104 protein-coding genes, 1 tRNA gene and 5 pseudogenes (2 of these 110 cut by a window edge) are annotated in these 113,792 nt (G+C 58.8%); 76 read left to right on the forward strand and 34 right to left on the reverse strand.

Features of this window, described 5'->3' with window-relative positions:
* From gcvT to ACJ8HT_RS19200, 4 genes are all read left to right on the forward strand, one after another.
* Positions 1-374: the end of a glycine cleavage system aminomethyltransferase GcvT gene (gene gcvT / locus ACJ8HT_RS19185; protein WP_004931631.1), read on the forward strand. 724 nt of this gene lie to the left of the window's left edge; only the last 374 of its 1,098 coding nucleotides appear in the window; its start codon lies off the left edge, out of view; it ends in the stop codon at positions 372-374.
* Positions 375-420: 46 nt separating this feature from the next.
* Positions 421-807 carry a glycine cleavage system protein GcvH gene (gene gcvH / locus ACJ8HT_RS19190; protein WP_049199255.1) on the forward strand — a complete coding sequence of 129 codons (387 nt, stop codon included), beginning with the start codon at positions 421-423 and terminating at the stop codon, positions 805-807.
* Between the two features lie 92 nt (positions 808-899).
* A complete protein-coding gene (gcvP, locus tag ACJ8HT_RS19195; protein WP_197653241.1) occupies positions 900-3,779 on the forward strand; it encodes an aminomethyl-transferring glycine dehydrogenase in 2,880 nt (959 codons plus the stop codon).
* A 108-nt stretch (positions 3,780-3,887) separates the two neighbouring features.
* Positions 3,888-4,853: a quinone oxidoreductase family protein gene (locus ACJ8HT_RS19200; protein WP_060441306.1), complete on the forward strand. Its 966-nt coding sequence runs from the start codon at positions 3,888-3,890 to the stop codon at positions 4,851-4,853.
* 10 nt (positions 4,854-4,863) lie between these two features.
* Here the strand turns inward: ACJ8HT_RS19200 and ACJ8HT_RS19205 are convergent, their stop codons facing one another.
* The 3 genes from ACJ8HT_RS19205 to ACJ8HT_RS19215 are packed head-to-tail and all read right to left on the reverse strand — an operon-like array spanning position 4,864 to position 7,473.
* Entirely contained in the window at positions 4,864-5,394 is a 531-nt protein-coding gene (locus ACJ8HT_RS19205; protein ID WP_197653240.1) for a GNAT family N-acetyltransferase, read from the reverse strand.
* Between the two features lie 5 nt (positions 5,395-5,399).
* On the reverse strand, positions 5,400-6,809 hold the full coding sequence (locus ACJ8HT_RS19210; RefSeq protein ID WP_194572180.1) for an ATP-binding protein: 1,410 nt from the start codon (positions 6,807-6,809) through the stop codon (positions 5,400-5,402).
* 4 nt (positions 6,810-6,813) lie between these two features.
* Positions 6,814-7,473 carry a response regulator gene (locus ACJ8HT_RS19215; protein WP_047729904.1) on the reverse strand — a complete coding sequence of 220 codons (660 nt, stop codon included), beginning with the start codon at positions 7,471-7,473 and terminating at the stop codon, positions 6,814-6,816.
* Positions 7,474-7,662: 189 nt separating this feature from the next.
* Here ACJ8HT_RS19215 and ACJ8HT_RS19220 point away from each other — a divergent pair, with 189 nt between their 5' ends.
* From ACJ8HT_RS19220 to rbsK, 12 genes are all read left to right on the forward strand, one after another.
* Complete coding sequence (locus tag ACJ8HT_RS19220; protein ID WP_197653239.1) at positions 7,663-7,896, forward strand: hypothetical protein; 234 nt, start codon at positions 7,663-7,665, stop codon at positions 7,894-7,896.
* A 95-nt stretch (positions 7,897-7,991) separates the two neighbouring features.
* Positions 7,992-8,738: an SDR family oxidoreductase gene (locus ACJ8HT_RS19225; protein WP_100396842.1), complete on the forward strand. Its 747-nt coding sequence runs from the start codon at positions 7,992-7,994 to the stop codon at positions 8,736-8,738.
* Positions 8,739-8,814: 76 nt separating this feature from the next.
* Positions 8,815-9,138, forward strand: a complete 324-nt coding sequence (locus tag ACJ8HT_RS19230; protein ID WP_047570632.1) for a BrnT family toxin — start codon at positions 8,815-8,817, stop codon at positions 9,136-9,138.
* Positions 9,101-9,418 (forward strand): BrnA antitoxin family protein, encoded by a 318-nt coding sequence (locus ACJ8HT_RS19235; RefSeq protein WP_141960186.1) that lies wholly within the window; start codon positions 9,101-9,103, stop codon positions 9,416-9,418. The genes ACJ8HT_RS19230 and ACJ8HT_RS19235 overlap by 38 nt, the downstream gene beginning before the upstream one ends.
* Before the next feature lie 379 nt (positions 9,419-9,797).
* A complete protein-coding gene (locus ACJ8HT_RS19240) occupies positions 9,798-10,616 on the forward strand; it encodes a DeoR/GlpR family DNA-binding transcription regulator (RefSeq protein ID WP_055312180.1) in 819 nt (272 codons plus the stop codon).
* Between the two features lie 48 nt (positions 10,617-10,664).
* Entirely contained in the window at positions 10,665-11,648 is a 984-nt protein-coding gene (locus ACJ8HT_RS19245) for a substrate-binding domain-containing protein (protein ID WP_197653238.1), read from the forward strand.
* A gap of 2 nt (positions 11,649-11,650) precedes the next feature.
* Entirely contained in the window at positions 11,651-13,168 is a 1,518-nt protein-coding gene (locus tag ACJ8HT_RS19250; protein WP_197653237.1) for a sugar ABC transporter ATP-binding protein, read from the forward strand.
* On the forward strand, positions 13,161-14,147 hold the full coding sequence (locus ACJ8HT_RS19255; protein WP_194572184.1) for an ABC transporter permease: 987 nt from the start codon (positions 13,161-13,163) through the stop codon (positions 14,145-14,147). The genes ACJ8HT_RS19250 and ACJ8HT_RS19255 overlap by 8 nt, the downstream gene beginning before the upstream one ends.
* Before the next feature lie 10 nt (positions 14,148-14,157).
* Positions 14,158-15,192, forward strand: a complete 1,035-nt coding sequence (locus ACJ8HT_RS19260) for an ABC transporter permease (protein ID WP_197653236.1) — start codon at positions 14,158-14,160, stop codon at positions 15,190-15,192.
* 30 nt (positions 15,193-15,222) lie between these two features.
* Positions 15,223-15,894 carry a D-allulose 6-phosphate 3-epimerase gene (gene alsE / locus ACJ8HT_RS19265; protein ID WP_197653235.1) on the forward strand — a complete coding sequence of 224 codons (672 nt, stop codon included), beginning with the start codon at positions 15,223-15,225 and terminating at the stop codon, positions 15,892-15,894.
* Positions 15,895-15,904: 10 nt separating this feature from the next.
* On the forward strand, positions 15,905-16,813 hold the full coding sequence (gene alsK, locus ACJ8HT_RS19270) for an allose kinase (RefSeq protein WP_197653234.1): 909 nt from the start codon (positions 15,905-15,907) through the stop codon (positions 16,811-16,813).
* Positions 16,810-17,736, forward strand: a complete 927-nt coding sequence (gene rbsK / locus ACJ8HT_RS19275; RefSeq protein WP_038871218.1) for a ribokinase — start codon at positions 16,810-16,812, stop codon at positions 17,734-17,736. Before alsK ends, rbsK begins: the two co-directional genes overlap by 4 nt.
* Positions 17,737-17,768: 32 nt before the next feature.
* Here rbsK and ACJ8HT_RS19280 read toward each other — a convergent pair whose 3' ends face one another.
* Positions 17,769-18,377, reverse strand: a complete 609-nt coding sequence (locus ACJ8HT_RS19280; protein WP_025304127.1) for an HD domain-containing protein — start codon at positions 18,375-18,377, stop codon at positions 17,769-17,771.
* Between the two features lie 183 nt (positions 18,378-18,560).
* Here ACJ8HT_RS19280 and trhA point away from each other — a divergent pair, with 183 nt between their 5' ends.
* A complete protein-coding gene (gene trhA / locus ACJ8HT_RS19285) occupies positions 18,561-19,235 on the forward strand; it encodes a PAQR family membrane homeostasis protein TrhA (RefSeq protein WP_038871224.1) in 675 nt (224 codons plus the stop codon).
* Positions 19,236-19,383: 148 nt separating this feature from the next.
* A complete protein-coding gene (locus tag ACJ8HT_RS19290) occupies positions 19,384-19,881 on the forward strand; it encodes a DUF2165 family protein (protein WP_049199221.1) in 498 nt (165 codons plus the stop codon).
* A gap of 38 nt (positions 19,882-19,919) precedes the next feature.
* Here ACJ8HT_RS19290 and ygfZ read toward each other — a convergent pair whose 3' ends face one another.
* Positions 19,920-20,912 (reverse strand): tRNA-modifying protein YgfZ, encoded by a 993-nt coding sequence (ygfZ, locus tag ACJ8HT_RS19295; protein WP_197653233.1) that lies wholly within the window; start codon positions 20,910-20,912, stop codon positions 19,920-19,922.
* A 320-nt stretch (positions 20,913-21,232) separates the two neighbouring features.
* Between ygfZ and sdhE the strand changes: the two genes are divergently transcribed.
* The 5 genes from sdhE (at position 21,233) to creD (ending at position 25,457) form a co-directional block, all read left to right on the forward strand.
* Entirely contained in the window at positions 21,233-21,499 is a 267-nt protein-coding gene (sdhE, locus tag ACJ8HT_RS19300; RefSeq protein ID WP_019455657.1) for an FAD assembly factor SdhE, read from the forward strand.
* A complete protein-coding gene (locus ACJ8HT_RS19305; protein ID WP_194572189.1) occupies positions 21,480-21,902 on the forward strand; it encodes a protein YgfX in 423 nt (140 codons plus the stop codon). Before sdhE ends, ACJ8HT_RS19305 begins: the two co-directional genes overlap by 20 nt.
* The gene (creB, locus tag ACJ8HT_RS19310; protein WP_033644777.1) at positions 21,902-22,597 is read left to right on the forward strand and encodes a two-component system response regulator CreB; all 696 of its coding nucleotides are present in this window, start codon (positions 21,902-21,904) and stop codon (positions 22,595-22,597) included. The genes ACJ8HT_RS19305 and creB overlap by 1 nt, the downstream gene beginning before the upstream one ends.
* Positions 22,594-24,012 carry a two-component system sensor histidine kinase CreC gene (gene creC / locus ACJ8HT_RS19315; protein ID WP_089186425.1) on the forward strand — a complete coding sequence of 473 codons (1,419 nt, stop codon included), beginning with the start codon at positions 22,594-22,596 and terminating at the stop codon, positions 24,010-24,012. Before creB ends, creC begins: the two co-directional genes overlap by 4 nt.
* Positions 24,013-24,092: 80 nt before the next feature.
* On the forward strand, positions 24,093-25,457 hold the full coding sequence (gene creD, locus ACJ8HT_RS19320; protein ID WP_197653232.1) for a cell envelope integrity protein CreD: 1,365 nt from the start codon (positions 24,093-24,095) through the stop codon (positions 25,455-25,457).
* 36 nt (positions 25,458-25,493) lie between these two features.
* On the opposite strand, the gene fldB is transcribed toward creD, so the two are convergent.
* A complete protein-coding gene (gene fldB / locus ACJ8HT_RS19325; protein WP_048324740.1) occupies positions 25,494-26,012 on the reverse strand; it encodes a flavodoxin FldB in 519 nt (172 codons plus the stop codon).
* A gap of 106 nt (positions 26,013-26,118) precedes the next feature.
* Between fldB and xerD the strand changes: the two genes are divergently transcribed.
* The 8 genes and pseudogenes from xerD to ACJ8HT_RS19365 form a co-directional block, all read left to right on the forward strand.
* A complete protein-coding gene (gene xerD, locus ACJ8HT_RS19330; RefSeq protein ID WP_060441367.1) occupies positions 26,119-27,018 on the forward strand; it encodes a site-specific tyrosine recombinase XerD in 900 nt (299 codons plus the stop codon).
* 26 nt (positions 27,019-27,044) lie between these two features.
* Positions 27,045-27,761 (forward strand): bifunctional protein-disulfide isomerase/oxidoreductase DsbC, encoded by a 717-nt coding sequence (gene dsbC / locus ACJ8HT_RS19335; protein WP_038871236.1) that lies wholly within the window; start codon positions 27,045-27,047, stop codon positions 27,759-27,761.
* Between the two features lie 6 nt (positions 27,762-27,767).
* Positions 27,768-29,501, forward strand: coding sequence for a single-stranded-DNA-specific exonuclease RecJ (recJ, locus tag ACJ8HT_RS19340; protein ID WP_197653231.1), 1,734 nt, complete (start codon positions 27,768-27,770; stop codon positions 29,499-29,501).
* Positions 29,502-29,667: 166 nt separating this feature from the next.
* A protein-coding gene (gene prfB / locus ACJ8HT_RS19345) for a peptide chain release factor 2 (protein ID WP_096242572.1) occupies positions 29,668-30,766 on the forward strand; the annotation gives its coding sequence in 2 pieces (ribosomal slippage) (positions 29,668-29,742 and positions 29,744-30,766; 1,098 coding nt in all).
* 9 nt (positions 30,767-30,775) lie between these two features.
* Complete coding sequence (gene lysS / locus ACJ8HT_RS19350) at positions 30,776-32,293, forward strand: lysine--tRNA ligase (RefSeq protein ID WP_033649459.1); 1,518 nt, start codon at positions 30,776-30,778, stop codon at positions 32,291-32,293.
* Positions 32,294-32,440: 147 nt separating this feature from the next.
* Positions 32,441-32,514, forward strand: a tRNA-Gly gene (locus ACJ8HT_RS19355).
* A gap of 164 nt (positions 32,515-32,678) precedes the next feature.
* Positions 32,679-32,899: pseudogene (locus tag ACJ8HT_RS19360) on the forward strand (Arm DNA-binding domain-containing protein); the annotation flags it as partial.
* Positions 32,900-32,955: 56 nt separating this feature from the next.
* Positions 32,956-33,342 (forward strand): annotated as a pseudogene (locus tag ACJ8HT_RS19365) (IS3 family transposase); the annotation flags it as partial.
* A 228-nt stretch (positions 33,343-33,570) separates the two neighbouring features.
* On the opposite strand, the gene ACJ8HT_RS19370 reads toward ACJ8HT_RS19365, so the two are convergent.
* The 5 genes and pseudogenes from ACJ8HT_RS19370 to ACJ8HT_RS19390 all read right to left on the reverse strand — a co-directional run.
* Complete coding sequence (locus ACJ8HT_RS19370) at positions 33,571-36,093, reverse strand: hypothetical protein (RefSeq protein ID WP_197653229.1); 2,523 nt, start codon at positions 36,091-36,093, stop codon at positions 33,571-33,573.
* Between the two features lie 36 nt (positions 36,094-36,129).
* A complete protein-coding gene (locus ACJ8HT_RS19375; protein ID WP_197653228.1) occupies positions 36,130-37,575 on the reverse strand; it encodes a hypothetical protein in 1,446 nt (481 codons plus the stop codon).
* On the reverse strand, positions 37,575-38,420 hold the full coding sequence (locus tag ACJ8HT_RS19380; RefSeq protein ID WP_197653227.1) for a hypothetical protein: 846 nt from the start codon (positions 38,418-38,420) through the stop codon (positions 37,575-37,577). The genes ACJ8HT_RS19375 and ACJ8HT_RS19380 overlap by 1 nt, the downstream gene beginning before the upstream one ends.
* 34 nt (positions 38,421-38,454) lie before the next feature.
* Complete coding sequence (locus ACJ8HT_RS19385) at positions 38,455-39,333, reverse strand: helix-turn-helix transcriptional regulator (RefSeq protein WP_197653226.1); 879 nt, start codon at positions 39,331-39,333, stop codon at positions 38,455-38,457.
* Between the two features lie 305 nt (positions 39,334-39,638).
* Positions 39,639-39,953: pseudogene (locus ACJ8HT_RS19390) on the reverse strand (YagK/YfjJ domain-containing protein); the annotation flags it as partial.
* Between the two features lie 53 nt (positions 39,954-40,006).
* Here ACJ8HT_RS19390 and ACJ8HT_RS19395 point away from each other — a divergent pair.
* The 6 genes and pseudogenes from ACJ8HT_RS19395 (at position 40,007) to ACJ8HT_RS19420 (ending at position 44,067) form a co-directional block, all read left to right on the forward strand.
* A pseudogene (locus ACJ8HT_RS19395) lies at positions 40,007-41,184 on the forward strand (IS3 family transposase).
* Positions 41,175-41,797: pseudogene (locus tag ACJ8HT_RS19400) on the forward strand (DNA primase); the annotation flags it as partial. The pseudogenes ACJ8HT_RS19395 and ACJ8HT_RS19400, both read left to right, overlap by 10 nt.
* 250 nt (positions 41,798-42,047) lie before the next feature.
* Positions 42,048-42,302, forward strand: coding sequence for an excisionase Xis (gene xis, locus ACJ8HT_RS19405; protein ID WP_197653225.1), 255 nt, complete (start codon positions 42,048-42,050; stop codon positions 42,300-42,302).
* Positions 42,303-42,597: 295 nt separating this feature from the next.
* Positions 42,598-42,804, forward strand: coding sequence for a hypothetical protein (locus ACJ8HT_RS19410; protein WP_197653224.1), 207 nt, complete (start codon positions 42,598-42,600; stop codon positions 42,802-42,804).
* Positions 42,805-42,927: 123 nt separating this feature from the next.
* Positions 42,928-43,026, forward strand: a complete 99-nt coding sequence (locus ACJ8HT_RS19415) for a YoaK family small membrane protein (protein WP_197653223.1) — start codon at positions 42,928-42,930, stop codon at positions 43,024-43,026.
* Between the two features lie 447 nt (positions 43,027-43,473).
* A complete protein-coding gene (locus tag ACJ8HT_RS19420) occupies positions 43,474-44,067 on the forward strand; it encodes a hypothetical protein (RefSeq protein WP_197653222.1) in 594 nt (197 codons plus the stop codon).
* Between the two features lie 559 nt (positions 44,068-44,626).
* Here the strand turns inward: ACJ8HT_RS19420 and ACJ8HT_RS19425 are convergent.
* Both ACJ8HT_RS19425 and ACJ8HT_RS19430 read right to left on the reverse strand, forming a co-directional pair.
* Positions 44,627-45,937 carry an MFS transporter gene (locus ACJ8HT_RS19425; protein WP_197653221.1) on the reverse strand — a complete coding sequence of 437 codons (1,311 nt, stop codon included), beginning with the start codon at positions 45,935-45,937 and terminating at the stop codon, positions 44,627-44,629.
* An 86-nt stretch (positions 45,938-46,023) separates the two neighbouring features.
* Positions 46,024-46,974 (reverse strand): 2-hydroxyacid dehydrogenase, encoded by a 951-nt coding sequence (locus ACJ8HT_RS19430; RefSeq protein WP_197653220.1) that lies wholly within the window; start codon positions 46,972-46,974, stop codon positions 46,024-46,026.
* A gap of 597 nt (positions 46,975-47,571) precedes the next feature.
* On the opposite strand from ACJ8HT_RS19430, the gene ACJ8HT_RS19435 reads away from it, so the two are divergent.
* The 4 genes from ACJ8HT_RS19435 (at position 47,572) to ACJ8HT_RS19450 (ending at position 52,060) form a co-directional block, all read left to right on the forward strand.
* A complete protein-coding gene (locus tag ACJ8HT_RS19435; RefSeq protein WP_194571746.1) occupies positions 47,572-48,042 on the forward strand; it encodes a YhcH/YjgK/YiaL family protein in 471 nt (156 codons plus the stop codon).
* A gap of 387 nt (positions 48,043-48,429) precedes the next feature.
* On the forward strand, positions 48,430-49,017 hold the full coding sequence (locus ACJ8HT_RS19440; protein ID WP_194571747.1) for a sugar dehydrogenase complex small subunit: 588 nt from the start codon (positions 48,430-48,432) through the stop codon (positions 49,015-49,017).
* Positions 49,014-50,666: a GMC family oxidoreductase gene (locus tag ACJ8HT_RS19445; RefSeq protein WP_197653219.1), complete on the forward strand. Its 1,653-nt coding sequence runs from the start codon at positions 49,014-49,016 to the stop codon at positions 50,664-50,666. Before ACJ8HT_RS19440 ends, ACJ8HT_RS19445 begins: the two co-directional genes overlap by 4 nt.
* Positions 50,663-52,060, forward strand: coding sequence for a c-type cytochrome (locus ACJ8HT_RS19450; protein WP_197653218.1), 1,398 nt, complete (start codon positions 50,663-50,665; stop codon positions 52,058-52,060). Before ACJ8HT_RS19445 ends, ACJ8HT_RS19450 begins: the two co-directional genes overlap by 4 nt.
* Before the next feature lie 120 nt (positions 52,061-52,180).
* Here ACJ8HT_RS19450 and ACJ8HT_RS19455 read toward each other — a convergent pair whose 3' ends face one another.
* The 3 genes from ACJ8HT_RS19455 to ACJ8HT_RS19465 form a co-directional block, all read right to left on the reverse strand.
* Positions 52,181-53,173: a substrate-binding domain-containing protein gene (locus ACJ8HT_RS19455; protein WP_197653251.1), complete on the reverse strand. Its 993-nt coding sequence runs from the start codon at positions 53,171-53,173 to the stop codon at positions 52,181-52,183.
* A gap of 285 nt (positions 53,174-53,458) precedes the next feature.
* The gene (locus ACJ8HT_RS19460; protein ID WP_197653217.1) at positions 53,459-54,691 is read right to left on the reverse strand and encodes a cysteine desulfurase-like protein; all 1,233 of its coding nucleotides are present in this window, start codon (positions 54,689-54,691) and stop codon (positions 53,459-53,461) included.
* Positions 54,688-55,302 (reverse strand): 2OG-Fe dioxygenase family protein, encoded by a 615-nt coding sequence (locus ACJ8HT_RS19465; RefSeq protein WP_228286177.1) that lies wholly within the window; start codon positions 55,300-55,302, stop codon positions 54,688-54,690. Before ACJ8HT_RS19465 ends, ACJ8HT_RS19460 begins: the two co-directional genes overlap by 4 nt.
* Positions 55,303-55,690: 388 nt before the next feature.
* Here ACJ8HT_RS19465 and ACJ8HT_RS19470 point away from each other — a divergent pair, with 388 nt between their 5' ends.
* The 3 genes from ACJ8HT_RS19470 (at position 55,691) to ACJ8HT_RS19480 (ending at position 57,305) form a co-directional block, all read left to right on the forward strand.
* On the forward strand, positions 55,691-56,167 hold the full coding sequence (locus tag ACJ8HT_RS19470) for a hypothetical protein (protein WP_049202183.1): 477 nt from the start codon (positions 55,691-55,693) through the stop codon (positions 56,165-56,167).
* Positions 56,168-56,170: 3 nt separating this feature from the next.
* Positions 56,171-56,779, forward strand: a complete 609-nt coding sequence (locus ACJ8HT_RS19475) for an OmpA family protein (RefSeq protein ID WP_194571750.1) — start codon at positions 56,171-56,173, stop codon at positions 56,777-56,779.
* A gap of 76 nt (positions 56,780-56,855) precedes the next feature.
* The gene (locus ACJ8HT_RS19480; RefSeq protein WP_194571751.1) at positions 56,856-57,305 is read left to right on the forward strand and encodes a GNAT family N-acetyltransferase; all 450 of its coding nucleotides are present in this window, start codon (positions 56,856-56,858) and stop codon (positions 57,303-57,305) included.
* Between the two features lie 20 nt (positions 57,306-57,325).
* Here ACJ8HT_RS19480 and ACJ8HT_RS19485 read toward each other — a convergent pair whose 3' ends face one another.
* On the reverse strand, positions 57,326-57,664 hold the full coding sequence (locus ACJ8HT_RS19485; protein ID WP_049194795.1) for a hypothetical protein: 339 nt from the start codon (positions 57,662-57,664) through the stop codon (positions 57,326-57,328).
* Positions 57,665-57,799: 135 nt separating this feature from the next.
* On the reverse strand, positions 57,800-58,369 hold the full coding sequence (locus tag ACJ8HT_RS19490) for an HdeD family acid-resistance protein (RefSeq protein ID WP_033644791.1): 570 nt from the start codon (positions 58,367-58,369) through the stop codon (positions 57,800-57,802).
* A 149-nt stretch (positions 58,370-58,518) separates the two neighbouring features.
* On the opposite strand from ACJ8HT_RS19490, the gene actS reads away from it, so the two are divergent.
* Complete coding sequence (actS, locus tag ACJ8HT_RS19495; RefSeq protein WP_048234629.1) at positions 58,519-59,274, forward strand: amidase activator ActS; 756 nt, start codon at positions 58,519-58,521, stop codon at positions 59,272-59,274.
* Positions 59,275-59,308: 34 nt separating this feature from the next.
* On the opposite strand, the gene ACJ8HT_RS19500 is transcribed toward actS, so the two are convergent.
* A complete protein-coding gene (locus tag ACJ8HT_RS19500; protein ID WP_064290704.1) occupies positions 59,309-60,166 on the reverse strand; it encodes an AraC family transcriptional regulator in 858 nt (285 codons plus the stop codon).
* A gap of 181 nt (positions 60,167-60,347) precedes the next feature.
* On the opposite strand from ACJ8HT_RS19500, the gene ACJ8HT_RS19505 reads away from it, so the two are divergent.
* Complete coding sequence (locus ACJ8HT_RS19505) at positions 60,348-62,117, forward strand: ABCB family ABC transporter ATP-binding protein/permease (RefSeq protein ID WP_197653250.1); 1,770 nt, start codon at positions 60,348-60,350, stop codon at positions 62,115-62,117.
* 15 nt (positions 62,118-62,132) lie between these two features.
* On the opposite strand, the gene betI is transcribed toward ACJ8HT_RS19505, so the two are convergent.
* Positions 62,133-62,729: a transcriptional regulator BetI gene (betI, locus tag ACJ8HT_RS19510; RefSeq protein WP_049202176.1), complete on the reverse strand. Its 597-nt coding sequence runs from the start codon at positions 62,727-62,729 to the stop codon at positions 62,133-62,135.
* A 158-nt stretch (positions 62,730-62,887) separates the two neighbouring features.
* On the opposite strand from betI, the gene ACJ8HT_RS19515 reads away from it, so the two are divergent.
* Positions 62,888-64,432 (forward strand): BCCT family transporter, encoded by a 1,545-nt coding sequence (locus tag ACJ8HT_RS19515; RefSeq protein WP_047729953.1) that lies wholly within the window; start codon positions 62,888-62,890, stop codon positions 64,430-64,432.
* Positions 64,433-64,438: 6 nt separating this feature from the next.
* Here the strand turns inward: ACJ8HT_RS19515 and ACJ8HT_RS19520 are convergent, their stop codons facing one another.
* Positions 64,439-64,870: a VOC family protein gene (locus tag ACJ8HT_RS19520; RefSeq protein WP_048234779.1), complete on the reverse strand. Its 432-nt coding sequence runs from the start codon at positions 64,868-64,870 to the stop codon at positions 64,439-64,441.
* Between the two features lie 654 nt (positions 64,871-65,524).
* On the opposite strand from ACJ8HT_RS19520, the gene ACJ8HT_RS19525 reads away from it, so the two are divergent.
* Both ACJ8HT_RS19525 and ACJ8HT_RS19530 read left to right on the forward strand, forming a co-directional pair.
* A complete protein-coding gene (locus ACJ8HT_RS19525; RefSeq protein ID WP_244664504.1) occupies positions 65,525-66,790 on the forward strand; it encodes an MFS transporter in 1,266 nt (421 codons plus the stop codon).
* A gap of 37 nt (positions 66,791-66,827) precedes the next feature.
* Positions 66,828-67,637 (forward strand): MoaF C-terminal domain-containing protein, encoded by an 810-nt coding sequence (locus tag ACJ8HT_RS19530; RefSeq protein WP_049273488.1) that lies wholly within the window; start codon positions 66,828-66,830, stop codon positions 67,635-67,637.
* Position 67,638: 1 nt separating this feature from the next.
* Here ACJ8HT_RS19530 and lldD read toward each other — a convergent pair whose 3' ends face one another.
* The 3 genes from lldD to ACJ8HT_RS19545 form a co-directional block, all read right to left on the reverse strand.
* A complete protein-coding gene (gene lldD, locus ACJ8HT_RS19535) occupies positions 67,639-68,778 on the reverse strand; it encodes an FMN-dependent L-lactate dehydrogenase LldD (RefSeq protein ID WP_197653216.1) in 1,140 nt (379 codons plus the stop codon).
* Positions 68,779-68,820: 42 nt separating this feature from the next.
* Entirely contained in the window at positions 68,821-70,404 is a 1,584-nt protein-coding gene (locus ACJ8HT_RS19540; RefSeq protein ID WP_197653215.1) for an L-lactate permease, read from the reverse strand.
* 324 nt (positions 70,405-70,728) lie between these two features.
* Positions 70,729-71,649 (reverse strand): LysR family transcriptional regulator, encoded by a 921-nt coding sequence (locus ACJ8HT_RS19545; RefSeq protein WP_048234624.1) that lies wholly within the window; start codon positions 71,647-71,649, stop codon positions 70,729-70,731.
* 178 nt (positions 71,650-71,827) lie between these two features.
* Between ACJ8HT_RS19545 and ACJ8HT_RS19550 the strand changes: the two genes are divergently transcribed.
* The 3 genes from ACJ8HT_RS19550 (at position 71,828) to ACJ8HT_RS19560 (ending at position 74,168) form a co-directional block, all read left to right on the forward strand.
* A complete protein-coding gene (locus ACJ8HT_RS19550) occupies positions 71,828-73,480 on the forward strand; it encodes a multidrug ABC transporter permease/ATP-binding protein (protein ID WP_197653214.1) in 1,653 nt (550 codons plus the stop codon).
* A gap of 388 nt (positions 73,481-73,868) precedes the next feature.
* The gene (locus tag ACJ8HT_RS19555) at positions 73,869-73,982 is read left to right on the forward strand and encodes a YmiA family putative membrane protein (RefSeq protein ID WP_049288145.1); all 114 of its coding nucleotides are present in this window, start codon (positions 73,869-73,871) and stop codon (positions 73,980-73,982) included.
* A 24-nt stretch (positions 73,983-74,006) separates the two neighbouring features.
* A complete protein-coding gene (locus ACJ8HT_RS19560) occupies positions 74,007-74,168 on the forward strand; it encodes a hypothetical protein (protein ID WP_162838242.1) in 162 nt (53 codons plus the stop codon).
* Here the strand turns inward: ACJ8HT_RS19560 and ACJ8HT_RS19565 are convergent.
* A complete protein-coding gene (locus tag ACJ8HT_RS19565; protein ID WP_197653213.1) occupies positions 74,165-75,385 on the reverse strand; it encodes a CynX/NimT family MFS transporter in 1,221 nt (406 codons plus the stop codon). The two genes, ACJ8HT_RS19560 and ACJ8HT_RS19565, sit on opposite strands and share 4 nt — an antisense overlap.
* Positions 75,386-75,534: 149 nt before the next feature.
* Here ACJ8HT_RS19565 and ACJ8HT_RS19570 point away from each other — a divergent pair, with 149 nt between their 5' ends.
* From ACJ8HT_RS19570 to agaF, 7 genes are all read left to right on the forward strand, one after another.
* On the forward strand, positions 75,535-75,822 hold the full coding sequence (locus ACJ8HT_RS19570; protein WP_197653212.1) for a hypothetical protein: 288 nt from the start codon (positions 75,535-75,537) through the stop codon (positions 75,820-75,822).
* A 66-nt stretch (positions 75,823-75,888) separates the two neighbouring features.
* Positions 75,889-76,662, forward strand: coding sequence for a transcriptional repressor AgaR (gene agaR, locus ACJ8HT_RS19575; RefSeq protein ID WP_004931804.1), 774 nt, complete (start codon positions 75,889-75,891; stop codon positions 76,660-76,662).
* Between the two features lie 23 nt (positions 76,663-76,685).
* Positions 76,686-77,969: a D-tagatose-bisphosphate aldolase, class II, non-catalytic subunit gene (locus tag ACJ8HT_RS19580; protein ID WP_197653211.1), complete on the forward strand. Its 1,284-nt coding sequence runs from the start codon at positions 76,686-76,688 to the stop codon at positions 77,967-77,969.
* 1 nt (position 77,970) lies between these two features.
* Positions 77,971-78,447, forward strand: a complete 477-nt coding sequence (agaV, locus tag ACJ8HT_RS19585) for a PTS N-acetylgalactosamine transporter subunit IIB (protein WP_019455696.1) — start codon at positions 77,971-77,973, stop codon at positions 78,445-78,447.
* A gap of 14 nt (positions 78,448-78,461) precedes the next feature.
* A complete protein-coding gene (agaW, locus tag ACJ8HT_RS19590) occupies positions 78,462-79,241 on the forward strand; it encodes a PTS N-acetylgalactosamine transporter subunit IIC (RefSeq protein WP_019455697.1) in 780 nt (259 codons plus the stop codon).
* Positions 79,231-80,124, forward strand: a complete 894-nt coding sequence (locus tag ACJ8HT_RS19595; RefSeq protein WP_015378934.1) for a PTS system mannose/fructose/sorbose family transporter subunit IID — start codon at positions 79,231-79,233, stop codon at positions 80,122-80,124. The genes agaW and ACJ8HT_RS19595 overlap by 11 nt, the downstream gene beginning before the upstream one ends.
* Before the next feature lie 10 nt (positions 80,125-80,134).
* Positions 80,135-80,569: a PTS galactosamine/N-acetylgalactosamine transporter subunit IIA gene (agaF, locus tag ACJ8HT_RS19600; protein ID WP_197653210.1), complete on the forward strand. Its 435-nt coding sequence runs from the start codon at positions 80,135-80,137 to the stop codon at positions 80,567-80,569.
* Between the two features lie 22 nt (positions 80,570-80,591).
* Here the strand turns inward: agaF and ACJ8HT_RS19605 are convergent, their stop codons facing one another.
* Positions 80,592-82,319 (reverse strand): ABC transporter ATP-binding protein/permease, encoded by a 1,728-nt coding sequence (locus tag ACJ8HT_RS19605; RefSeq protein WP_194572910.1) that lies wholly within the window; start codon positions 82,317-82,319, stop codon positions 80,592-80,594.
* Positions 82,320-82,524: 205 nt separating this feature from the next.
* On the opposite strand from ACJ8HT_RS19605, the gene ACJ8HT_RS19610 reads away from it, so the two are divergent.
* Positions 82,525-83,232 (forward strand): tetratricopeptide repeat protein, encoded by a 708-nt coding sequence (locus ACJ8HT_RS19610; RefSeq protein ID WP_194572909.1) that lies wholly within the window; start codon positions 82,525-82,527, stop codon positions 83,230-83,232.
* 32 nt (positions 83,233-83,264) lie between these two features.
* Here ACJ8HT_RS19610 and ACJ8HT_RS19615 read toward each other — a convergent pair whose 3' ends face one another.
* Complete coding sequence (locus ACJ8HT_RS19615; RefSeq protein ID WP_197653209.1) at positions 83,265-83,912, reverse strand: DsbA family protein; 648 nt, start codon at positions 83,910-83,912, stop codon at positions 83,265-83,267.
* 68 nt (positions 83,913-83,980) lie between these two features.
* On the reverse strand, positions 83,981-84,865 hold the full coding sequence (locus ACJ8HT_RS19620; protein WP_033635778.1) for an MBL fold metallo-hydrolase: 885 nt from the start codon (positions 84,863-84,865) through the stop codon (positions 83,981-83,983).
* Positions 84,866-84,973: 108 nt separating this feature from the next.
* Between ACJ8HT_RS19620 and ACJ8HT_RS19625 the strand changes: the two genes are divergently transcribed.
* Positions 84,974-85,882 (forward strand): LysR family transcriptional regulator, encoded by a 909-nt coding sequence (locus tag ACJ8HT_RS19625; protein WP_015378928.1) that lies wholly within the window; start codon positions 84,974-84,976, stop codon positions 85,880-85,882.
* 27 nt (positions 85,883-85,909) lie between these two features.
* Here ACJ8HT_RS19625 and ACJ8HT_RS19630 read toward each other — a convergent pair whose 3' ends face one another.
* The gene (locus ACJ8HT_RS19630) at positions 85,910-86,833 is read right to left on the reverse strand and encodes a LysR family transcriptional regulator (protein ID WP_194572907.1); all 924 of its coding nucleotides are present in this window, start codon (positions 86,831-86,833) and stop codon (positions 85,910-85,912) included.
* 133 nt (positions 86,834-86,966) lie between these two features.
* On the opposite strand from ACJ8HT_RS19630, the gene lysA reads away from it, so the two are divergent.
* The gene (lysA, locus tag ACJ8HT_RS19635; protein ID WP_049202160.1) at positions 86,967-88,229 is read left to right on the forward strand and encodes a diaminopimelate decarboxylase; all 1,263 of its coding nucleotides are present in this window, start codon (positions 86,967-86,969) and stop codon (positions 88,227-88,229) included.
* A 52-nt stretch (positions 88,230-88,281) separates the two neighbouring features.
* Here the strand turns inward: lysA and galR are convergent, their stop codons facing one another.
* On the reverse strand, positions 88,282-89,301 hold the full coding sequence (galR, locus tag ACJ8HT_RS19640) for an HTH-type transcriptional regulator GalR (RefSeq protein ID WP_060422992.1): 1,020 nt from the start codon (positions 89,299-89,301) through the stop codon (positions 88,282-88,284).
* Between the two features lie 220 nt (positions 89,302-89,521).
* Here galR and ACJ8HT_RS19645 point away from each other — a divergent pair, with 220 nt between their 5' ends.
* The 3 genes from ACJ8HT_RS19645 (at position 89,522) to lplT (ending at position 95,466) form a co-directional block, all read left to right on the forward strand.
* On the forward strand, positions 89,522-91,780 hold the full coding sequence (locus tag ACJ8HT_RS19645) for a molybdopterin guanine dinucleotide-containing S/N-oxide reductase (protein ID WP_197653208.1): 2,259 nt from the start codon (positions 89,522-89,524) through the stop codon (positions 91,778-91,780).
* Between the two features lie 348 nt (positions 91,781-92,128).
* The gene (gene aas / locus ACJ8HT_RS19650; protein ID WP_197653207.1) at positions 92,129-94,282 is read left to right on the forward strand and encodes a bifunctional acyl-ACP--phospholipid O-acyltransferase/long-chain-fatty-acid--ACP ligase; all 2,154 of its coding nucleotides are present in this window, start codon (positions 92,129-92,131) and stop codon (positions 94,280-94,282) included.
* Entirely contained in the window at positions 94,282-95,466 is a 1,185-nt protein-coding gene (gene lplT / locus ACJ8HT_RS19655; RefSeq protein ID WP_194572904.1) for a lysophospholipid transporter LplT, read from the forward strand. Before aas ends, lplT begins: the two co-directional genes overlap by 1 nt.
* Before the next feature lie 35 nt (positions 95,467-95,501).
* Here lplT and ACJ8HT_RS19660 read toward each other — a convergent pair whose 3' ends face one another.
* The 4 genes from ACJ8HT_RS19660 to mutH all read right to left on the reverse strand — a co-directional run bounded on the left by ACJ8HT_RS19660 (position 95,502) and on the right by mutH (position 98,626).
* Positions 95,502-96,542, reverse strand: a complete 1,041-nt coding sequence (locus ACJ8HT_RS19660; RefSeq protein ID WP_033635767.1) for an NADP(H)-dependent aldo-keto reductase — start codon at positions 96,540-96,542, stop codon at positions 95,502-95,504.
* 206 nt (positions 96,543-96,748) lie between these two features.
* On the reverse strand, positions 96,749-96,967 hold the full coding sequence (locus ACJ8HT_RS19665) for a YgdI/YgdR family lipoprotein (RefSeq protein ID WP_194572903.1): 219 nt from the start codon (positions 96,965-96,967) through the stop codon (positions 96,749-96,751).
* A 155-nt stretch (positions 96,968-97,122) separates the two neighbouring features.
* Positions 97,123-97,839, reverse strand: a complete 717-nt coding sequence (locus tag ACJ8HT_RS19670; RefSeq protein ID WP_070914508.1) for a TerC family protein — start codon at positions 97,837-97,839, stop codon at positions 97,123-97,125.
* Between the two features lie 100 nt (positions 97,840-97,939).
* Complete coding sequence (gene mutH, locus ACJ8HT_RS19675; RefSeq protein WP_038878695.1) at positions 97,940-98,626, reverse strand: DNA mismatch repair endonuclease MutH; 687 nt, start codon at positions 98,624-98,626, stop codon at positions 97,940-97,942.
* A 696-nt stretch (positions 98,627-99,322) separates the two neighbouring features.
* On the opposite strand from mutH, the gene rppH reads away from it, so the two are divergent.
* The 11 genes from rppH to recB all read left to right on the forward strand — a co-directional run.
* Positions 99,323-99,850 (forward strand): RNA pyrophosphohydrolase, encoded by a 528-nt coding sequence (gene rppH / locus ACJ8HT_RS19680; RefSeq protein ID WP_004931849.1) that lies wholly within the window; start codon positions 99,323-99,325, stop codon positions 99,848-99,850.
* Positions 99,851-99,862: 12 nt separating this feature from the next.
* Positions 99,863-102,109: a phosphoenolpyruvate--protein phosphotransferase gene (gene ptsP / locus ACJ8HT_RS19685; protein ID WP_038878700.1), complete on the forward strand. Its 2,247-nt coding sequence runs from the start codon at positions 99,863-99,865 to the stop codon at positions 102,107-102,109.
* Positions 102,110-102,331: 222 nt separating this feature from the next.
* A complete protein-coding gene (lgt, locus tag ACJ8HT_RS19690) occupies positions 102,332-103,204 on the forward strand; it encodes a prolipoprotein diacylglyceryl transferase (protein ID WP_015378920.1) in 873 nt (290 codons plus the stop codon).
* Between the two features lie 7 nt (positions 103,205-103,211).
* Positions 103,212-104,006, forward strand: a complete 795-nt coding sequence (thyA, locus tag ACJ8HT_RS19695) for a thymidylate synthase (RefSeq protein ID WP_102985183.1) — start codon at positions 103,212-103,214, stop codon at positions 104,004-104,006.
* 174 nt (positions 104,007-104,180) lie between these two features.
* Positions 104,181-104,684 carry a prepilin peptidase-dependent protein gene (locus tag ACJ8HT_RS19700; protein ID WP_197653206.1) on the forward strand — a complete coding sequence of 168 codons (504 nt, stop codon included), beginning with the start codon at positions 104,181-104,183 and terminating at the stop codon, positions 104,682-104,684.
* Positions 104,678-105,256: a prepilin peptidase-dependent protein gene (locus ACJ8HT_RS19705; protein WP_197653205.1), complete on the forward strand. Its 579-nt coding sequence runs from the start codon at positions 104,678-104,680 to the stop codon at positions 105,254-105,256. The genes ACJ8HT_RS19700 and ACJ8HT_RS19705 overlap by 7 nt, the downstream gene beginning before the upstream one ends.
* Complete coding sequence (locus tag ACJ8HT_RS19710) at positions 105,253-105,699, forward strand: YgdB family protein (RefSeq protein ID WP_197653204.1); 447 nt, start codon at positions 105,253-105,255, stop codon at positions 105,697-105,699. Before ACJ8HT_RS19705 ends, ACJ8HT_RS19710 begins: the two co-directional genes overlap by 4 nt.
* Positions 105,689-106,045: a prepilin-type N-terminal cleavage/methylation domain-containing protein gene (locus ACJ8HT_RS19715; RefSeq protein ID WP_047729974.1), complete on the forward strand. Its 357-nt coding sequence runs from the start codon at positions 105,689-105,691 to the stop codon at positions 106,043-106,045. The genes ACJ8HT_RS19710 and ACJ8HT_RS19715 overlap by 11 nt, the downstream gene beginning before the upstream one ends.
* 32 nt (positions 106,046-106,077) lie before the next feature.
* On the forward strand, positions 106,078-109,449 hold the full coding sequence (gene recC, locus ACJ8HT_RS19720; protein WP_197653203.1) for an exodeoxyribonuclease V subunit gamma: 3,372 nt from the start codon (positions 106,078-106,080) through the stop codon (positions 109,447-109,449).
* 232 nt (positions 109,450-109,681) lie between these two features.
* Positions 109,682-112,570, forward strand: a complete 2,889-nt coding sequence (ptrA, locus tag ACJ8HT_RS19725; protein WP_197653202.1) for a pitrilysin — start codon at positions 109,682-109,684, stop codon at positions 112,568-112,570.
* Positions 112,567-113,792 carry the beginning of an exodeoxyribonuclease V subunit beta gene (recB, locus tag ACJ8HT_RS19730; RefSeq protein WP_197653201.1) on the forward strand. The gene runs 2,326 nt beyond the window's last position, so only the first 1,226 of its 3,552 coding nucleotides appear in the window; it begins with the start codon at positions 112,567-112,569; its stop codon lies beyond the right edge, outside the window. Before ptrA ends, recB begins: the two co-directional genes overlap by 4 nt.

Genomic DNA, 113,792 nt, shown 5'->3' on the forward strand with positions numbered 1-113,792 from the left:
AAGGCGTTTCACCGCTGGCCGCCAACATGGGCTGGACCATCGCCTGGCAGCCGGAAGATCGTCGTTTCATCGGCCGCGAAGCGCTGGAACAACAGCGCGAGCAGGGCACCGAGCAACTGGTCGGCTTGATCATGACGGAAAAAGGCGTATTACGTAATGAGCTGCCGGTGCGTTTCACCGACGCGGCGGGGCAAACCCACGAAGGCGTGATCACCAGCGGTTCGTTCTCTCCGACGCTGGGCTTCAGCATCGCGCTGGCGCGCGTGCCGGCAGGTATCGGCGAGCAGGCCATCGTGCAGATCCGCAACCGTGAAATGCCGGTCAAAGTGACCAAGCCCGGTTTCGTTCGGGCCGGCAAGCCGCTGACAAATTGATTTTTTATTGATTGATTCTTTTATTTCTTCGAAGGAGTAACCGGCGATGAGCAATGTGCCAACAGAATTGAAATACGCATCCTCCCACGAGTGGGTTCGTTCAGAAGGTAACGGCGTTTACACCGTAGGCATCACCGAACACGCGCAGGAACTGCTGGGCGATATGGTGTTTGTCGATCTGCCGGAAGTGGGCCGCAAAGTCGCCGCCGGTGAAGATTGCGCCGTGGCGGAGTCCGTCAAGGCGGCGTCGGACATTTACGCGCCGATCAGCGGCGAAATCGTGGCGGTGAACGGCGAGCTGGAAAGCTCCCCGGAGCTGGTGAACAGCGAGCCTTACGGTGACGGCTTCCTGTTCCAGATTAAAGCCGCCGACGAAGGCGAGCTGGCGAACCTGCTGGACGCCGCGGCTTATCAGGCATCGATCGACGAGTAATCGTGACCACGCCCCAGGCCTTTCGGCCGGGGCGTTTTAGTTACCGCTCAAGCTATATCCCGTATCACGCAAGCATTCAGGAATTTGTAGCAATGACTCAGACACTCAGCCAACTCGAACACAGCGAAGCGTTCATTGAACGCCACATCGGCTCTTCTGCGGAACAACGCCAGGAGTTGCTGGCAGCGGTGGGCGCTCGCTCGCTCAGCGCGCTGATCCAACAGATCGTGCCGGCGGACATTCAGCTGCCGGGGCCGCCGCCGGTCGGCGACGCGGCGACCGAACACCAGGCGCTGGCTGAGCTGAAGGCGATCGCCTCGCAAAATCAGCGCTACAAATCCTATATCGGCATGGGCTACAGCGCCGTGCTGACGCCGCCGGTGATCCTGCGCAACATGCTGGAAAATCCGGGTTGGTACACCGCTTATACCCCTTATCAGCCGGAAGTGTCGCAGGGCCGCCTGGAAGCGCTGCTGAACTTCCAGACCGTGACCCTCGATCTGACCGGCCTGGATCTGGCTTCCGCTTCGCTGCTGGATGAAGCCACCGCCGCCGCCGAAGCGATGGCCTTGGCCAAACGCGCCAGCAAGCTGAAAGACGCCAACCGCTTCTTCGTGGCTGACGACGTGCATCCGCAGACGCTGGACGTGGTGCGCACCCGCGCCGAAACCTTCGGCTTCGACGTCATCGTCGATAAAGCGGAAAAAGTGCTGGAGCTGGACGGCGTGTTCGGCGTGCTGCTGCAACAGGTGGGCACCACCGGCGAGCTGCACGACTACAGCGCGCTGCTGGCCGAACTAAAATCGCGCAAAATCATCACCAGCATGGCCGCCGACATCATGGCCCTGGTGCTGCTGACCGCGCCGGGCAAGCAGGGCGCCGACGTGGTGTTCGGCTCCGCGCAGCGCTTCGGCGTGCCGATGGGCTACGGCGGCCCGCACGCCGCCTTCTTCGCCTGCCGCGACGAGTTCAAGCGCTCGATGCCGGGCCGCATCATCGGCGTTTCCCGCGATGCCGCCGGCAACACCGCGCTGCGCATGGCGATGCAGACCCGCGAACAGCATATCCGCCGCGAGAAGGCCAACTCGAATATCTGTACCTCGCAGGTGCTGCTGGCCAATATCGCCAGCCTGTACGCGGTGTACCACGGCCCACAGGGGCTGCAGCGCATCGCCGGGCGTATCCATCGCCTGACCGACATTCTGGCCGCCGGGCTGCAGAAGGCCGGCCTGACGCTGCGTCACAACACCTGGTTCGACACCCTGACCGTTGAAGTGAAAGACAAGGCGGCGGTGCTGGAACGCGCGCTGAGCTTTGGCATCAACCTGCGTACCGATATCCACGGCGCCGTGGGCATCACGCTGGACGAAGCCACCTCGCGTGAAGACGTGCAGACGTTGTTCGCACTGCTGGCCGGTGACAACCACGGCCTGGACATCGAGGCGCTGGACGCGGCGGTGAGCAAGAACAGTCAATCGATCCCGGCCGCCATGCTGCGTCAGGATCCGATCCTGACCCATCCGGTATTCAATCGCTATCACAGCGAAACCGAGATGATGCGCTACATGCACCGTCTGGAACGTAAGGATCTGGCGCTGAACCAGGCGATGATCCCGCTGGGCTCTTGCACCATGAAATTGAACGCCGCGGCGGAGATGATCCCGATCACCTGGCCTGAATTCTCCGAGCTGCATCCGTTCTGCCCGCCAGAGCAGGCTGCCGGCTACCAGCAGATGATCGGCCAACTGTCTCAGTGGCTGGTACAGCTGACCGGTTATGACGCGGTGTGCATGCAACCGAACTCCGGCGCGCAGGGCGAATACGCCGGCCTGCTGGCGATCCGTCGCTACCACGAAAGCCGTAACGAAGCGGGCCGCCACGTCTGCCTGATCCCGAGCTCGGCACACGGCACCAACCCGGCCTCTGCCCAAATGGCGGGCATGAGCGTGGTGGTGGTCGCCTGCGACAAGAACGGCAACATCGATCTGCACGATCTGCGCGTCAAGGCAGAGCAGGCAGGCGAAGAACTCTCTTGCATCATGGTGACCTACCCGTCGACCCACGGCGTGTATGAAGAAACCATCCGCGAAGTGTGCCAGATCGTGCATCAGTTCGGCGGTCAGGTGTATCTGGACGGCGCCAACATGAACGCCCAGGTGGGCATCACCACGCCAGGCTACATCGGCGCGGACGTTTCGCACCTCAACCTGCATAAAACCTTCTGCATCCCACACGGCGGCGGCGGTCCGGGCATGGGCCCGATCGGTGTGAAAGCGCACCTGGCGCCGTTCGTGCCGGGGCACAGCGTTGTGCAGATCGACGGCGTAACCACCCAGCAGGGTGCGGTTTCCGCAGCGCCGTTCGGCAGCGCCTCCATCCTGCCTATCAGCTGGATGTACATCCGCATGATGGGCGCGGAAGGCCTGAAGCAGGCCAGCCAGATGGCGATCCTGAACGCCAACTACATCGCTACCCGCCTGAAAGGCGCATACCCAATTCTGTATACCGGCCGCGACCACCGCGTGGCGCACGAATGTATCCTCGATATTCGTCCGCTGAAGGAAGAGACCGGCATCAGCGAAATGGACATCGCCAAGCGCCTGATCGACTTCGGCTTCCACGCGCCGACCATGTCGTTCCCGGTCGCGGGCACGCTGATGGTCGAGCCGACCGAGTCGGAAAGCAAGGTGGAGCTGGATCGCTTTATCGATGCGATGCTGGCGATCCGCAGCGAGATCGACCGCGTAGCCAAAGGCGAATGGCCGCTGGAAGACAACCCGCTGGTGAATGCGCCGCACGTGCAGGCGGAGCTGGTCAGCGACTGGCAGCACCCGTACAGCCGCGAGCTGGCGGTGTTCCCGGTGGCCGGCGTGCGCGAGAACAAGTACTGGCCGAGCGTTAAGCGTCTGGACGACGTGTACGGCGACCGTAACCTGTTCTGCTCTTGCGTGCCGATGAGCGATTACGAATAACACGTTCGGCAAAGTTTGTGTTCGGGGGACACCGCATCATGCGGTGTCCCTTTTTATTTTATTGCGGCCTATTCTTTTCTGTACGTTCCCACGATTTGAGGAGTCACCATGCAAGCGGCAATCGTAACAGCGCTGGGGCAAGCCCCGGTTTTCGGCACCTTTGAGGAGCCCCAGGCGCAGGCGAATGAAGTGCCGATCGAGGTTCTGGCGGCCGGCATCAAACAGCTGGATCGCGCTACCGTCGCCGGCACCCATTACTCCAGCCCCAAGCAGCTGCCGATCGTGCCCGGCACCGACGGCGTGGGCCGGACGGCCGACGGGCAACGGGTCTATTTCGCCTCCTTCCGCCGCCCTTACGGCGCGATGGCTGAGCGCAGCGTCGCGTCATGGACGGTGCCGGTGCCGGAGGCGGTAGACGACGCCACGGCGGCGGCGCTGATCAATCCGGCCTTCGCCGCCTGGCTGCCGCTGCGCTGGCGAGCGGATCTGCAGCCCGGTGAAACGGTGCTGATCATCGGCGCTACCGGCACCTCGGGCAAACTGGCGGTTGCGGCGGCGCGTCAGGCGGGAGCCGGGCGCATCGTTGCCGCCGGCCGTCGGCTGAGCGTGTTGGAGGCGTTGGGCGTGGATGCCACGGTGGATCTGAGCCTGCAGGGCGAGGCGCTGACGCAGGCCTTCGCGGCGGCGGCGGGGCCGGGCGGTTATCAGGTGATCGTCGATTATATCTGGGGCCCGGCGACCGAAGCGCTGCTCGCGACGCTCAATAATCACGATCTCTCGTCTTACGCCGGCGGGCGAGGCATTCGCCTGGTCAACGTCGGCTCGATGGCCGCGCCGGACATCCGGCTGCCGGCGGCGGTATTGCGCAGCAATCAGCTGCAGATCCTCGGCAGCGGCACCGGCAACTTCCCGCCGATCCCGGAGATGCAGCGCTACGCGACCGAAATTCTGGCGCTGGCGGCGACGGGCGCGCTCACTATCGAGACGCAGGAGCACGCTCTGGCGGAGATCGCCGAGGTGTGGGATCTGAACAAGAAAAGCGACGTGCGTTCGGTGATACGCATCGCCCGTTAGGTCCTTGCCGTTAACGGCAAGGGCAGACCAGGTGAATATCCTCCGGCTCACGGGCGAACAGCTCGGCATCCGGGCGCTCGATGAGCCGGCAGCCCTGCGCCAGATAGAAGTCTACGGTGCTTTTGTTAGGGATGGAGGAGACGTATAGCCCGGCGGCGCCTTCCTGCGCCGCCTGACGCAGGCAGAGTTGAAACAGCTGCTTGCCCAGCCCCAGGCCGCGTTGGTGCGCGCTGACGTAAAAGAACAGCAGCTGGCGCAGATCCCGCTGCGGGCCGCGCGGCTCGGTGTCCAGCGCCGCCGCCGCGACGATCTCCTCGCCTTCGAACCGCGCGAAGAACGCGCCGCCGCGATCGAAGCAGGCTTCGTGGATTGGCGTATAGGTTTCCCGATCGTGCGGATCCCAACCGCGCACGTCGTAGTACTCCGCATAGGGCTGCAGCTTGCCGTCCTGCAGGCGATACAGAGTGTCGATGATTTCACTGCGGTCGATATCCCATAGGCGGTCGAGTTGCTGCCGCTGCAGCAGAACAGGGGCGCTCATGATCGTTATTCACTCTCAGTCTGTGGCCGGTAACTTTCCGGCAAATCGATAATAAAACCGATGCCGCGATCGTCGAGGCCTTCGGTGACGCGCAGCTGCGCGCCGATTTTGTCGGCCAGGTTCCGGGCGATGGCCAATCCCAGCCCGCTGCCGGTCTGCTGCGTGCCGGGCACGCGGTAAAAGCGTTCAAACAGGCGCGGAAGGTGCTCTTCGCTCACTCCGGGGCCGTTGTCGCGCAACGTAATATAGCAGCCGAGCGGCGCCAGCGAACGGATATTGGCTTCGATGCGGCTACCGGGCGGCGCGTACTTGAGCGCGTTGTCCAGCAGATTGGTGAAGATGGCGATCAGCGCATGGCGATCGGTGTTTATCACCACGTCCTCGCTGCCGTCGAGTGAAAGTTCCACATCCTTTTCCAGTGCATAGGGGACGTGCTGCGCGATGCATTTGCCAATGTCGGCGTAGATGTCCACCGCCTCGATTTTCAGCGGAAAATCCTCCGCCTCCAGCTTGGCCAGGTTGATCAGCTGGCGCGACAGCGACGCCGCGCGATCCAGCCCCTGCTGCATGTCGCCGATGATCTCCCGGCGCTCCTGTTGCTCCGAGACCTGGGTCAGCAGATGCAGCTGCGCCAGCACGGCGGCGATCGGCGTGCGCAGTTCGTGTGCCGCATCGGCCATAAAGCGTTTTTCGCGCTGGTTGGCGGCGTCGATGCGCGCCATCAGCTTGTTGACCTCCACCACCACCGGCCGGATTTCCTGATACTGCTCGCTGACGTTGATCGGCGACAGGTTACCCGGCTGGCGATCGGAGATGGTGCGGGCGATCTGGCGCAGCGGCCGCAGGCTGAAGTAGGCGGTAAACAGCAAGGTGATGATGATCGCCGCCAGAATGCCCAGCAGCGGCATGGCGGTGCTTTCCGCCGGGTTACCGAACAGCGTGGTGCGATCGTTGAACGACTCGCCGACGATCACCCGGTACTGACGCTTTTCGCTCCAGCTGCCGGCAAGATGCCAGTTGGCGCCGGCGTACTTAACGGAGCCGGACAGCACCGAAGGCGGCAGGCGCAGCGGTTCTCCCTGCGTCTGCGAACTGTAAAGCACCCGGTTGTCCCGATCGTAAACCACGAACAGCGGGTGGTAATCGATTTGATCCTGCATGCCGTTATTGATGGAATCAATGTACATGCTTTCAATGGTCTTGATGATGCCGCGATAATCGATATTGTCGGTGCCGGTTTCATCGAGAATATTGGCGATACCCACGGCGACGATGCGTTGCTGGTTATCGAAATATTTTTCCATGTCGGGGTAATACCAATATTTTACCCAGGCGACGAGGATCCCCCACAATAATAAAATGGCCAGGACCTGGAAAATAATGGTGCGCATAAAGAAGGATTTGAAACCGATCATCCTGCTACTCTTTCTTCAGCAAATAGCCAATGCCGCGTACGGTAATAATTCTTTCTTTACCGATCTTGCGCCGTAAATTATGCATGTGCACTTCCAGCGAGTTGCTTTCCACGCTGTCGCCGTGGCCGAACAGCCGCTGTTCCAACACCGCTTTGCGCACCACGGTGCCGGCACAGCGCATCAGCTCGTGCAGCAGGTGATACTCTTTTTTCGACAGCATCAGCAGTTCGTTATCCAGCGTCACCTGATGGTTGACCGGGTCGAGATACAGCGTGCCGAGGCTCCAGGTTTGCGAAGCGAAGCCCGCCATGCGTCGGTTGACCGCCTTGACGCGCGAGATGAGCTCGGGCAGCGCAAAGGGTTTGGCCAGAAAGTCGTCCGCGCCGGAATCCAGGCTGTTCACCAGGCTTTCGATGCGGTCGCGGGCGGTCAGGATGATGATGGGGATATTTTGCCCGGCGGCGCGCCAGGCGATCAGCTTTTGCAAACCGTCGCCGTCCGGTAGCGTAAGATCCAACAGCATCAAATCGAAACCGCCGGGTGAAAGTTTATTTTCCGCGTCCGAGAGCAGGCGCACCCAGCACAAATTAAAGCCGGTGAGCTCCAATGCGCGGCACAGCGCCTTGCCTAATTGCAGGTCGTCTTCCACCAACAGTATGTTCACGTTTGTTCCGCTGAGATCTTCAAGTCGCGATTATCTAACTATAACCCTGCCGGGAAGACAACGGGGAAACTCGCTTTGCCTGCGCGTTCTTAAGCAAACCTTAATCTGGCTTTAATCTCGCGTTAAGGGAACGCGGTGGAATTTCAGTTATTTTGCTGCCATTCGATACCACAACAGAAGGAGCGAAACATGCAGACTGACGTTTCCCCGCCCGCGGGCACCTCGCGGCGGCTGATATATGCAGGCGTGGCGGCCGTGCTCGTTCTGTTGATGCTGTCTTTTCGCGGCGACGCACAGAGCCATGGCCATAGTGGCCTGCATGCTGCCGGCTTACAACGGGGGCATCAGGCGGTGACGCCGGACGCCTACGGCTGCGTCAAAGCGCGCATTAAAAAGCAGCTGCGCCGCCTGGCTCAGCTTTAAAGCGTTTTTTAGCGCGCGGCTCTATACTCTGACGGGCAAATGGGGCGCCTGTGCGCAGGCCGCTGTGTTGATATCGCCAACCAGAGAAGAACAATATGACGAAAGTGGCATTGGTCACAGGCGCGAGCCGGGGAATTGGTCGCGCGACCGCTTTGCTGCTGGCCCGGCAGGGCTATGCGGTGGGGGTGAATTACCTGCGCGACGAAAGCGCGGCGCGGCAGGTAGTGGCGCAGATTGAGGCGCAGGGCGGCAAGGCGCTGGCGCTGCAGGCCGACGTGGCCGATGAAGCGCAGGTGATGGCGATGTTCGCTGCGCTGGATGCCGGGCTGGGCACGCTCAGCGCGCTGGTCAACAATGCCGGGATTCTGTTCCAGCAGGCGAACATTGAACAGTTGACCGCCGAGCGCATCAATCAGGTGCTCGGCACCAACGTGACCGGTTACTTCCTGTGTTGCCGCGAGGCGGTGAAGCGCATGGCGCTGCGCCATGGCGGGCAGGGCGGCGCTATCGTCAACGTTTCCTCCGCGGCGTCCCGGTTGGGGGCCGCGGGGGAATACGTCGATTACGCCGCCTCGAAAGGCGCCGTCGATACCCTGACCATCGGGTTATCGCGCGAGGTGGCGGCGCAGGGCATCCGCGTCAACGGCGTACGGCCCGGATTCATCTATACCGAGATGCACGCCAGCGGCGGCGAGCCCGGCCGGGTGGATCGCGTGAAGGACAGTTTACCGATGCAGCGCGGCGGGCAGCCGCAGGAAGTGGCGGAGGCGATCGCCTGGCTGCTGTCTGACGCTGCGTCTTACGTGACCGGCACTTTTATCGAGGCCGCAGGCGGGCGTTGAACGCATGAGGGGGTTTTGACATCCCGTCGTGCGGAGTGTATTTTGATTAAATAATAATCAAAATGTAGTTACAAAAATGTATGTTTATTTTGAATGGAATCAGGATAAAAATCACAGCAACCAGCGTAAACACCGCGTCAGTTTTGAGATTGCGCAACGGGTTTTTCTGGATCCCAACCATTTGGCCGTGCTGGAGAGGATCGAGGGCGGAGAAGAACGCTGGCAAACGCTCGGTATGGTCGGCTCCTGTTTGCTGCTGCTGGTGGCGCATACGACGATCGAAACGGATGTCGAAGGCGATACAGTAGAGATCGTGCGTATCATTTCAGCACGCAAGGCCGATGCCAAAGAGAGGGGAAGATATGAAGCGCAAAAATTCAGCCAAAAATCTGGCGCATAGCGTACTCCCTCCGTTGACGGAGGAGCAGAAAGCGCAAATTGCTTCGTTGAGCGCGTTGCCGGATGAGGAGATCGATTATGCCGATGCCCCGGCCTTGGGTGAGGAAAAGTGGCAGACTGCGGTGCAGGGGCGTTTTTATAAACCGATGAAAGTATCGAAAACCATCCGAATCGATGCGGATGTGTTGGCCTGGCTTCAGCGGCCAGGCAAAGGCTATCAGAAACGCCTGAACGCTGTGTTGCGTGAGGCAATGTTGAAAGAGCATGAGCGCGAGGAATAAGTCGTGTCAGACGGGTAACGGTCCGGTGAGGTTCTCACCGGATTTTTTTTGCAGTTTTTCAGGTAAAGCCTACCAGCATTAGCTGCCGCTCGGCAGCGTTCGGTCAAAACCACAAAAACGGTCATTAACGGTCATGTTGCGGAACGTGGAATTGTGACCGTTTACCGTTTCTCTCCTGTCTGTCTAAGACGTACACGCATCATAACTGCCTGTTACTCCACACTTTCGTAATTATTCATTTCATTTCCTTCCCGATTTTTTTGACAACTATCACACCGCCATCGTTGACCGATCGCGGGGCGATGCGCTTTGCGTCTGCGCGCAAAACGCGGCGCGGCAAATCGATATCGTAATCATCGTCCTGGAGGAGAAAAGAAACATGCTGCCTGTAGAACGTCATCGCTTTATCACCGAAGTCTTGAGCCAGCGCGGCCGCGTGATGGTGCAGGAGGTGGCGCAGCTGTGCCATATCTCTATCGAGACGGCGCGGCGTGATTTGGCCTTGCTGGAACGGCGCGGCCTGCTGCTGCGCAGCCACGGCGGCGCGGTGTTCGTCGAGCCGCCGGCGGTGGAGAAAACCTATGTGCCCGCCGAAATAGACCAGGGGGAATCTTTCCGCCAGCGCAGCAACGAGGCGCCGGAGCAGAAAACGCGCATCGCCAAACGCGCGCTGGAATTTATCGCGCCAGGGGATTGTCTGCTGCTGGACAGCAGCTCCACCAGCTGGTTTTTGGCGCGCCAACTGCCGGATATCTCGCTGGTGGTATTGACCAACTCGCTGCATATCATCCAGACGCTGGCCTGCAAGGCCAACGTGCGCACCATCGGACTGGGGGGCGAGTATTCCGCCAAGTACGAGGATTTTATCGGCGTGCTGGCGGAGCAGATGCTGAAGGAGTTCGTGATCAACAAGCTGTTCTTCTCCTGCCACGGCATCTGTCAGGACGGCGGCGTCCGCGAGAGCAACGAGCACCATGCGCGGTTGAAGCAGCAGATGCTGCTGGCGTCGGAGCGCAAGTTCCTGCTGGTGGACAGCAACAAGTTCGGCCGCCGCTCGTTCGCGCGCATCTGCCACTACCGGGAGATAGATACCTTAATCACCGATCGGCTCAGCGACGACGAATTTCGTCAGGAACTGGCCTGGAACAACGTCGACGTGATTGAAGTTTCACCCGCCGCGAAAAGGGCGGCGCGATAACAACAACGAAAACCCTTTATTACAGCCAACACTTGTGGAGAAAGAACAATGAAAAAATCCGTACTGGTCGGTCTGTTTGCCTCGCTGCTGCTTTCGGTCTCCGCGCAGGCGGCGGACAAGTTGAAAATGGGCGTGGTGGTGAAGATCGGCGGCATTCCCTGGTTCAACGCCATGGAGGCCGGTATCAAAAGCGAAGGCGCCAAACGCGGCATCGATGCCTGGATGGTCGGGCCGACGGCGGCGGATCCGGCGCTGCAGGTGCGCGCCATCGAAGATCTGATCGCGCAGAAGGTGGACATCATCGGCGTGGTGCCGAACGACGCCCGGGTGCTGGAGCCGGTGCTCAAGCGCGCGCAGGAAGCGGGCATCAAGGTGATCGTGCATGAATCCCCCGGCCAAAAGTACGCCGACTGGGACTTTGAGCTGGTGGACGCCTCGCAGCACGGCGTCAACCACATGAAAGCGCTGGCCGCCTGCATGAAAGAGCAGGGCAAGTACGCGGTGTACGTCGGCAGCCTGACGGTGCCGCTGCACATCACCTGGTCAGACTCGGCGATCAACTACCAGAAGCAGCACTACCCGAACATGCAGCTGGTGAGCGACAAGTTCGGCGTGGGCGAATCGCTGGATGACAGCGTGCGCACCACCAACGATCTGATGGCCAAATATCCCGATCTGAAAGGCGTGCTGGCCTTTGGTTCACAGGGGCCGATCGGCGCCGGGCGTGCGGTGCTCAATCGCGGCAAAAGCAACGATATCTGCGTCATCGGGCCGTTCAGCCCAGGCCAGGGCGCTTCTCTGGTCAATCGCGGCGCTATCAAGGGCGGCTATATCTGGAATCCGCTGGTGGCGGGCGAAGTGTTCGTGCGCATCGCCGACATGATGCACAAGGGAGAAAAGATCACCGACGGCATGACCATCGAAGGCATGGGCAAGGTGCAGGTGGATGCGCAGCAGCACACCATTCTCGGCAACGCCACCGAAAGCCTGGATAAGCAAAACCTGCCGAAGCTGGTGAAGATGGGGCTGTAATCATGGCGATTTCCGGCAATACGGCAACGCAGGGCGCGCCGCTGATCGCGCTGCAGCAGCTGTCGATGACCTTTGGCGGCCAGCGGGCGCTGAACGCTATCTCGCTGGCGCTGATGCCGGGGGAAGTGCACTGCCTGGCGGGTACCAACGGCTGCGGCAAGAGTACGTTGATCAAGGCGATCGCCGGCGTGTATCAACCGGACGACGGCAGCCGCATCACCATCGACGGGCAAACCTTCAGTCGGCTGTCGCCGGATCAGGCGCGCGCCTTCGGCATTCAGGTGATCTACCAGGATCTGTCGCTGTTTCCCAACCTGACGGTGGCGGAAAACATCGCCTTCGAGCACAACCTGCATGGGCTGCTGGGATGGTACCGCCCGGTACGGCTGCGGCGCACCGCCGAGCGACTGCTGCAGGAGCTGAGTTTCCATCTGGATCTCGATAAACGGGTGGCGGAGCTGCCGATCGCCCAGCGCCAGCAGGTGGCGATTTGCCGCGCGCTGGTGGCGGAGGCGCGGCTGGTGATCATGGATGAACCGACCGCCTCGCTGACCCGCACCGAGGTCAATCAGCTGCTGCGTACGGTGGATTACCTGAAAGCGAAAGGCATCTGCGTGGTGTTCGTCAGCCACCGGCTGGACGAGGTGCTGGAGATCTCGGATCGCGTCACGGTGATCCGCGACGGCAACAAGATCGGCACCTGGCCGGCGGCGGAGATCACCGGCGATCGTCTGACCGAGCTGATGACCGGCCTGAAGCTGGACTATCGCCTGAAGTCACCGAGCATGAATAAGGATCGGGTGATGTTGGAGGCGGATCGCCTCAGCCGCACCGGGCAGTATCAGGACGTGAGCTTCCGGCTGCATCAGGGCGAGGTGCTCGGTCTATGCGGCCTGCTCGGCTCCGGGCGCACCGAGCTGGCGCTGAGCCTGTTCGGCATGACCCAGCCGGACAGCGGCAAGCTCTACCTCGACAGCAAACCGGTGCGCTTTCGCGGCCATGAGGACGCGATCAAAGCCGGCATCGGCTATGTCTCGGAGGATCGCCTGACGCTCGGCCTGGTGCAGCAACAGTCGGTGGCGGACAACGCGGTGCTGACCATTCTCGATAAGCTGCGCGGGCGTTTTCGCCTGATTGACGACTACCGCAAGAATCGCATCGTCGCGGAGTGGATCGCCAAACTTGGCGTGCGGGTGGCGGATCCGGAGCAGGCGGTTTCGACGCTGTCCGGCGGCAATCAGCAAAAGATCGTGCTGGCCAAGTGGGTGCTGACCCAGCCGCGGATCTTGATCCTCGACTCACCGACCGTCGGCGTCGACGTTGGCGCCAAGGCCAGCATCTATCAACTGATCCATCTGCTGGCGCAGGAGGGGATCGCCATTTTACTGATCTCCGACGAGGTGCCGGAGGTGTATTACAACTGCGATCGGGTGCTGCACTTCAGCGGCGGCAGCGTGATCGGCGAATACCTGCCGGGGCAGGTGAGCCAGCAACAGCTGGCGGAGGCGGTCAATGCGTAGATTCAACCTGAAACCGCGCGGCAACGAAGGCTACCTGGCCTGGGTGCTGCTGCTGACGGTTATCGTTTTTTCGCTGCTCAGCGATCGGTTTTTGACGGTGCAAAACCTGCTCGATCTCAGCGAGAGCTATGCGGTGAGCGGCATTTTCGCCCTCGGCCTGTTCGTGGTGCTGGTGACCGGCGGTATCGATATCTCCTTCGCGGCGGTGGCCTCGGTGGTGCAGTACCTGATCGCCACGCTGGCGACCCACTACGGGCTGGCCAGCCCGGCGGGCAGCATTCTGCTGGCGTTGGCGATCGGCGCTGCGCTCGGCATGGTCAACGCGCTGTTGATCTACTGCCTGCGCATCGTCTCGATCATCGTCACCATCAGTATGCAGGCGTTGTTGTTCGGCATGCTGATGTGGCTGACCAACGGCCGCAGTCTGTACGCGCTGCCGGACTGGTGGACGCTGCCGCGCAGCGTGCTGCCGTTTCAGCTGGGTGAACAGAGCTATCAGCTCGGTTTGCCGACGCTGGTGATGCTGGCGGTGGCGCTGCTGACCTGGCTGCTGCTGAACAAGACGCACCTCGGGCGCCAGCTGTTTGCCGTCGGCGGCGATGCGGAGTCGGCGCGGCGCATCGGCATCCGCGTCGGCCTACTGCACCTGTTCGCCTATGGCTATCTGGGCGTGATGGCGGCGATCGGCGGCCTGGTGCAGGTGTACCGCATGGGGGAGGTGGTGCCCAATGCGCTGGTGGGCGGTGAGCTCGACGTACTGGCGGCGGCGGTGCTGGGCGGCGCCAGCCTGAACGGCGGCAAGGGCAGCGTGATCGGCACGCTGATGGGCGTATTCCTGATCGGCGTGCTGAAAAACGGCCTCAACCTGATCGGCGTGTCCAGCTACTTCATGAACGTGGTGATCGGCCTGGTGATCGTCGCAGCGATTACCGTCACCCACTACAAGAAACGCAAAGAAACCGACGTCGGTTTCGCCTGAGGAGCGCCTGATGGGCAACTACCTGAAATTTCGTCCGGACGGCACCGCCGTCGGCCTGTTGGCGCTGCTGGTGGCGGTGGTGCTGGCCTTCAGCCTGCTGATGCCGGGGCGCTTCTTCAGCGGCGCCACCTTCACCAGCGTGGCGTTCCAGCTGCCGGAGCTGGGCCTGCTGACCCTGGCGATGTTCATCCCGATCCTCAGCGGCGGCCTGAACCTGTGCATTATCGCCAGCGCCAACCTGACCAGCCTGCTGATGGCCTGGCTGTTCATCAGCTATCTGCCGCCGGACGCCGGGCTGGGGCTACAGGCGCTGTGGCTGGTGTTGGCGCTGGCGGCGGCGATGCTGCTGGCCGTGATGATCGGCGCGGCGACCGGCGCGTTGGTGGCCTACGTCGGCGCGCATCCGATTCTGGTGACGCTGGCCACCATGACCACGGTCAACGGCATCGGTATCTATCTGACGCGCGGTGCGGCCCTGAGCGGCATGCCGGAGATCGTGCGGTTTATCGGCGCCGAGCGCGTGCTGGGCGTACCGGTACCGCTGTGGATCTTCCTGGCGGTTGTCGTGCTGCTGGCGCTGTTCTTGCAGAAAACCCGGCTCGGCAAATGCATCTACATGAGTGGCAGCAACATCAACGCCACCCACTTCAGCGGCGTGAATACCCATCGGGTGTTGATCGCCATTTACACCCTCTCCAGCCTGCTGTGCGTGATCGCCGGGCTGGTGATGATGGCGCGCTTCAACTCGGCGCGCATGGGCTACGGCGACTCTTATCTGCTGCTGACGGTGCTGGCGATCATTTTGGGCGGCACCGATCCGTTCGGCGGTTTTGGCCGGGTCAGCGGCGTGGTCCTGGCGCTGGTGGTGCTGCAGGTGATCGCCACCGGTTTGAACCTGATGAACGTCAGCCCGCATTTCAGCCTGGCGATGTGGGGCGCGGTGCTGATCGCAGTGCTGGCGCTGAAGTTTTTCCGCCATCGCTATCGGCAGCGGCGGGCGATGCGCCGCAGCGCGGCCCAGGCCAGAGCCGCAGCGGGCCACTGATCCTTTTCCCTTTTGCGCAGGATAACGCTAATGAAATACCAGATTTCACCTTCACTGATGTGCATGAACCTGATGGATATCCGGCAGCAATTGGCGGTGCTGAACCGCCGCGCCGATATGCTGCATATCGACATCATGGATGGGCACTACGTTAAAAACATCACGCTGTCGCCGTTCTTTATCGAACAGATCCGCCCGCACACCTCGTTGCTGCTGGACGTGCATCTGATGGTGGAGAACCCGACCGATTTTATCGACCCGATCGCCCGTGCCGGCGCGGACTTTATCTGCCCGCACGCCGAAACCATCAACCGCGATGCGTTCCGGGTGATCAACCAGATCCGCGCGCTGGGCAAAAAAGTGGGGGTGGTGCTGAACCCGGCTACGCCGGTGGAGTTTATCCGCCACTACCTTCATCTGCTGGACAAGGTCACCGTGATGACCGTCGATCCGGGCTATGCCGGGCAGCCGTTCATTCCCGAAATGCTGGAAAAGATCCGCCAGTTGCGCGATCTGAAACGCCAACAAAACCTGAGCTATCTGATCGAGATCGACGGATCCTGCAATCAGCGCACCTACCGCGATCTGATGGCTGCCGGCGCGGAAGTCTTGATCGTCGGCAGCTCCGGGCTGTTCAACCTCGATCCGGATCTGGAGACGGCATGGGAAAAAATGCTGGATCAGATGCGGCAGGCGGCCTGAGGCGGGGGACATGATGCGGCATTTTCTTGGCGTAGACGTCGGCGGCACCAATACCCGCCTGCTGTTGATGGATGATGACGGCGAGTTCAGCGGGTACCTCAAGATAGCGACCGCCGATTGGGCACGGCAGGCCGATCCGCTGGTGGCGTTGGGCCGCCTGATCGCCGGGCATTGCAAAGATCGTCAGGTGGCGCAGGTGATGCTCGGGCTGCCGGGGATCCTCAGCCGGGATCGCTCGCGGGTGCTGTCGCTGCCGTTCATTCCGGCGCTGGACGCCCAGCCGGTGGCGGCGCTGTTGGCCGATGCGCTGGCGCTGCCGGTGCGGATGGATAAAGACGTCAATCACCTGCTGTGGTGGGACTTGCAGCAGCTGCCGGCGCTGCCGCAGGTGGCGGTGGGGCTGTATCTGGGCACCGGCATGGGCAACAGCCTGTGGCTGAACGGCGACTTTTATCACGGGGCGCACGGCGCCGCCGGTGAGCTGGGGCACATTCCCTGGCCGGGCCATCAGGGTGAGTGCCCGTGCGGTAAACGGGGCTGCGTCGAGAGCCTGACCTCGGGCCACTGGCTGACCGGCTGGGCGCGCGCCAACGCGGCGCAAACGCCGTTCGAACGGCTATTCGAACGCCACGGCGAACATCCGGATCTGCGGCGCTTCGTCGAACGATTGGCGCAGACCATCGCCATCGAAATGAACGTGCTCGATCCCCAGCGGCTGATCCTGGGCGGCGGCGTGATCGCCATGAGCGGTTTCCCGTTGGCACGCCTTAAGCAAGAGATCCGCCGCCATTTGCGCGGGCCGCAGCCGGCGCAGGGGCTGGCGATCTCCATCAGCCGCCTGACCGATGAAACCGGCAGCAAAGGCGCCTGCCTGGCCGCCCGGCGCCACCTCCAATTGAGCAGGGAGTACCCGCAATGAAAGGCAAAGTCTGCGTGTTCGGTTCGTTCAACCTGGATATCGTCGCCGGCATGGCGCGCTTTCCGCAGCCCGGCGAATCGCTGATCGCCCGCAACAGCATGATGGGCGCGGGCGGTAAGGGGGCCAACCAGGCCACCGCCGCGCTGCGCGCTGGGGCAAGGGTGCATTATATCGGCAAGGTGGGGCGCGATGACTTCGGCACCTTCGCCCGGCGCCACCTCGCCGCCGCTGGTTTCGATGCGGTGACGCTGTTCTCGACCGGCGATTGCCCGACCGGCAATGCGCTTATCTACGTTGCCGGTGAGGAGGCGGAGAACATGATCGCCGTCGATCCCGGCGCCAACCTGACGGTCAGCGAAGACGAGGTGCGCCAGTGTCGGCCGGCGATCGCCGCGGCGGACATTCTGTTGACCCAACTGGAGAACAATCTGCCGGCGATTGAGCAGGTGATCGCTATCGCCCGCGAGGCGCAGACGTTCATCATTCTCAACCCGGCGCCGTTTCAGCCGGTGCCGGACAGCCTGCTGGCACAGGTCGATATGCTGACGCCCAACGCCACCGAGTGTACGTTGCTGACCGGCGTGCCGGTGCGGGATGTGGCTTCGGCGCGCCAGGCGGCGCAGGTGCTGCATGCCAAAGGCATTCGCTTACTGATCGTGACCTTGGGCACGCAAGGGGCGTTGTTCTCGGACGGGGAAAACAGCGAGCTGATCCCGGCGTTTCCAGCGCAGCCGAAAGACACCACCGGCGCGGGCGATGCGTTTAACGGCGCCCTGGCGGCGCAGCTGGCGAATCAGGTGCCGTTAGCCGATGCGGTGCGCTTTGCCGCCGCCTACGCGGCGGTCTGCGTGGAGCGCGCCGGGGCGGCGGGGTCGATGCCGAGCTATGAGGAGGCGTTGGAACGCCAACGGGCATTCGCTTGACGTTGAAGGGCTGCCGCGGCAGCCCGGTTTACTTACTTCAACCAGCCTTTGCGCTGCGCATCCCGCAGGTGTTGCTCCATGTGGTGCCACAGCTCGGGGTGCACGTCGGCGATCGATGCATTGCGCGCCAGCACCTGCTCCAGGCTGATGCCGTTCTCTACCCAGCTCTGGCCTTCATTGTGCAGGTTCATCAGCATCGGCATGGTGCGATCCAGCAGCAAAGCGAAGCGTGCATCGGCGCTTTCGCCATCTTCATATTCCTGCCATAAAGCGGTGAAATACTCGCGCTGAGCCTCCGGCAACATGCCGAACAGACGGCGCGCCGCCGCCACTTCCTGATCGTGGATCGCCGCGCGGGCCGCCAGATCGTAGACCAGCACGTCGCCGGCGTCGATTTCCACGATGTCATGCAGCAGCGCCATCTGGATCACGCGCTGAATGTCTACGTCATCACCGGCGTAGGGCGCCAGACTCATGGCGGCGATGGCGAAATGCCAACTGTGTTCGGCGGAGTTTTCCTGGCGCTGGGTGCCCAGCACTTTGGTGCGGCGTTGCACGCCTTTCAACTTATCGATTTCCATCAGGAACTGGATGACCTGGGTCATTGAGCCGAAATCTAACGCGGGTACAGCGGATGACATGGTGTAAACCTCAAGGTGGGTGGGTTGAAGCCTGACGATTGTAGACCACCGGGCGGGCGATTTCGATGGTTACACGCGTTCACATTTTTATTTTAGCGTACACGTGTACACTGGAATTATTCTCAGTTAAGCTGCTTTGCGTTAATTTCGCACAAAGCAGGGCATTTTGAGGGGTTGCGCGTTATGGGGAAAACGGACGTAGTGAAAGCCGGGAACAATAAGATTGTCGCCGCGGCTTATCCGTGGGCGGAAGAGATCGCCAACAGCATCAGCCACGGCATTGGGCTGGTGTTCGGTATCGTCGGCCTGGTGTTGCTGCTGGTGCAGGCGGTGAATACCGGCGCGGATGCGACGGCCATCACCAGTTACAGCCTGTACGGCGGCAGCATGATCCTGCTGTTTCTTGCTTCCACGCTGTACCATGCGATCCCGCATCAGAAGGCCAAGCATTGGCTGAAAAAATTTGACCACTGCGCCATTTATCTCCTGATTGCCGGGACTTACACCCCGTTTTTGCTGGTGGGGCTGGACTCGCCGCTGGCGAAGGGCCTGATGGCGGTAATCTGGGGGTTGGCGCTGCTGGGCGTGTTGTTCAAGCTGGCCTTCGCCCACCGTTTTGAAGCCCTGTCGCTGGTGACCTACCTGACGATGGGCTGGCTGTCGCTGATCGTGATTTATCAGCTGGTCACGCGGCTGGAGGCCGGTGGCGTCACGCTGCTGGCGATTGGCGGGGTGGTCTACACCCTGGGGGTGATTTTCTACGCCTCCAAGCGCATTCGCTTTGGCCACGCCATCTGGCACGCCTTCGTGCTCGGCGGCAGCGCCTGCCATTTCATGGCGATCTACCTGTACGTCTAAGCGTTGCCGCTACGTCTGAATGCGTATTGAACTGGCGCCTCTTTTATTTTAAAAAAGAGGCGCTTGCTTCTTTCGGGTATCCAGCAAGCCCGTTCTTTCATTTCTGAGCCCGCATACTCTTTCTCTTACCTGTTCAGGACTCATTACGATGATCGTTCGCTTATCCAAAGCGCTGCTGGTCTGCGCTATCGCCTTGTTCGCTTCGCTGGTCGCCTTCGGCAATATCACCGATTACGGCTCCAACTTCGCCTTCGTGCGCCACGTCTTTATGATGGACACCATTTTCCCCGACGCCACCATCGGCTACCGATCGATACAGACGCCGTGGCTGCATCACGCCGGCTATATTTTCATCATTGCGCTGGAGAGCCTGACCGCGCTGTTGTGCTGGATCGGCGGTCTGCGTCTGTTGGGCGGCCTGAAACTGCCTGCTAAAGCCTTCAACGGCCGGAAAAAACTGGCGGTAGTGGGGCTGACGCTGGGCTTCCTCACCTGGCAGGTCGGCTTCATGTCGATTGGGGGCGAGTGGTTCGGCATGTGGATGTCGCAGCAGTGGAACGGCGTACCGAGTGCGTTTCGCTTCTTCGTCACCATCATCCTGGTGCTGATTTATCTGGTGCAGCGCGACGGGGAGTTGGACGAGTAACGAAGACGGCCGCAGGCAGGGCGCCTGCGGCCGATGGATTATTTCTCTTCGGCCAGCGAGTACGGCAAGGGTTTGATCGCCAGCTGGCTGGCGGCATCGTCGCGCACCCGCAGCTTGCTGTCGGCGTCCAAATCGTTGTTCATCACCACCTGTACCCACAGCGTGCCGTCGGCCAGTTGGCTCGACGCCAGTACGGTGCCGGTGCGGCGCCAGTTTTCACCCAGCTGCAGCTCCAGATCTTCCGCCGCCTGCGGGGCGCGGGCCGCCTTACCTTCCAGCCAGTAGAGCGCACGCTTGTTGGCACCGCGGAATTTGGCGCGCGCCACCATCTCCTGACCGGTATAGCAGCCCTTGCTGAAGCTGATGCCTTCCAGCGCCTGCAGGTTGGTAGCCTGCGGGATCAGCTGTGCGCTGTTGGCGGCGTCGATAACCGGATAGCCGGCTTCGATCTCCAGCGCCAGCCACTGGCCGCTGTCATTCAGTTCCGCCTGGTCATGCAGTTTGCCGATCAGCTGTTCGGCCACGGCGGGGCGGGTCACCAGCAGAAAACGTTCCGCCGGCGCATTGAAGTGCAGAATCGTGGTGTCGCCGTCCTGCACCACCGGGTGTCCGGCATCTGGCAGCGTAGCGAACAGGTCCGCCAACGCGGCGCGCGCCTGGAAACCGGCGACGCCCAGCAACACCGCATCGTTATCGGCGGCGATGGTGACTTTGGAGAATACCGCGTATTTTTTGATTTCAGCCAGCTGGCTGTCCAGTACGCTGCGGCGTTCCAGATAGGCGAAGCCTTCGCCACGGTGGAACAGACGCAGGTTGCTCCACATTTTGCCCTTGGCGTCGCAGTGGGCGCACAGCACGTGCCGATCGGCCGCCAGCGCGTCGATGTCCGCCGTCACCTGGCCCTGGAGATACTTCACCGTGTCCGGCCCGTTCAGCGTCACCAGCGCCCAATCTTCCAGCGAGATCAGCGTCAGGGGCAGATGGGTGGAGGCGGAGGGCTGACGGGGTGGGAATGGAATGTTATGCGCCATAGTAAGTTCCTGCTCAACGTTTAGCTTACCTGAAGGGTATTGACCCCATGGTAAAAGAGGCGGCGGGCTTTGCAAACTGTTATTCGCGCCGTGGGGCCGGGGTGCGCTTTTTTTGGCATTTTGCGCTTTATTACGTTTTCCGCAGCAAAGCGCCTTCCCGGCGTGTATGTCAAATTGTTACTCTATAGGCTTGCGGCCTGGGCACCCTTGCAGACAGATCCCCGGCTGATGGAATTATATTGCGACGGCGTTGCCATACAGTGTGTCATTTGAACCCTGCGCTGGTGCTGCCGCGCTGAAAAGAGGTGAGTCATAACAACATGGATATTAACAACAAAGCACGTATTCACTGGGCTTGCCGCCGTGGCATGCGCGAGCTGGACATCTCCATCATGCCGTTCTTCGAATACGAATACGACAGCCTGAATGACGCGGACAAGGCGTTGTTCATCCGCCTGCTGGAGTGCGACGATCCCGATTTGTTCAACTGGCTGATGAATCATGGCGCGCCGCAGGACAGCGAGCTGCAGAGAATGGTGACCCTGATCCAAACGCGAAATAAAGACCGTGGCCCAGTGGCGATGTGATATCCGCATTTCCTGGCGCACTCAGCTGTTTTCCCTGTTGACCCACGGCGTTCTGATCCTGCTGATCCTGATTTCGCCCTGGCCGGAAGGCTTGGGCCCGCTCTGGCTGGTGTTGCTGACGCTGGTGGTGTTTCAGTGCATTCGCAGCCAGAAGCGCATCGCCGCAGTGCAGGGCGAGCTGCGGCTGCTGGCGGACCGGCGCTTCAGCTGGCACGGCCGCGAGTGGCGGCTGGCGAAAAAACCGTGGATGCCGGGCTATGGCATGCTGCTGACGCTGCAGCCGATGGAGGGCAAAAAGCGCCGCCGGCTGTGGCTGGCTTCCGACTGCATGAGCAAAGAGGAGTGGCGCCACCTGCGGCAGCTGTTGCTGTATCCGCCGGCGGGTGACGGCGAGGAGGCCTGATGAAACCCGTACTCTGGTTGGTGGAGGATGAACCCAGCATTGCCGATACGCTGGTTTACACGCTGGAGAGCGAAGGCTTCGAGGTGCGCTGGTTCGAACGCGCGGAACCGGCGTTGCAGGCGCTGGCGCAAGGCGCGCCCGCGCTCGCTATCCTCGATGTCGGTTTGCCGGATATCAACGGCTTTGAATTGTGTCGCCGCCTGCTGGCTCAGGCGGCCGATCTGCCGATTTTGTTTCTTACCGCCCGCAGTGATGAAGTGGATCGCCTGATTGGGCTGGAGATCGGCGCCGACGACTATGTCGCCAAGCCGTTCTCCCCTCGCGAGGTTAGCGCACGGGTGCGCACCATTTTGCGCCGCCTGTATAAGCAGCAGCGCTTGCAACAGAGCGCCCGCTACCATTTCGGCGCTTTCACGCTCGACGAAGACGCGGCCACTATCTCCTACCATCAGCGGCCGCTGCCGCTGACCCGTTACGAATACCTGCTGCTGAAGACTCTGCTGTTGGCGCCCGGACGGGTGTTCTCGCGGCAGCAACTGATGGAAAGCGTTTGGGCGCAGGCGGAAGAAAGCCTGGATCGCACCGTCGACACCCACATCAAAACGCTGCGCGCCAAGCTGCGTGCGGTGGAACCCGGTGAGCCGCCCATCCACACCCACCGCGGATTGGGCTACAGCGTGAGCCGCCAGCCATGAAAATTGGCCTGCGCCTGCTGCTGGGATATTTTCTGATCGTGGCGGTGGCCGGGTACTTCGTGTTGAGCATTTTCGTCCAGGAAGTGAAGCCCGGCGTGCGGCGCGCTACCGAAGGCACGCTGGTGGACACCGCTAACCTGCTGGCGCAGATCGCCCGTCAGGACATGCAGCGCGGCGATGCGGCGCATGGTCAACTGGCGCAGGCGTTTACGCAGCTGAACCAGCGGCCGATCGGCGCCAATATCTCCGGCATCCGCAAGGATCGCAGCGAATACCACGTCTATCTTACCGATGCCCAGGGGCGAGTTATCTTCGATTCTGCCGGCCGCGCGCTGGGGCAGGACTATTCGCGCTGGAATGACGTTTATCGGACGCTGCGCGGCCAGTACGGCGCCCGCAGTACCCGCAGCGACCCGCAGGATGAAAACAGTTCGGTGATGTATGTGGCCGCGCCGGTGATAGAACAAGGGCGTATTATCGGCGTACTCACCGTGGGCAAACCCAACAGCACCATGGCGCCGGTGATCAAACGCAGCGAACGGCGCATTCTGTGGGCCGGCGCATTGCTGCTGGGGATCGCGCTGCTGATCGGGGCGGTATTCGTCTGGTGGATCACCCGTTCGATAGGCCGGCTGGTGCGCTATGCCGACGGGGTGGCGCAGGGAGAAAACGCGCCGCTGCCCAAAGTGGGCGGCCGGGAACTGACGCAGCTGGCGCAGGCGCTGGAGAGCATGCGACTGAAGCTGGAAGGCAAAGCATATATCGAACAGTATGCACATACCCTGACGCATGAGCTGAAAAGCCCGCTGGCGGCGATCAGGGGCGCGGCAGAGCTGTTGCAAGAGTTGCCGCCGCCGGAGACCGCCCGGCGTTTTCTCACCAATATCGAGCAGCAAAGCGCACGCATCCAGCAGCTGGTGGACAAACTGCTGGTGCAGGCGCGGCTGGAGAGTCGGCCAGACATGGAGACCGCGCCCATCGCGATCGCGGCGCTGGTCAGCCAGACGGTGGCGGGCAAAGAGGCGCAGGCGACGCAGCGCGGCGTCAGGTTACAATTGGAGGCGCTGGCAGAGGTGACGCTGAACGGCGATGCGTTGCTGATCAGCCAGGCGCTGACCAACCTGCTGGACAACGCGATCGACTTTACCCCGCCGGGCGGTTGCGTCAGCGTACGAGGCGAACGGCGGGAACAGCACTACTGCATCAGCGTTTGCGATGACGGCAGCGGCATTCCGGACTATGCGCTCGATAAGGTGTTCGAACGTTTTTATTCGCTGCCGCGCGCCGAACGGCCGAAAAGCAGCGGGCTGGGGCTGAACTTCGTGCAGGAGGTCGCCCGTCTGCATCATGGCGGCATTCACCTGCGCAACCGCCGGCCGCACGGGGTGGAAGCGACTTTCAGGTTATCGCTGTGACTTCACCTTCCCTTCACATAACCACATTCTGATTTCACCTGCGGGTTTTATCGTGGCCTCATTACCTACGAGGAGCGAGCATGATGAAATCGGTACTTTTCTGGAAAATAACCACGCTGCTGGGATTGATGGTGGTGATGTTGATCCCCATCGCCCAACTGATGAGCGTGATCGACGAACGCAGTGGCTATCGGCAAAGTGTGGTCGGGCATGTAAGCGAAAGCACCAGCGGGGCACAGCGCGTGCTCGGCCCGTTGATTGTCATTCCCTACGTCGAACGGGAAGAGAAGAAAGATGAGAAAGGACAAACGGTAGTGCAGCGGGTGCAGCATTACCGCTATTTGCTGCCGGAGTCGCTTCAGGTGCTGGGGGCGCCGAAAGTAGAGGTGCGTAAACTGGGCATTTATCAGACGCAGGTTTACCAGGGGCCGCTGAAATTCAAGGTGCGTTTCGGCCAGCCGGAACTGGCGGATTTGCAACGTGCCAACGTGACCCTCGGCCAGCCGTTCCTGCTGGTGGCGCTGAGCGACTCTCGCGGCATCAAGAGCATTTCTCCTCTGGAAATACCGCAGCCGGTGGCGTTTGAACCGGGCACCGGCGTGGGAGCGTTGCGCCAGGGGATCCACGCACCGTTGACGCTGGCGGCGCTGCAACAAAAAGAGGGGCTGAACGCCGACTTCACCCTGACGCTGGCGGGCACCAGCAGCCTGTCGCTGGTGCCGCTGGGGCGCAGCAGCGAATTGCAGCTGCAAAGCAACTGGCCGCACCCGAATTTCCTCGGCAACTTCCTGCCGGATGAACGCAAGGTGACGGAGCAAGGGTTTAGCGCTCGCTGGCGCAGCACCTGGTTCGCCAACAATATCAACAGTGCGTTCCATTACGACGATGGCATTATCGACGAGGACAAGCTGCCGGCCTTCAGCGCCAGCCTGGTCGAACCGGTCGATCACTATCAGCTGGCCGAGCGCGCGGTCAAATACGCGCTGCTGTTTATCGGGCTGACGTTTATGGCGTTTTTCCTGTTCGAAACCCTGACCGGGCTGCGGGTGCACCCGATTCAGTACCTGCTGGTCGGCGCGGCGCTGGTGTTGTTCTACCTGATTCTGCTGGCCTTCTCCGAACACCTGGGATTCGCTCTCGCTTACCTGGCGGCCAGCATCGCCTGCAGCGGTCTGATCGGCTTCTATCTGAGTGCCGTACTGCGCGGCAAGCTACGCGGTGCGCTGTTCGCCGTGAGCCTGTTGCTGTTGTACGGCGTGCTCTATTTGCTGTTGCAGTCGGAGGACAATGCGTTGGTGCTGGGAGCAGGGCTGCTGTTCGCCATTCTGGCGGGCATTATGCTGTTGACGCGCAAGCTGGACTGGTATCAGGTGGCGGATCCGGCGCGGTTGACCAAGGAAACGCCGGCCGGGGAAGAGGAGCCACGCTTCCGTCTGTGGAAATAAGCGGGGAAATCGGGCGCGCTCAGCGCCCGACAGCGGCTACAGCAGCGGTTCCATCTCCAACAGGATCTGCTCGCACCATTGCTGCAGGCGCTCTTCGCTCAGATCGTATTGGTTGACCTCATCGAGCGCCAGGCCGACGAAGTGTTTGCCGTCGGCGCTCAGCGGTTTGGGGCTGGTGAACTCGAAGCCGTCGGTCGGCCAGAAGCCGATGAACTGTACGCCCAGCGGCGCGATTTGATCGTGCAGCATGCCCAGCGCGTCGAGGAACCACTCACCGTAACCGAGCTGATCGCCCATGCCGTACATGGCGACGATTTTGCCTTTCAGATCCAGCGCCGGCAGCTGCGGCCAGATCGCTTCCCAGTCTTCCTGCAGTTCGCCGAAATCCCAGGTCGGGATGCCGAGGATCAGAATGGAATAGTCCTCCATCAGCTTGGGAGAGACGTCTTTCAGGTTGTGCAGGTCGACCAGGTCTTCACCCAGAATCTCACGGATTTTTTCTGCCGCCATCTCGGTGTAGCAGGTGCTGGAGCCGTAAAACAGACCAATCTTCATGTGTAAACCGTTACGTTGCTGTTTAGAGAATTGCAGCGAGTATACCTGATTTGCGTCGGCTTAAGGCATAATGGCGCGGGTGGAAATGCAACAAAGAGAGGACCGCGTGCAACAGCAAGACAATGCGCTGATTGAACAATTCCTGGATGCGCTGTGGCTTGAGCGCAATCTGGCGGAAAATACGCTGGCCTCCTACCGGCTGGATTTGCAGGCTCTGGGCACCTGGCTTGGCCATCAAAACACCGCCTTGCTGCAGGCGCAGGCGTTGGATCTGCAGGCCTTTCTCGCCGAGCGGGTGGACGGCGGCTACAAGGCCACCAGCTCCGCGCGTTTGCTGAGCGCCATGCGCCGCCTGTTTCAGTACCTGTATCGCGAAAAACTGCGCGCCGACGATCCCACCGCGCAGCTGGCGTCTCCCAAACTGCCGCAGCGTTTGCCGAAGGATCTGAGCGAGGCGCAGGTCGATGCGCTGTTGCAGGCGCCCTGCGTCGATCAACCGCTGGAGCTGCGCGACAAGGCGATGCTCGAAGTGTTGTACGCCACCGGGCTGCGGGTTTCCGAACTGGTGGGGCTGAGCATCAGCGACGTCAGCCTGCGCCAGGGCGTAGTGCGGGTGATCGGCAAGGGCAACAAGGAGCGGCTGGTGCCGCTGGGTGAAGAGGCGGTCTACTGGATCGAAAATTATCTGGAACACGGCCGTCCGTGGCTGGTCAACGGTCAGACGCTGGATGTGTTGTTCCCTAGCACCCGTTGCCAGCAAATGACCCGACAGACGTTCTGGCATCGCATCAAACACTATGCCATCCTTGCGGGCATCGACAGTGAACGTCTGTCGCCGCACGTGTTGCGGCACGCGTTTGCCACCCATTTGCTGAACCATGGGGCCGATCTCCGTGTCGTACAGATGTTGTTAGGGCACAGCGATCTCTCGACCACGCAAATTTATACTCATGTAGCGACCGAACGACTGAAACAGCTACATCAACAGCATCACCCGCGCGCCTGAGCGGCGGGTTCGAAAGGATTGGAACAATGAAAAAAGGTTTAATGCTGCTCTCTCTGCTGGTGGCTTCGGTGACCGGTGCCGCCCATGCCGACGACGCGGCGATCAAAAAAGCGCTCGCCAGCCTGGGCATCCAGCAGGCGGACGTGCAGCCTTCGCCGGTTAACGGCCTGAAAACCGTGCTGACCGACAGCGGCGTGCTGTACGCCTCCGAAGACGGCAAGCACATCCTGCAGGGCCCGCTGTTCGACGTCAGCGGCAAAGAGCCGGTCAACGTGACCAACCAACTGCTGAGCAGCAAGATGGACGCGCTGAAAGATCAAATGATCGTCTACAAAGCGCCGAAAGAGAAACACGTGATCACCGTGTTCACCGATATCACCTGCGGTTACTGCCATAAGCTGCACCAGCAGATGAAAGAGTACAACGATCTGGGCATCACCGTGCGTTATCTGGCGTTCCCGCGTCAGGGGCTGGCTTCCCAGGCTGAGAAAGACATGAAGTCTATCTGGTGTACCGCCGACAAGGCCAAGGCGTTCGACGCCGCCATGAAGGGCGACGCCATCTCTCCGGCCACCTGCAAAACTGACATCAGCAAGCATTACGAGCTGGGCGTGCAGTTCGGCATTCAGGGCACGCCGGCGATCATTCTGGAAAACGGCATGATGATCCCAGGCTATCAGGGGCCAAAAGAGATGGCCGCCATGCTGGATGCGCACCAGGCCGCCACCAAAGCCGGTGGTTAATCGCCGGTGAGTATTAAAACGCAACTACGCCGCCGTCCGGCGGCGGACGACACGCATCTGCCCGCCAGTTTGCCGCCGCTGCTGCGCCGGCTTTACGCCCTGCGCGGCGTTCAGGGTGAGCAGGAGCTGGAGCGCGGCGTCAAGGGCATGCTGCCCTGGCAACAGCTGGACGGTATCGACGACGCTGTCAGCCTGCTGCAACAGGCGCTGGCCGACGGTCGCCGCATCATGGTGGTGGGCGATTTCGACGCCGACGGCGCCACCAGCACCGCGCTGACGGTGCTGGCGCTGCGCAGCATGGGCGGCGCAGCCGTCGACTACCTGGTGCCGAACCGCTTTGAAGACGGCTACGGCCTGAGCCCCGAAGTGGTGGAGCAGGCGGCGGCGCGCGGCGCGGAGCTGATCGTCACCGTCGATAACGGCATCTCCTCCCACGCCGGCGTCGACGTGGCGCACGCCAAGGGCATGCAGGTGCTGGTGACCGATCACCACCTGCCGGGCGAGACCCTGCCGGCGGCCGAAGCGATCGTCAATCCCAACCTGCGCGGCTGCGCCTTCCCGTCCAAATCGCTGGCCGGAGTGGGCGTTGCGTTCTACCTGATGTTGGCGCTGCGCGCCCGGCTGCGGGACAGCGACTGGTTCGAACAGCGTGCGCTGGCGATGCCCAATCTGGCGGAACTGCTGGATTTGGTGGCGCTCGGCACCGTGGCCGACGTGGTGCCGCTGGACGCCAACAACCGCATTCTGGTGTATCAAGGGTTAAACCGCATCCGCGCCGGTAAATGCCGTCCGGGCATCCGCGCGCTGCTTGAGGTAGCTAACCGCGATGCCCGCCAGCTGGCGGCCAACGATCTCGGTTTCGCCCTCGGCCCGCGTCTCAACGCCGCCGGCAGGCTGGACGACATGTCGATCGGCGTGGCGCTGCTGCTGAGCGACGACATCGCGCAGGCGCGTATGCTGGCCAACGATCTCGACGCGTTGAACCAGACGCGACGCGAGATAGAGCAGGGCATGCAGGTGGAAGCCCTGCAACTGTGCGACCAGTTGGAGCGCACCAGCACCGAGCTGCCTTACGGGTTGGCGATGTATCACCCGGAATGGCACCAGGGCGTGGTGGGTATCCTCGCCTCGCGTATCAAAGAGCGTTTCCACCGCCCGGTGATCGCATTCGCGCCGGCGGGTGACGGCATCCTGAAAGGCTCCGGCCGTTCGGTGCCCGGCCTGCACATGCGCGACGCGCTGGAGCGGCTGGATATGCTGAACCCCGGCCTGATGATGAAGTTTGGCGGCCACGCGATGGCGGCCGGGCTGTCGCTGGAAGAGGCCAGGTTCGACGAGTTCCGCCAGCGCTTCGGCGAGCTGGTGGGGGAATGGCTCGATCCGGCGATGCTGGAAGGGGTGATCTGGTCCGATGGCGAACTGGCGATGCAGGAGCTGTCGCTGACGACGGCGGAGCTGCTGCGCGAGGGCGGCCCATGGGGCCAGGCGTTCCCGGAGCCGACCTTTGACGGCAAATTCCGCATTCTGCAGCAGCGGCTGGTGGGTGAGAAACACCTGAAGCTGATGGTGGAACCGCTCGGCGGCGGCCCGCTGCTCGACGGCATCGCGTTCAACGTGGACACCACGCTGTGGCCGGACAGCAGCGTGCGCGAGGTCGAACTGGCCTACAAGCTCGACGTCAACGAGTTTCGCGGCAACCGCAACGTGCAGCTGCTGATCCAGCATCTTTGGCCGCGCTAAGGCGAAATTGAACACAATTCGGGGATTGGGCTCTCCAATCCCCTGCATCCTTCCCGATCGCCACAAAAACTGACCAACTCGCTATAAACTGCCGCCCGGATCCGTTAGAATTAGCGGTTCCAATGGCATTCCGCCATCGACGACATCAACGTAAAAGAACGAAACCATGTTTGAAATTAACCCGGTAAAAAACCGAATTCAGGACCTGTCCGAGCGGACTGCGGTTCTTAGGGGGTATCTTTGACTATGATGCCAAGAAGGAACGCCTAGAAGAGGTCAACGCCGAGCTGGAGCAGCCGGACGTGTGGAACGAGCCGGAGCGCGCACAGGCGCTCGGCAAAGAGCGCGCCGCGCTGGAAGCCATCGTTGAAACCATCGATCAGCTGGAGCAGGGCGGCGAAGACGTCGGCGGGCTGCTGGAACTGGCGGTGGAAGCCGACGATGAAGAAACCTTCAACGAAGCGGTCGCCGAGCTGGATCAACTGATGAGCAAGCTGGATCAGTTGGAATTCCGCCGCATGTTCTCCGGCGAATACGACAGCGCCGACTGCTACCTGGATATCCAGGCCGGTTCCGGCGGCACCGAAGCGCAGGACTGGGCCAGCATGCTGCTGCGCATGTACCTGCGCTGGGCTGAAGCCAAGGGCTTCAAGACCGAAGTGATCGAAGAGTCCGACGGCGACGTCGCGGGCCTGAAGTCTGCCACCATCAAGATCATCGGCGACTACGCGTTCGGCTGGTTGCGCACTGAAACCGGCGTTCACCGCCTGGTGCGCAAGAGCCCGTTCGACTCCGGCGGCCGTCGCCACACCTCGTTCAGCTCGGTGTTCATCTACCCGGAAGTCGACGACGATATCGATATCGAAATCAACCCGGCGGATCTGCGTATCGACGTGTACCGCGCCTCCGGTGCGGGCGGTCAGCACGTCAACAAAACCGAATCCGCCGTACGTATTACTCACCTGCCAACCAACATCGTGGTGCAGTGCCAGAACGATCGTTCTCAGCATAAGAACAAGGATCAAGCGTTTAAACAGCTGCGAGCCAAGCTGTACGAGTTTGAGATGCAAAAGAAAAATGCTGATAAGCAGACGATGGAAGACAACAAGTCCGACATCGGCTGGGGCAGCCAAATCCGTTCTTACGTGCTGGATGACTCCCGCATCAAGGATTTGCGCACCAACGTCGAAACGCGTAACACGCAGGCCGTACTGGATGGCGACCTGGATAAATTCATTGAGGCAAGTTTGAAAGCCGGGTTATGAGGAATAGAAATGTCTGAACAACAAGTACAGGGCGCCGATCAGGCGCTGGATCTCAATAACGAACTGCAGTCCCGCCGCGAGAAACTGGCCGGCCTGCGCGAGAACGGCATTGCGTTCCCGAACGACTTCCGTCGTGACTCCACCTCCGACAAACTGCACGCCGCGTACGGCGATAAAGACAACGAAGAGCTGGAAGCGCTGGGCGTAGAAGTGACCGTCGCCGGCCGCATGATGACCCGCCGTATTATGGGCAAAGCATCCTTCGTCACGCTGCAGGACGTGGGCGGCCGCATTCAGCTGTACGTCGCGCGCGACGATCTGGCTGAAGGCGTATACAACGACCAGTTCAAGAAGTGGGACCTGGGCGATATTCTCGGCGCACGCGGCAAGCTGTTCAAAACCAAGACCGGCGAACTGTCGATCCACTGCACCGAGCTGCGTCTGCTGACCAAAGCGCTGCGCCCGCTGCCGGACAAATTCCACGGCCTGGCGGATCAGGAAACCCGTTACCGCCAGCGTTACCTGGATCTGATCGCCAACGAAGAATCGCGCAATACCTTCAAGGTGCGTTCTCAGGTGATGTCGGCTATCCGCAACTTCATGGTGGAACGCGGCTTCATGGAAGTCGAAACCCCGATGATGCAGGTGATCCCGGGTGGCGCGTCCGCGCGTCCGTTCATCACGCACCACAATGCGCTGGATATCGACATGTACCTGCGCATCGCGCCGGAACTGTATCTGAAGCGTCTGGTGGTCGGCGGCTTTGAGCGCGTGTTCGAAATCAACCGCAACTTCCGTAACGAAGGCGTTTCTCCGCGTCACAACCCAGAGTTCACCATGATGGAACTCTACATGGCTTACGCGGATTACAAAGACCTGATCGAGCTGACCGAGACGCTGTTCCGCACCCTGACCGAGAAAGTGCTGGGCACCTCTCAGGTACAGTACGGCGACGAAGTGTTCGACTTCGGCAAGCCGTTCGAGAAGCTGACCATGACCGAGGCGATCAAGAAATACCGCCCGGAAACCGATCTGGCTGACCTGGCCGACATGGGCAAAGCGGTGGCCATCGCCGAATCCATCGGCATCAAGGTTGAGAAGAGCTGGGGCCTGGGCCGCGTCGTGACCGAGATCTTCGAAGAAGTGGCGGAAAGCCATCTGATTCAGCCGACCTTCATCACCGAGTACCCGGCTGAAGTGTCGCCGCTGGCGCGCCGCAACGACGTTAACCCGGAAATCACCGACCGCTTCGAGTTCTTCATCGGCGGCCGTGAAATCGGCAACGGCTTCTCCGAGCTGAACGACGCCGAAGACCAGGCACAGCGCTTTGCCGATCAGGTGAACGCGAAAGACGCCGGCGACGACGAAGCGATGTTCTACGACGAAGACTACGTCACTGCGCTGGAGCACGGCCTGCCGCCGACCGCCGGTCTGGGCATCGGTATCGACCGTATGGTGATGCTGTTCACCAACAGCCACACCATCCGCGACGTGATTCTGTTCCCGGCGATGCGCCCACAGAAATAATTCCGTTTAGCGTGAAATCACCGGTGCAGGCAACTGCGCCGGTTTTTTTTCGCCCACTGGACTTAACCGCTTAAAACATCGACAGTTACGCGCCATCTCCGCTTGCCCGCCGCCGATAACCGGTTATAATGCCTGTCGCACACCGATGCGGGTGTAGTTCAATGGTAGAACGGCAGCTTCCCAAGCTGCATACGAGGGTTCGATTCCCTTCACCCGCTCCAAACTAAACTCCCCTGAAGTCTACCAAACTCAACTTTTCATTGATAAATCAGCAGTTATAGCATTCTATTAGTCTATTGAACTCAATTGTACTCCCCCAGGGTCAAGCTCAATGTGGGGGTATGGATGGGGGTATAATTGTACCCCCTGCTGAGAGGTACCCCCAATGAAGCTGACAGCTCGTCAGGTTGAAACTGCAAAACCCAAAGAGAAGCCCTACAAACTGGCTGATGGTGGTGGTCTTTACCTACTGGTTAATCCGAATGGTAAAAGATACTGGCGTCTCAAATATCGCTCGTTAGGTAAAGAGAAACTCCTCGCTATAGGTGTTTACCCCGATGTTTCTTTATAGCTGAAGCCAGAAGTAAGCGTGAGGATGCTAAAAGGACTGACCCGTCCTAAATAGCGTTGACACATTTTACTCACGCACAGAGGAAAATGTGATGAACCAGTATATTAAACGCACACAACGCGATTACTCTCTATCCTTTAAACTGGCCGTCGTCGAACAGGTCGAAAAAGGCGAAATGACTTGCCGTCAGGCCACAGACCGTTATGGTATCCAAGGCAACGTAACCGTCATGAACTGGCTGCGCAAATACGGTCAGCTTGACTGGCGGACTTCTCCTTCCACCAGAACGTGCGGAGACAACATGCCCAAACTCCCCCTGACGCCCGAACAGCGTATTAAAGAACTTGAGCAGCAACTGGCTGAATCTGAAGTCAAAGCCCAGTTCTTCGAAGCTGTCGTCAAAGTGATGAACACCGACTTTGGCACCACGCTGACAAAAAAGCAGCTGACCGCCTTATCGCGCAAACACAAGTACCGGGACTCACAGTAACCAACACGCGGCGGCCGCACCTGTCGCTGAAATACAAAACGCCCGATGAGGTTCATCGGGCGTTATCCGGCTGAAAAGTGTCAACCTATATCAGGACTAGTCATGATGATTACCATTGTTTTTTTGGATTTTACAATAGTATCATGGGGTTAATGGTATTTAAGTTTGCTTCGTCTGAAGCACCATATCACGATGGTAATGAATTTATACCTTTCATTATGCAACAGCAGATAATGAAACCGATGTATCAAGCTGATCGACCATTTCGCAGATTTGCGATTGTTCATAGCTCAGGACCGGTCGTTGCTTAACCACACTTACTACAAGTGGTTTAATCAGCATATTGGCCGTTGCTCGGTCTTGCTCTTTTGCGGCGAAGATAACCTCCAGGGTTTTTTGGTCAATTACTGTTGCCAGATTCGCGTTCAGGTTTTCAAGTTCGTGTTCTGTAAGCATGAAACTTGTTGCAAGCCATGTAACCTGTTCCTGGATGAGAGCCAGCACTTTTACTCGGTCGTCTTCAACTAGTGCACCCGCTATTTTTTTGGAAATCGCTGTGGCAATCATACCGCCTAACAAGCCACCAGCTGCGCGTCCTGCTAAAGCACCGAAAGGACCTAATGGACTAAGCATCATTCCGCCAGCAATAGAACCAATTGCACCCCCAGCCACACCAGATGAAGTAACTGCCAGATTTTTTATAAACTGTGCCCCAGAAATACGACCTCGCACCATTTTGATCATATCCGGACCAGTGGTCACGGCGACCAGTGCGAAAGAGGTAACCAGTGTGCCACGCATCATCTTGTTAAGGGAGTTGAGATTGTTAGCTCCGACTCCCTGTTGAAGCGCATTACGAACTGTCGGGCTGGCAGCGGCAAAATCAATATTTTTAAGTAGCCCCTGAACGGCACTGATACGGTGTAATTGCTGTACCGTCACATAAACTGTCAGTGTGCGGGTAAATGTTTTACCTGCCTGTATTGCTGCCGTTTGCAACGCAGCCTTACGATCGCCGGTATTGAGGTAGAAAATAGAAGCTGTCAGACCGAAGCTGATACCTCCAGCTGCGAGGCTGATGATAGATCCTTCCGCAATGTCGTAAGTGATAGATTCGAACGTGCCAAACTTAGTGATGTTTTGTGCCTGGCTATAAGTCAGGTGTCCCTGACGTACAAGTTTTGTGGCTTCTGCAGGATCGGTAACGCCGGGGACTTTGCCATCGCGAATTTTGTTCTCCATCGTTTCAAGCGCTTTCGAATACTGGTCTTTCGGAACCTCTAACTGCATTGGGGTTCCGTTACTGTCATAATAGCGATAATTACCGTTTTGTCCGTCAAAACCAGCACCGACGCTACGTGCAGCGGTTGCACAGTATTTGGTCTGAATCTCTGAACCGTTAACCAGCCTGTCTGCACCATTTTTCGCATTATCATCACCGAGAATATGTGCATCTTTTAGTTGGATTTTGTCAGTAAGATGATTTCCCCGTTCGGCTGCAAAACCATGTACTTGTCCTCCCACTGCAAACATTTTTTCGTTAGTATTCCAGGCCTCCGGGAGTGTCATGAGAATCAGACCGTTTGTTGCTGCACTGGAAATAAATTCAGCCTGTGGTCGCTTGTGAATTTCAATGCAGAGTTTTTCCGTTTCCCGGCAAATATCAGAGCAATACCATTCCTGGCTCCCACCACCGCCCTGGTGTTTTGCGTTTTTAATCTCGCTCAAACCGCATGAAGTGCAGGTACAAAGCTCGTCGACATAGTGAAACGAGACAAATTTTCGACCATCCGAAAAAGAATAATAGTTCCCACCATCAAGATAACGGTTCAGGAGATCATCATTCGCAGCAGAGGGTAAATTCAGCCTATTACCAAAAAGGCTTCTTAGCTCATCTGATGAGTGTACAATTTTACTGTTTAACTGCTCATTAAATTCAGCCATCTTTCTTTCATACCAGGCATCATTTAAAAGCCAGTTTTCACCAGCCAGATCCTGCTCTCGAGTATCGCCCTGAAAAATATGCTGTGAGACCAACTTAAGATAGATAGTCTCTACGAATTCTGCTGAGAGGTTACTTCCTTCTTTTAGTTCCGTCAGCCAAAGTTGGTTATTGATCGCTTTTTGCTCATTTAACCCTGTATTGATGGCATTAGTTAACTTCTTGAGTTCCTGAATTTGGTTTGCCGCATAGAACTGTGTCAGTAAGGCTGCTATCCAGTATAGCAACCCTGTCCACCACATCAGTGAAGATGAGATATTATATTGCCAGGCTATAAACGGTGTAGCCGCAGAGCAGGCCATCAAAAAGTAAGACGTATAAAAACAGCAATAATACTCTTTAAGTTTGGCATTGATATCGGCTAGTATAAGCCCGTTTTGTAGAATAGCCTTGGTTTTTACAGGTACTGCAAGCAGGCCACTGGCAAATGCAGCGGTTAAAATAAACTTCATTGAATCAAATGAATAAGCTTCGTAGGCAATATGTTTACCATCAAGTCCCCACATAAAGCTAATCACCATTCCTGATATGGCAAGAGGTACACCCAGCAGCCAACGTGAGTGAAGCGCATAGGTTACGCGCTCTACAATATAGCCCGCCAATAAAGGTGGGCCTGCAACAATCAATGCACCAAATCCTAATATCACACCTAGAATATTGAGAGATGCCTTAAACAACGCTTTTATAATAACAAAACCGATTACCAGTAAAATTAACGCACCAATTATCTGTAGCATTGTGGTTTTATCCTTGCTGTAATTTTTATTCGAGTGCTACGCCATCATAAATGTGTCAAGATCATCCGCGTTTTTGATTATCTTCGCCTCTTCAACACCGTGGGCCTGGGCAAGCGTGATGCTTGCTTCCAGCAACCGGCGATTGTTTTCCACGCTAAATGCAGCTGCGGTAAGCTCACCCAGCGCCGCGAACTCGTTCAAAATTCGGTTGAGTGCTTTCTGCTCAATCTCACTTAAGCGACATGTAAATTGCTCCATTTTTTTCGCCAGCAATTGGCGTGCTTTACTGTCCAGATTTTTAGCTACTGTAACCATAAACTTCCCTGAGATAGAACCAACTAATGCCCCCAACACAGGCACAGGGATGATTGCCTGACCTGCGACAGACATTGCGCCAACGATGGCCGATTCCGCGCAGATGATAAGGCCAAGATCGGTAAACTCATCAGTATTAATCTCACCGCACTGATAGGAGAGAGCGAGATTGCTTACACCTTTAGCGGCAGTGACCAGCGCGCTGGCGAACGGTGCTCCCAGAGAGGCATAATTGGTCAGGGTATAAATTGCTCCGGCGGATACACCGCCAATAGCGGCACCTTTCAATGTATCTAAGCCGACATCCTGCCAGTCCTGTCTGTTGAAATCTCCACGAAATATATTTTTACCGTCACGGTATTTGCTATATATACCTGTTACAAGAGCAAAGGTTCCACCGAAAGCGGCTCCCATTGCGGTTGCACGCATGCCTTCACTTAGAGAGGGTTGGTGATCGTCAATAATTTCTGCTTTTTTTGCCTCGTTCTGTTCCGCTAATTCCTGATCATGTTTATCAAGCGTTTCGTCAATTTTTCCCCACTGAACATCTTTGTAATCAGAAACTCCAGGACGCACGACATCATTAAAGGATCTTCCCGTTGTACTTTCAATTTCTGCAACTTTATCCCTGATAGCCTGTATTGTTTTTTCGCTCAAGCCCTCCACCGGCTTCCCATCAATAACATCCTGAATCGTTTGCCAGGAGTCTTTGGGGATATGGTAAAAGGATTCTCCCTGGGTGAAATTGGGATAGGTTTCCATGTGCTGAAGGACATGGTTCAGGTTATTATTAACTCCGTTGATAAACTTTGACTGCACGTCAACGCCATCTATCATATAATCCGCCGGAGCGGTTCGACCCACTCCGTCAAACGTGGCGCTAAGATCAGAGGCATCCTGAACCCTTTCTTCTATTGCTTGGCGAGCATTGCGCACGCCAACTTCTACCTGCTCAGCAATTTCACCGTGTTTGGTGCTCATTGAGCCCAGGATGTTACCCGGTGACGCGATGAAATCACGCACCTTTTGCATTTGTTCGCCAGCCAACTCAAATGCACGATCCTGCTGCGATAGTTTTAACAGTTCATTATCAATGCGGGTCTGATTAATGGCGTTAACCGCGCTGCCGATAAGCTGGTCGCCAACTGTATTATGGTTAATGCTCATTACTGGATTTTCTTGTTGATCAGTTTTGATAATGCATTGATATGGTTAATCAATGCCCCTAATTGATCTTTCTGATGGGGATTAAACTGGCAATAGTCTTGAGGCGCAGCCTTTTCCAGCACATCAATAATGCTTTCAGTACCATGATAGTGCTCGGATGTGAGCATCTTGAGTTCTTGCGCACCACGTTCCATCACGCGAAGTTCGCTGGTTTTTGCGCGAACCTGGCGCTCTTCCTGTTGTGCTTCATCAATGATTTTACCGTTTTTGCGACGGGCTAGTAAGGTTCCGCCAGCGATGCCTACAGCACCAATCCCCCAGCCTATTGGACCCGCCAGAGCCAGTAGTGCGCTTCCTGCTGACATGCCACCGCCACCCGCAGCCAGTGCGCCGCCGCCGAGCCATGCCAGGGCTGCATTTGTTGCGGCAGCTCCGCTTAACGTAGCAATAGCGGTACCCGTGGATGCTGTACCAAAAGTTGTTGCGACCGCCAGCGCAGCCGTAGGGGCAAATGCGGCGACCCCCGCCCCTACGGCAACCCCCGCAGCAGCCGTTCCTTTACCAATATGTGATGCGCGGTATTCTTCTTCCAGTTTTTCCACCACGTTATCAAATTCAGCGATTTCCGCTTTCAATTCGCTCCAGGATTTATCAAACTCTTTCGGTGTATTCGCCAGTCGATTAACAAAATTTTCACCACGGGCAATCAGGTTCTTACTGCATTTCTGGCGTAACAGAAAGAGGGCAGTGATCTCATCCTGGGTGTCTTTAGCCTGTACTTCATAACGGTTAGTTGCACTTTTGAGACTGGCTAATGCTTCTTTTCTTTCTGAACCACGTAACATTTTTTACTCCTGCTGTATGTTGTCAAAAATAATTTCACTGCAATGGGTTTTTCATTTCTATTATTTGCTGGTTGAGCTTCTGATAAAAACGTTGTTGTAGGCTAACCGGGGAAATAACAGTGAGGTTTGGTAACCAATAACGTAATAATGGGAATAGCTGGTTTTCGTGTGCCATTTTGGTTTGCACGATCAAGTCGCCATTAGGTTCCTGACGAATTAACTTTTGGGCAGGCAGAACATTTCGACGTTTAAAAAAATGGCTTACGTCGGCTGAAATTTTAAGGAGTACAATCTGCTTATCCAAAGAAAACCAGACATCATCTTCTTCAGCAAAGTATTGTGTGATATGGGGTTGTGGTGTGAAGTGCTCTGATTTAAATTTCAGCCAATGAATTTTGGTGAGCTGGAATCCTTTAACCTTTTCATTCTCTACCGCACCGAGATACCAGACGCTCTTTATGTTAATAAGCTTATAAGGCGCGACGGTCCGATGTTTCCCTTTATAATGAAATTCACAAAGGCTATTTTCACGAATCGCTTTATCGAACACACTATAGTTATTCTCAAGTACGCGTTTCGCCTCTGGGTCTCCGGGCAGCGATCTGATGATCAGTGAAGTCATGTCAGGCTGGGAGAAGATTTTTTTTACAGGGAATAACTCTGCCATCCCTAGGGCATTGATGAGATTTTGTTGTTCTTTTAGAGCCTGAGGTTTAGCGTAAGCGGGAGCCAGCCTGTAAATACCATCACCATCGGGGACGATTCTGTCGCCCAGACGATTAAGATCACGATACAAAGTACGCTCACTGATGTTGAATTCGTCCATCATCTTCTTACGTGATACAAAGCCGTACTGGTAAAGTTCTGCAATAATAGCGGTTATTCTTTGTACCATTACCTCATGCCCGCTCATGCGCGTTCTCCTTGTAATTTTTCCTTGAGATTACCAGTCGCTACTGACAGGGCATGTCAGTAGCGACTGGGGGATCATGTTTTCATATCGGCAAATTTCTCACATAACTTAAGGAGATCAAGTCGAAAAGTCAGTTAATGGCTTTTGCGGTCAATAACATAATCAGTCTCCTGCAGGCAGTCGCGAGTAGCCAGTCAGAGGTGAAAGAATAACTGACGTGTCAAGGCTTCAAAAGCGGAGTATGCTGAGATTCAGTCGATTAGAGCCAGGCTGAAAAAATCTTTATAGACTTAGTTTGTTTTGCCTCAGGACTGACTGCAGCCAAATGAGCGTTCATTCCGGTTGTATGACTTGGTGCGCTCCTTCGCAAAATAACTCAGCCTGAAGGTGAATTTATCGTAAACCGTTTTGTAGTTTAAAGCATTGACGTCCAGGTAATACAGCGGATTATCCGGGAAATGTACCAACTTTCGGTATTCGGGTTGTTGGCTCAGTTGTATGGCACTCAGCCAGGCTTCCCGTATCAGAGACGCCAAACCCGTCCCGTCTTCACCGTAACTCCCCAGTCCATTGAACGTATCGTTATTCACGAACAACACCATGTAGTGGCACAGTGAATTTGGCCACCTGATTAAAGGTGATATTCTCACCTCAACATAAAATAGGTGACTTAATGAACAAGAGAACTAAGCGTACTTTTACCCCTGAGTTCAGGCTGGAATGTGCACAGCTGATCGTTGATAAGGGTTACTCATATCGACAAGCCAGTGAAGCGGTTAATGTTGGTTCTACCACGCTTGAATCTTGGGTACGCCAGCTCAGACGAGAGCGCCAGGGGATTACGCCTTCTGCCACCCCCATTACCCCAGAGCAGCAGCGTATCCGCGAGCTGGAAAAGCAGGTTCGCCGCCTGGAGGAACAGAATACGATATTAAAAAAGGCTACCGCGCTCTTGATGTCCGACTCACTGAACGGTTCACGATAATTGCCAGGCTGAGCGACAGCCATACGGTAGTCAGACTTTGTTCCGCTCTGGGAGTACACAGTAGCAGTTACCGGTACTGGCAGAAACGATGCGACACTGTTAATCCCGCGCGAGTCAGGTTGTACAGCGAGATACGCCGGGCATGGAACCAGAGCCGTGGCTCTGCTGGCGCGCGCACTCTGGCTGAAATGCTGACCCAAAACGGCATTCCGATGAGCCGTTACCGTGCCAGGCGTCTGATGAAATCCCTGAACCTGAGCAGTTGTCAGCCCGGAAAATATCAGTACAAAAATGCCCGTTAGGAGCATACATGCCTGCCGAATCTGCTCGAGCGCCAGTTCGCTGTACCGGAGCCAGACCGGGTATGGTGCGGAGATATTACTTATATCTGGGCAGGAAATCGCTGGTGCTATCTGGCGGTCGTAATGGATCTTTTTGCCCGCAGAGTTATCGGCTGGAGTCTGTCAGCGAATGCCGATACAGCACTGATAAGCAACGCTCTGCGGATGGCATATGAGACGCGTAGCCAACCGCGTGATGTCATGTTCCATAGCGATCAGGGAAGTCAGTATACAGGCCTGAAATATCAGCAACTTCTCTGGCGTTACAGAATAAAGCAAAGCGTCAGTCGGCGGGGAAACTGCTGGGATAACAGCCCGATGGAACGCTTCTTCCGCAGCCTGAAAACAGAATGGGTGCCAGCGAATGGCTACATGGGTAAAGACGAAGCCCGGCGGCAAATCAATCGCTATATATTGAATTACTACAATAGCGTCAGACCACATCATTACAACGGTGGACTGACGCCAGAAGAATCAGAGAACAGATACCGTTCTTACTGTAAAACCGTGGTCAATATTACTTGACCACTACAAGGCGTATCAAAGCTGGCCAGTTGGTGCGCTTGCTGAATATCCCACTAAGTAAGGCTGTACGCTTTCATGAATACCACACCGGGAAGCAACATGCTGATGCGCATCAAAGATGCCTACCAGAGCCACTACGGACCTGCTGGGCGAGAATGGATTAAATATTTGGCCAACCACCAGCAGGAAGCGGTCGAGGCTGTAAGGGCTGCTGAGGAGCGCTGGAGGTCATTAGTCCCTAGTGACTATGGTGAACAGGTTCATCGCGTAGCAGCGAGGTTCGCCGTTCTTGAATGCCTTTGGCATGAGTCGGTTTGCACCATTGCCCTATGATCCGCAAAGTCTGATGATTTGCGATATGGCTGGCTACAGGGAGCGGGGTAAACACGACACAGATAAGATGGTGTTCCATACCTTCAAATCTGCGTTTGAGAAGGAGATTGCGGCCGGGTTCAATGCGAAGCACTTTGCTAAGGTTTTACTGGAGTCCGGCATGCTCACACCGCCAAGCAGTGGTCGTGGTTACCAGAGGAAGTCCCCAAGAGTGAATGGCCAACAGGTTAACGTCTATGTCCTGCACTACATGCCTGAGGATAAACAAGCAGAAGAGTAATATCTCACGTACGTAGTAAGTGTGTTGGTTCAGTCAGTTCAGTTGGTTCAATATATAAAATCTGTTGTTTTATAATAGATTTATTTTTCGTATTGAACCAACACTGAACCAACAAATGCCTATTTTGAACCAACGTTTCATGATTTGCTCCCTCAGGTTATGATTTTGACCTCTGTTTCTATCGTTTTTTTCTGGTGAGATCCCACCTGATTTGACAACTAATCACTGTTGAGAGGCGGAAGAGGTGGATATGAAAGCCGAAGAAATGTTAACGAGTAAAGATGTGCGTTCGCTGCTAAAAATATCAAATTCATCCATGTATCGACTGCGCCATCGGGATGTAAACCCGTTCCCGGGGCCTGACTTTTATGGAGTCGGCGAAGCGAACAAGTGGTTTACATCGAAAGTAGCGGAATGGCAGCTTGCGGAGAGCCAGCGAGCAAAGGTCAAGCCTGCCGAACATCTGCATGAAAAAACTAGGCGGTTTTCTCGTCGGGTTGTCTGAGCTAAGCAGCATCTAAGAATGGTTTCATGCACCGATAGAGTCCTATTCACGGTGGTAACCAGGAGCGTTCCAAAGTGGTTGTGGAATTCTTTGAGCTGATAGTAGTAATAAATGAATCCTGAATGATGTTGACTGTAAATTAATAGCTATCCTTATGATGAATAATGATTTTTATCGGGGTTTTGTTTGTGTGGCATTGATCAAGTGCTGATCACTTTGGGATAGCTATGTGAACGCCTACTGAGCATAGTAGGCATAAAACAATTTATGGGCCCATAGAGGGGAGGGGCGAATCATGAAGAAAGTTATTTTTGCGGCATGCTTGTCACTTTTTGCCTTTACAGCAACCGCAGCAAACAAACCATGCTCGGGGAAGAAGGGGGGATATCTCATTGTTCAGGAGAAAAGTTCGTCTGCAAAGATGGTTCGATCAGCAAGTCGAAAAAGATTTGTCGTTGATGGCCTGCAGGAAGTGCGATTGTTATCCAAGCGGAGTCGCTGATGAGTAAGTTATTACTACCCCTAACATTGGTAAGCACTTTTGCCTTTATGATGCTTATGAACTCTGGGTGTAAGTCGTTTGTTATGCAAGATTTAATGCCGTAAGGGGCTAGAACAAGAAAATATGAAAATTGGATATCTGTTTCCTGTCGTAATCATCGTGGCGGCTGTCGTGTTGTTGGCCTGGTTCATCATAGGTGGGTATGCAATGCCTGCAAAGTGATGGCCAACAAGCTTCAAGCTAGGATGGATGGTTAAGCGCCAAAGGATACGGATCACTGGGAACAACAAGATCATTGGTGAGTTTGTAGACATCAAGTGGGAGCACCTGCCGTAGCCAGTGGGCTGATGAGCTGGGTTGGTGATTAATATTTGAGCTTGATGAGGGGGGGGGCGCTTATAGCAGCATCCCGTAATGATCAGATGATTACGTGAGAATACCGCAGCCATTGGGTCGCAGAAATGCGACTTTTTTGTTAACTAAAATGCGTGGACTACACGGATTAGAGGACCAAGCGTCAACCAACTCAAGATCTTAATTGTCATACAAATAAGATCTTAGATATCTAATCCCAATCGCAGAGTTCAATAGATTCAATGAATCAAAAAAACTTGATTGATCGTCGCAAACGATCATAAACTTACTGTATTAGTAAACAGGAGGTACGCCATGGTGAACGATCTATCCATTAAAGCGTTCGTTCAATTCTTAGAATCTCTTCCGGATTTAAACATCATTCCTGAAGCGACTGCTCGAAATCTTAAGAACTCATCCCTATTGCTGATTTCTTCTGCCGAGCTGCCAGAGGATGAAGACGTTCGCACTTATGCGCCTGAGCGTTTTTTAGAAGGCTACATAAGAAATTCAGAATCTGAGCCATCAGACAGCACCTTGCGAGCCTATAGAAGCAGATTAATGAGTGCGATTAAGCTTTTTGTAGAGCATGTCACTGGTGAGGCGATGCCAGCTTTTGGGAAGAAATCTGGATCGGAATTATTGAGGAATGCTTCAGTTAACTTTCTAAAGATAGCTCATGACCAACTCCAGGAAAACCTGGGTACGACCACCAAGAAAAGGAAAGCGTCAGTGGCTAGAAAACCATCAGTTAAAGATAAGCAGGACGATGAACTGAAAACTTTCGCTTTACCAATTCCTTTGCGTAGCGATCTGATTCTCACCATTGAAAATTTACCAACAGACCTAAGCATCGATGAGGCTGAAAGGATAGCCACTATAGTGAAGTCGTTCGCGGTGAAGAACTAAAGAATTTGAGGTAACTCCCCTGGCAGGGGGAGCCCCTCCGATCGAGGATAAAGGCACCCACGACCGTTTCAGTACTCGAAACACTGTTACAATAGTGGATCCTCGCATTTATCGCAAGAATCTTGTGGGGTGTGCTTCACCCATAGGAAATGGTGAAGTCAATGACTTTACGAACTATTGCAACAAAATCAGCCCCTCCTGGCTTTACTTGGAGACACTGTCGCTTCCGCAGGACCCGTGCAAAAGCAGGGACTCCTGATTCGGAAAGGAAGATCTTAGATGCTCACAAGTATGGCTATAAATGCTGGTCATTTTTAGTCAGGTGTAAAAAGTAGCACCTAACCCGGCTCCGGCCGGGTTTTCTGTGCTTCAAAATGCTGGAGTATCTACTTGTTGTTTAATAAATAAGCCATTAAGTCAAGTGTGTCGTCAGCCCAACTATAGGGCAGGATCGTCTACCGGTGGGGTCAGTCCACATTTTAACGCGATAACACAATACGCCGCTCAATCCTGATGCGGGTGTGAGCCGCTGTCGCTGCCCACACCGCGCCATTACGGCTTAACTCCATTTCTGTTTGGCCCCGGAGGGGAGAAGGCTGCCTGTTTCTTCGCAGGAGCGATCGCATTCTTTCGGCAGCAGGAAGGTGATACTTCCTGCCAGCAACAGCGATGCTGCCAGCGCGCAAACCGCGACGTTTTGTCCGTACACATAAATCATGACGCCTACCAAATAGGGGCCACAGAACCCACCGAGGTTGCCCAGCCCATTGATTACCCCGCGTGCGCTGCCCGCCACTTCTGCCGTCGCAATGCGTCCGGGAATTGACCAGAAGGGGCTGGTCGCCGCTTTAAGGAAGAAGCCGCACACCACCAGCGCGATATAGGCGGCCACTACGTGATCATGCAGGATCACTGAGGCTATCAGCGCCGCTGCAAAACAGTACAGGGAGATCCTGACCCACAAACGGCGTTTACCGCTGCGATCGCTGAACATCGAAATCACATAAATCCCCGCCAGAGTGGCAACAAACGGCAGGATCGCCAATACCCCAACATTAGCCATACTGCCGCCTGTCAGGTTTTTCAAGATGGTGGGCAGCCACAACGTATACCCATAGTCCCCGGTCTGGTAAAAGAAATTCAGCACGACCAGGCGCATCAATCCCTTGTTGCGGAACACCGCTTTTAACGGCGCCTTGGCCGCCGGCACCATTCCTTCTCGCGCTTTGCGTTCCCGTGCCAGCTCGGTCAATAAATAGTCGCGTTCTTTCGCCGGCAGCCAACGCGCCTCTTCCGGGCGGTCACTGATCACCAGCCACCAAATGGTCAGCACCACGACCGACAACAAGCCTTCGATAATGAACAGCCAGCGCCAGTCGAGAGTGGCAATAATCGCGCCGGAAACTGGAGCGGTCAGCATCCCCCCTAGTGGGGCAAACATCATGACAAAGGCATTGGCGCGGCCCAGTTCTTTTTCCGGGAACCAATTGCTTACCATGGTCAGCACGACGGGCAACATCCCCCCTTCGGAGATCCCGAGAATAAAACGCAGCACGAGCAGCTGATATTCATGGGTGACGAACCCGGTGGCGATAGAGACAACCGCCCAGGCCACGAGCGACCAGGCGATAAAACGTTTCCCGCTTCCGTAAACCGCAAGTCGTCCACCAGGGATTTGCAGAAATAAATAACCAATAAAAAATATACCGCTGGCCACGCCAGCCATCTGGCTGGTAATGCCCAAATCCTGTTCCATGCCGCCCGGCAGAGCAAAGCTGATATTAACGCGATCCATAAATGAAATAATGCAGGTGACAAGGATCGGCGCGATAACCCGCAGCCAGCGAGTTCCTGGTATTTTATCGGTCATAGTAGCGTCTCGATGATATCCGCCATCCACCGAGGATTATTGTGTTGGCGGATAAAAATGATTATTCGTAACTCAGGTGATCATTTTTATTTAATTAATCCAGGAATATCCTGATGGGAAAAATAACCTGCCAGATTATCCAAAACGGATTGGCTCATTCCCTGACGGGTTTCTACGGTAGCACTGGCCACGTGGGGCTGAAGCAGAACGTTCTCGAGAGCAAAGAACGCTGTCGGGACATGGGGCTCGTTTTCAAATACATCCAGAGCAGCCCCGGCGATAACATGATTTTGTAACGCTTTTATCAGCGCCACCTCATCGACCAGGCTGCCGCGGGCGATATTGATAAGCCAGGCACTATCGGGCATGGCGTTAAATACGCTGGCATCAATAATCCCGCGGTTTTCCGCACTGCCGGATGCCGCGATCACCAGGAAATCACTCTGCGCGGCGAGCGTGTGCAGATCGGCGCACCACTGGTAATCCAGGTTGTCTTTGCGCTGGCGGTCAGTATACAGGATGGCCATATCGAAGCCTTTCGCCCGGCGGGCGATGGCTTGGCCAATATTCCCCATGCCAAAAATACCGATGCGTTTACCGCTCACTTTGGTTGCCAGCGGCGGCGGCGTCGTTTCCCAGCGGCCTTCGCGTACAAAACGGTCCCCTTGGCATAGACGGCGGCTGGCGGACAGCATCAGCCCCATCGCCAGATCGGCCACATCATCGGTCAGCACACCGGCGGTGATCCCGACGCTGATATGGCGCTCCCGGGTGTAGTCGAGGTCGATAGCGTCGGTCCCCACGCCAAAGACAGCAATCATGCCCACCTGCGGCAACTGCTCCAGCGTCTGCCGGGTTACCCCCACATCGCCACGGGTGACCACCGCCTGAACGTCTGCGCCATGGCGAACCAGGAAGGCTGGAATATCTGATTGCTCATAGAGACGGAATACCCGGTAACTGGCATCCAGCGCGGCCTGCAAAGCATCCATCACCGGCGCGATAAGTAAAATGGTGGGTTGAGTGTCAGTATGCATAGTTGCGTTCCTGTCTGAAAAAAATAGGGGATATCCTGTATCAGACGTTTTTTTACCGCTTATTTTTGCGATCTACATCACGCCAAAGAGTGTTAAAAAAGCATGTTACTCCCGGCGTGATCTCGTGTGCAATTTCGGGGTTTCTGTCAGTTATTATCGGGCCAGATAATCCACTATGCCGGTAAGAGGAGAATGCGAGACCGATCGATTCAGGTGAGGAGGGTGAATACCCAGTGATTTTCTGCCGTGGATCACAGGATAAGTAACGTCGTTTCGTAACACTTAATTAAGTGACTTTTGTCACAGTTTTAAACGGTTAAAAACCGTGAGATAGGCCAGGACTTATTTCACCATGCCGAATAGTTTTTCAGATGGAGTTTACTCACAGTGGTGATGGGTTGTAAATATTAGAAAGCGAGAGGTTTGCATTGTTGCTTATTCATATTAATCGTGGCGACCGTAGAGCGGCCTCTTGAGAGTAAAAGGTTAATAAATAAATCTACTGCAATTATTTCTGGATTGCGTATTGCTATAAAACCACCCAGCTATTGTTCCTGTCGGTGAAGTGCTGCACCGATCTCTACCAGAGAAAATATCATGATTATTGATGCCTTAACCACTGCCGTAAATAATAGTTTCTATCCGGCGGCTATCCGAAAAATGCTGGCCAGCATTATTGAACGTGAGCCGTCCAATTTACCTATCGGCCACTATCAGGTACAGGGTAAACAGATGTTCTTTAACGTCGTTGAAGGGGAAACCAAACTATTGGCCGACCAGAAACCGGAGTTTCATCGCCAGTATCTGGATATCCATCTTGTTCTCGAAGGGAAAGAAGTGATTGGTGCCGGGGTCTTGGGGCTACCTCTGACTCTGAGTGAGCCGTTTAACGAGGCGCACGATCTTGGATTTAGCCCGGCGATCCCCGGTGAGACACTCATCCATCTGCAACCCGGTGAATTGGCCGTTATCTTCCCGGGGGAGCTGCACCGCCCGATGAGCACCTGCACAGCACCGGCAGCTCTGCGTAAAATTGTGGCGAAAATCGACGCTGCCCTGCTGACGTAGCAAGACGTTCAGCGGCGGGCCAGGGGGATGGTATCGCTACTTCAGGCAGCCCGGCGGAAAGCTTTGCTTATCCGCTGTCTGCACCCATTCCGAAGAATACGCCTTTCCCGTCAAAACCAATAGCCCCTGGCTGTTAAAGATTGCGTCGGGTTGAATAAATCTACGGCGGAAATCACGCCGAATTATTTACAGGCTTATTCGCTTCAGGTTCACAGTGCATCATTAATAACCGTGAGTTTACCTTTGTAGGCGATGTAGACAATCTCATAACGCCTTGATCTTTTAATGCGATTCCTCCCCATTGGCGCCATTTTTTATTTTTGTTTGCATGCGTTCTGATACATATTAAAAAAACTATATAAAAATAAAATTATTTCGGAGCTAACAATGTCGTTGCAAATCGTGCTTACCCGCAGGGAGGCGCTGGTAAAAATGGTGGGCGTAATCGTCGCCGCCAGCCTGTTGCCTTATTCAAATATAACCTATGCCGAACGGGCGCAAATTGCCGCTTCGCCCGTCGAATACGCACAATTTCTGCAAATTTCGAGGAAAATTACCGAGTTTGACGATTTGGACGTCACACTCTCCGCCCGTTATTTTTCTGCACTGCGCGAACATTTTCCGCAGTTGAACCCGCAGCTCAACGCCTTGTTCACTCTGAGCCAGCGAGCCGCCGATGCGGAAACCTTGAACCAATATGCGATTGAACATGGGCAGAGGGAGCTTATCCAAGCGATCGTGACCGCGTGGTATACCGGAACCGTAGATCCCTCAAACGCCGAGCATGGTCAGTTGATTGCTTATAAAGAGGCGCTGATGTATCGCACGGTCCAGGATGCCCTGATTGTACCGACCTGGTGCAATTTTGGCCCGCTGTGGTGGAGCGGCTTGCCGCCGGGCGTTAGCCGCCAACCTTCCATTCCCGCAACAGATTTGCCTGCCGTAGCCGATAAAAAATATGAGGACCGCGTGTGAAAAGCCCAATAATTAATGCTTCCGGCGATGCAAAGGCCGATGTCGTCATTGTCGGTTCCGGTATTGTGGGCGGTCTGATGGCGGATGCTTTGGTGAGCCAAGGCTACTCGGTGCTGGTACTTGAGGCTGGCCCGCGCATTGAGCGCGCTCAGGCGGTGGAAAACTGGCGCAATATGCCACTGCACAATCGTGCGGGGTCGGATTTTCAGGGGCTTTACCCGCAATCGGAGTATGCCACCGCGCCGCTCTATTTCCCGGAAAACGACTATATCAAACTGACTGGCCCCAATGGATCTGGCTTTAAACAGGGCTATTTGCGTGTGGTAGGGGGAACCACCTGGCACTGGGCCGCTTCTTGCTGGCGCAACCACCCCAATGATTTTCGCATGAAATCCCTCTATGGCGTGGGGAGAGACTGGCCTATTTCCTACGAAGACATCGAACCGTGGTACGCGAAAGCCGAAGAGGAGATAGGCGTTGCCGGCCCGAATAATCCGGAGTGGCAGTCCCCTGCGGAACGCAGCGGGCCTTACCCGATGGACATGGTGCCCTGGGCCTACGGCGACAGACGCATTGCTGAAATTGTTAATCCTCACGGTTTTAAATCGGTGCCCATTCCACAAGGCCGCAGCACCCGGCCCTGGAACGGACGGCCCACCTGCTGCGGCAATAACAATTGCCAGCCGATTTGCCCGATCGGGGCAATGTACAACGGCATTCACCACGTTGAACGGGCCGAACACAAGGGGGCGAAGGTGATCCCCGAGGCGGTGGTGTATAAAATAGACACCGATGACAATAACCGCGTCACCGCCGTTCACTGGTACGACACGGCGCACAACTCCCATCGGGCGATCGGTAAAACGTTCGTTCTGGCCTGCAACGGGATTGAGAACCCGCGTTTGCTGCTGCTGGCGGCCAACGAAAAGAACCCAAACGGCATCGCGAACAGTTCGGATCAGGTGGGGCGCAACATGATGGATCACTCTGGCCTGCACTGCTCCTTCCTGGCGCGAGAGGCCCTGTGGATTGGCCGCGGCCCGGCGCAGAGCAGCTGCATGGTGGGGTATCGTGACGGTGCGTTCCGCAGCGACCACTCCGCCAACAAGATCATCGTCAACAACATCAACCGGGTGATCCCCTCCGCCCTTGAAGTACTGAAAACGGGCAAGGTCGGCAAGGCGCTGCAGGATGAAGTGCGCGATCGCGCCAGCCGTTCGGTGGATCTTTCCATCAGCCTGGAACCGCTGCCGGATCCGAACAACCGTCTTACCCTGAGCCCCACCCGTAAAGACAAGCATGGCCTGGCCTGCCCGGACATCCACTACGACGTCGGCGATTACGTGCGCAAAGGGCTGGACGTGGTCAAAACCCAGCTACGGCAGATTGGCGACTTGTTTGATGCGCAAGAGTTTGTGATTAACGACAAGCTGAATGCCAACAACCACATTATGGGTGGCACGATCATGGGTAGCGACCCCACGAACTCGGTGGTGAACGGTAATTGCCGCGCCCACGATCACGACAACCTTTGGATCCCGGGTGGAGGCGCCATGGTTTCAGCCAGCGTTGTCAACACCACGTTGACAATGGCGGCTCTTGGACTCAAGGCGGCCAATGACGTACTTCGAGCCCTGGAGAGCAAATGAATAAAATCACCCACTCGCTGGCTGCGACGCTGCTGCTGGGAAGCGGTTTTGCGGCGCATGCCCAGGACGGCGATCTGATCGCTAAAGGGCAAGCGCTGGCTATCGCCTCTGACTGCATGGCCTGCCATACGAATACGCAGCAGCAGGGCAAGCCTTTTGCCGGAGGGTACGGCATTGCTTCCCCCATGGGCACTATCTACGCCACCAACATTACCCCATCGGTAAAATACGGCATCGGCGGCTATTCCGAAGCGGCGTTTGCCGACGTTCTGCGCTCAGGGATCCGTAAAGATGGGTCGTATCTCTATCCGGCAATGCCCTACACCGCCTACACTCGTCTGAGTGATGACGAGATCCACGCGCTGTATACCTATTTCATGCATGGCGTTGCCCCGGTCGATGAGCCCGCCAAGCACCAAACCGATCTGCCGTTTCCGTTCAACATCCGCCTCTCCATGGCGGTATGGAACATGCTTTACTTGGACAATCGCCGCTTCACCCCAGATCTGACGAAAGGTGAGGCGTGGAACGAAGGGGCTGCGTTGGTGCAGGGGCCGGCTCACTGCGGAACCTGTCATACGCCGCGTAATATGCTGATGGCGGAAGACAATTCGCGCTTCCTGATGGGGGCATCGTTGGGCTCTTGGTACGCACCGAATATCACTGCCGATCGCCAGGAAGGGATCGGCAACTGGAGCGAGAAGGAGCTGGTGGACTACCTGAAAACCGGTCGGGCGGAAGGGCGCGCGCAAGCTGCGGGGCCAATGGCGGAAGCCGTTGAGCACAGCTTCCAATACCTGACCGACCGGCAGCTGCAGGCGATTGCCACTTACCTGAAGACCGTGCCGTCACAGGGCGACGAGCGTCAGGGCAATAGCCTTAGTCAGGCGCACTACAACGTTGAGCACCATCTCCGCGGCATGAACTCGCCCAATGCCAACCACACGCTCAATAGCGGCGAGGCGCTCTACAGCGGCTACTGCGCCAGTTGCCATCAGCCGGACGGCAGCGGCAGTTTGAACCAGGCCTACCCTTCGTTATTCAACAACTCCACCACGGCCGCGAGCAATCCTGCAAACCTGATTGCCGCCATTTTGCAGGGGGTTGATCGCCGGGTCGACGGCAAGCACGTACTGATGCCGAGCTTTGGCGCCGGTTCCTATGTCGGGGAGCTGACGGATAAGCAGGTTGCCGATATCGCTAACTTCGTGCTGCAAAAATACGGCAACAGCACGCTGAGCGTAACCGAGGCCGACGTGAGTGAAGTTCGCGCCGGGGGGCCGAAACCGCTGTTGGCGCGTGCGCAGCCGATGATTCTGCCTGGCATGGCGACCGCGGCGGTCATCGTTATTCTGCTGATCTTATTCTGGCTCCGGCGCCGCAAGGCACGCTAAGGGGGCGTTCGGTCAGGTGGGTGGCGCCATCTGGCCGAATCTTGGCCGGGATAGCGAGTGATGTTCTTTTGACGAGGCGGGCAGTTATGGCCAGTGATGAAGTCACTGGCATGGGGCAAGCTATATGGTCTCCCCCATTGACAGGCGGAAGTGGAGATCGACACGTTCAATGGTCGGTAGCCCTTTAATTTTTTTTATTATGATTTCTGTCGCCACTTTCCCCATCTCATACCGTGGCGTCAGTACGCTGGCTAACCGGGGGGTAATGATCTGCCCGATCTCAAGGCCGTGAAATCCGGCAATGGCAATTTGCGCTGGAACGCTGATACCCTTTGCCAGGCATTCCTGCAGCACTCCCACGGCCAGATCGTCGTTGGTACAGAGAATACCGTCCATATCCGGATACATCTGGCTTGCAAGCGTCATCATGCCTGTCCCAATCGAAATGGAAGAGACCTTATTGGGGGAAATACGGCCGGTAGGTAAATCATGGCTAGCCATTGCCTGACAGTATCCCGTGTAACGCTGTTCATCGCGGATATCAGACATTGAACCAAAATAGATAATGCGTTTTTTACCGCTGGCCAGCAACATGGTGGTCATATCGTAGCCGGCTTTCACATTATCAAAACCCACGTTAATTCGATCAGTGTTGCCTGACAGCCCCATGATTTCAGCCACGGGTATTTTTGCCGCCTTCAGGAATTTTTCCGCCCGCAGACTATGGACCGACTCGGTCAGCAGCAGCCCTTTGATCTTAAAAGCCAGGATCGCGGCAATTTGCTCCTCCTCGCGTTTGCTGTTGTAGTCATAATTCACGACCAGCGTTTGATAGCCATGTACTGACGTTACGGATTCAATGCCGGCGAGGACATCAGCAAATATCAGATTGTTAAAAGAAGGAACCAGAACGCCGATGAGGGGAGGGCTATTGGAATAGAGGGCTGGATTGTCAGGATCGGCCCGATAGCCGACTTCCTCGATCACGGCGGCGATGCGTTCAGCGGTTTCTGGTTTAACCCTGTCCGGCGTGCGCAGATAGCGACTGACCGTCATTTTGGTTACACCAGCCAGTACAGCAATGTCATTTAACGTAATTCGCTGCGACTTCACCATTCATACTCATCTGACCCAGACCGTATTTGTCATTATGCCCACTGCTGAGTCAAAAGAGAATGCGTGCAATTGCGCTGCCTCAGCCGTATCCGGTGACAACCGCACGATGCGCCGATTCCGGTCTCTTTTTCCGTTCCGGCATTAATATGTTCGTTATCCCCGCATTGAGTTACGGTGTGAAAGAAAGGCACGTATCTGTGCGCCGTGGACTCTCCTGAAAGAAAAGGCCGGCAGCTTGCCTTTTCGGCCCGCCCAATAACGTGAACGGGCCGATATGGCGGACTAGCTGAGGATATCTTCGGCGATCACCTTGAACAGCGTATCGATCTCGTCCAGGGTGTTGTAGTGCATCATGCCGATGCGCAGTACGCCGCCGTCCTGCAACCCCAACTGTTTCACCAAACCCAATGCATAGAAATGCCCGCTGCCCGCGCAGATGTTGTGCTGCCCCAGACGGCGGGCGATAGCGTCTGGCGTATGGCCGCTGAAGGTCAGGGCGAAAGTCGGCGTGCGGCGTGCGCTGTCCGCCAAAGGGTTGCCATATAACCGGACGCCGTCGAGTTGCTGCAGCCGTTGCAAAAAGTGGCGGCACAGCGCCTCTTCATGCCGGTGGTAGGCGGCGAAGCTCTCCTGCAAACGCTCCCTCAACGGCGCGCCCGGCGCCCCCCACTGCGCCAGATAGTCGATCGCCGCCGCGACGCCGGCCAGCGCTTCGAAGCTCTGCGTGCCGGTCTCGAAACGGCCGGGGCCGATATCGGTGGCTGGCTCGACCTTGTACGGCCGCAGGCGTTGCAGCCACTGCGGCGCGATGTAGGCCATACCGACGTGCGGGCCAAAGAACTTGTAGGCGGAGCACACCAGGAAATCACAGCCTAACGCCTGCACGTCGATCAGGTTGTGCGGCGCGTAGTGCACGGCGTCGACATACACCTGCGCGCCGACTCGATGCGCGGCTTCGACGATGGTTTTGATATCGACGATGCTGCCGGTGACATTGGAGGCGTAGCTGACCGCCACCAGGCGGGTATGGGCGTTGATGCGTTCACACACCTTCGCCGCATCCAATGCGCAGTCGGCGCTTTCCAGCGGTATCTGGTGCACCACGGCCCCTTTATCGGCGGCGGCCTGCTGCCAACTGGAGACGTTGGCGTAGTGATCCAATGCGGTGACGATGACCTCATCGCCGGCCTGCCAGTCGCGGCTGATGATGCGGCTGAGATGGAAAGTCAGCGTGGTCATGTTCATGCCGAAGACGATATTGTCGGGCGACGGCGCATTTAATAGGGCGCGCACCGATTCCCGCGCCTGGCCCATCACCTCGCCGGTGACTCGGCTGGAGAAGTAGTGGCCGCCCAGGTTGGCGTTGTATTTCCCCAGGTAGTCCGTCATTTTTTCCAGCACGCCGCGTGAAACCTGTGCGCCGCCGGGGCCGTCGAAAAAGATCGCCGGTTTGCCGTCGATGTGCTGAGACAGAGCGCTGAATTGGCGTCGGGCGAGTTCGGGCGTAAAGATCATGCTTTCCCTCCCCGCGCGGTGAGGACGAAGAGATCTAAATGGCCTTCTTCTGCTGGGCTCACGGCGTTGATAGGCGTGGCGTTGTGCCACAGTTTGCTGTCCGCCAGCAACACGGCTTCACCGTCCGCCAGCGCTTTTTTAAAGAAAGGATCGTGGTGGCTGTCGTCGTACAGCATGATTTCACCGCCGACGATATTGTGCCGGTGAATGGCGATCATCGCGATATGGTCGAAACCGTCCTGGTGAATGCCTTCCGGCGCCACCTGGGTATCTTTCTCGATGGCGACCACGCGCATCTGGTGGATCTCTATCTCGGCGCCTTCCGGCAGTTCGTTGCTTTCGGCAAACAGGTTGCACATTTCCGCCATGCCGGCGCTCTGCAGCACGGCGCTGTCGATGGGTTCGAAGCGGCGCACCACGTTGCCCTGGAAGTGGTTGATCTGATCGGACTGCATGAAGGTGCGCGGCCCCACTTCGGCGACGTTAGGGTTGAGGTATTTGACGACCGAATAACGGCGCAGGCGATATTTGCCGTCGGCGTGTTGCGTGTGGGGCAAGGAGGAAAATGAAGGCATCAGTTGTCGGGTGGCTTGCGGGCTTAGCACAGTCATACTTATTACGTTTTCGTGTTTCTGTAACATAATCACCTCTAATAATAATAATTTCTGATGTTGTAGGGGGTAATTCGATTGAATTGTAGACGACTCTATAACCAACGCAATTTGGCGGCAGCAAGGTGTGACGGCGGTCGTAAAGTGGGGTGAACAGCAGATAGGATGAGCAGAAGGGAATGCCGGTATGAAGCGGGTCATTCAGCAAAATAAGCGCTAACGGGTGAGAATGCATGCGGAAGTATAACGTGACCAAGGTTACGCTTTCAGGGATAACTCTCATGAATATGGGGGGCTTTACTATAATTCCGGGACAGAGTGACCGCAGCGGAATTGGCAGATTATTGAAAGAACAATCTTCAATTCCCCCTGAATAAGGACTCCAGTCATGCAGCATGTCAGAAAATTCGTCATTTCCTGTCTGTTTGCTTCGATAATGCTCCCCGGCATGGCGTTCGCGGAGGATGCTCCCGTGACACCGTTGGCTACCGGGATCGTCAGCAGCGGGGTGGCCGAAGCGCAAGTGACCGAGGCCGTGCGCCACGGTGAAATCCTGACCATCAAGGTGCGTTTCAAAGGGTTGAAAGACAACCTTAACGGGCAAGGCTTGTACAGCAGTCTCGATAAAAGCAGTCTTGAGAAATCCTTCTATCTTCTGGTGGGTAATAAAAAATACCTGCTGCTTACCGATAGCAATAATGTCCCATTGACCTCTCCCAGCGTGTCATTCAGCTCAAGTTCAGGCATTCCCTATGTCGCCACCTGGTTTGGCAGCTTCCCTGCACCTCCGCCTGACGTGAAGGAGGTGTACCTGACGATCGCCAACGTCGAGCCGCTCGGGCCGATAGCCATTACGGATCGTTGAGCGATGAACGGCCTCAGGAAAGCCGCCTGCGTGGGCGGGGTGCTAGCCCTTGGGCTGGTGTCATTCGGTTCATGGGCTGACAGCGGAGAGCCGGCATCGGTAGGGAAACCGGTGATACTCGATCTCAAGGCTACCCGGCTGGATTTGGTGGGGTTGCCCTCGGGGCTGAATGCCGGCGTCCTTGATCTGCAGAGTAAGGCCGCGGATCTGGCTAAACAATCCGCCGACATTTCCGTCAGAAACAGCAAAAATGCCGTCACGTTATCGATGCGCAGCGATGTGCTGTTCGCCTTCGACAGCGATGCGATTGCCGCTAAAGCGGAGCCTGCGCTGCAACAGGTGGCGCAATTTATCGCTGCCGAACCGGTAGGGAAGGTGGTGATCGAGGGGCATACCGATGCGGTGGGCAGCGATAAATATAATCAGGATCTGTCGCTGCGACGTGCGCGTGCGGTGGCTGCCTGGCTGATCGCGCATGGCGTAGAGAAATCTCGCCTCAGTGAGCGGGGAAAAGGTGAGGTTGAGCCGGTGGCTTCCAACGACACGCCCACGGGCCGGGCCAAGAATCGACGGGTTGATTTTGTGTTGCCGAAAACCGCTGCTGCCGATTAACATCGCGCCGGCGGCCGTTCCCTCCGCCAGTCGCTTTTAAGCAGGCTCCTCCCGCTTACCCCACCGAGATGTTGTTATGATTGAAATACGCGAGATTAACCGCGACAACCTGTTTGACGTGTGCGAACTGACGTCGAATCAAGACGGTGTTGGCACCGTGTTTGAGGCATTTATTTGCTGTAACGCCATCTCCATTTCCGAGGCGGCGTTTTTTCCTGAATGCCAGCCCCGCGCGCTTTACCGCGACGGCGAACTCATCGGTTTTTTCATGTACAAGCGCTGGCCGCATAACCCGCATGAGGCCGAGCTGTGCCGCTATATGCTTGACCATAAGTTTATGGGGCAGGGATTGGGGCGTGAGAGCTTCGCCGCGATACTCGCGCACTTCAGGCTGCAGGGCGTAGAGCAGGTGACGTTAATGATTGATGAGCATAATCTCGTCGCCAAAAGCCTGTATCTCGCCTACGGTTTTCGCTTTACCGGCAAGATTGAAAAGGAAGAGCATTACTACAGCCTGGCGCTTTAGCGGCCCCGACAAAGGCGGGGTCAGAACGTCTCGAAATACAGCTCGCGCAACAGCCACGATATTTCATTGTTGGTGCGATTAAGCGTCTCGATTCGGCGAACCCCTTTCGCTTCGGCGCGCAGATCGAGCAGCAAGTTGCGAATCTGCTGGAATAACGGGGTTTGCGGGCTGGGTTTGGCTAACTGTTGCCCGCACAGTTTGATACCGGCGTCGCAGCCGGTGGCGATGTCCGTCAGGCAGCATGGGCAGGTGGTTTTTTGGCGTGCCATATTGCGGCATTGTTGCCCGATTACCTGATTGAAGTGGCGTAATTGCAGGCAGACTTCCCGCGAGTTTAACGGGTTGGAATGGGTTGTCATCGGTTTCAGCTCCCTTGTCTGCGCCTATATTGGCACTTACCGATGAAGATAACCACGGACAAGCAGAGGGGGTATCGCCTTGTTTTGTCTGGAAACAACGAAAACGATGAGGCCCGCGGCGGCGGGCCGGTAGCGTCAGGCGCGTTTAAACAGATTCGCCGCCTGGAACAGCGCAAAGGAACTGACCAGCATCTCGATGCCGACGATCGCCGTCACCAGCGTGACCGACGCCGCCGGGCCTGAGCCGATCAGCATCCAGGCGATGATCAAATCGAGTACGCCGATGACGAACTGCAGCCAGTTGCCCGGCAGCCCACGGCGCATGTAGCCCGCCGCCAGGCGCGCAATGCCGCCGAGCGCGAACAGCACGGCGAGGTACACCGCCAGCGCCAGAATGCCCGCCAGCGGGCTGGTGATGAACACATAGCCGATAATCAGGTAGGCCACGCCCAGCAGAATGCCGCCGATCATCGGCCAGGTATTCTGCGCCCGGTTAGCGATCATGGCGATAATCAGCCCGGCGCCGCTCAACAGCAGCAGGATGCCGACCACGATGCTCAGCGCTGCGCCGGAGGCGAAAGGATTGACCAGGCACAGTATGCCGCCCGCCAGCAGCAGGAAGGCGATGATCAAAAGGGTGGTGCGTTGCTTTTTGAGCAGTTCTTCGCTCAGGAGGGGCAGATTATTGCGGTCGAGGTTCAACATGACAGTACTCCATTTCGTCGTTGGGTAATTAATCAGTCATCCTTACCTGTTTAGCATAGACCGTCTGGGGGTTTTTGACTGACCCGGCGCAAATGTTACACTGTGCGGCTGACGCGTATCAGAACCGAAACGACGACTGAGGACTGGATTTGAGCACAGGAAGCAAATGGGCTGGGTGGCGCCGCATCGCGGTGTGTCTGACATTGGGGCTGTTGTTGGCCGGGTGTTCGGGTAAAAACACCTACAACCGCGACTACGACAAACTGCCGAAGGGCAGCTACACCGGCAAGTCCTACACCGTCAAACGGGGCGATACGCTGTACTACATTGCCTGGATCACCGACAGCGAAGTCAGCGATCTGGCCAGAATCAACAAGATACGCCCGCCTTATAGCCTGGAAGTGGGGCAGAAACTGCGGCTGAGCGGCAGCGCACCGACCAAAACCGCCGCCACGCGCCGTAAAACTTCCTCTTCTTCCGCCGCGATCGCCAAGCAAACGCCGCCGCCGGGCGCTGCCCGCTGTTGGCGTTGGCCGACCAGCGGTCGGATCGTGCAGGCCTACTCCAATTCAGATGGCGGCAACAAGGGCATCGACATCGCCGGCAAACGCGGCCAGCCGATCTACGCTTCCGCCAAGGGCAAAGTGGTGTACGTCGGCAACCAGCTACGCGGCTACGGCAACCTGATCATGATTAAGCACGGCGAAGACTTTATTACCGCTTATGCGCACAACGACACCACGCTGGTGCGCAACGGCCAGGATGTGAAGGCGGGGCAGAAGATCGGCACCATGGGCAGCACCGGCACCGATTCGGTGTTCCTGCACTTCCAGATCCGCTACCGCGCGACCGCGCTCGATCCGCAGCGTTATCTGCCGCCGCAAGGTTCGTCGCCGTCCTGTTAACGTCAATCTGGCTCCTTGCGGAGCCAGATGTCAGTTATTTCAGCGGCAGGTAAAGATCGGTCACCAGTTCATATTCCGCCACTTCGTGCACGAAGTTGTGGTAGTGGAAGTAGAGCGGAAAATCGCGCAGCTCCTCGCCGCTGGCCGGCAACCACTCGCGGTACAGATAATGGGCACTGTCCGAGAGCCCATCCAGCGAGCCGTGATGGCGCAGCACCGCGCAGCGCCCGGCCGGCAGCGTGCTGTTCACCACGCCGAAGGCATTGTCCTCGGGGATCGGCGCCGTAACCTCGCCGCAAATGAAGAAGCGGAAGTCCTGCGCTTCGGTGGTGACCGGATCGTGCGGTGCGATGCCGAAAGTGCGGCTGCTTCTGACCGGCGACAGGCCGCTGGTCTTGCGCCACTCGATAAAGCGCGCGGCGGTTTCGTTGACCAGCGCGGACGGGCCGCGATGTTCGATCATCGCCACCGGCGTGGCCGGGAAGTCGACAATGTCTACCTTCATGGGTTGTTTCCTTTTGTGTTTCGGCTCGGGAAAGCGCTGCTGCCAATCGATCCAGGCCGGCCGTTTGCGAAACTGGCTTGGCGTTTGGCTGAACGCCTGTTTGAAGGCGCGGCTGAAGGACTCCGGGTTTTGAAAACCGGCGTCCAGCGCGATGTCAATCACCGGCTCCAGCGGGTTATACGCCAGGCGGTACGAGGCGCGTTTGAGCCTCATCCACTGGATATAACGCCACACCGAGATGCCGCAATACGCGCTAAACTGGCGTTGAAAGTGAAAGCGCGAAAAGTGGGCCACTTCGCTCAGTTTTTCGACGGTGAGCGCCTCGTCCAGGTGGCGGTCGATATAGTCAAAGACCTGCGCAAAGCGCTTTGCATACGTCTGGGTCATGTGATTGTCTCCTCCATGCCTGAACTTTGCCCGAGCCGCCGCCGCTTCTCCTGACGGATGATGCTGAGTTGCCGCCGCAGGACAACGGGATGGCTGCGGCGTTCGCCGCCGGCCAGGCCAAACTCATAACCCCCGCGCGGCTGTGCGCCGCGATCCCGACCAAGAAGATGAATATTACATGATGGATCGTTCCCGTTTGCTGAAATTCCTGCTGCCCTACCTGTGGCCGAAAGACAACCCGCGCCTGCGGGGGTATCTGGTGGTGGCCTTCGTGTTCATGGTGGCGGCCAAGGTCAGCACCACGCTGGTGCCGCTGGCCTACAAAGCGATGGTCGATGCGCTGAGCGGCGAGACGGCGAAAATGCTGGCGGTGCCGCTGGGGCTGATCGTCGCCTACGGCGTGGCGCGGGTGGGCGGCGCGCTGTTTGAGGAGCTGCGCAACGTGATGTTTATCCACGTCAGCCAGAACGCCACGCGCCTGCTGGGCGTGCGGGTGTTTCGCCAGCTGCATGCGCTGAGCCTGCGCTTCCATCTGGAGCGCCAGACCGGCGGGCTGTCGTTGTCCATTGAGCGCGGCACCCAGGCGGTGGCCACGGTGCTGTCGCGGCTGCTGTTCTCCATCGTGCCGATCCTGTTCGAGCTCTCGCTGGTCACGGCGATCATGTGGCACATGCTGAACGGCTGGTTCGCGTTGGCGATCCTGACGACGGTCGGCTGCTACATCCTGTTTACCGTGCTGGCGGTCAGCTGGCGCACCCGCTTTCGCCGCGAGCTCAACAAAGCCAACGCCGACGCCAACAGCAAATCCATCGATAGCCTGCTGAACTATGAGACCGTGAAGTACTTCGGCAATGAAGAGTTCGAGGCCGAGCGTTTCGACCTGTCGCGCCGGCTGTACGAATACGCTGCCATCAAGAACCAATTCAGTTTTACGGCGATCAACCTGGGGCAAACCGCCATTATCTCGATCGGGCTGATCGTGATGATGGCCATGGCGGCGCAGGGCATTACGCAGGGGACGATGACGGTCGGCGACTTCGTGCTGGTCAACGCCTACCTGCTGCAGCTGTATCAGCCGCTGAACTTCTTCGGCTTTATTTATTCCGAGGTGCGCCAGGCGCTGATCGACATGGAGAACATGTTCGATCTGCTGCAGGAAAAGCGTGAAATCGTCGATAGCCCGAATGCGCAGCCGCTGCGCCTCGATCGCGGCGAAGTGCGGTTCGATGCGGTCAGCTTCGGTTACGACACGCGCCGGCCGATCCTCAAGCAGGTGAGTTTTACCATTCCGGCGGGCCACACGGTGGCAGTGGTCGGCGCCTCCGGCGCGGGCAAGTCCACGCTGTCGCGCCTGCTGTTCCGCTTCTACGACGTGCAGAGCGGCGCCATTACCCTCGACGGCCAGAACATTCGCCAACTGACCCAGGCCAGCCTGCGGCAGGCGATCGGCATCGTGCCGCAGGATACGGTGCTGTTCAACGATACGCTGCGCTACAACATCGGCTACGGCAAGACCGGCTCCAGCGATGAAGAAATCGAGCGGGCGGCGCGGCTGGCGCATATCCATGACTTTATCGTCGGTCTGCCCGACGGTTACGACACCCGGGTGGGCGAGCGCGGGCTGAAGCTGTCGGGCGGTGAAAAGCAGCGGGTGGCGATCGCGCGCACCATTTTGAAAAATCCGGCCATCCTGGTGTTCGACGAGGCGACCAGCGCGTTGGATACCCAGACCGAACGCGAAATCCAGGGGCACCTGCGCGAGGTGAGCCGCAACCACACCACGCTGGTGATCGCCCACCGGCTCTCCACCGTGGTGGACGCCGATGAGATCATCGTGCTGGAGGCGGGGGAGATCGTCGAGCGCGGGGGGCACGAGGCGCTGCTGGCCGCGAACGGCCGCTACGCCGCGATGTGGCAAACCCAGTACAGCGAAGAGCAGGAGTCACACTGACGGAGCCGTTCACGTTCATCCCCGAGGCTGAGTGGCATTGAGCCGCTGCGCCACGTAGTCGCAGGCGATGCGGCAGTCCTGCTTCAGGTCGGTCTCATCGCCGGCCAGGCTGCCGCGCAGCCAGAGCCCATCGATCATTGCCGCCAGCCCGCGTGCGGCATCACGCGCCTGGCGTAACGGCAGCTCGCGGCGAAACTGATAGCAAATATTGGAATAGAGCCGCCTGTCGTTGGCGCGCTGCAGGCGGCGCAGCACCGGCTGGTGCATACTGGCTGCCCAGAAGTCGAGCCAGGCACGCATGGACACGGCGTTGGTTTGGCTGGGGTGGAAGTTGCCCTGAATAATGGCGAACAGCTGTGACTGGCTGTCGCTCGCCGCCTGCGCGCGGCACTCGGCCACCGCATCGCGCAGATCGCGCAGGATTTTGCGCATGGTGGCGCTCAGCAACCCCTCTTTATCACCAAAATAGTGGCTGACGATGCCGGTCGACAGCCCGGCTTCTTTCGCCACCTGAGACAGGGTGACGCCGGCCAGCCCGACGACGTTAATGGTCTCGAAGGCGGCGTTAATCAGCTGCTCCTTACGCTGCTCCGGAATATCTCTGCGGTACATATTTTCCCCAACTGATAGGCCAATCACACTTTGGATTTGATTGATTGAACGGTCAATCAATACTCTATATGCTGCAAAAATGTCAAATAAATGACGACAAAATGTTAACTGAAAGTTGCATTGAAATCGTCTGTCTTTCGCACCATGGAAGCCTGCCAATGACAACAAAAACTCCTCCATCGCTTGACGAAGAACCTGTCAGATTGAATGCTCCGGTATTTTTCGGCTCGGCGGCGGTGATCCTGCTGCTGGGATCGCTGGTCGTGCTGTTTCCCGCCGCCAGCAAACTGTGGCTGAACGCCGCGCAAAGCTGGGTCGCCGACGTGTTCGGTTGGTACTACATGTTGTTGATGGTCGCCTGTATGGCATTCGTCTTCTGGCTGGCGCTGTCGCGCTTCGGCCATATTCGCCTCAGCCAGGATGACGAGCCGCCGCAGTTCAGCTATCCCTCGTGGGTGGCGATGCTGTTCTCGTCGGGCATCGGCATTGCGCTGGTGTACTACGGCGCTTATGAACCGCTGGATCATTTCCTGTCGCCACCGGAAGGCAGCGGCGGCACCGTGCAGGCGGCGCGACAGGCGATGGCGTTGACCTTTTTGCACTGGGGGCTGCACGGCTGGGCGCTGTATGCGCTGATCGCCACCGCGCTGGCCTATTTCGCCTATTGCCGCGGCCTGCCGCTGGCGCTGCGCTCTGCGTTATACCCGATCTTCGGTGAACGCATCCACGGCGGCGTTGGTCATCTGGTGGACAGTTTCGGCATTCTGGTGACGGTGATCTCGATGGTAACCAACCTGGGGATCGGCGCGCTGCTGGTGAACTCGGGGCTGTTTTATCTGTTCGATATTCCGCAAAGCACCGGCGTGCTGCTGGCCTTGATCGTGGTGATGATGGTGGTGGCCACGCTGGCGGCGGTCACCGGCGTCGAGAAGGGCATCGCCATGTTGTCGAACATCAACGTCGGCTTCCTGTGCCTGCTGCTGCTGTTCGTGTTTCTGGCCGGGCCGACGCTGAATCTGCTGAACGGCATGTTGCAGAACCTCGGCGATTATCTGACCTCGCTGGTCAGCCGCAGCTTCGATATGTATCTGTACGGCAAGGCGCGCCAGTGGCAGGGCGCCTGGACGCTGTTCTACTGGGCCTGGTGGGTGGCGTGGGCGCCGTTCGTCGGGCTGTTCATCGCGCGCATTTCCAAAGGGCGCACCATTCGCGAACTGATTTTCGGCGTGCTGCTGATCCCGCTGGGCTTCACGCTGGCGTGGCTGTCGATCTTCGGCAATACCGCCATCAGCCTGGTACTGGAAGGCGGGCAGGCGATCCTGGGGCAGGTGGCGCAAAGCGATCCGCCGATGGCGGTGTTCAAACTGTTCGAATACTTGCCCTATACCCAGCTGACCGCCGGCTTTGTGGTGGTGATAAGCTTCGTGCTGTTCCTGACGCCGGTCGATTCCGGCACGCTGATGATAGCGAACCTCTCCTGCCAGGGCGGCTCCGCCCATGATGACGCGCCGGCCTGGCTGCGGGTATTCTGGGCGGCGGTGACTACGCTGGTATGCGCCGGCCTGCTGTATGCCGGCAGTTTCAGCGCGATGCAGACGGCGGTGGTGCTGTGCGGCCTGCCGTTCTCGGCGGTGATCGTGCTGTACATGGTCAGCCTGCGCAAGGATCTGTGCCGTTACGCCATGAAGCCGGTGCTGCCCTGAGGCGGTTTATTCGTCTGCACGCGGCCGGTGATGCACGTACTCGACAGTCGTGCCGTCCGGCAGGCGCGCATTGAAACAGGCGCCGGTGGGCACCTCCACCGGGCCGAAGAAAATCTCTGCTCCGGCGGCCAGCAGCCGCTGGTGGTAGGGATAAATGTCATCGACCAGCAGCGTGCCGACGGTGCTGCGGAAAGGGCGCAATTGCTCTTCCGCCCCCTCCAGGATCAGAAACGGCCCCACCGCCGCCAATACCAGCCGATGCTCGGGAAAATCGAAGCGCATGTCCGCCGTTACGCCGTGCAGCTGCTCGTAAAACGCGATGGTGCGATCGATTTCGCCTTCGCCAACGTAGACCCGAATCAGCACGCGTGGCTCACGCAGCGATGAAGAGTCGGCGGTTTTGCGCCAGAAACCGGCTTTTGTCAGTGCTGTCGTCATGTTCATCTCCTTGCTGGTTACCTGCCGCTTATCATGCCGCCGTTTTTTCATCCGGGGTTGGATCGAGTTGGCATAAGCTAGCCGCGCCGGTAATAACCCGTTCACAGGGCGTTAAAGGGCGTTCTGTTTGTGATTCCTGTCACGGCCTACGCTTTTATTATTATTCAGCATTGATAATGTCATAACGTGATTATTGATTAACACAATGGAGTTAATCGTTCGCGCTATAATCGCTATAAAGCAAACGGATTCAAATAATAAAGCGGGTGGGGCAATGCGGCCGATGAAAAGGGAAATACCGTCCATTTATAAGGGAGGATTAAGTTTTATTTATTAACCTGTTTATAAATCACGGCATTTTGGCTTTTTCGATAAAAGTAAAAAGTGCCGGGTAATTTTATTTAAATCAGTAAAAACATAATGTTGATTTATTTTCATGTCATTCACGCTCTGTGAAAAATACCTAATTTGCCACCCCGTCGTCGTTTTCAACGGCCGTTTGACATGCCCGTTACTTGAGATAAGTTTATATCGTTAACATGTTAATGAGTTGTTGCCGTGACCGATGGCCAATGTTTCTCTTGGCTGCGCGCTTAATCGACTTATGCCATGGCCGCTCGCCATTCATAAGTTAACTTATGGACAAATGACGCTATGAATAACTCGCCAGGGCAGCGCTCGCGATTGAGCGAAGAGAACCGATTGCTGATTATTTTATTCTTCGTGTTCGGCTGCGTGTTCGTCGATCGCCTGACTATCTCTTTCCTGTTTCCGATGATCGCCGCCGATTTGAAGCTGAGCAACGTGCATCTTGGCACGCTGTCGGCGGTGCTGGCATTGACCTGGGCACTGTCCGGGGCAGGGCTGGGGGCGATTGCCGATCGCTTTAATATCCGTAAACCGATGCTGATCCTGTCGATCCTGGTGTTTTCGCTGTTCTCCGCGCTGTCGGGGCTGGTCAGCGGCTTTGCCATGTTATTGATCTTCCGCGCGCTGATGGGGATCGCCGAAGGGCCGGTGCTGCCGATCGCGCAATCGCTGATGGTGGAAAAATCGCAGCCGCAGCGCCGTGGCTTCAACATGGGGCTGATCCAGGGGGCGGCGCCGGGGCTGCTGGGCGGCATTATCGCGCCGCCGCTGATCATCTATCTGGCACAGAAATGGGGCTGGAGCATGGCGTTTCATCTGACCGCCGTACCGGGCATCATTCTGGCGTGGCTGATCTATCGCTATGTGAATGGCAAGAAGGATCCCGCTTTCAGCGCCGCGCCGGCGGCCGGAAAGGCGGCGAACAAGGCCGCTTACGGCGAGCTGTTTAAAATCAAGAACGTGGCGCTGTGCATTCTGATCTCCTGCGTGTTCGTCACCTGGTTCATGATCATCATTACCTTCACCCCCAACTTTTTAGTGACCGACCGCGGCTTCAGCGAAGGCAAGATGGGCGGCATCATGAGCGCCATCGGCGCCGCCTGGGTGTTCTGGGGCGTGGCGGTGCCGGCGATTTCCGATCGCCTCGGCCGCAAGCCGACGCTGATCTTCTTTTCGCTGCTGGCGGTGTGCTGCCCGCTGTTCCTGAGCTACGTCGATAACCCGTGGCTGCTGGGCGTGCTGGTGTTCCTGTCTTATACCGGCCTGGGCTGCTTCACGCTGTTTATGGCCACCATCCCGTCGGAAACGGTATCGCCGGCCCGCATCGCGACCGCGTTGGGGCTGGTGATGGGGATTGGCGAGGTGATTGGCGGCTGTCTGGCGCCGTTTATCGCCGGGCTGATCGCCGATCGCTACGGGCTGGTCAGCGTGATGTGGCTGGCGGCCGCCGGCGCCGTGTGCGCCGGCGTACTGAGTTGTTTTCTCGATGAAACCGCCCCCGCGGTGGTGAGCCGCAGAGCGGTGAAACCGGCGAGCGTCGCCGACGTGTGAGGCGGTTTTCATCCCATTCAATCAAGGAGAGCGAAAGATGTCAGCAGAACAATCCGTACTGAATCAAAATGCCGAGCCGGACTGGAAGAATTACGACGATTTCGCGCGCGGTATCGACACTAACCGCCTACCGGGCACCCAGGACTGGCGGGGCAAAACGCTGCAGATCGCCTTTGACAACGACGGGGAAATCACGCTGCGCTTCAGTGCCGATCGGCAACGGGTGCTGTGGGCCTGGGGAGGGGAGAGCGGTGAGGACGCTTACGAAGAAGTGCAAACCTCCGCCGCACGCTATTTCTTCAATATTCCGCTGCAGTCGCCGGGCAACGAGTGCCTGACGCTGGTACTCAATCGTGACAGCGGCCGGGCGCTACTGGTGCGCAGCACGCTGTTGCCGGAACAGACCGTGGAAAAGGGCTCGCGCCTCAAGCAAAGCTTCCACGTCGGCCGGATTGTCGGCGTCACGCCGAGTGGCGTCGCGCCGCATCTGACCCGTGAGCTGATCGGCTATCGTACGCTGAACGTCTACAGCCCCAACCATTACTACGAACACTTCTACGTCAACACCGAGCGCTACGCCTGGCAAAACCTGCGCGGCGAGCAATTCGGCCACGGCGATATGGACTACGCCACCTACTACAAGTTTGAGGACGAGATGTTCCTGTTCACCTTCCGGGAAAAGATTATCCCGGTGTGCTCGGTGTTCTTCTTCGACTTTATTTCCGGGCGCTGTACCGGTACCTTCCTCGGGCTGGACGCTGCCGGCCGGGTGTTGGTGTCACCGGCCGGGGCCTTCATCAGCAAGATGAGCTATAACGCCTACCCGGAAGGCGTGCAGCCGCTTTGATTCAGACGTTTCTGACCAGCGATCCGGCGTTGATCTCCGCGATGGTTTTCGCGCCGGTGAGCGTCATGGCGACGCGCATTTCCTTGTCGATCAGATCCAGCAAGTTAGCCACCCCGGCTTCGCCGGCTGCCGCCAGCGCATAGACGAAGGCGCGCCCCAGCAGCACGGTATCGGCCCCCAGGGCGATCATGCGCACCACGTCCAGGCCGCTGCGGATGCCGGAGTCGGCCAACAGGGTGATGTCGCCTTTCACCGCGTCGGCGATCGCCGGCATGGCGTGCGCGGTCGACAGCACGCCGTCCAGCTGGCGGCCGCCGTGGTTGGAGACGATGATGCCGTCAGCGCCGAAGCGCACCGCGTCTTTGGCGTCCTCCGGATCCAGAATGCCTTTGATGATCATCGGGCCGTCCCAGAATTCGCGGATCCACTCCAGATCTTTCCAGGAAATCGAAGGATCGAAGTTGGCGCCCAGCCAGCCGATGTAGTCTTCCAGGCTGGTGGGTTTGCCGCGGTAGGCCGAGACGTTGCCCAGATCGTGCGGCTTGCCGAGCAGGCCGACATCCCAGGCCCACTGCGGATGGGCAAATGCCTGCAGCACGCGGCGCATCGCGGCGTTAGGGCCGCTCATCCCTGAGTGGGCGTCGCGGTAACGGGCACCCGGCACCGGCATGTCGACGGTAAACACCAGCGTTTTCACGCCGGCGGCCTTGGCGCGCTCCAGCGCATTGCGCATAAAGCCGCGATCTTTCAGCACGTAAAGCTGGAACCACATCGGCCGATCGATCGCCGGCGCCACCTCTTCGATCGGGCAGACCGACACGGTAGACAGCGTGAACGGAATGCCTTTTTTGGCCGCGGCACGCGCGGCCTGCACTTCGCCGCGGCGGGCGTACATGCCGGTCAACCCCACCGGCCCCAGCGCCACTGGCATCGCCAACTGCTCGCCGAACAGCGTGGTCTCCAAGCTGAGTTCGGACATATTGCGCAGCACGCGCTGGCGCAAGGCAATATCGGCCAGATCTGCGGTATTGCGCTTCAGCGTATGCTCCGCGTAGGCCCCGCCGTCGATGTAGTGAAACAGAAACGGTGGCAGTTTGGCCTGGGCGGCGGCCCGGTAGTCGGTTGACGCGGAGATGATCATAGTGTTTACCTTCTTGTCTTGCTTGCGATAACGAGTGTTCAGTCAGAGCGTGAGGATCGCTGCCATACCGGCCGCAATCCCGCCGTACGCCAGCATCGGCAGCACGGTCTTTCTGATGATTTTGCCTTCGGCATTGCCGATCCCGAGGATCGAACAGACGGCGATAATGTTGTTCAGGCACACCATGTTGCCCATGGCGCCGCCGACGGACTGCAAGGCCAGCGTGAGATTGACGTCAAGGCCGCTGCTCTGGGCGATCGACTGCTGAATGCCGCCGAAGGTCAGGTTCGAGACGGTATTGGAGCCGGAGAAGAACGAGCCCAGCGCGCCGAGGAACGACGAGAACAGCAGCCAGCTCTCGCCGGTCAGCGCCGCCAGCGCTTTACCGATCAGGATCACCGGCGCGTTGTCGCCGCCCTGCATCATCAGGTTGACCATCACCAGCGCGCCGAACAGCGCAATAAAGGGCCGCGCGATGCGCCCGCCGGTTTCGCTGAACATTTGCTGCACCTGGCCGCCATTCAGACGGAACAGAGGAATACACAGCAGCACCACCAGTAGGAACGGGATCAGCGCCGGGACATACAGCGTTTTGTAGCCGGCGGCGGCGGAGGTGCCCAGCACCTGCTGCAGTTCGACGATCAGCGCCCGGCTGATGCGCAGCTCCCCGAGCCAGCCGAGCTTTTCCTGCCACAGCAGCGCGGTGTTGTTGAGCAGCGCCTTCAGGCCCAGCTGATGGACGCGCGTCACTATCAGAATAGCAATCAGCAGCAGGGTCGGGGTCATGGCCTTGACCACCTGCAAGAACGGCACCGCCTGCTCGGCGCTCTGCGATTTGTCGCTGCGGGCGAGGCCGATGCCGCCGCGTGCCAACAGCACCGACAGCGCCAGGCCGATCGCGCCGCCGACCAGCGCCGGGAATTCATAGTTCACCTGAGCCAGCAGCAGATAAGGCACGGTGCAGCTCAGCACGCTGAGCAGGATAAACGGCAGGTTGCGGCGGATATCCTGCCAGGAAACGATAAAGCGCAGCGCCAGCAGAGGAATGACGAAGCCGGCGACGAAGTGGATCAGTGCGGTCTGCCGGCCGATCTCCAGCAGGCTGGCGTCCGACAGGCCGAGATTGGCAAAGCCGAACCAGGTGGGGGTGCCTACGGCGCCGAAGGAGACCGGTACCGAGTTCATCACCAGCGTCAGCAGGGCGACGCGCAGCGGGTTGAAGCCCAGCCCGACCAGAATAGGCGCGGCGATGGCAGCCGGGGTGCCGAAGCCGCTGGCCCCCTCAATCATAAAGGCGAACGCCCAGCCGATAATCATCAGCTGGGCCACGGGATTGGGGCTGATGGTTTCCAGCCAGCGCCGCACCACGTTTTCCGCGCCGCTTACCTGCATCAGTTTGTTGAGCAGGATGGCGCCGGCGATGATGGTGATCGGCGTCAGCGTCGACACCAGCGCGGTGATGATATTGGCATGCAGCAGCCGCAGCGAGGCATCGAACCATAAGAGCTGCATGGCATACACCACGGCGGCCGTCAGCGGCAGGGCGAGGTAAGAGGGCACGCCATTCCTTTTGGTCATCATCCAAATCAGCAGGACGATGGGCGCAATACTGAAAAGCAGGGGCATAAGATCCTCAGGGTTATTATTTTTATGGGCAGAGATATGTAGCTGAAAGGTTAATTACCGCAACATTTTCATTCTAATCACAACGTTGACGACGATGCCATGCGGTATTTTTTTAACATCGGCGAACGGCGCCGGCGGCGGGAAAATAGCCGGCAGGAGGGGTTAAATTAACTGCTTTAAAATCAGTTTGATAGGAAGTGGTTTTGTGTGATGAATGCGCGGGTTCACATTAATTAAGCGGTAATGTTCAATAGATTATGTCCAAAAATGCGGTAATCCCCGCGGCTTTTTGCGGCCACAGGGAAATAATCAGAGCGGGGAAACTCAAAAATAATGGCTGATATTTTGGTAGGAACCGATGATATGTTCGATCAGCAAACGGGTTTTTAACGGCAGATTGCGGGTGTAAGGATAAACGGCGTAAATTCCCAATACTTTGCCGCAGTGGCCGGCCAGGATCTCTGTCAGTTTGCCGTCCTGCAAATCCTCATACACCATGCAGCGCGGCACCATGGCGATGCCGTGGCCGCCGATCACCGCTTTGCGGATCGCCCGCGCGTTGTTGGCCGACAGATTGCCGTTAACCTGCAGCTCGTAGATTTCGTTGCGCCCCGGCCGTTTCATCAGCCAATTGGCGGTGCCGCTCTCCTGATAGGTGTAGGTCAGGCAGTTGTGGCCAAGCAGGTCTTCGGCGCTGCGTGGTTCCGGGTGGCTTTCCAGGTACTCCGGCGAGCAGACGATTACCCAGCGGGAATCGAAGATCGGCCGGGCAATCAGGCTCGAATCCGGCATGGTGCCGGTACGGATCGCCAGATCGATACCTTCTTCCACCAGATCGACAAAGCGGTTTTCCAGCCGCATCTCGACCTTCAGGCTGGGGTGCAGAGCGCAAAATTCCGCCACGCTCTCGCTCAGCAGCAGCTCGCCCGAAATGGTCGGCACCGACATGCGAATGGTGCCGGTCAACTCTTCGCTCTTTTCGCTGACGGCGTACAGCGCCTCCTGCACTTTGGCGCCGATCTCTTTGGCCTGCTGGTAGAGCGCCTGGCCGCTCTCGGTCAGCGTCAGGCTGCGGGTGGTGCGGTACAGCAGCCGGGCGCCCAGCGATTTTTCCAGCCGCCCAATGCGTTTACTGACCACCGAGCTGGTGATGCCGGCGCTCTCCGCGGCCTTGCTGAACGAGCCGCAGTCGACAATCAGGGCGAACAGAATCAGGTCATTGGCGTATTCGTGAGTGGCGAGCATAATCGGCTGTTCCCTTCAGCAGAAAGAGGCGTCAGTGTAAGTCTCTCGTTTCAATAAGCAATCATCAAAGTGCCATTGGCGCCGCAATCGGGGGCCGCGTGAACAATGAGAATTCGTCTTGATCTCATTCTCACGCCGCTTACAATGCCTGCCAGATCGCGACTTCAGAGGTTTTTTCATGGAACTGCTACGGGTGGTTTATCACCAGTACCGTTGGCCATTTCTGGCTGTCATGGCGCTGACCATGGCCAGCGCCGGTTTAGGCATCGGTATCATTGCATTTATCAATCAATACCTGATGGAGGCCGGCGGCGATGCATTGGCCGTGCTGCCGATGTTTCTCGCCCTGCTGGCATTGCTGATGGCGGTCACGCTGGGCTCGCAATTGGCGCTGACGACATTGGGCCATTACTTCGTCTATCGCCTGCGTGGGCAACTGGTGAAGCGCATTTTGGATACCGATATTGAACGCCTCGAACAGTTGGGCAGCGCCTCGCTGTTGGCCAGCCTGTCCAGCGATATCCGCAATATTACCGTCGCCTTCGTGCGCTTGCCTGAACTGGTTCAAGGGGTGATTTTAACCCTGGGGGCGGCGGCCTATCTGGGGTGGCTATCACCGAAAATGCTGGCGGTCACGGCAGTCTGGGTGGCTGTGACCGTCGTGGGCAGCGGCTGCCTGGTGTCGCGGGTCTATCGCCATATGGCCAGTTTGCGTGAGTCAGAAGAGCGTCTCTATCATCGTTATGAGTCGGTAATTGACGGTCGTAAGGAACTGATGTTGAACCGCAAGCGGGCGCAGGCGCTGTACGAACAGGCCTATCAGCCCGATGCGCAAGCCTATCGCTACCATATCATTCGCGCCGATACCTTCCATTTAAGTGCGCTCAACTGGTCAAATATCATGATGTTAGGCGCGATTGGGCTGGTGTTCTTTATGGCTAACAGTCTGGGATGGGCGGACTCGGCGGTGGCCGCCACCTATTCACTGACGCTGCTGTTCTTGCGCACGCCATTACTGCAGGCGGTTGGGGCATTTCCGACGCTGGTCAGCGCCGAAGTGGCCTTTAACAAGCTGAAGACGCTGCGCCTGGCCGAGTATCAAGCGGCGTTTCCTGCCGCCGTCGGCCGTTCCTGGCAGACGCTGGAGCTTCGCGACGTGGTTTTTCACTATGCGGATACGGAACAGCAGTCCGGTTTTGCCGTCGGGCCGCTCAATCTGACGCTGCGGCGTGGTGAGTTGGTCTTTCTGATCGGCGGCAACGGCAGTGGCAAGTCAACGCTGGCGATGTTGTTGACCGGGTTGTACCAACCGGTGAGCGGGCACATCGTTCTGGATGGCGTCACACAAACCGCGGCGGATATGCCGAACTACCGTCGGCTGTTTTCGGCGATTTTTACCGATTTTCATCAGTTCGATCGTTTGCAAGGGCCGGAAGGCGGTGAACCCGATGCGGAATTGGTCGCCGGCTGGCTTGAGCGGTTGAATATGAAAAGCAAACTGCAGTTCGACGGCGCCAGGGTGACCAACCCGCAGCTGTCGCAGGGGCAGCGTAAACGCCTGGCTCTGCTGTTGGCGGTGGCAGAGCAGCGCGATATTCTGTTGTTGGATGAATGGGCCGCAGATCAGGATCCGCAGTTCCGGCGGATTTTCTATCGTGAGCTGTTGCCTGAATTGCGCGCGCTGGGCAAAACGGTGTTTGCCATCAGCCATGACGATCACTACTTCGAACATGCCGATCGGCTGCTTGAAATGCGCTCCGGCCATTTGCGCGAGTTGACCGGCATCGAGCGTGAACACGCCAGCCGGGATTCCGTCAGCAGAATCGGCTAACTCACGCCGGCCCGGGCGAGAGCAAAACGGGCCGGCGCTTCTCCCCGCAGAATCTCAGTACGTCGCTTCATTTTCTCTTCCCCCTTCAGCTCGGTCTGTTGCCGATTTGCCTTATGACCAGTCAAATAATTGATGGTTGAATTATTTACCAGTGGTTTAATTTTGACCTTTCAAGGTGTGGCACACTGCACATTCGTTCGCCTATCAATACAAGTTATCGGCTGCCGATAACAGTGGTATCCACGGTGCCGTTCTTACTGAGGCCGCAGTACAGGTCTATGGGTAGCAGCAGTTTTTTAAAATGCCATAGGAAAAAACGACTTTATCGATCGTTAAAATAGATCGATAATCTCAATTTGAATGGTTTAATCTATTTGTTGAGGGCGCTGTGGTGAGCAAGGATGGATCAAATATCAAACGTAAAGCATGGCTGTGTGTATTTATCGGTAGTGGGCTGTTCTGGCTACTCATCGCCGCCGTGATTTATTGGTTACTGAATTAAGCTGGTTAAGCAGGAAGGCGATTTGTGAACAAAAAGCAGGCTAAAAACCGTGAGGGCGCCCAGCGTCGTGCGCAGTCCAAAATCCCGCCTTCGTGGGTGTTGAGCGATGAGCAACGCGCCTTTATTGAAGACTTGTGGCTGGATAACGCGCCTGAGCCAGTGCGGCCCATCGCCCAACGGCGCTAGCTGATCACGCGGCTGCGGCCGGCCAATGCGCCGAACAGCATTTGCAAAACGGTCAGGCACAGCAGGGCGATCAGCGGCAAACGCCAGCCATCCGTCAGATCGTGCAGCAGGCCGAACAACGTGGGCCCTAGCGCTGCCAACAAATAGCCGACGGATTGCGCCATACCCGACAGCAGCGTCGCCTGATGATGATGCTGGCTGCGTAACCCAAAGAACGACAGCGCCAGCACCAGCGAACTCCCCGCCCCCAACCCGGCAAACGTCAGCCACACCAGTGAACTGGCGGGTTGCACCAATAATCCTCCGACGCCGATGAAGATCAGCAGGGAACTGCCCAGCGCGATTGCCCGCTGATCGCGCGCCCGCGGCAAAATCACCACCATGACAAAGTTGGCGACGATCGCGACCACCTGGTAAACGAACAGCTCGAATCCGGCCTGCTGGGCGGAAGTGCCGTGGCTGGCGGCAAAGGCGCTGAACCAGCCGATGATGGTGTAGAAAGCGATCGATTGCAGCCCCATAAACATCGCCACTTGCCAACCCAGCGCGCTGCCCCAGGGAGAACGATAGCGCTGTGGCTCCGTCGGTTGCGGTTCTTTGGCGGCGGGAGTGGCCGAGCGCCGCAGCTGCGGCAGCCACACCAGCAGCGCCAGCAACGCGGGCAAAGCCCAGCACAGCAAGGAGAACCGCCAGCCGAGGTCGGCCAGGGCAGCCAGCGGCACCGCCAGACCGGAGGCGATGGCGGCAACCAGTGACATCACCGCCGCATAGGCGGCGATCATCGCGGCGGCGCGATGCGGGAAATCTCTTTTCACCAGCGTCGGCAGCACGACGTTGGCAAAGGCAATGGCGGCGCCGATCAGGATGCTACCCAGCCAGAGCATGGCGTCTTGCGGCAGGGAACGTAGCGCGATGCCACAGACCAGCAGCGCGAGAGCGAGGCCCAGGGTGCGCTCGATGCCGATGCGTTTCGCCAGCGTTGGCGTCAGCGGTGAGAGAACGGCGAACAGGATCAGCGGCAACGAGTTGATCAGGCCGGCGGCGGTGGCGGACAACGCCAGCTGTTGCTGGATCTGCTCCAACAGTGGGCCGACGCTGGTCAGGGCGGCGCGCAGGTTGGCCGCGATCAGGATAATGCCGACGATCAGCAGGACAGGGCGGTGTAAACGGCGACGTGGGGTCGCGGTGGACGCTGGGGATGAAGCGGGTTGCGGCATGGGTTCCTCGCACCAGGGCATGCAGTCAATCAGTGCTGCATGGCGTGATGCGTTGATTGACGTTAACGCTTACGTACCGACAAATTGGCGGTATCCGATCGCAAGTGTAGGGAAGATGGCTCACGCTGACAAGGGGACGGGCCGGCGGGATGATGGCGGTTAACCCCTGCCGGCCGCAGGATAATTGCCATTATGTGATCCTGGTCACTGAGCGAACTAAAAGTCATGGCGCGGGGCGCGCCATGCGCCGCTTTCGCTTTCCTCGCCGTCGGCGCCGTGGCCCTCCGGCGCTTGCGCCCGTCATGGCATTTCACTTTTCCTCCCACCCGCTTTTTGGCTTTTCGATCCGTTTCGATTCGAAAGGTTTTTTGGCGGTTTTTTTGCTAAAACGGGGCTGTAAGCCCGATCACAATTTCATTGCTTTCGCTTTGCTGTAATGCCAGCGCAGTAGAGCGAAAGCCATCTTCTCCCCGGCGATGCCGGAAACCTGAGGACCGCAGCTCATGCCAGTGAATACCGCAAAGCGACGTGAACACATCATCGATCTGTTATGCGAGCACGGCAGCGTGCGCGTGGAGCAGCTCAGCAAACAGTTTGCGGTATCCACGGTGACGATCCGCAACGATCTGCGCTTTCTGGAACGAAAAGGGTGTGCGCTGCGCGCTTACGGCGGCGCGATGCTCAATCAGCAATTCGCTTTCGATCGGCCGTTGCGGGACAAAGGGCGGCTGAATCGCGACGTCAAAACGCTGATCGCCAACGCGGCGGCCGGCTATGTGCGCGACGGCGATGCGCTGATCCTCGATTCCGGTTCCACCACCGCGCAGATCGTGCCGTTCCTGAAGGGGCGGCGCGATCTGGTGGTGATGACCAATGCGCTGAACATTGCCTACGAGCTTTCGGGAAACGACGGGGTGGAGGTCATGGTGCTGGGGGGCAGCGTGCGCCGCAACTCATACTCGCTCTACGGTCCGGCTGCCGAGCAGCAATTGCGTCAGTACCGCTTCGACAAGCTGTTTTTGGGCGTCGACGGGTTCGATCTGAGCGCCGGCATCACCACGCCTCACCCCGGTGAGGCGCACCTCAATCGCGTAATGTGCGAGGTGGCGCGCGAGATTATCGCGGTGGCGGATGCCAGCAAATTCGGTCGCAAGAGCTTTTGCATGATTCGCGAAGCCGGGCAAATCCATCGGCTGATCACCGACAGCCGTCTTCCGGACGATTACGAGCGGGCGTTAACCGAGCTGGGCGTGGAGGTCATCATCGCCGATCGGTAGCAGGGCGCCTGCATGGGGGCTTCATGCAGCAGTTGTTACAGCTTGTCGAGCAGCACAAGGCCGGTATGCCGGTCGGGATCTTTTCCGTCTGTTCCGCCCATCCCTGGGTTCTGAAGGCCGCGCTGCGGCAGGCCAAAGCACGCGGCACGCCGGTATTGGTAGAGGCGACGTCCAACCAGGTCAATCAGTTCGGCGGCTATACCGGCCAAACGGCGTCCCAGTTCCGCGATGCGCTGTGGCGCCTGGCGGATGAGGTTGGCCTGGCGCGCGAGAGAGTGTGGCTGGGCGGCGATCATCTGGGGCCCAACGCCTGGCAAGATCGCCCGGCTCAGGAGGCGATGGCGCTGGCGGAAACCTTGATCGACGATTACGTTCGCGCCGGATTTCGCAAAATTCACCTCGATTGTTCCATGTCGTGCGCCGGCGATCCCTCGCCCCTGGGGGATGCCACGGTCGCTGAGCGTGCGGCGCGCCTGTGCGCGGTGGCGGAGCGGGCCTGGGCGCAGAGCGGCGGCGAAGCGCCGGTTTATGTGATCGGCACCGAAGTGCCGGTGCCGGGCGGCGCGCAGGAGGCGCTGGCGGGTCTGCAGGTCACCACGCCGCAGGCGGTGGCGCAAACGCTGGAAACGCACCGCATCGCCTGGCAAAAAGCCGAGCTGAACGATGCCTGGCAGCGAACTATCGCGCTGGTGGTACAGCCGGGCGTCGAGTTCGATCACCACAGCGTTGAGCATTACCAACCGCAGCGCGCCGACGCATTGAGCCATTTCATCGAACGGCAGCCGGGCATGATCTATGAAGCGCACTCTACGGACTACCAACCACCGCAGGCCTACCGCCAACTGGTGCGCGATCACTTCGCCATCCTGAAGGTGGGGCCGGCGCTGACCTTCGCGCTGCGCGAAGCGCTGTTCGCCCTCGATCGCATCGAGCGTGAATGGCTGGGGGAACGCCAGTCGGCGCAGCTGTGCGCCACGCTGGAGCAGGTGATGCGCGAGCAGCCGCAGCAGTGGAGCCGCTACTACCACGGCACGCCGCACCAGCAGTATCTCGATCGCCACTACAGCCTGAGCGATCGGGTGCGTTACTACTGGCCGCAGCCGCAGGTGCAGCAGGCGGTCGACGGTTTGCTGGACAACCTGCGCCGCAGCCCGGCGCCGCTGGCGCTGCTCAGCCAATACCTGCCGGATCAGGCGCGGGCGCTGAACGCCGGCGAATTGAGCGCCGATCCGCAGGAGTGGGTGCTGCATAAAGTGACGCAGGTGCTCGACGATTATCACGCCGCCTGCTACCCGGAGGGCCGCTGACATGCCGAACATTTTAATGACCCGCATCGACAACCGCCTGGTGCACGGCCAGGTGGGGGTGACCTGGACCAATACCCTCGGCGCCAACCTGGTGGTGGTGGCCAACGACGAGGCGGCCGCCGATCCGGTGCAGCAGAACCTGATGGACATGGTGGTGGCGGAAGGGGTGCAGACCCGCTACTTCACGCTGCAGAAAACCATCGACGTGATCCACAAGGCGGCGGATCGGCAGAAGATTTTTCTGGTGTGCAAAACGCCGCAGGACGTGTTGACGCTGGTGCGCGGCGGGGTGCCGATCCGGTTCGTCAACGTCGGCAATATGCACTTCGCCGAGGGAAAGCGGCAGGTGCACAAAACGGTGTCGCTGGACGACGGCGACGTGGCCGCGTTTCGCGCGCTGGCGGCGCTGGGCGTGGAGTGCGAAGTGCGCCGGGTGCCGGATGAGGCGGGCGAGGCGATCGGCAAACTGCTCTTTTGAGCCAGGGGGAAAGCATGTTGACGGATGCGTTATTGATTGCGCTGTTGGCCGGGCTGGCGGGGGTTGACCTGTTCGACGGCCTGACCCACTTCCACAGGCCGGTGGTGATGGGGCCGCTGGTGGGGCTGATTTTGGGCGACGTCTACACCGGGTTGCTGGTGGGCGGCACGCTGGAGCTGGTGTGGATGGGGATGGTGCCGCTGGCGGGCGCCCAACCGCCGAACGTGGTGATCGGCGGGGTGATCGGCACCGCGTTCGCCATTCTGACCAAGGCCGATCCTAAAGTGGCGATCGGCGTGGCGGTACCCTTCTCGATTGCGGTGCAGGGCTGCATCACGCTGCTGTTTACGCTGTTCTCGCCGATGATGCACCGCTGCGATCGCATGGTGAAGGAGCTGAACTGGCGCGGCATCGAACGGGTGAACTATCTCGGCATCAGCATCCTGTTCATCTTCTATTTCGTGGTGGCATTTCTGCCGATTTACTTCGGCGCCGATGCGGCCAGCGCCATGGTGCAGAAGGCGCCGGGCTGGCTGCTGGACGGGTTGGCGGTGGCGGGCGGCATGATGCCGGCGATCGGCTTCTCGCTGCTGATGAAGGTGATGATGAAAAAAACCTACGTGGCCTATTTTATCCTTGGCTTCATCTCGGTCACGTTCCTCAAGCTGCCGATCCTGGCGGTGGCGCTGGGTGCCCTGGCGATCGCCCTGATCGACTTCTTCAACACGCAACGCGGCGCGGCAGAGGCGACGGCCCGGCCCGCTCCGCAGGAGGACGCCGAAGATGGCATTTAACGATTCCGACGATCTGCTGGCGCAAAAGGCCGAGCAACGCATGGCGCAGGCGCTGGCCACCAGCCAGGTGGAGCAGGACGACTACCTGGACAGCCAGCCCGCCGAAGCGCTGACGCGCGGCGACATCAACCGCATGGCCTGGCGTTCGCTGCTGCTGCAGGCGTCGTTCAACTATGAACGCATGCAGGCCGGCGGCTGGCTGTATCAGCTGATCCCCGGGCTGCGCAAGATCCACCGCAACCCGCAGGATCTGGCCAACTCGATGAAGATGCACATGGAATTTATCAACGTGCACCCGTTCGACGTCACCTTCCTGTCCGGCCTGGTGCTGGCGATGGAACAGAACAAGGAGAAGATCTCCACCATTCGCGCGGTGAAAGTGGCGCTGATGGGGCCGCTCGGCGGCATCGGCGACGCGCTGTTTTGGCTGACGCTGCTGCCGATTTGCGCCGGGATAGGCGCTTCGCTGGCGCTGGAGGGCAGCCTGTTCGGGCCGATCGTCTTCCTGCTGCTGTTCAACCTGTTCCACTTCGGCCTGCGCTTCGGGCTGGCGCACTACGGCTATCAGGCCGGCACCAGCGCGCTGGCGCTGTTGAAGACCCACACCCGGCGCATTTCTCACGCCGCGTCGATCGTCGGCATGACGGTGATCGGCGCACTGGTGGCCTCGTATGTGCACCTGTCCACGCCGCTGGTGATGCATGCCGGCAAGGCCAGCGTGGCGTTGCAGACCGACGTGCTGGACAAGTTGATGCCCAACCTGTTGCCGCTGTGCTTCACGCTGCTCATTTTCTTCTTGATGAAGCGCGGTTTCTCGCCGGTGAAGCTGATTGGCGTCACCGTTGTGATCGGCGTGGCGGGCAAATTTATCGGCATTTTGTGAGGAGTGGGCTATGCCAGGCATTGTGATTACCGGCCACGGCGGCTTCGCCACCGGGCTGTTGCAGGCGGTGGAGCAGGTGGTGGGGCCGCAGCCGCACTGCGCGGCGGTCGATTTCCCCGAACAGATGAGCACCGCGCAGCTCAACGACGCCTTGCGCTCGGCGCTGGCGGCGGTGGCGCAGCCGGACGGCGTGGTGTTTCTCACCGACATGCTCGGCGGCTCGCCGTTTCGCAGCGCCTGCGAACTGGCGGATGCGCAGGGCGATTGCGAAGTGCTGACCGGCGTCAATATGCAGCTGGCGGCGGAAATGATGCTGGAGCGCGACGGGTTGAGCCTGGATGAGTTTCGCGAGGTGGCGCTGGCGTGCGGCAAACGCGGCCTGACCAGCCTGTGGCATGAGCGCCGCCGGGTGAAATGCGAAGACGTACAAGCCGACGGCATCTGAACGAACGCCGTCGGTCTGCGGGTTATACCGGCAGCGGGCTCAGCGCCAGGCGCGCCGGTTGATCTTCGCTGCGGCTGAAGCGCCAGCAGGTCTGGTGGTACTTCGCCACGCTGTTGCGGTGCGCTACGCTGATCAGCGTCACGTCCGGCAGTTCATCCACCAGCAGGCAGTACATCAACTGTTCGGTTTCGTCGTCCAGCGCGCTGGTGGCCTCGTCGAGGAACAGGATGTTCGGGCGAATCAACAGGGCGCGGGCGAACGCCAGCCGCTGTTGCTCGCCCGGCGACAGGCGATGGCTCCAGTTGGCGGAGGTATCCAGCCAGCGCTGCAGGTGCTTCAGGCGGCAGTTTTCCAGCACCCGCATCAGCTGCGGATCGCTGTATTCCGATGCCAGACTCGGATAGCTCAACGCTTCACGCAGCGTGCCGATCGGAATGTAGCTGCGCTGTGGCAGGAACAGCGTGTTGGCATTGGCCGCTACCCCGATGGCCCCCGCGCCGTAAGGCCAGATACCGGCGATGGCCCGCAGCAGCGTCGACTTGCCGCAGCCGGAAGGGCCGACGATCAGCAGGCGATCGCCGCGTTGCAGCGTCATCTCGGCGCCGGCCAGCAGCGGCTGGCCGTCGGGCAAGTTCAGGCTGAGGTTATCCAGCGTTAACGGATGGGCGGTCTCTTCCCGCAGCTGAATGCCGCGCGGCTGATGATGCACCTGATCGACGGCGGCGTTGAAGCCGGCCAAACGGTTGACGCAGGCTTTCCAGGTCGCCAAATCGTTAAACGCGTCGATAAACCATGACAGCGCACCCTGCACCTGGCCGAAGGCCGAGGCGATCTGCATCAGGCCGCCCATCTGAATGGCGCCGGAGAAGTAGCGCGGCGCGGCCACCAGCAGGGGAAACACGATGGCGAACTGGCCGTAGAAGTTGGTAGCGATGTTCAGCCGCCGGGTGATGCGCATAATTGCCCACCAGTTGCTGCGAATGGTGTCGAAACGATCGCCCAGCTGCTGCGCCTCGCGCGGTTCGCCGTGGTACAGCGCGATGGCGTCGTTGTTTTCGCGGATGCGGATCAGGCCGAAACGGAAGTTCGCCTCGTACCGTTCCTGATTGAAGCCCAGCATGACCAGCGGTTTGCCGACCCACCAGATCAGCAGCGATCCCAGCACCGCATACAGCAGTGCGAACCACACCATATAACCGGGCAGCGTGATGGCGTGCTGGCCGAGCGCGAAGGTCATCGGCCCGCTGACGTGCCACAAGATGTCGATAAAGGAAAACAGCGTCACCAGGCTGGAGAGCAGCCCGAGCGACAGCGACAGGGTATATTGGGTCAATACGTTGAGATCTTCGGCAATACGCTGATCGGGGTTATCGACGATCTGCTGCTGCTCGGTGTGGTAATACGCCTGGTGCGCCAGCCATTTTTCCATGAACTTTTCCGTCATCCAGCGCCGCCAGCGCATCTGCAGCCCCTGAGTCAGGTAGATCTTGTAGACCGCCAGCACGATGAAGATCAGCGCCAGATAGGTAAAGCGCCACAGCTGCGCCTTGAATACCGGGTAGTTTTTGTTCTGCAGCGCATCGTAGAACACCTGGTTCCATTGGTTGATCTGCACGCTGATATAGACCAGACCGAGCGACAGGACGACGATGGCGATCAGCATCATCCAGGCGCGCCATCGCTCCTCCGACACCCAAAAGGGTTTGATCAGCTGCCAAACGGCGTGTTTCTGCAAGGGGGTTGCGTTCATAGCGACTCGTTAATTGCGGCATTTTGTTCAGCATGGGCCGCGGGCCGGTAACAAACAAACCGCGACTGTAAGCAGTTTTGACCTCGCTAACCGTTTGAAATAAGGCGGTTGAATCGTCAGCGGTGCGCAGATGGGCGCAATTGCGGCATACACTCCGCCGCCGGGCGGTTATACTGGCGCCGAATTTTTGCAGAAAGGATAAACGATGAAGGCTTGGGTTCCCCTGTTGCTGACCTGCGGCGTCTTCGCCAGCGCCCGGGCCTGGGCGCACATTGACGAGCCGGACATCGCCGCCGACTGCCAAAAGGTGGCGAGCTACGCCGAGCTGGGAAAAAAGACCTATCAGCGGCAGGATTACGCCAAAGCTGCCGACATCTTTCGCGATCAGGCAGCCTGGAGCGAGTTTTGCGGCCTGAGCGAGCAGGCCGTCGCCACGGCTTACAACAACGTGGCGCTGTCGCTGATGCACGCCGGCGAATTGCTCAAGGCGCAGGCCTATCTGGCGCTGGCGCCGCACGATGACAAATCGCAGCACAACATGAGCCTGTTGCGCCAACGGCTGGCACAGCGGCCGCAGCCGCAGGGGCCGGGCGGTGTGTATTGGCAATACGCCGGGCGCGGCGTGTGGAGCGAAGTGGTGGTGAAGCCGCAGGGCGAGCGCTGGCTGATCGATTTCTCCGGCTACGCCATGCCGCAGATGGGGCTGTATTACGGCCCGAACATGGGCGACTTCACGGCCGAGCTGCCGATCGAGCACGGTAAAGCTGTTTATCATCAGCATGATTCGGAAAGCGCGCAGGTCTGCGACGTCACGCTGGAGTTTGGCGAGCAAGCGTTGGAGATGCACACGCGCGGGGATTGCGGGTTCGGTCACAACGTGCGGGCGGAAGGACGGTTCGTGCGGGTCGAATGACCCGCCCCGGCAGCCGGGGCGAGAAAGGTTGGTTACGCCAGCGCGGCGGCGCCCAGCAGGTTCTTCCAGGCTTCCACATTGCCCAGATAGTTGCCGGCCGGCAGCAGATGCAGGCGGCCTTCGCTGTCCTGTAGCGCAAAGGTCGGGAAGCCCTGGCCTTGCACTTTGGCCAGCAGCGCCCGGCTTTCCGCAATGTGTTGCGCGGTCGGTGCGCCGCTGCTGAAACGCATTTCGGCGATAAACGCCGCTGAAGGTAACCCCAGCTCTTTCGCCAACGCTTCCAGCACCGGCGTGTCGGCGATGCGCCGGCCTTCCTGATAGTGCGCCTGCTGAATGCGGTGCAGCATGTCCAGCCCGCGTCCCGCCAGCTTTTCCGCCGCCAGGATAGCGGTGATCGGCGGCTCGGAATCCATCACCGCCGTGGTGTCGCGCAGCAGGCCGTTGAAATAGGCTTCGCCAAAAGGCTGGCCCGTCATCTCGGCGATGCGTTTGTCGTGCGGAATGACGTAGTTGCGCCATTCGTCGGTAATTTGGCGGCGGTTGTTGCCGGTCATCATGCCGCCGGCGTGCGGCACGACCTTCAGCCCGGGGAGGCTATGAGCCGCTTTCACCAGCGGTGCGGCGCCGTAGCACCAGCCGCACAGCGGATCGAAAATGTAATGCAGAGTGGTTTCGGTCATCTTTACTCCTCGCCTGGCGCGCGGCAGTTCACCGCGGCGCCAGGACTGGTTCAATCACGCACGGGCGCTTATTGCGGCCACTTCATCTCGCCTTTCAGCACTTTCGCGCTCAGTTCCAGGCTCGACTCGTCTTTCAGCGTCGGGTAGTGCTTTTTCATCGCTTCAATCAGCGCGGCGGAATCCTTGGCTTTTGGCAGTTCGGCTTCCAGCGTGGTCAGGTATTTCTGGGTAAAGTGCACCGATGCCAGCGTTTGCGCTGCGCCCGGCAGGAAGTGGCCCGGCACGACGACCTGCGGCTTCAGCGCTTCGATGTTTTTCAGCGTCTGCTGCCAGTGCTGGCGCGATTCCACGCTCTGGTTGTCGGCGATCCACGGGTGGATGTTGTCACCGGCGACCGCGACACCGCCTACGACCGCCTTCAGCGCCGGGATCCACACGAAGGTGCGATCGGGGGTCGGGCCGTTCAGGCCTTTCACTTCCACTTTCTGGCCGTCGATGGTGAAGCTGTCGCCCTGCAGTGGCTGCGGCACGATCACGGTTTTCGGCGCGTTGTCTTTCAGGATCGGGCCCCAATAGGCGACTTTACCGTCTTTGGTGGCGTTGATGTCCTTGATGGTGCCTGGCGAAGCGATGATTTTCGCCTCCGGGAAGGCCGCTTTAATCACGTCCAGACCGAAATAGAAATCCGGGTCTGAGTGGCTGATATAAACGGTGGTCAGTTTCTTGCCGGTTGCCTTGATCTTTTTCACCAGCGCTTCGGCATCGTTACGCTGGAACTGAGCGTCGATCAGCGCCACTTCGTGTTTGCCGCTGATGATTTCGGAAGACACCGGGAACACGCTTTTCTCGCCCGGGTTATACACTTCCATGGTCAGGGTATCGGCCGCGGTGGCGTAGGTGCTGAGGGTGGCGACGCCGGTGAAGGCCAGAGTTAACAGTGATTTCTTAAACATGGGCAGAGGTCCTTGGGTATCGGTTAATGTTGTAATGATGTTAGGTTGCATAAAGCGATAGAAAAACCGGATAATAAGCAATTATTCGTTGCATAAATCGGACTAATCATGGATCGCATTACCGCCGCTGAGGTTTTTGTCACCATCGTCGATCGCGGCAGCATGATCGCCGCCGCGGAAACGCTGGAGATGTCGCGCGCGATGGTGACGCGCTACCTGGCGCAGATGGAGCAATGGGCCGGAGCGCGTTTACTGCACCGCACTACCCGTAAGCTTAGTCTGACCGACGCCGGGGAGCGTACTCTGGAACGCTGCCGGCAAATGCTGGCGCTGGCGGGGGAGATCGACCTGGTGGAGGAAGGGCAGAGCGATGAGCTGCGCGGCCTGCTGCGCATCACCTGTTCGCAGTCGCTCGGGCAAACGGCGCTGGTGGGGGCCGTCGCTCAGTATTTGAAGCGTCACCCGCAGGTGGCGGTCGATCTACAGATGAACAACCGGGCGGTGAACCTGGTGGAAGAGCGCATCGATCTGGCGCTGCGCATCACCAACGAGCTGGATCCCAACCTGATCGCCCGCCCGCTGTCCACCTGCGCATCGGTGGTGTGCGCCGCGCCGGCGTATCTGGCGGCGCACGGCACCCCGCGTCAACCGCAGGATCTGGCGTTGCACAACTGCCTGACCTACTCCTATTTCGGCAAAAGCCTGTGGCACTTCGATGCTCAGGGCGTGAAATCGGCGGTGGCGGTCAGCGGCAACCTGAGCGCCAACGAGTCGGTGGTGCTGATGGCCGGCACGGTGCAGGGGGCAGGCATTTCCATGCAGCCCTATTATTCGGCGGCGCCGCTGCTGGCCAGCGGCGAACTGGTCGAACTGTTGCCGGATTACCGGCCGCAGTCGATGGGCATCTACGGCATCTATACCTCACGCCGCCAGATGCCCGCCACCTTGCGCACCATGCTGGACTTTCTGGTGGAGTGGTTCGCCACCGATCCGCAGTGGCAGGCGACGCTGCGCTGATGCTTCGGCAATATTCCCACGCCGCTTTCAGCGCCTGACGGCGGCGGCCAGCCGGGCGGCAAAGGCGGCGGCCTGCTGATGAAGGTGGTCGATAAAGGCGGTGACCAGCGCCGATGAAGGGCGGTGCAGCGGCCGGATCAGGCTGACGGTGAACGGCACGTCGATGCTGAACGGCCGCACGTGCACACCGTTGCCGGCATAGTCGAGCGCCGTCAGCGGGTTGACGATCGACACCCCCACGCCGGCCCTCACCATGGCGCACACCGACGCTGCGCTGTGCGTTTCCATCACCATGCGGCGCTCGACGCGCTGTTCGCCGAACAACGCATCCAGCAGGTGGCGATAGCTGTCGGTGCTCGACAGACTGATAAAGTTCTGCCCGGCGAAGTCCTGCGGCGTCAGCCGATCTTTCACCAGCAGCGGGTGGCCCGTCGGCAGCACGCAGACTTCGTTCGACGTCATCAACGTCACCCGCTCGGTGCCCGCCGGCGTCAGGGTGGTTTCCGTCAGCCCGAGATCGTGACGCTGGGCAGACAGCCACTCTTCCAGCAGCGGCGACTCTTGCGGGATGACGCTGAAGCTGACTTCTGGGTAACGTTCGATAAAGGGCCGGCACACCGCCGGCAGCAGCGATTGGGAAAATACCGGCAGGCACACGATCGACAGTTGCGCCTGCTGAAACTGGCGAATGCCGGCGGCGGCGTTGACGATGCGATCGAGACCGTAATAGGAGCGCTGCACCTCTTCGAACAACCGTAGGCCCTGCACCGTGGGGGACAAGCGACCGCGCACCCGGTCGAATAGCTGCAGCCGGATCAGCTTTTCAAAGCGCGCCAGCTCGCGGCTGACGGTCGGTTGCGAAGTTTGCAGCAGGGCCGCCGCCTCGGTCAGGTTGCCGGTGGTCATCACCGCCCGAAAGATTTCGATCTGCCGTAAAGAGATGCTGTGCATGGCGAGGCCGCTCGGTTAAGGGGAAAACCATATCATAAATGAATAGACTACGGCTAAATAGATATTTTCCACCCAATTCAGCGTGCGGCACTATGGCGTTATCTGCCGTCATTTTCGAATTGGGAATATCGCCATGCCACGCCCGTTGCACGACACCTCCACCGCGTTGAACGCCGCTAACCTGTTGGCCTTGCCGCAGCGTTTCGGCTGCCCGGTCTGGGCCTATGATGCGGACATCATCAGCCAGCGCATCGCTCAGCTGCGCCACTTCGACACTGTCCGTTTTGCGCAGAAGGCCTGCTCGAACATTCATATTTTGCGCTTGATGCGCGAGCAGGGCGTAAAGGTGGATTCGGTATCGCTGGGTGAGATCGAGCGGGCGCTGCGGGCCGGTTTTCAGCCGGGCGGCGAACCGAGTGAGATCGTGTTTACCGCGGACGTGTTGGATCACGCCACGCTGGCGCGCGTCAGCGAATTGAAGATCCCGGTCAACGCCGGCTCCATCGACATGCTGGATCAGCTCGGCCAGGTTTCCGCAGGGCACCCGGTGTGGCTGCGCATTAATCCGGGGTTTGGCCACGGCCATAGCCAGAAAACCAACACCGGCGGCGAGAACAGCAAGCACGGTATCTGGTATGCCGACCTGCCGCAGGCGGTGGAGAAGATCCGCCGCTACGGCCTGAAGCTGATCGGCGTGCACATGCATATCGGTTCCGGCGTCGATTACCAGCATCTGGAACGGGTCTGCGATGCGATGGTGCAGCAGGTGATCGATCTCGGTCATGACATCAGCGCCATTTCCGCCGGCGGTGGCCTGTCTATCCCGTATCAGTACGGCGAAGAGGCGATCGATACCGAACACTATTTCGGTTTGTGGAACCGGGCGCGTGAACGTATCGCCGCGCATCTGGGGCATCCGGTGCAGCTGGAGATCGAACCGGGGCGTTTCCTGATGGCGGAAGCGGGCGTCTTGGTGGCCGAAGTGCGGGCGGTAAAAGACATGGGCAGCCGCCACTTCGTGCTGGTGGACGCCGGTTTTAACGATTTGATGCGCCCGGCGATGTACGGCAGCTATCATCATATTTCGCTGTTGCCGGCCGATGGGCGCGATACCTCGGGGCAACCGCTGCGCGAAACGGTGATCGCCGGGCCGCTGTGCGAATCCGGCGACGTGTTCACCCAGCAGGCGGGCGGCGGCGTGGAAACCCGCGAACTGCCGCCGGTCCAGATCGGCGATTATCTGGTATTCCACGACACCGGCGCCTACGGCGCATCGATGTCCTCCAACTACAACAGCCGTCCGCTGTTGCCTGAAGTGCTGTTCGAAAACGGCGAGCCGCGCCTGATCCGCCGCCGCCAAACCATCGAAGAACTGATCGCGCTGGAACTTATCTGATAAGCGGGCGGGGGCCTTGCGCCCGCTTCACAGCGTCATGCGGCGGTGCGAATTAAGGCTGTTCGTGCGCGTTGTTGAGGGTGGCGACCGAGTGGCGGCGCACCAGCGTCGGGCTGAACATGTTGGTGATTTCCGGCAGCGGTTGGCGGTTGGCCAGCGCCAGGGCCAGCTCTGCCGCCTGGGTGGCCATCGCTACGATAGGGTAGCGAATGGTGGTCAGGCGCGGCCGCAGGTAGCGCGAAATCAGCACGTCGTCGAAACCGATCAGCGAAATTTCCCCCGGTACGTCGACGCTGTTGTCGCTCAGCACCGACAGCGCGCCGGCGGCCATCGGATCGTTGTAGCAGGTAACGGCGGAGAACGAACGGCCGCGGCCGAGCAATTCGGTCATCGCCTGTTCGCCGCCGATCTCGTCCGGCTCGCCGTAGGCGATCAGCTTTTCATCCACCGCAATGCCGTGCTCCTGCAGCGCGTCGAGATAGCCCTGCAGGCGATCGGTGGCGTCGGAAATCTGGTGGGTAGAGCAGATGATGGCGATGCGCTGATGCCCTTGCTGGATCAGATGACGGGTCGCCAGCCAGGCGCCGTAGCGATCGTCGAGCGCCACGCAGCGCGTTTCAAAACCCGGCAGCGTGCGGTTGATCAGCACCATGCCCGGGATCTGTTGCATCCAGCCGCAAAGTTCCCGATCGCTCAGTCTCTTGGCGTGCACCACCAGCGCTTCGCAGCGGTGCCGCACCAGCTGTTCAATCGCCTGGCGCTCTTTTTCGGCGTCGTGGTAACCGTTGCCAATCAGCAGAAAATTGTGGGTGGCGTAGGCCACCTGCTCGACCGCTTTGACCATCGCGCCGAAGAAGGGATCGGAAACGTCGGAGACGATCAGGCCCAGCGTCTCGGTGGATTGCTGCGCCAGCGCCCGAGCGTTGGCGTTAGGGTGATACTGCAGCTGTTCCATGGCGGCCAGCACCGCGGTGCGTGACCCTTCGCTGGCCTTGGGGGAATTATTTATCACGCGGGATACCGTGGCCACGGAAACACCCGCCAGCCTGGCAACATCCTTTATCGTAGCCATATCAGTCAATACATCCTGGGTAATCGCTTACATCCCTCAGTTTTGCGGAAAACAACCGGGGCTGCAAGCGGTCTCGTGCGCAACTTGTGGCGGCCGTTGCAGAATCTCTTCGAGTCTGTACGCATAACCATCGGCCGCCGAACGATAGCGCAATTTGTACGTTGGCTCTGGCGACGGGCTGAGGTAACGTCTGTGCATTCCGATTTGCGCCGAGAACGCCATGTCCATTAAACGCTATCCGCAGCTCGCCCATTGGGGCGCTTATACCGCCGTGGTTGAAGACGGCCGGCTTATCCGCTGTGAACCCTTCGCCGACGATCCCGATCCTTCGCCATTGCTCGATTCCATCGCACCGATGGTTTACTCCGACAAACGTATTCGCAAGCCGGCGGTGCGCCGCTCGTGGCTGCAAAAGCGCGAGGGCAGCGACCGCACGCTGCGCGGCAGGGAAGACTTCGTCGAGGTGGACTGGGAGCTAGCGCTCGATTTGGTGGCGCAGGAGAACCGCCGGGTGCGCGATCGCTACGGTGCCTCCGGGCTGTTTACCGGCTCTTATGGCTGGTCGTCGGCCGGGCGTTTGCATCATGCGCGCTCGCTGGTGCGGCGATTCTATTTCAGCGGCGGCGGCGGGGTCGATCAGCAGGGAAACTACAGCTGGGGCGCGGCGCAGTTTTTCCTGCCGTATGTGATCGGCACTTTCTCGCCGTTGACCGGGCGCGTCACCAGTTGGCCGAGCGTGGTGGAGCATTGCGAGCTGTTTGTGGCGTTTGGCGGGCTGGCGCTGAAAAACGCCCAGGTTTCTTCCGGCGGCGCGGCGGAGCATGCGCTCAAGCCCTGGCTACAAAAGCTGGCGCAGAAGGGCACGCCGGTTGTCAACATCAGCCCGATGCGCGACGACTGCCCCGGGTTCGTCAACGCGGAGTGGATCCCGATCCGGCCGAATACCGACGTGGCGCTGATGCTGGCGCTGGCTTACGAAATCCAGCAGCTGGGTGCGCAGGACGAAGCCTTCCTGCACAGCCACTGCGTAGGCCATCAACAGCTGGCGGATTACCTGAACGGCGTGAGCGACGGCGTGGTGAAAACGCCGGCCTGGGCCTGCGCCATTACCGGCATTCCGGCGGCGCGCATCGCGCGGCTGGCGCGGCAGCTGATCGGCGTGCGCAGTTTTATCACCTGTTCCTACTCCGTGCAGCGCGCGCACCGCGGCGAGCAACCGTATTGGATGATGATCGCGCTGTCGGCGATGCTGGGCCAGGTGGGGCTGCCGGGTGGCGGCTTTTCCTTCGGCCACGGATCGATGAACGGCGTCGGTAACCCGCGCGTGGACACCCCCGTGCCGACCATGCCGGTAGGGGATAACCCGGCCGGGCTGGCGATCCCGGTGGCGCGCATCTGCGACATGCTGCTGCACCCCGGCGAAGCCTATCAATTTTGCGGCGAGACGCGGCATTACCCGGATATCCACCTGGTGCACTGGGCCGGCGGCAACCCGTTCCATCATCATCAGCAGCTGAACCGGCTGGTGGAAGGTTGGCAGAAGCCGGATACGGTGATCGTACAAGATATTTGGTGGACGGCGGCGGCCAAAATGGCGGATATCGTGTTGCCGGTCACCAGCTCGCTGGAGCGCAACGATATCGGCGGCTCCTCGCGCGATCGCTACGTGCTGGCGATGCATCAGGCGATTGCGCCGCAGCATCAGGCGCGCAACGATTTTGACATCTTCGCCGATCTGGCGGAGCGCCTGGGCTATCGCGAACGCTTTACCGAAAACCGCGACGAGCGGGCCTGGATCGAAGAGATCTATCGGCAATGCGGCGCGGCGCAGCGGCGTGCCGGCGTCGCCTGGCCCGAGTTTGAGGATTTTTGGCACCGGGGCTATGTCGAACTGCCCGCGCCGCCCAAGGAGTTCGTCTTTTTTGACGAGTTCCGCGCCGATCCGCAGGCTAGTCCGCTGCAGACGCCCAGCGGCAAGATCGAATTGTTCAGCGAACGGATCGCCGGTTATCGCTACGAGGATTTCGCGCCGCATCCGCAGTGGCGGCCGCCGGTGGAGTGGCTGGGCGCGCCGCAGGCCAAAACCTGGCCGCTGCATTTGATCTCCATCCAGCCGAGCGATCGTCTGCATAGCCAGATGGATCCGGCGCCGCTGGCGCAGGGCAATAAGACCGCTGGGCGCGAAACCCTGTATATGCATCCGGAAGACGCGGCGCAGCGCGGCGTGGCAGAGGGTAGCGAAGTGCTGGTCAGCAATGCGCGCGGCAGCTGCCTGGCGGGGGCGACCCTCACCGACGGCGTGACGCGCGGTGTGGTGCTGATGGCGACCGGCGCCTGGTTCGAGCCGGGTTACGACGCGCAGCGCCGGCCGGTCGAACAGGCGGGCAACCCGAACGTGCTGACGCTGGATATCGGCACCTCATCGTTGACGCAGGGGCCGAACGCCATGAGTTGCCTGGTCGAGGTTAGCGCGCGATGAATGACGATTTCGCGTCGGGATAACCGGCTCGCCGTCGTTGTTATATTTATTTTTTCGCCGCTGCGGGAAGGTTTAAGTTTCATTGAGTTATTACAGCAGATCGCGGGAAATTTACAGCTGGTTGCATTTGGAGCAGAACTCTTGCGATTCGCCGGTAGTTTCCTGCACGCCATCTCTCTAGAGTAGGTGATCCCAGAGGTATTGATTGGTGAGAAATCAGCATACTCTGTATGTTGAAGCCATTTTCAATTGCACCAACCTACGCGGATGCGTAGGTTTTTTTTTGCCTGCCATATAGTATTCTTTTCCCTACAACGATTTACGCCTCCATGGCCAAGGGAGAAGGGCATGATCTTTTCACTGCTGCGCGCGCTGTTTCGCCTGCTGTTTCGGGTTCGGGTCGAAGGGGACGTCCAGCACTTCGAGCGGCAAAAACTGCTGATTACGCCGAACCACGTCTCTTTCCTCGACGGCGTGCTGCTGGCGCTGTTTCTGCCGATTAAACCGGTGTTTGCGGTTTACGCCAGCATCGGCGAGAGCTGGTTTATGCGCTGGCTGCGGCCCTACATCGATTTCGTCTCGCTCGATCCCACCAAGCCGATGGCCATCAAACAGCTGGTGCGGATGGTTGAGCAGGGGCGGCCGATCGTGGTGTTCCCTGAAGGGCGCATCACCGTGACCGGCGCGCTGATGAAAATCTACGACGGCGCGGCGTTTATCGCCGCCAAATCGGGCGCCACCGTGGTGCCGGTGCGGATCGACGGGCCTGAATTCAGCCCGTTCGGCCGCATGGCCGGGGTATTCAAAATCCGCTGGTTCCCGCGAATCAGCATCCGCATCTTGCCGCCGACCACGTTGCCGATGCCGGAAGCGCCGCGCGCGCGTGAACGCCGGGCGCTGGCGGGCGATCGGCTGATGCAGATCATGATGTGGGCGCGGATGGATACGCGCGAACCGCAGACGCTGTTCCATGCCTTGCTGGCGGCGCAGCACCGCTACGGGCGCCGCAAGCCCTGTATCGAAGACATCGCTTTCAAAGAAGACAGTTACCAGACGTTGATCAAGAAATCGCTGGGCGTCAGCCGTATTCTGCAGCGCTTTACCGCCGAAGGGGAACACGTCGGGTTGCTGTTGCCGAACGCCACCATCACCGCGGCGGCGATCTTCGGCGCTTCGCTGCGTAACCGCATCCCGGCGATGCTCAACTACACCGCCGGCGCCAACGGCCTGAACAGCGCGATGCTTGCCGCCGGCATCAAGACCATCGTCACCTCGCGCCAGTTTCTGGAAAAGGGCAAGCTGACTCACCTGCCGGAACAGGTGCCGCAAGCCAACTGGGTGTATCTGGAAGATTTGAAAGATACGGTCACGCTGGCGGACAAGCTGTGGATTTTGCGGCATTTGCTGCAGCCGCAGCGCGCGGCGTTGCCGCAACGCCCGGAAGACGCGGCGCTGATCCTGTTTACTTCCGGTTCCGAAGGCCATCCCAAGGGCGTGGTGCATTCGCACGCCAGCCTGCTGGCCAACGTAGAACAAATTCGCACCATCGCCGACTTCACGCCGCGCGACCGCTTCATGTCGTCGCTGCCGCTGTTCCACTCGTTCGGCCTGACGGTGGGGCTGCTCACGCCGCTGATCACCGGCAGCCGCATTTTCCTCTACCCCAGCCCGCTACACTATCGCGTGGTGCCAGAGCTGGTGTATGACCGCAACTGCACGGTGCTGTTCGGCACGGCGACCTTCCTCAACAACTATGCGCGCTTCGCGCATCCGTATGATTTCGCCCGCCTGCGCTACGTGGTGGCCGGCGCGGAAAAACTGGCGGACAGCACCAAACAGATCTACCAGGACAAATACGGCATTCGCATTCTGGAAGGCTATGGCGTGACCGAGTGCGCGCCGGTGGTCTCCATTAACGTGCCGCTGGCGACGAAAGTGGGCACCGTTGGCCGCATCATGCCGCAAATGGAGGCGCGCCTGATCGCGGTGCCGGGCATCGATAACGGCGGCCGCCTGCAGCTGAAGGGGCCGAATATCATGAAAGGCTATCTGCGGGTTGAGCGCCCCGGCGAGCTGGAGCCGCCGGCGGCGGAAGATGCGAACGGCGTGCTGCAGCCGGGCTGGTACGACACCGGCGATATCGTCAGCCTGGATGAGCAGGGTTACTGCACCATTCGCGGCCGCGTGAAGCGCTTCGCCAAGCTGGCGGGGGAGATGGTGTCGCTCGAGAGCGTCGAATTGCTGGCGCAGCGGCTGTCGCCGGAAAAACTGCATGCCGCCACCGCCAAAAGCGACAGCAGCAAAGGCGAGGCGCTGGTGCTGTTCACCACCGATCCCGCCATTACCCGCGAAGCCTTGCTGCGGGTGGCGCGCGAGCTGGGCAGCCCGGAGCTGGCGGTGCCGCGCGATATTCGCCTGTTGAAAACGCTGCCGGTGCTCGGCAGCGGTAAACCCGATTTCGTCACCCTGCGTCATATGGCCGAACAGCCGGAGAGTGCCTGATGAATCCTTCTACCGAATCCCCTTTGTTGTCACGCGGCATGATCGCCGTCATCAGCGCGCAGTTCCTCTCGGCGTTCGGCGACAATGCGTTGCTGTTCGCCACGCTGGCGTTGATCAAGCAGCAGCTGTATCCGGACTGGAGCCAGCCGATCCTGCAGATGGCCTTTGTCGCCACCTACATCATCCTGGCACCGTTTGTCGGCCAGGTGGCCGACAGCTTCGCCAAAGGGCGGGTGATGATGTTCGCCAACGCCCTGAAGCTGGCGGGGGCATTGGTGATCTGCTTTGGGTTCAACCCGTTTCTCGGTTACAGCCTGGTCGGCGTAGGGGCCGCCGCGTATTCGCCGGCCAAATACGGCATTCTGGGCGAGATCACCAGTGGCGAGAAGCTGGTCAAGGCTAACGGCCTGATGGAGGCCTCGACTATCGCCGCGATTCTGACCGGGTCGGTGGCCGGCGGTATTCTGGCGGACTGGCATGTGGTCGCGGCGCTGGCGGCCTGCGCCTTGGTTTACGCGGGAGCGGTGGTCGCCAACCTGTATATTCCGCGTCTGGCGGCGGCGCGCCCGGGGGCTTCCTGGCGCCCGCGGGCCATGACGAACAGCTTCTTTACCGCCTGCGTCACGTTATGGCGCGATGGGCAGACGCGTTTCTCCTTGATTGGCACCAGCCTGTTCTGGGGGGCCGGCGTGACGCTGCGTTTTCTGTTGGTGCTGTGGGTGCCGGTGGCGCTCGGCATCGCCGATAACGCCACGCCGACGCTGCTGAACGCCATGGTGGCCGTCGGTATCGTGGTGGGGGCCGGCGCCGCCGCGCGCTTCGTCACGCTGAAGACGGTGAAGCGCTGCATGCCGGCCGGGATCCTGATCGGCGTCGCGGTCGCGGTGTTCGCGCTGCAAACCACCATGCTCAATGCCTATGTCTTGTTGGCAATCATCGGCATGCTGGGGGGCTTCTTCGTGGTGCCGCTCAATGCGTTGCTGCAGGAGCGGGGCAAGCACTCGGTCGGAGCTGGCAATGCGATCGCGGTGCAAAACCTGGGTGAAAACGCCGCCATGTTGCTGATGCTGGCGCTGTATTCGCTGGTGGTGAAGCTGGGCGTGCCGGTGGTGGGCGTCGGCGTAGGGTTTGGCGTGGTGTTTGCGTTGGCGATTAGCGTGCTGTGGTGGACACAGCGGCGGTAAAAAGCGGGACGCAGCCTGGCTGCGCCCTTGCTTCATTAAGGCGCCGGAATGGTAAACCGGGTATGGATTTCTTCCAGCGCCTGCAGCACGTCCTCATCCAATACCACATCGAGGCTGTCGATGTTGATTTTCAACTGGTCCACCGTAGTGGCGCCCAGCAGGGTGCTGGCGACGAACGGCTGCTGACGCACGAAGGCCAACGCCATCTGCGAAGGATCCAGCCCGTGTTTTTTGGCCAGCGCCACGTACTCGGCGATCGCCAGTTGGGTTTGCTGCCCTGAATAACGGTTGAAGCGGGTGAACAGCGTATTGCGCGCACCGGCCGGTTTAGCGCCGTTGAGGTATTTGCCGCTCAGGGTGCCGAACGCCAGGCTGGAATAGGCCAGCAGTTCCACCCCTTCGTGCTGGCTGATCTCGGCCAGGCCAATCTCAAAGCTGCGGTTCAGCAGGCTGTACGGGTTTTGAATCGACACGATGCGCGGCAGTTCGTGTTTCTCCGCCAGTTGCAGGTAGCGCATCACGCCCCAGGGCGTTTCATTGGAAACCCCAATATAGCGAATCTTGCCGGCGCGCACCTGCTCGGTCAGCGCCTCCAGCGTTTCCAGCAGCGTAACCGTAGCTTTGTCATCGGTGTATTGATAGTTGAGTTTGCCAAAGCAGTTGGTGGCGCGCTGCGGCCAGTGCAATTGGTAGAGATCGAGATAATCGGTGTTCAACCGCTTGAGGCTGGCGTCCAGAGCGGCGCGGATGTTTTTGCGATCGAGCGCCTGCTGTGGGCGGATGCTGCTGTCGGTGCCGCGCACCGGGCCCGAGACTTTGCTGGCCAGGACGATTTTTTCACGATTGCCGCGCGCCTTGAGCCAGCTGCCGATATAGCTCTCGGTCAGGCCCTGGGTTTCCGGGCGGGGCGGCACCGGGTAGAGTTCGGCGGTGTCTATCAGGTTCACGCCTGCGGCCAATGCATAGTCCAGTTGCGCATGGGCGTCGGCTTCGCTGTTCTGTTCGCCAAAGGTCATGGTGCCCAGTCCCAGCACGCTCACTTCTAAAGAACTGTGGGGAATACGGTGGTATTGCATTAACGGCCTTCCTTTCTTGTTAGCGCTGATGGGCCGCGCGGCCCGGTGAAACAGGAGCCCAATGTCAGAAGACGGCGCAAAGTCCGTCGGGCGGCGATGTCGCCTTTCCTGACTATAACCAAGCGGTGAAGATGGGGGAAGCGGATTCCGTGCGGACACGAATGAGGGCTACCGCGCTCGAGCGGGCGATAGCCGGCGGGCGGTGATTAGCGTTCGATAACCTGGGAAACCTGATCGCCGTTAATCTGGCGGTGGTTGCCTTTCTCGTCTTTATAGCTGATGAGGCCAGTGTCTTTGTCGATCTCTGGCTTGCCTTGCGTCAGGATCATGTTGCCATCTTTGGTCGCCATCACGTAGTCGCTGGAACATCCTGCCAGGCCGGCCACCATCACCAGCGCAGACACTGTCATTACCCACTTTTTCATCCTGCGGATCCTCGATTATGCAGAAAACGTTGTTATTTCAAGATTAGCAAACTCTCGGCGAAGGGCGTCTCAGATAAGTCTTTATCTGATAAGAAAAAGTGAAATGAGAGGTCAACGAAGCGATGGAAGCCGCCGCTGGCGGCTTCCGGGTAGGGTTATTCCGGCGAGCGGTTTTTCTTGCTGCGCATCAGATTGAGCGCTTCTACCGACATCGAGAAGAACATGGCGAAGTAGATGTAGCCTTTCGGCACGTGCACCTGGAAACTTTCCAGCATCAGCGTGAAGCCCACCAAGATCAGGAACGCCAGCGCCAGCATTTTCACCGACGGATGGCGATTGACGAACTCACCGATTGGCCGGGCGGCGAACATCATCACACCGACGGCGATCACCACTGCCGCCATCATGATGAACAGATGGTCGGAAAGGCCCACGGCGGTGATCACCGAGTCCAGACTGAAGATAATGTCCAGCAGCATGATCTGCACGATCGCGCCAAAGAAGCTGTGCACCTTGGTGTGGTGCTCTTCCTCCGTGCCTTCGATGGTTTCGTGGATCTCTTTGCTGGCTTTCCAGATCAGGAACAGCCCCCCCAGCAGCAGGATCAGATCGCGGGCGGAAACGGCGTGATCCCACACGGTGAACAGCGGGTGCGTCAAGCGGATCACCCAGGCGATAGAGGCCAACAGCGCCAGACGCATAATCATGGCAGCGGCCAGACCGAGCCGGCGAGCTTTGTTCTGTTGCGCTTTGGGCAGCTTGGCTACCACCAGCGACAGAAAAATGATGTTATCAATACCCAGTACGATCTCAAGAATGGTTAGCGTACCTAACGCTAACCAGGCATTGGGATCCATAATCCATTCGAACATTGCCCGGCACACCTTAATACTTAATAAATGCAAAGCGTGAATTATACGCGTTTATCGTGGCGCTGACAGGGTTAGCTAAACCAGAGTTAAACGAAATCGCTTAGATTGAGAAATGTCTTGCCAGCAGCGCGCCGGTAAAACTCTTTTTCAGATAGAAACCGCGCGGCAGCGTCATGATAGGTTGCCCCTGTTCGCCGATGGCTTCGGTGAGCGCCTTGCTGTTGGCCGCTTTGGGGCGCAGCTGCAGCACTTCGCCGTGGCGCGCGGTGATGCGCTCTACGTGGCCGAGTACGATCAGATCCATCAACTCTTCCCAATCGCGGCGCAGACTCTCTTCTTCTGCGGCGCTCGGGCTCCACAGCAGCGGCGAGCCGACGCGGCGTTCGGCCAGCGGGATCTGCCGTTCGCCTTCTACCGGTATCCACAAGACGCGCGCCAACTTGTGGCGAACGTGGCTGCTGGCCCAGGTGACGCCGCTGTTGCCGGTAAGCGGGGCGACGCAGACAAAAGTGGTTTCCAGCGGTTTGCCGGCGGCGTCGACAGGAATGGTTTTCAGCTCGATGCCCAGTTCGGGAAAGTCCTGCTCCGGTTTGCTGCCGGCCATGGCGCCGAGGTACAGCTCCAGCAGCATGCCCACCCAGCCCTTATCGCGCTTCAGATCCTTGGGGATCGGCAGCTGCGCGCGGGCGGCCAGCTCGCCAAAGCTGGCGCCGGCCAGCGCCTGAGCACGCTCGAACAGCTGCCGTTCATTTTCCGGCGGGGGCGGCAAAGGGGATAAAAACGCCATAAATCAAGCCTGTCGAATTTGGTTGAAAAACGTACTGCAATTATGCACGACGAACGATAACCGTCATCGCCTGGGGAAAAGAATAATAGTAGCATGATTTTACATGACTTTTTTCATTTCCTTGCGGGGGAGGCAATGCACTGGCGGGGCTTGTTCACCTGAAGCCACCGACAATAAACAGGATCTTACACCTATTTATCCACAGATTTATGGGATAACCCAAATTTTTACCGATCACTGGTTCAATTTACAGCCTTGACTCGGGCGGTTTTTTACGAATTTGTCCGTTTTGTGCGTAACTTGCTCGGATAATCTGTGGATAAAAACGGCGTTGGTGGATCTTTCGCCAGGGTAAGATCCTTACCGTGCATAGATCACATTTTTACTCTGTACATAATGATGTGGCATTAATTAAGTATATGTTTTTAAGGTAAATGTGTGTTTTTGGGGGCGGTGGGGGATTTTGGGGTTTAAGAGTTGTACCGGCTTATCCCTCGAGTTCTGCACACACCTATCCACAGAAAAAGTGAATAAAACCGGCCCGAAAGGCTGGAGTATGTTTATAACTTTGCCTATATCTGTGAGTTATCCCAATGTTATCCGGTCCGCAGCGCCGTAAAGCAGTGGTTTACCGCCTGTAGCTTGTGTGAAACAATCAGGACATCTATGCGAATTTAAGCTTATCGAGGTAGTCCGGTGATCGATGATGATGGCTACCGCCCGAATGTTGGTATCGTAATCTGTAATCGTCAGGGGCAGGTCTTATGGGCCCGCCGTTACGGTCAGCACTCCTGGCAGTTTCCCCAAGGTGGGATTAACCCTGGCGAAACTGCGGAGCAGGCGATGTACCGTGAGCTGTTCGAAGAAGTGGGGCTGAGTAAAAAGGATGTGCGCATCCTGGCTTCGACCCGCAACTGGTTGCGCTATAAATTGCCGAAACGTTTGGTGCGTTGGGACACAAAGCCGGTTTGTATCGGCCAAAAGCAAAAATGGTTTTTGTTGCAGCTACTGTGCAATGACGCTGATATCAATATGCAGCGCAGCAGCACGCCGGAGTTCGACGGTTGGCGCTGGGTGAGCTTCTGGTATCCGGTGCGCCAGGTGGTGTCGTTCAAACGCGACGTCTACCGCCGGGTGATGAAAGAATTCGCCGTGACCGTGATGCCGATGCAAGAGCAGGCGGCGCCGCGGCAGGCCCCCGCTTATCGCCGAAAGAGAGGTTAAGTTAAGCCGACTATGCTCACGCGCTTGCGAGAAATTGTAGAGAAGGTGGCCGCGGCGGCCAGTCTGACGGATGCGCTGGATCTGCTGGTCAATGAAACCTGTCTGGCGATGGACACCGAAGTGTGCTCCATCTACCTGGCGGACAACGATCGCCGCTGTTACTACCTGATGGCCACGCGCGGGCTGAAAAAGCCGCGCGGGCGCACTATCGCATTGGCGTTTGACGAGGGCGTCGTCGGGTTGGTCGGCCGCCGGGCCGAGCCTATCAACCTGGCCGATGCCCAAAGCCACCCCAGTTTCAAATACGTTCCGCAGGTGAAAGAGGATCGTTTCCGATCCTTCCTCGGGGTGCCGATCATTCATCGGCGCCAGCTGCTGGGCGTGCTGGTGGTGCAGCAGCGCGAACTGCGCCAGTTCGACGAAAGCGAAGAGTCTTTCATGGTCACCCTGGCCACGCAGATGGCCGGGATCCTGTCACAGTCGCAGCTCAACGCCATTTTCGGCCAGTATCGCCAAACGCGCGTGCGCGCGCTGGCGGCTTCGCCCGGCGTGGCGGTGGCGGAAGGGTGGCAGGACAGCAGCCAGCCTTCGCTCGATCAGGTTTACCGCGCGTCGACGCTGGACACCGCTAGCGAGCGCGAGCGCCTGACGCTGGCGCTGGAAGAGGCCGGCGCGGAGTTTCGCCGCTTCAGCAAGCGTTTTGCCGCCAGTTCGCAAAAAGAGAGCGCGGCGATCTTCGATCTTTATTCTCACCTGTTAAACGACGCCCGTCTCAAGCGCGAACTGTTCGCCGAAATCGACAACGGTTCGGTGGCGGAGTGGGCGGTGAAACAGGTGATAGAAACCTTTGCCGAGCAGTTCGCCAAACTGCAGGACACCTACATGCGCGAGCGCGGCAGCGACCTGCGCGCGCTTGGCCAGCGTCTGCTGTTCCACCTCGACGACACCACCCAGGGCGCCACCCAGTGGCCGGCGCGTTTTGTGCTGGTGGCGGATGAACTGACCGCGACATTGCTGGCCGAAGTGCCGCAGGATCGTCTGGTCGGCGTGGTGGTGCGCGACGGTGCCGCCAACTCGCATGCGGCGATTCTGGTGCGGGCGATGGGGGTGCCGACGGTGATGGGCGCCGACATCCAGCCTTCTCTGCTCAGCCAGCGGTTGCTGATCGTCGACGGTTATCGCGGTGAACTGCTGGTCGATCCTGAGCCGGTACTGGTGCAGGAATATCAACGGCTGATCAGCGAAGAGCTGGAGTTGAGCAAGCTGGCGGAAGACGACGTCGAGCAGCCGGCGCAGTTGAAAAGCGGCGAGCGCATTCAGGTGATGCTGAATGCCGGCCTCAGCCCGGAACATGAACAGCTGTTGGGCGGCCGGGTGGATGGCGTGGGGCTATACCGCACCGAAATCCCATTCATGTTGCAAAGCGGCTTCCCTTCCGAAGAAGAGCAGGTCGCGCAGTACCAGGGCATGCTGCAGCTTTACCCGAGCAAGCCGGTCACGCTGCGCACCCTGGATATCGGCGCCGACAAGCAGCTGCCCTATATGCCGATCAGCGAAGAGAACCCTTGCCTGGGCTGGCGCGGCATCCGCATTACCCTGGATCAGCCGGAGATCTTTTTGATTCAGGTGCGCGCGATGCTGCGTGCCAACGCCGGTACCGGCAACCTGGGCATTCTGCTGCCGATGGTCACCAGCCTGGAAGAGGTCGACGAGGCTAAACGCCTGATTGACCGCGCCGGGCGCGAGGTGGAAGAAGTGCTCGGCTACGCGATCCCGAAACCGAAAATCGGCGTGATGCTGGAAGTGCCGTCGATGATTTTCCTGATCCCGCATCTGGCCGGGCGCGTTGATTTCATCTCGGTCGGCACTAATGACTTGACGCAGTACCTGCTGGCGGTGGATCGCAACAACACCCGGGTCGCCTCGTTGTACGACAGTTTGCATCCCGCGATGTTGCAGGTGCTGAGATTGATCGCCGAGCAGGGGAAAGCCGCCGGGTTGCAGCTTAGCCTCTGCGGTGAACTGGCCGGCGATCCCATGGGCGCGCTGTTGCTGGTGGGTATGGGCTATCGTAATCTGAGCATGAACGGCCGCAGCGTGGCGCGCATCAAATACCTGCTGCGGCATATCGACCTGGCCGACGCCGAAGTGCTGGCGCAGCGGGTGTTGAACACCCAGATGACCACCGAAGTGCGCCATCTGGTGGCGGCGTTTATGGAGCGGCGCGGCATGGGCGGGCTGATCCGCGGGGGCCGATAGCCGCCGTGCGGTGTGATTTTTTTACAGAACTTTTCCCGCCCTGCCGGACCGGACCGCGCTAAGCCTATGTTATGATGCGCAACCTCAGCGCGGCGCATGCTCGTCGCCTTGTACACCACAGCGGCTAACGCTGCCGTTTGCAAGGCGCGGGATAATCTCCGTCGCCGCTTGGCACCTGCCGCCCCCGCATGGGGAAAAATAACAGACATGTTGTGGTGATAGATGAGCAATAGCTATCTGGCGTTTCCTAAATTTGATCCGGTCATTTTCTCCATTGGCCCGGTTTCTTTGCATTGGTACGGCCTGATGTACCTGGTCGGCTTCGTTTTTGCCATGTGGCTGGCGGTGCGCCGCGCCAACAAGCCGGGCAGCGGCTGGACCAAAGACGAAGTTGAAAACCTGCTCTATGCTGGTTTCCTGGGCGTATTTGTCGGCGGCCGCGTAGGCTATGTGCTGTTCTACAACTTGCCGCTGTTCCTGGATAACCCGCTCTATCTGTTCAAGGTCTGGGATGGCGGCATGTCGTTCCACGGCGGCTTGATGGGGGTGATTCTGGTGATGTTCTGGTTCGCTCGCCGCACCAAACGCACCTTCTTCCAGGTTTCCGATTTTATCGCGCCACTGATCCCATTCGGTCTGGGTGCCGGCCGCCTCGGCAACTTCATCAACGGTGAACTGTGGGGTCGCGTGACCACCGATACCCCTTGGGCAATGCTGTTCCCAAGCTCGCGCAGCGAAGACGTGGCCCTCGCCGCCGCCGATCCTTCTCTGCTGCCGCTGCTGAACCAGTACGGCGTACTGCCGCGCCACCCGTCGCAGCTGTATGAACTGCTGCTGGAAGGCGTGGTGCTGTTTATCATTCTGAACCTGTTTATTCGCAAGCCGCGGCCGATGGGCGCCGTATCGGGCCTGTTCCTGATCGGTTATGGCGCATTCCGCATCATCGTTGAAGCGTTCCGCCAGCCGGATGCCCAGCTTGGCTTGTTCGACGGCGTGATCAGCATGGGGCAGATCCTGTCCATCCCGATGGTGGTGGCCGGTGTTATTATGATGATTTGGGCGTACCGTCGTCGCCCGCAGCAACAACTGTCGTGAGGGACAAATGAAACAGTATCTGGATTTGATGAACAAGGTGCTCGCCGAGGGCACCCCTAAAGCCGACCGTACCGGCACTGGCACGTTGTCGATTTTCGGCCACCAGATGCGTTTCAACTTGCAGGAAGGTTTCCCGTTGGTGACCACCAAGAAATGTCATCTGCGTTCGATCATTCATGAGCTGTTATGGTTCCTGAACGGCGATACCAACATCGCCTACCTGCGTGACAACAAGGTCACCATTTGGGACGAGTGGGCCGATGAAAACGGCGATCTCGGCCCGGTGTACGGCAAACAGTGGCGCGCCTGGGGCACAGCGGACGGCCGTCAGATCGATCAGCTGAGCAACGTGCTCCAACAGCTGAAGCAGGATCCGGATTCGCGCCGTATCATCGTTTCCGCCTGGAACGTCGGCGAGCTGGATCAGATGGCGTTGGCGCCGTGCCACGCGTTCTTCCAGTTCTACGTAGCGGACGGCAAGCTCTCTTGCCAGCTGTACCAGCGTTCCTGCGACGTCTTCCTCGGCCTGCCGTTCAACATCGCCAGCTACGCGCTGTTGGTGCATATGATGGCGCAGCAGTGCGATCTGGAAGTGGGCGATTTCGTCTGGACCGGCGGCGATACCCACCTGTACAGCAACCACATGGAACAGACTCAGCTGCAGCTGACGCGTGAACCGCGTCCGTTGCCGAAGCTGGTGATCAAACGCAAACCGGCTTCGCTGTTCGATTACCGTTTCGAAGACTTCGAGATCGAAGGTTACGATCCGCATCCGGCCATCAAGGCGCCGGTCGCGATCTGACCTTAACCGCATCACATCAGGGGCGCAGCGATTGCGCCCCTTTTTTTATCCGCATTGCGCACCGCGCCGCATTTTTTTGTCGCCGCCTGCCGTCGTAGAGGAAACATTGCGCAGCTTGCCTCAGCGTTTGCGCATGCGGCTTTACCGCGTTGTTACGGCCCTTACACTGGCGGCATGAACGACAATACTCTCTCGAACATTGACGATCGCCAGCGTGGCATGACGTTGATTGAGCTGTTGGCGGCGATATTGATCGCCGCCATGCTGACCGGCTGGGGCGTCGGGCAATGGCGCTATCATCAGCAAGCGCTGCGGCTGGAACACACGGCTCAACAGCTGCTGGCGTTTCTGCTGCGCTTGCAGGCGGACGCCAACTGGCGTAACCGCACGACGCTGCTGTGGTTCAAGAACGGCACGCCCTGGTGTCTGAGCGGTGGCGTGCCACCGCCGGATTGCGCTTCCGCCGAGGGCTCCGTTTTCTCGCCGTCTTATCGCGACGTCGCGTTGAGCGGCTACACCGGCAAAGATATTGGGTTTTACGGTTTGCGCAATACCGCGCAGGCGGGGCATATCCTTCTCAGCAACGATGCAGGCAGCCTGCGGTTGGTGCTGTCCGCCCGTGGGCGGCTGCGTTTGTGCAGCGAAGGGCAGCGGTTCAGGGGCATGGCGCTATGTTGACTTTAGAACGCGGTTTTACCTTGCCGGAGGTGATGTTGGCGTTGGTCTTCGGCAGCGTAATCGCGCTCGGCGCGGCGAAAACTTACCCGCTGTTGCGCCAGCAAAGCGTGGCCGTCGGCCAGCACTTTCGGCTGGAGTCAACGCTGCGGCAGTTGGCGTTCGGCATTGAGAAAGATCTGCGCCGCGCCGGTTTTTGCGCCGGGCAGTGCGCCGGCCGGCCGCTGCTGATCGGCCAGGCTGCGGGAGAAGTGGCGGGCAGCTGCGTTATCGTCGCCTACGACATTGCTCGCAGCGGGCAATGGCTCACTTCGGGCGAGGATGCAGGCTATTTCGGTTACCGGCTGCGCAATGGCGGCTTGGAAGGGCAGCGCGGCGTGAGCCAATGCGATGGCGGTGGCTGGGAGCGGCTACTCGACCATGACGAAGTGCGCATTGAGCGGTTTCATGTGGCGATAGCGCGGGGCAATCACGGCGCGACCTTGGCTCGCCTGATGCTGGCGGGGCGCTCCGCCAGCGATGCGCGTATCGGGCGCAGCCTGAGCGGGAGCGTCGAAATGGCGGCGCTGCCATGAACCGGCGCACCCAGCGAGGTGGTAGCACCCTGGCGGCGGTGATGTTGCTGTTGGCGCTGGGGCTGATGTTGTTTAACGCTCAGCATCGGCAGTTGGATAACGCGCTGTTACTGGCTGCCGATCAGCAGCGTTACCTTCAGGCTTACAATCAGGCCGCTTCGGCGCTGAGTTGGGGCATGAGCCAGCGCTGGTCACGCGCCGAGCTGAGTGCGGCGGCCTGGTTATGCAGGCAACGCGCGGAGCTGACGGCCTGCGCTCGGCTGTCTGCCAGAGCGGGCGTGGTGACGGTACGCGGCCTTGGCGAGATGCGCGGCGGTGAACCGCTATGGTTGTATCAATGGGGCACTTTTAACGGCGCGGAGGCCGCTGGCAAGGTGCAAGCACAGCCGGGCGGTCGGCTGGATTTTTGCCCCGAGAAAAGGCTGGCTGACTGTGACGGCTAACGCTCGGGCTGGGCGGCTATCCCGCAACGGCTTCAGCCTGCCGGAAGTGTTGGTGGCGGCCTTGCTGTTCTCGGTGTCGCTGCTGGGCTTGTTACAGTATCATCAGGTGCTGTTGCAGTCGTTTCAGCGCCAGTGGCACTACCGGCAAGCCTGGGGGCTGGCGCATCAGCAGCTGGAGGCGTTTGCCGTCACCGGGCGGCTCGAGGCTGAACCGCTGCCGGAAGGGTGGCGACGCGAGACGGCGCTTGACGATGCGGAGAGTGATTGCCGCCGATTGACGGTCAGGATCCAAACGCCGCAGCGGCAGTGGGCAACGCTGAGCCGCTGGTATTGCACCCGCTTTTAAGCCGGTATGTCTTTTGTTTTAAAGGAGCCTTGATGTTCACGGTTTATCATTCCAATCAGCTGGATTTGTTGAAAACGCTGACCAGCGCGCTGATAGCCAGAGATCCGTTGGCCGATCCTTTTCAACCGGAAGTGGTGCTGGTGCAGAGCCCCGGCATGGCGCAATGGCTGCAGATGCAGCTGGCGGAACAGTTTGGTATCGCCGCCAATGTCGCGTTCCCGCTGCCGGCGACCTTTATTTGGGACATGTTCACCCGGGTATTGCCGGATATCCCGAAAGAGAGCGCCTTCAGCAAGGACGCCATGACCTGGAAGCTGATGTGGCTGCTGCCGGAGATGCTGACCCAGCCGGCGTTTGCGCCACTGCAGCACTATCTGACCGATGACGGCGACAAGCGCAAGATTCACCAGTTGGCCGGCCGGGTTGCCGACCTGTTCGACCAGTATTTGGTCTATCGCCCGCAGTGGCTGGAGAGCTGGCAGCGCGGCGAGCGCATTGACGGGCTGGCGGAGGCTCAGCAATGGCAGGCGCCGCTTTGGGCGCGGCTGGTGGAGTACACACGCGAGCTGGGGCAGCCGGAATGGCACCGCGCCAATCTGTACAGCCGCTTTATCCACGCGCTGGAGCAGGCAAAAACGTGCCCGCCCGGTTTACCACCCAGGGTGTTTATCTGCGGCATCTCGGCGTTACCGCCGGTCTATCTGGAGGCGCTGCAGGCGCTGGGGCGGCATATCGATATTCACCTGATGTTCACCAACCCCTGTCGCTACTATTGGGGCGATATTCAGGATTACGCCTTTCTGGCTCGCTTGCAGAGCCGCAAGCGCCGTCACTACCATCAGGCACGCGAGCAAGGGTTGTTCCGCGAGCCGGATGACGCGGCGCGCCTGTTTGACGCCGCAGGCCAGCAGCAGCTCAGCAACCCACTGCTGGCCTCCTGGGGCAAGCTGGGGCGCGATCATCTCTATCTGTTGTCGCAGATGGAGGGAGCGCAAGAGGTCGACGCCTTTGTCGATATCCCGGCCGATACCATGCTGCACGCCATTCAGCGCGATATGCTGGAGCTGGAAGACCATGCGGTGATCGGTATTACCGCGGAAACGCTGGAAAGCAGCTTCAGCAAACGTCCGCTTGATGAGAACGACCGCTCCCTCAGCCTGCATGCCTGCCACAGCCCGCAGCGGGAAGTGGAGGTTTTGCACGATCAACTGCTGAGCATGCTGGCGCAGGATCCGTCGTTGACGCCGCGCGATATCATCGTGATGGTGGCGGATATCGACAGCTACACGCCTTATATTCAGGCGGTGTTCGGCAATGCCCCCGCTGAGCGCTACCTGCCGTTTGCCATTTCCGACCGTAAAGCGCGCCAGGCGCATCCGGCGCTGCAGGCGTTCATTTCACTGCTCGATCTGCCGCAAAGCCGCTTTACCTCGGAACAGGTACTGGCGCTGCTGGAGGTGCCGGCTCTGGCCGCCCGTTTCGCCATTGGCGAAGAGGGGCTGCGCCTGTTGCGTCATTGGGTCGGTGAATCCGGCGTGCGCTGGGGCCTGGACGACGATAACGTGCGTGAACTGGATCTGCCCGCCACCGGCCAGCATACCTGGCGCTTCGGCATTACGCGCATGCTGCTCGGCTACGCGATGGACAGCAATGCCGGCGATTGGCAGGGCATTTTACCTTACGACGAATCGAGCGGATTGGTCGCCGAATTGGCGGGGCAGTTGGCGGATCTGCTGGCGCAGCTCAGCCACTGGCGGCAAATCTTGAGCGAAGCGCGCCCGCTTGAGGCGTGGCTGCCGCTGTGCCGGCAACTGCTGGATGCCTTCTTCGCTGCGGACAGCGACACCGAAGTTGTGCTGGCGCTGATCGAACAGCAGTGGCAGCAGGCCATCAATTTTGGCCTGGCGGCGCGCTATCCCGACGAGGTGCCGTTGACCATTCTGCGTGACGATCTGGCGGCGCGCCTCGATCAGGAGCGCATCAGCCAGCGCTTCCTCGCCGGGCAAATCAACTTCTGTACGCTGATGCCGATGCGTTCCATTCCGTTCAAGGTGGTGTGCCTGCTGGGCATGAACGACGGCGTGTATCCGCGCACGCTGCCGCCGCTGGGGTTCGATCTGATGGCGCAGCAGGTTAAACGCGGTGACCGTAGCCGTCGCGATGACGACCGCTATCTGTTCTTGGAAGCGATTTTGTCCGCTCAGCAGCGGCTGTATATCAGCTTCATCGGCCGTTCCATTCAGGACAATAGCCCGCGCTACCCTTCGGTGCTGGTCACCGAGCTGATGGAGTATCTGGAGCAAAGCTATTGCCTGCCGGGAGATGAGGAACTCAGCGCAGACGACAGCGCTCGGCGGGTTGGTGAGCACTTGCTGAAGTGGCACGCGCGCATGCCGTTCGCCGCCGAGAATTTCTTGCCGGGCTCTGAGGAACAAAGCTATGCAGCCGAGTGGTTGCCCGCCGCCGATGGGCGAGGTGCGGCGCATCCGGCGTTCAACCAGCCGCTGCCTGCCGAAGCGCTGCAGCAAATATCGTTGGATGAGCTGCTGCGATTTTACCGCCATCCGATTCGCGCATTTTTCCAACTGCGGCTGGGCGTCAGTTTTATCCTGGAAGAGACCGAGCTGCCCGACGAAGAACCCTTCACGCTGGATAACCTCAGCCGCTACCAGTTCAACAGCCAGCTGCTGAATACGCTGATCGACGGCGACGATCCCGAACGGTTGTTCCAGCGGGTGCGCGCCGCCGGCGGCTTGCCCTATGGCGCCTTCGGCGAAATCTATTGGCAAAAGCAGCAGGAGGAGATGAGCGAACTGGCCGAGCAGGTGCGTGCGGAACGCGCAGAGAGCCATAGCCTGGAGCTGGATATCGATATCGCCGGCGTACATCTCAGCGGCTGGCTGCATCAGGTGCAGGATGACGGCCTGCTGCGCTGGCGGCCCGCTACGCTGTCGGCGGTGGACGGCATATTGCTGTGGCTGGAGCACCTGGTGTACTGCTGCGCCGGCGGCACCGGTGAAAGCCGCATGTATGGCCGCAAGAATTCCGCCTGGCGCTTTGCCGCGCTGGCGCCAGAAGAGGCACAGGCGCAGCTGGCGGAACTGCTGGCGGGCTATCAGCGCGGTCTGAGTCAGCCGCTGCTGTTGCTGAACAAGAGCGGCTGGGCGTGGCTAAGCCAGTGCTATCTGCCGGAAACGCAGGAAATCGACTGGGAGGAAGAAGCGCAAATTAAGGCACGCGCCAAACTGCTGCAGGCCTGGCAGGGCGATCAGCGCATTCCCGGAGAAGGGGAAGATCCCTACGTGCAGCGAGTGTTCCGCCAATTGGATAATGAATACTTGGCGCAAATACTGGCCGAAACAGAGCGTTATCTGTTGCCGGTGGCGCGGCATAACTTGGGGTAACAATCCCCCGGTGGTGCTGTGCGGCGGGAGGTGGTAAAAATAACGAAGGTTATATTCAACCATTGGGGTAATTCCCTGTCTTACATAACGTACAGGCATATACCCGCCGTGCTTCGGGCCGCCACATTGGCGAAGAACCCGGCGAGTACAGATTTGGTTATGTGGTTTTGATGCACGTCGCCAACGTCAGGGAGTGGGCGTAGCGACGTCAGAATAGGGGTTTATTTTGGATATGCGCAGACAGTTGGCCCGTATCGCCGGGCTGGTATTATTGGCTATATGTTGGGCACCGTTGAGTTGGGCCGCGCAAGGATGGCAACCGCTGGCGGAGAAGATCAACAAGAGCGAACACGATCCACGTCAGTATGAAGCGATAAAGTTGGCTAACGGCATGACGGTGTTGCTGGTGTCCGATGCCCAGGCTCCGAAATCGCTGGCGGCGCTGGCATTGCCCGTCGGGTCACTCGAAGATCCGAACAGCCAACTGGGCTTGGCGCACTATCTGGAGCATATGGTGCTGATGGGCTCCAAGCGTTACCCAGAGCCGGAGAACCTGTCCGAATTCCTGAAAAAGCACGGCGGCAGCCACAACGCCAGCACGGCCTCTTATCGCACTGCCTTTTATCTGGAAGTGGAAAATGACGCGCTGGAGCCGGCGGTCGATCGCATGGCCGACGCCATTGCCGAGCCGCTGCTGGATCCGGGCAATGCTGATCGCGAGCGCAACGCGGTGAACGCCGAACTGACGATGGCGCGTTCGCGCGACGGCATGCGTATGGCGCAGGTCGGCGCGGAAACCCTTAACCCGGCGCATCCGAGCGCGCGCTTCTCCGGCGGTAATCTCGATACGCTGAAAGACAAGCCGGACAGCAAGTTGCACGATGAGCTGACCGGCTTCTATAAACGCTACTACTCCGCCAACCTGATGATGGGCGTTTTGTACGGCAATCAGCCGCTGCCGCAGCTGGCTGATATTGCAGCGAAAACCTTTGGCCGCGTGCCGAATCACGACGCCAGCGTGCCGCCGATCACCGTGCCGGCCGTGACGCCGGAACAGCAGGGCATCATCATTCACTATGTGCCGGCGCAGCCGCGCAAGCAGCTGAAGGTCGAGTTCCGCATCGATAACAACAGCGCCGCGTTTCGCAGTAAAACCGATACCTACATCAGCTACCTGATCGGCAACCGCAGCAAGAACACCCTGTCTGACTGGTTGCAGAAGCAGGGGCTGGCGGACGCCATCAATGCCGGCGCCGACCCGATGGTCGATCGCAACGGCGGCGTCTTCGCCATCAGTGTCTCCCTGACCGACAAAGGCCTGGCCCAGCGCGACGAAGTCGTCGCCGCCATTTTCAACTACCTGAAAATGCTGCGCAGCGAAGGCATCAAGCAAAGCTATTTCGATGAAATCTCGCATGTTCTGAACCTGGATTTCCGTTATCCGTCGATCACGCGTGACATGGACTACATCGAATGGCTGGTGGACACGATGCTGCGCGTGCCGGTTGAGCATGCGCTGGACGCGCCTTACCTGGCCGACCGCTATGATCCTAAGGCGATCGCCGAACGTTTGGATGCCATGACGCCGCAAAACGCGCGCATCTGGTTCGTCAGCCCGGATGAGCCGCACAACAAGACGGCCTATTTCGTCAACGCGCCTTACCAGGTCGACAAAATCACGCCGCAGCGCTTTACGCAGTGGCAGCAGCTGGGCAGTGGCATTTCCCTGTCGTTGCCAGCGCTCAACCCGTATATCCCGGATGACTTTACCCTGACCAAGCCGTCGCACGAGTTCAAAAAGCCGGAAATGGTGGTGGATAAACCTGGCCTACGCGTGCTGTACATGCCGAGCCGTTACTTCGCTGACGAGCCGAAGGCCGACGTCACCGTCGCTTTCCGCAACGCCAAGACCATGGATTCCGCGCGTAACCAGGTGCTGTTCTCGCTGACGGATTATCTGGCCGGCCTCGCGCTGGATCAGCTGAGCTATCAGGCATCGGTCGGCGGACTGAGCTTCTCGACCTCGCCGAACAACGGCCTGATGTTTAACGCCAACGGTTTTACCCAGCGTTTGCCGCAGTTGCTGACGGCGCTGATCGAGGGCTATTCCAGCTTCACGCCGACGGAAGATCAGCTGGCGCAGGCCAAATCCTGGTATCTGGAACAGTTGGACGCCGCCGAGAAGGGCAAGGCGTTTGAGCTGGCCATTCAGCCGGTGCAGATGGTTTCCCGCGTGCCGTATTCCGAACGCAGCGAGCGCCGCGAAGTGCTGAAGACGCTGACGCTGAAAGACGTGCTGGCCTATCGCGATAGCCTGCTGGCCGAGGCCACGCCAGAGCTATTGGTGGTGGGCAACATGAGCAAGCAGCAGGTCGACACGCTGGCGTCGACGCTGAAACATCGCCTGGGCTGTACCGGCATCGAATGGTGGCACGGCGAAGACGTGGTGGTGGACAAGAATCAGCTGGCCAACCTGCAACAGGTGGGCAGCAGCACCGACTCGGCGCTGGCGGCGGTCTATGTGCCGACCGGCTACGACGAAGTGACCGGCATGGCCTACAGCTCGCTGCTGGGGCAGATTATTCAGCCGTGGTTCTATAGCCAACTGCGCACTCAGGAGCAATTGGGGTATGCGGTCTTTGCCTTCCCGATGTCGGTGGGGCGCCAGTGGGGCGTGGGCTTCCTGTTGCAGAGCAACAGCAAGCAGCCGGCCTACCTGTACCAGCGTTATCAGGATTTCTACCCGAAAACCGAGAAGCGCTTGCGCGACATGAGCGAGGCGGACTTTGAGCAGTACAAACAGGCGCTCATCAATGAGCTGAAGCAGCGGCCGCAAACCCTGAGCGAAGAGGCCAGCCGGTTCGCCAACGATTTCGATCGCGGCAATTTCGCCTTCGATACCCGTCAGAAGCTGATCGCGCAGGTGCAGCAGCTGACGCCGGCCAAGCTGGCGGATTATTTCCACCAGGCGGTGATCCAGCCACAGGGGCTGGCGGTGCTGTCACAGGTGAGCGGCAGCGGGCAAGACAAGGCGGATTACGCGGCGCCTAAGGACTGGGTCACCTATCCGAACGCGTCTGCATTGCAGCAGATCCTACCGCGCAAAGTGGCGACGCCATGACGGAAACGGCCCCGCAGAGGTTGGAGCCGCTGACGCTGCCGCTGTTCGGCGAACGCCTGATCGAAGCGTCGGCGGGCACCGGCAAAACCTTTACCATCGGCGCGCTGTATCTGCGTTTGCTGCTGGGGTTGGGCGGTGAAGCAGCGTTTCCCCGTCCGCTGACGGTAGAAGAAATCCTGGTGGTGACCTTTACCGAGGCCGCCACCGAGGAGCTGCGCGGGCGTATCCGCGACAACATTCACGGATTACGCATCGCCTGCGTGCGGGGCGTCAGCGCCAACCCGCTGTTTTCGGCGCTGATGGCTGAAATTGACGATTTGACCGACGCCGCCTCGCAGCTGCTGGCGGCGGAGCGGCAGATGGATGAAGCGGCGATCTACACCATTCACGGCTTTTGCCAACGAATGCTGACGCACAACGCCTTCGAATCCGGCATGCTGTTTGAGCAAACGCTGGTGCAGGACGAGCTGCCGCTGCGGCGGCAGGCCTGTGCGGATTTCTGGCGTCGCCACTGCTATCCGTTGCCGCTGGGCGTGGCGCGCGCGGTCAGCCAGGAGTGGAGCGGCCCGGAAGCGTTGCTGGCCGATCTCTCCGGCTATCTGCATGGTGAAGCGCCGGCGCTGCGTCGGCCGCCGAAGGATGAAGAAACCGTCCTGATGCGCCACGAGCAGATCGTCGCGCGCATTGACGCCATCAAGGCGCAATGGCGGGCGGCGGCGGGCGATCTGGAGGCGCTGATCGCCCAGTCCGGCGTCGATAAGCGCAGCTACAGCAGCAAGCACCTGCCGAACTGGCTGAACAAGGTCGGCGAATGGAGTGGGCAGGAGACTCAGGACTATCAGCTGCCGAAGGAGCTGGATAAATTTCGCCAGTCGGTGCTACTGGAGAAGACCAAGAAAGGCGAGCCGCCGCGGCATACGCTATTCACGGCGATTGACGAGCTGTTCGATGAACCCTTGACACTGCGCGACCTGATCATGGCGCGCGCGCTCAGCGAGATCCGCACTTCCATTCAGCAGGAAAAGCGCCAGCGCGCCGAGCTGGGGTTTGACGACCTGCTTAGCCGGCTGGACGGCGCCCTGCAAAGCGGCGGTGGCGAACAGCTGGCGCAGGCGATCCGCCAGCGTTACCCGGTGGCGATGATCGATGAATTCCAGGATACCGATCCGCAGCAGTACCGTATTTTCCAAAAGCTTTACGTCGGCCGGCCCGATTGCGGCCT

It is taken from the genome of Serratia sp. CY44782, from assembly GCF_052168715.1.
Taxonomy (GTDB): Bacteria; Pseudomonadota; Gammaproteobacteria; order Enterobacterales; family Enterobacteriaceae; genus Serratia; species Serratia nevei.

Excerpts from the sequence above, each read along its gene's own strand:
- gcvH (WP_049199255.1), top strand. The coding sequence starts at position 421 with ATGAGCAATGTGCCAACAGAATTGAAATACGCATCCTCCCACGAGTGG.
- gcvP (WP_197653241.1), top strand. The coding sequence starts at position 900 with ATGACTCAGACACTCAGCCAACTCGAACACAGCGAAGCGTTCATTGAA.
- ACJ8HT_RS19200 (WP_060441306.1), top strand. The coding sequence starts at position 3,888 with ATGCAAGCGGCAATCGTAACAGCGCTGGGGCAAGCCCCGGTTTTCGGC.
- ACJ8HT_RS19205 (WP_197653240.1), bottom strand. The coding sequence starts at position 5,394 with ATGAGCGCCCCTGTTCTGCTGCAGCGGCAGCAACTCGACCGCCTATGG.
- ACJ8HT_RS19210 (WP_194572180.1), bottom strand. The coding sequence starts at position 6,809 with ATGATCGGTTTCAAATCCTTCTTTATGCGCACCATTATTTTCCAGGTC.
- ACJ8HT_RS19220 (WP_197653239.1), top strand. The coding sequence starts at position 7,663 with ATGCAGACTGACGTTTCCCCGCCCGCGGGCACCTCGCGGCGGCTGATA.
- ACJ8HT_RS19225 (WP_100396842.1), top strand. The coding sequence starts at position 7,992 with ATGACGAAAGTGGCATTGGTCACAGGCGCGAGCCGGGGAATTGGTCGC.
- ACJ8HT_RS19230 (WP_047570632.1), top strand. The coding sequence starts at position 8,815 with ATGTATGTTTATTTTGAATGGAATCAGGATAAAAATCACAGCAACCAG.
- ACJ8HT_RS19235 (WP_141960186.1), top strand. The coding sequence starts at position 9,101 with ATGAAGCGCAAAAATTCAGCCAAAAATCTGGCGCATAGCGTACTCCCT.
- ACJ8HT_RS19240 (WP_055312180.1), top strand. The coding sequence starts at position 9,798 with ATGCTGCCTGTAGAACGTCATCGCTTTATCACCGAAGTCTTGAGCCAG.
- ACJ8HT_RS19245 (WP_197653238.1), top strand. The coding sequence starts at position 10,665 with ATGAAAAAATCCGTACTGGTCGGTCTGTTTGCCTCGCTGCTGCTTTCG.
- ACJ8HT_RS19250 (WP_197653237.1), top strand. The coding sequence starts at position 11,651 with ATGGCGATTTCCGGCAATACGGCAACGCAGGGCGCGCCGCTGATCGCG.
- ACJ8HT_RS19255 (WP_194572184.1), top strand. The coding sequence starts at position 13,161 with ATGCGTAGATTCAACCTGAAACCGCGCGGCAACGAAGGCTACCTGGCC.
- ACJ8HT_RS19260 (WP_197653236.1), top strand. The coding sequence starts at position 14,158 with ATGGGCAACTACCTGAAATTTCGTCCGGACGGCACCGCCGTCGGCCTG.
- alsE (WP_197653235.1), top strand. The coding sequence starts at position 15,223 with ATGAAATACCAGATTTCACCTTCACTGATGTGCATGAACCTGATGGAT.
- alsK (WP_197653234.1), top strand. The coding sequence starts at position 15,905 with ATGATGCGGCATTTTCTTGGCGTAGACGTCGGCGGCACCAATACCCGC.
- rbsK (WP_038871218.1), top strand. The coding sequence starts at position 16,810 with ATGAAAGGCAAAGTCTGCGTGTTCGGTTCGTTCAACCTGGATATCGTC.
- ACJ8HT_RS19280 (WP_025304127.1), bottom strand. The coding sequence starts at position 18,377 with ATGTCATCCGCTGTACCCGCGTTAGATTTCGGCTCAATGACCCAGGTC.
- trhA (WP_038871224.1), top strand. The coding sequence starts at position 18,561 with ATGGGGAAAACGGACGTAGTGAAAGCCGGGAACAATAAGATTGTCGCC.
- ACJ8HT_RS19290 (WP_049199221.1), top strand. The coding sequence starts at position 19,384 with ATGATCGTTCGCTTATCCAAAGCGCTGCTGGTCTGCGCTATCGCCTTG.
- ygfZ (WP_197653233.1), bottom strand. The coding sequence starts at position 20,912 with ATGGCGCATAACATTCCATTCCCACCCCGTCAGCCCTCCGCCTCCACC.
- sdhE (WP_019455657.1), top strand. The coding sequence starts at position 21,233 with ATGGATATTAACAACAAAGCACGTATTCACTGGGCTTGCCGCCGTGGC.
- creB (WP_033644777.1), top strand. The coding sequence starts at position 21,902 with ATGAAACCCGTACTCTGGTTGGTGGAGGATGAACCCAGCATTGCCGAT.
- creC (WP_089186425.1), top strand. The coding sequence starts at position 22,594 with ATGAAAATTGGCCTGCGCCTGCTGCTGGGATATTTTCTGATCGTGGCG.
- creD (WP_197653232.1), top strand. The coding sequence starts at position 24,093 with ATGATGAAATCGGTACTTTTCTGGAAAATAACCACGCTGCTGGGATTG.
- fldB (WP_048324740.1), bottom strand. The coding sequence starts at position 26,012 with ATGAAGATTGGTCTGTTTTACGGCTCCAGCACCTGCTACACCGAGATG.
- dsbC (WP_038871236.1), top strand. The coding sequence starts at position 27,045 with ATGAAAAAAGGTTTAATGCTGCTCTCTCTGCTGGTGGCTTCGGTGACC.
- lysS (WP_033649459.1), top strand. The coding sequence starts at position 30,776 with ATGTCTGAACAACAAGTACAGGGCGCCGATCAGGCGCTGGATCTCAAT.
- ACJ8HT_RS19370 (WP_197653229.1), bottom strand. The coding sequence starts at position 36,093 with ATGCTACAGATAATTGGTGCGTTAATTTTACTGGTAATCGGTTTTGTT.
- ACJ8HT_RS19375 (WP_197653228.1), bottom strand. The coding sequence starts at position 37,575 with ATGAGCATTAACCATAATACAGTTGGCGACCAGCTTATCGGCAGCGCG.
- ACJ8HT_RS19380 (WP_197653227.1), bottom strand. The coding sequence starts at position 38,420 with ATGTTACGTGGTTCAGAAAGAAAAGAAGCATTAGCCAGTCTCAAAAGT.
- ACJ8HT_RS19385 (WP_197653226.1), bottom strand. The coding sequence starts at position 39,333 with ATGAGCGGGCATGAGGTAATGGTACAAAGAATAACCGCTATTATTGCA.
- xis (WP_197653225.1), top strand. The coding sequence starts at position 42,048 with ATGAAAGCCGAAGAAATGTTAACGAGTAAAGATGTGCGTTCGCTGCTA.
- ACJ8HT_RS19410 (WP_197653224.1), top strand. The coding sequence starts at position 42,598 with ATGAAGAAAGTTATTTTTGCGGCATGCTTGTCACTTTTTGCCTTTACA.
- ACJ8HT_RS19415 (WP_197653223.1), top strand. The coding sequence starts at position 42,928 with ATGAAAATTGGATATCTGTTTCCTGTCGTAATCATCGTGGCGGCTGTC.
- ACJ8HT_RS19420 (WP_197653222.1), top strand. The coding sequence starts at position 43,474 with ATGGTGAACGATCTATCCATTAAAGCGTTCGTTCAATTCTTAGAATCT.
- ACJ8HT_RS19425 (WP_197653221.1), bottom strand. The coding sequence starts at position 45,937 with ATGACCGATAAAATACCAGGAACTCGCTGGCTGCGGGTTATCGCGCCG.
- ACJ8HT_RS19430 (WP_197653220.1), bottom strand. The coding sequence starts at position 46,974 with ATGCATACTGACACTCAACCCACCATTTTACTTATCGCGCCGGTGATG.
- ACJ8HT_RS19435 (WP_194571746.1), top strand. The coding sequence starts at position 47,572 with ATGATTATTGATGCCTTAACCACTGCCGTAAATAATAGTTTCTATCCG.
- ACJ8HT_RS19440 (WP_194571747.1), top strand. The coding sequence starts at position 48,430 with ATGTCGTTGCAAATCGTGCTTACCCGCAGGGAGGCGCTGGTAAAAATG.
- ACJ8HT_RS19450 (WP_197653218.1), top strand. The coding sequence starts at position 50,663 with ATGAATAAAATCACCCACTCGCTGGCTGCGACGCTGCTGCTGGGAAGC.
- ACJ8HT_RS19460 (WP_197653217.1), bottom strand. The coding sequence starts at position 54,691 with ATGATCTTTACGCCCGAACTCGCCCGACGCCAATTCAGCGCTCTGTCT.
- ACJ8HT_RS19465 (WP_228286177.1), bottom strand. The coding sequence starts at position 55,302 with ATGACTGTGCTAAGCCCGCAAGCCACCCGACAACTGATGCCTTCATTT.
- ACJ8HT_RS19470 (WP_049202183.1), top strand. The coding sequence starts at position 55,691 with ATGCAGCATGTCAGAAAATTCGTCATTTCCTGTCTGTTTGCTTCGATA.
- ACJ8HT_RS19475 (WP_194571750.1), top strand. The coding sequence starts at position 56,171 with ATGAACGGCCTCAGGAAAGCCGCCTGCGTGGGCGGGGTGCTAGCCCTT.
- ACJ8HT_RS19480 (WP_194571751.1), top strand. The coding sequence starts at position 56,856 with ATGATTGAAATACGCGAGATTAACCGCGACAACCTGTTTGACGTGTGC.
- ACJ8HT_RS19485 (WP_049194795.1), bottom strand. The coding sequence starts at position 57,664 with ATGACAACCCATTCCAACCCGTTAAACTCGCGGGAAGTCTGCCTGCAA.
- ACJ8HT_RS19490 (WP_033644791.1), bottom strand. The coding sequence starts at position 58,369 with ATGTTGAACCTCGACCGCAATAATCTGCCCCTCCTGAGCGAAGAACTG.
- ACJ8HT_RS19500 (WP_064290704.1), bottom strand. The coding sequence starts at position 60,166 with ATGACCCAGACGTATGCAAAGCGCTTTGCGCAGGTCTTTGACTATATC.
- ACJ8HT_RS19505 (WP_197653250.1), top strand. The coding sequence starts at position 60,348 with ATGGATCGTTCCCGTTTGCTGAAATTCCTGCTGCCCTACCTGTGGCCG.
- betI (WP_049202176.1), bottom strand. The coding sequence starts at position 62,729 with ATGTACCGCAGAGATATTCCGGAGCAGCGTAAGGAGCAGCTGATTAAC.
- ACJ8HT_RS19515 (WP_047729953.1), top strand. The coding sequence starts at position 62,888 with ATGACAACAAAAACTCCTCCATCGCTTGACGAAGAACCTGTCAGATTG.
- ACJ8HT_RS19520 (WP_048234779.1), bottom strand. The coding sequence starts at position 64,870 with ATGACGACAGCACTGACAAAAGCCGGTTTCTGGCGCAAAACCGCCGAC.
- ACJ8HT_RS19525 (WP_244664504.1), top strand. The coding sequence starts at position 65,525 with ATGAATAACTCGCCAGGGCAGCGCTCGCGATTGAGCGAAGAGAACCGA.
- ACJ8HT_RS19530 (WP_049273488.1), top strand. The coding sequence starts at position 66,828 with ATGTCAGCAGAACAATCCGTACTGAATCAAAATGCCGAGCCGGACTGG.
- lldD (WP_197653216.1), bottom strand. The coding sequence starts at position 68,778 with ATGATCATCTCCGCGTCAACCGACTACCGGGCCGCCGCCCAGGCCAAA.
- ACJ8HT_RS19540 (WP_197653215.1), bottom strand. The coding sequence starts at position 70,404 with ATGCCCCTGCTTTTCAGTATTGCGCCCATCGTCCTGCTGATTTGGATG.
- ACJ8HT_RS19545 (WP_048234624.1), bottom strand. The coding sequence starts at position 71,649 with ATGCTCGCCACTCACGAATACGCCAATGACCTGATTCTGTTCGCCCTG.
- ACJ8HT_RS19550 (WP_197653214.1), top strand. The coding sequence starts at position 71,828 with ATGGAACTGCTACGGGTGGTTTATCACCAGTACCGTTGGCCATTTCTG.
- ACJ8HT_RS19565 (WP_197653213.1), bottom strand. The coding sequence starts at position 75,385 with ATGCCGCAACCCGCTTCATCCCCAGCGTCCACCGCGACCCCACGTCGC.
- ACJ8HT_RS19570 (WP_197653212.1), top strand. The coding sequence starts at position 75,535 with ATGATGGCGGTTAACCCCTGCCGGCCGCAGGATAATTGCCATTATGTG.
- agaR (WP_004931804.1), top strand. The coding sequence starts at position 75,889 with ATGCCAGTGAATACCGCAAAGCGACGTGAACACATCATCGATCTGTTA.
- ACJ8HT_RS19580 (WP_197653211.1), top strand. The coding sequence starts at position 76,686 with ATGCAGCAGTTGTTACAGCTTGTCGAGCAGCACAAGGCCGGTATGCCG.
- agaV (WP_019455696.1), top strand. The coding sequence starts at position 77,971 with ATGCCGAACATTTTAATGACCCGCATCGACAACCGCCTGGTGCACGGC.
- agaW (WP_019455697.1), top strand. The coding sequence starts at position 78,462 with ATGTTGACGGATGCGTTATTGATTGCGCTGTTGGCCGGGCTGGCGGGG.
- ACJ8HT_RS19595 (WP_015378934.1), top strand. The coding sequence starts at position 79,231 with ATGGCATTTAACGATTCCGACGATCTGCTGGCGCAAAAGGCCGAGCAA.
- agaF (WP_197653210.1), top strand. The coding sequence starts at position 80,135 with ATGCCAGGCATTGTGATTACCGGCCACGGCGGCTTCGCCACCGGGCTG.
- ACJ8HT_RS19605 (WP_194572910.1), bottom strand. The coding sequence starts at position 82,319 with ATGAACGCAACCCCCTTGCAGAAACACGCCGTTTGGCAGCTGATCAAA.
- ACJ8HT_RS19610 (WP_194572909.1), top strand. The coding sequence starts at position 82,525 with ATGAAGGCTTGGGTTCCCCTGTTGCTGACCTGCGGCGTCTTCGCCAGC.
- ACJ8HT_RS19615 (WP_197653209.1), bottom strand. The coding sequence starts at position 83,912 with ATGACCGAAACCACTCTGCATTACATTTTCGATCCGCTGTGCGGCTGG.
- ACJ8HT_RS19620 (WP_033635778.1), bottom strand. The coding sequence starts at position 84,865 with ATGTTTAAGAAATCACTGTTAACTCTGGCCTTCACCGGCGTCGCCACC.
- ACJ8HT_RS19625 (WP_015378928.1), top strand. The coding sequence starts at position 84,974 with ATGGATCGCATTACCGCCGCTGAGGTTTTTGTCACCATCGTCGATCGC.
- ACJ8HT_RS19630 (WP_194572907.1), bottom strand. The coding sequence starts at position 86,833 with ATGCACAGCATCTCTTTACGGCAGATCGAAATCTTTCGGGCGGTGATG.
- lysA (WP_049202160.1), top strand. The coding sequence starts at position 86,967 with ATGCCACGCCCGTTGCACGACACCTCCACCGCGTTGAACGCCGCTAAC.
- galR (WP_060422992.1), bottom strand. The coding sequence starts at position 89,301 with ATGGCTACGATAAAGGATGTTGCCAGGCTGGCGGGTGTTTCCGTGGCC.
- ACJ8HT_RS19645 (WP_197653208.1), top strand. The coding sequence starts at position 89,522 with ATGTCCATTAAACGCTATCCGCAGCTCGCCCATTGGGGCGCTTATACC.
- aas (WP_197653207.1), top strand. The coding sequence starts at position 92,129 with ATGATCTTTTCACTGCTGCGCGCGCTGTTTCGCCTGCTGTTTCGGGTT.
- lplT (WP_194572904.1), top strand. The coding sequence starts at position 94,282 with ATGAATCCTTCTACCGAATCCCCTTTGTTGTCACGCGGCATGATCGCC.
- ACJ8HT_RS19660 (WP_033635767.1), bottom strand. The coding sequence starts at position 96,542 with ATGCAATACCACCGTATTCCCCACAGTTCTTTAGAAGTGAGCGTGCTG.
- ACJ8HT_RS19665 (WP_194572903.1), bottom strand. The coding sequence starts at position 96,967 with ATGAAAAAGTGGGTAATGACAGTGTCTGCGCTGGTGATGGTGGCCGGC.
- ACJ8HT_RS19670 (WP_070914508.1), bottom strand. The coding sequence starts at position 97,839 with ATGTTCGAATGGATTATGGATCCCAATGCCTGGTTAGCGTTAGGTACG.
- mutH (WP_038878695.1), bottom strand. The coding sequence starts at position 98,626 with ATGGCGTTTTTATCCCCTTTGCCGCCCCCGCCGGAAAATGAACGGCAG.
- ptsP (WP_038878700.1), top strand. The coding sequence starts at position 99,863 with ATGCTCACGCGCTTGCGAGAAATTGTAGAGAAGGTGGCCGCGGCGGCC.
- lgt (WP_015378920.1), top strand. The coding sequence starts at position 102,332 with ATGAGCAATAGCTATCTGGCGTTTCCTAAATTTGATCCGGTCATTTTC.
- thyA (WP_102985183.1), top strand. The coding sequence starts at position 103,212 with ATGAAACAGTATCTGGATTTGATGAACAAGGTGCTCGCCGAGGGCACC.
- ACJ8HT_RS19700 (WP_197653206.1), top strand. The coding sequence starts at position 104,181 with ATGAACGACAATACTCTCTCGAACATTGACGATCGCCAGCGTGGCATG.
- ACJ8HT_RS19705 (WP_197653205.1), top strand. The coding sequence starts at position 104,678 with ATGTTGACTTTAGAACGCGGTTTTACCTTGCCGGAGGTGATGTTGGCG.
- ACJ8HT_RS19710 (WP_197653204.1), top strand. The coding sequence starts at position 105,253 with ATGAACCGGCGCACCCAGCGAGGTGGTAGCACCCTGGCGGCGGTGATG.
- recC (WP_197653203.1), top strand. The coding sequence starts at position 106,078 with ATGTTCACGGTTTATCATTCCAATCAGCTGGATTTGTTGAAAACGCTG.
- ptrA (WP_197653202.1), top strand. The coding sequence starts at position 109,682 with ATGCGCAGACAGTTGGCCCGTATCGCCGGGCTGGTATTATTGGCTATA.